General features: G+C 43.5%; 86 protein-coding genes, 2 pseudogenes and 1 riboswitch. Of the genes and pseudogenes, 53 read left to right on the forward strand and 35 right to left on the reverse strand.

Translation table 11 applies throughout. The features are described from left to right. On the forward strand, window positions 1-459 hold a 459-nt coding region (locus AB6F11_RS07020; RefSeq protein ID WP_372179403.1), incomplete at its 5' end, for an MBL fold metallo-hydrolase. A 294-nt stretch (window positions 460-753) separates the two neighbouring features. Here the strand turns inward: AB6F11_RS07020 and AB6F11_RS07025 are convergent. Further along, complete coding sequence (locus AB6F11_RS07025) at window positions 754-1269, reverse strand: DUF3299 domain-containing protein (RefSeq protein ID WP_102320869.1); 516 nt, start codon at window positions 1267-1269, stop codon at window positions 754-756. Window positions 1270-1385: 116 nt separating this feature from the next. Beyond that, window positions 1386-2207 carry a DUF4437 domain-containing protein gene (locus AB6F11_RS07030; protein WP_102320870.1) on the reverse strand — a complete coding sequence of 274 codons (822 nt, stop codon included), beginning with the start codon at window positions 2205-2207 and terminating at the stop codon, window positions 1386-1388. A 136-nt stretch (window positions 2208-2343) separates the two neighbouring features. Here AB6F11_RS07030 and AB6F11_RS07035 point away from each other — a divergent pair, with 136 nt between their 5' ends. Both AB6F11_RS07035 and AB6F11_RS07040 read left to right on the forward strand, forming a co-directional pair. Continuing rightward, on the forward strand, window positions 2344-3297 hold the full coding sequence (locus AB6F11_RS07035; protein WP_102320871.1) for a LysR family transcriptional regulator: 954 nt from the start codon (window positions 2344-2346) through the stop codon (window positions 3295-3297). Between the two features lie 211 nt (window positions 3298-3508). Continuing rightward, window positions 3509-4045: a tyrosine-type recombinase/integrase gene (locus AB6F11_RS07040; protein ID WP_102394471.1), complete on the forward strand. Its 537-nt coding sequence runs from the start codon at window positions 3509-3511 to the stop codon at window positions 4043-4045. Between the two features lie 163 nt (window positions 4046-4208). Here the strand turns inward: AB6F11_RS07040 and AB6F11_RS07045 are convergent, their stop codons facing one another. The 5 genes from AB6F11_RS07045 to AB6F11_RS07065 all read right to left on the reverse strand — a co-directional run bounded on the left by AB6F11_RS07045 (window position 4209) and on the right by AB6F11_RS07065 (window position 7850). After that, window positions 4209-4439, reverse strand: a complete 231-nt coding sequence (locus tag AB6F11_RS07045) for a hypothetical protein (protein ID WP_004735670.1) — start codon at window positions 4437-4439, stop codon at window positions 4209-4211. Next, window positions 4440-4805 carry a type II secretion system pilot lipoprotein GspS-beta gene (gene gspS2, locus AB6F11_RS07050; protein ID WP_016788065.1) on the reverse strand — a complete coding sequence of 122 codons (366 nt, stop codon included), beginning with the start codon at window positions 4803-4805 and terminating at the stop codon, window positions 4440-4442. Then, a complete protein-coding gene (locus AB6F11_RS07055; RefSeq protein ID WP_065584873.1) occupies window positions 4762-5898 on the reverse strand; it encodes an alanine/ornithine racemase family PLP-dependent enzyme in 1137 nt (378 codons plus the stop codon). The genes gspS2 and AB6F11_RS07055 overlap by 44 nt, the downstream gene beginning before the upstream one ends. Continuing rightward, window positions 5895-7100: a DUF1611 domain-containing protein gene (locus AB6F11_RS07060; RefSeq protein WP_102394470.1), complete on the reverse strand. Its 1206-nt coding sequence runs from the start codon at window positions 7098-7100 to the stop codon at window positions 5895-5897. Before AB6F11_RS07060 ends, AB6F11_RS07055 begins: the two co-directional genes overlap by 4 nt. A gap of 582 nt (window positions 7101-7682) precedes the next feature. After that, window positions 7683-7850: a hypothetical protein gene (locus AB6F11_RS07065; protein ID WP_017062447.1), complete on the reverse strand. Its 168-nt coding sequence runs from the start codon at window positions 7848-7850 to the stop codon at window positions 7683-7685. A gap of 217 nt (window positions 7851-8067) precedes the next feature. Between AB6F11_RS07065 and AB6F11_RS07070 the strand changes: the two genes are divergently transcribed. After that, entirely contained in the window at window positions 8068-9117 is a 1050-nt protein-coding gene (locus tag AB6F11_RS07070) for a cysteine synthase A (RefSeq protein ID WP_102320367.1), read from the forward strand. A 113-nt stretch (window positions 9118-9230) separates the two neighbouring features. Here AB6F11_RS07070 and AB6F11_RS07075 read toward each other — a convergent pair whose 3' ends face one another. Beyond that, window positions 9231-9797, reverse strand: a complete 567-nt coding sequence (locus AB6F11_RS07075; protein ID WP_102394469.1) for a helix-turn-helix domain-containing protein — start codon at window positions 9795-9797, stop codon at window positions 9231-9233. Between the two features lie 97 nt (window positions 9798-9894). On the opposite strand from AB6F11_RS07075, the gene AB6F11_RS07080 reads away from it, so the two are divergent. Continuing rightward, complete coding sequence (locus tag AB6F11_RS07080) at window positions 9895-11088, forward strand: benzoate/H(+) symporter BenE family transporter (RefSeq protein WP_104216421.1); 1194 nt, start codon at window positions 9895-9897, stop codon at window positions 11086-11088. Between the two features lie 113 nt (window positions 11089-11201). Here the strand turns inward: AB6F11_RS07080 and AB6F11_RS07085 are convergent, their stop codons facing one another. Continuing rightward, on the reverse strand, window positions 11202-12185 hold the full coding sequence (locus AB6F11_RS07085) for a hypothetical protein (protein WP_104216420.1): 984 nt from the start codon (window positions 12183-12185) through the stop codon (window positions 11202-11204). Between the two features lie 415 nt (window positions 12186-12600). Here AB6F11_RS07085 and AB6F11_RS07090 point away from each other — a divergent pair, with 415 nt between their 5' ends. After that, window positions 12601-12987, forward strand: a complete 387-nt coding sequence (locus tag AB6F11_RS07090) for a hypothetical protein (RefSeq protein ID WP_102394466.1) — start codon at window positions 12601-12603, stop codon at window positions 12985-12987. Window positions 12988-13133: 146 nt separating this feature from the next. Here AB6F11_RS07090 and AB6F11_RS07095 read toward each other — a convergent pair whose 3' ends face one another. After that, window positions 13134-14066, reverse strand: coding sequence for a LysR family transcriptional regulator (locus tag AB6F11_RS07095; protein WP_102394465.1), 933 nt, complete (start codon window positions 14064-14066; stop codon window positions 13134-13136). A gap of 268 nt (window positions 14067-14334) precedes the next feature. Between AB6F11_RS07095 and AB6F11_RS07100 the strand changes: the two genes are divergently transcribed. Together AB6F11_RS07100 and AB6F11_RS07105 are read left to right on the forward strand one after the other, a co-directional pair. Then, window positions 14335-15102 (forward strand): glycine betaine ABC transporter substrate-binding protein, encoded by a 768-nt coding sequence (locus tag AB6F11_RS07100; RefSeq protein ID WP_102394464.1) that lies wholly within the window; start codon window positions 14335-14337, stop codon window positions 15100-15102. Window positions 15103-15257: 155 nt separating this feature from the next. Next, window positions 15258-16283: a zinc-binding alcohol dehydrogenase family protein gene (locus AB6F11_RS07105; RefSeq protein ID WP_102394463.1), complete on the forward strand. Its 1026-nt coding sequence runs from the start codon at window positions 15258-15260 to the stop codon at window positions 16281-16283. A gap of 113 nt (window positions 16284-16396) precedes the next feature. Here the strand turns inward: AB6F11_RS07105 and AB6F11_RS07110 are convergent, their stop codons facing one another. Together AB6F11_RS07110 and AB6F11_RS07115 are read right to left on the reverse strand one after the other, a co-directional pair. Continuing rightward, window positions 16397-17008 (reverse strand): CIA30 family protein, encoded by a 612-nt coding sequence (locus AB6F11_RS07110; RefSeq protein ID WP_102394462.1) that lies wholly within the window; start codon window positions 17006-17008, stop codon window positions 16397-16399. 34 nt (window positions 17009-17042) lie between these two features. Continuing rightward, window positions 17043-17309, reverse strand: a complete 267-nt coding sequence (locus tag AB6F11_RS07115) for a DUF3081 domain-containing protein (protein ID WP_017068432.1) — start codon at window positions 17307-17309, stop codon at window positions 17043-17045. 345 nt (window positions 17310-17654) lie between these two features. Here AB6F11_RS07115 and AB6F11_RS07120 point away from each other — a divergent pair, with 345 nt between their 5' ends. Beyond that, complete coding sequence (locus AB6F11_RS07120) at window positions 17655-18635, forward strand: bile acid:sodium symporter family protein (RefSeq protein WP_032545880.1); 981 nt, start codon at window positions 17655-17657, stop codon at window positions 18633-18635. Window positions 18636-18706: 71 nt separating this feature from the next. Here AB6F11_RS07120 and AB6F11_RS07125 read toward each other — a convergent pair whose 3' ends face one another. Further along, on the reverse strand, window positions 18707-19327 hold the full coding sequence (locus AB6F11_RS07125) for a heme-binding beta-barrel domain-containing protein (RefSeq protein WP_017062436.1): 621 nt from the start codon (window positions 19325-19327) through the stop codon (window positions 18707-18709). A gap of 398 nt (window positions 19328-19725) precedes the next feature. Between AB6F11_RS07125 and AB6F11_RS07130 the strand changes: the two genes are divergently transcribed. After that, window positions 19726-20145, forward strand: coding sequence for a VOC family protein (locus AB6F11_RS07130; RefSeq protein ID WP_104216419.1), 420 nt, complete (start codon window positions 19726-19728; stop codon window positions 20143-20145). A gap of 158 nt (window positions 20146-20303) precedes the next feature. On the opposite strand, the gene AB6F11_RS07135 is transcribed toward AB6F11_RS07130, so the two are convergent. Next, a complete protein-coding gene (locus AB6F11_RS07135) occupies window positions 20304-21203 on the reverse strand; it encodes a DMT family transporter (RefSeq protein WP_017068434.1) in 900 nt (299 codons plus the stop codon). 42 nt (window positions 21204-21245) lie between these two features. Beyond that, window positions 21246-22220 carry a LysR family transcriptional regulator gene (locus tag AB6F11_RS07140; protein WP_017068435.1) on the reverse strand — a complete coding sequence of 325 codons (975 nt, stop codon included), beginning with the start codon at window positions 22218-22220 and terminating at the stop codon, window positions 21246-21248. A gap of 100 nt (window positions 22221-22320) precedes the next feature. Between AB6F11_RS07140 and AB6F11_RS07145 the strand changes: the two genes are divergently transcribed. From AB6F11_RS07145 to AB6F11_RS07185, 9 genes and pseudogenes are all read left to right on the forward strand, one after another. Continuing rightward, window positions 22321-23673: an MATE family efflux transporter gene (locus AB6F11_RS07145; protein ID WP_017062432.1), complete on the forward strand. Its 1353-nt coding sequence runs from the start codon at window positions 22321-22323 to the stop codon at window positions 23671-23673. 200 nt (window positions 23674-23873) lie between these two features. Next, complete coding sequence (locus AB6F11_RS07150; RefSeq protein WP_010430578.1) at window positions 23874-24119, forward strand: hypothetical protein; 246 nt, start codon at window positions 23874-23876, stop codon at window positions 24117-24119. A 319-nt stretch (window positions 24120-24438) separates the two neighbouring features. After that, a complete protein-coding gene (locus tag AB6F11_RS07155; protein ID WP_029236531.1) occupies window positions 24439-25443 on the forward strand; it encodes a response regulator in 1005 nt (334 codons plus the stop codon). A 1-nt stretch (window position 25444) separates the two neighbouring features. Next, window positions 25445-25885 carry a PAS domain-containing protein gene (locus AB6F11_RS07160; protein WP_017062430.1) on the forward strand — a complete coding sequence of 147 codons (441 nt, stop codon included), beginning with the start codon at window positions 25445-25447 and terminating at the stop codon, window positions 25883-25885. A gap of 778 nt (window positions 25886-26663) precedes the next feature. Then, window positions 26664-27707, forward strand: coding sequence for a GMP reductase (locus tag AB6F11_RS07165; protein WP_004731658.1), 1044 nt, complete (start codon window positions 26664-26666; stop codon window positions 27705-27707). Between the two features lie 101 nt (window positions 27708-27808). Beyond that, window positions 27809-28252 (forward strand): annotated as a pseudogene (locus AB6F11_RS07170) (hypothetical protein); the annotation flags it as partial. Further along, on the forward strand, window positions 28239-28436 hold the full coding sequence (locus AB6F11_RS07175) for a hypothetical protein (RefSeq protein WP_104216418.1): 198 nt from the start codon (window positions 28239-28241) through the stop codon (window positions 28434-28436). The pseudogene AB6F11_RS07170 and the gene AB6F11_RS07175, both read left to right, overlap by 14 nt. 128 nt (window positions 28437-28564) lie before the next feature. Further along, window positions 28565-29197 (forward strand): hypothetical protein, encoded by a 633-nt coding sequence (locus AB6F11_RS07180; protein WP_104216417.1) that lies wholly within the window; start codon window positions 28565-28567, stop codon window positions 29195-29197. A gap of 12 nt (window positions 29198-29209) precedes the next feature. Beyond that, window positions 29210-30700, forward strand: coding sequence for a hypothetical protein (locus AB6F11_RS07185; protein WP_104216416.1), 1491 nt, complete (start codon window positions 29210-29212; stop codon window positions 30698-30700). 327 nt (window positions 30701-31027) lie between these two features. On the opposite strand, the gene AB6F11_RS07190 is transcribed toward AB6F11_RS07185, so the two are convergent. The 3 genes and pseudogenes from AB6F11_RS07190 to AB6F11_RS07200 all read right to left on the reverse strand — a co-directional run bounded on the left by AB6F11_RS07190 (window position 31028) and on the right by AB6F11_RS07200 (window position 33826). Beyond that, window positions 31028-32632: a hypothetical protein gene (locus AB6F11_RS07190; protein ID WP_104216414.1), complete on the reverse strand. Its 1605-nt coding sequence runs from the start codon at window positions 32630-32632 to the stop codon at window positions 31028-31030. After that, window positions 32632-32865 (reverse strand): annotated as a pseudogene (locus tag AB6F11_RS07195) (transcriptional regulator); the annotation flags it as partial. The gene AB6F11_RS07190 and the pseudogene AB6F11_RS07195, both read right to left, overlap by 1 nt. Before the next feature lie 286 nt (window positions 32866-33151). Continuing rightward, on the reverse strand, window positions 33152-33826 hold the full coding sequence (locus tag AB6F11_RS07200) for a glutathione S-transferase family protein (RefSeq protein WP_104216412.1): 675 nt from the start codon (window positions 33824-33826) through the stop codon (window positions 33152-33154). 483 nt (window positions 33827-34309) lie between these two features. On the opposite strand from AB6F11_RS07200, the gene AB6F11_RS07205 reads away from it, so the two are divergent. The 11 genes from AB6F11_RS07205 (at window position 34310) to thiM (ending at window position 44471) form a co-directional block, all read left to right on the forward strand. Further along, on the forward strand, window positions 34310-35407 hold the full coding sequence (locus tag AB6F11_RS07205; RefSeq protein ID WP_009844828.1) for a YdcF family protein: 1098 nt from the start codon (window positions 34310-34312) through the stop codon (window positions 35405-35407). A 130-nt stretch (window positions 35408-35537) separates the two neighbouring features. Continuing rightward, window positions 35538-35789: a DUF2999 family protein gene (locus AB6F11_RS07210; protein WP_009844829.1), complete on the forward strand. Its 252-nt coding sequence runs from the start codon at window positions 35538-35540 to the stop codon at window positions 35787-35789. A 421-nt stretch (window positions 35790-36210) separates the two neighbouring features. Next, on the forward strand, window positions 36211-37263 hold the full coding sequence (locus tag AB6F11_RS07215) for a DUF4382 domain-containing protein (protein WP_104216411.1): 1053 nt from the start codon (window positions 36211-36213) through the stop codon (window positions 37261-37263). A 151-nt stretch (window positions 37264-37414) separates the two neighbouring features. Next, the gene (locus AB6F11_RS07220) at window positions 37415-38155 is read left to right on the forward strand and encodes an AraC family transcriptional regulator (RefSeq protein ID WP_017061918.1); all 741 of its coding nucleotides are present in this window, start codon (window positions 37415-37417) and stop codon (window positions 38153-38155) included. Window positions 38156-38228: 73 nt separating this feature from the next. Next, window positions 38229-39146, forward strand: a complete 918-nt coding sequence (locus AB6F11_RS07225) for a DMT family transporter (protein WP_102394458.1) — start codon at window positions 38229-38231, stop codon at window positions 39144-39146. A gap of 98 nt (window positions 39147-39244) precedes the next feature. Next, window positions 39245-39356, forward strand: a riboswitch (TPP riboswitch). Between the two features lie 96 nt (window positions 39357-39452). Further along, window positions 39453-40346, forward strand: coding sequence for a bifunctional hydroxymethylpyrimidine kinase/phosphomethylpyrimidine kinase (gene thiD / locus AB6F11_RS07230; protein ID WP_170964257.1), 894 nt, complete (start codon window positions 39453-39455; stop codon window positions 40344-40346). After that, window positions 40336-41100, forward strand: coding sequence for an ABC transporter ATP-binding protein (locus AB6F11_RS07235; RefSeq protein WP_104216410.1), 765 nt, complete (start codon window positions 40336-40338; stop codon window positions 41098-41100). Before thiD ends, AB6F11_RS07235 begins: the two co-directional genes overlap by 11 nt. Continuing rightward, the gene (locus AB6F11_RS07240; protein ID WP_170964256.1) at window positions 41093-41908 is read left to right on the forward strand and encodes an ABC transporter permease; all 816 of its coding nucleotides are present in this window, start codon (window positions 41093-41095) and stop codon (window positions 41906-41908) included. The genes AB6F11_RS07235 and AB6F11_RS07240 overlap by 8 nt, the downstream gene beginning before the upstream one ends. Window positions 41909-42011: 103 nt before the next feature. Next, window positions 42012-42968 (forward strand): ABC transporter substrate-binding protein, encoded by a 957-nt coding sequence (locus tag AB6F11_RS07245; protein ID WP_104216409.1) that lies wholly within the window; start codon window positions 42012-42014, stop codon window positions 42966-42968. Between the two features lie 8 nt (window positions 42969-42976). Next, complete coding sequence (tenA, locus tag AB6F11_RS07250) at window positions 42977-43657, forward strand: thiaminase II (RefSeq protein WP_104216408.1); 681 nt, start codon at window positions 42977-42979, stop codon at window positions 43655-43657. Window positions 43658-43685: 28 nt separating this feature from the next. Next, window positions 43686-44471 carry a hydroxyethylthiazole kinase gene (thiM, locus tag AB6F11_RS07255; RefSeq protein WP_017064406.1) on the forward strand — a complete coding sequence of 262 codons (786 nt, stop codon included), beginning with the start codon at window positions 43686-43688 and terminating at the stop codon, window positions 44469-44471. Between the two features lie 123 nt (window positions 44472-44594). Here the strand turns inward: thiM and AB6F11_RS07260 are convergent, their stop codons facing one another. Next, a complete protein-coding gene (locus AB6F11_RS07260) occupies window positions 44595-46538 on the reverse strand; it encodes a methyl-accepting chemotaxis protein (protein WP_104216407.1) in 1944 nt (647 codons plus the stop codon). A gap of 261 nt (window positions 46539-46799) precedes the next feature. On the opposite strand from AB6F11_RS07260, the gene thiE reads away from it, so the two are divergent. Beyond that, window positions 46800-47417, forward strand: a complete 618-nt coding sequence (gene thiE / locus AB6F11_RS07265; RefSeq protein ID WP_104216406.1) for a thiamine phosphate synthase — start codon at window positions 46800-46802, stop codon at window positions 47415-47417. 100 nt (window positions 47418-47517) lie between these two features. Here thiE and AB6F11_RS07270 read toward each other — a convergent pair whose 3' ends face one another. Together AB6F11_RS07270 and AB6F11_RS07275 are read right to left on the reverse strand one after the other, a co-directional pair. Further along, window positions 47518-47862, reverse strand: coding sequence for a thiamine-phosphate diphosphorylase (locus AB6F11_RS07270; protein WP_104216405.1), 345 nt, complete (start codon window positions 47860-47862; stop codon window positions 47518-47520). 421 nt (window positions 47863-48283) lie between these two features. Next, the gene (locus tag AB6F11_RS07275; protein ID WP_104216404.1) at window positions 48284-49186 is read right to left on the reverse strand and encodes a LysR family transcriptional regulator; all 903 of its coding nucleotides are present in this window, start codon (window positions 49184-49186) and stop codon (window positions 48284-48286) included. 138 nt (window positions 49187-49324) lie between these two features. Between AB6F11_RS07275 and AB6F11_RS07280 the strand changes: the two genes are divergently transcribed. The 7 genes from AB6F11_RS07280 (at window position 49325) to AB6F11_RS07310 (ending at window position 57160) form a co-directional block, all read left to right on the forward strand. Beyond that, a complete protein-coding gene (locus AB6F11_RS07280; RefSeq protein ID WP_104216403.1) occupies window positions 49325-49753 on the forward strand; it encodes a PACE efflux transporter in 429 nt (142 codons plus the stop codon). 180 nt (window positions 49754-49933) lie between these two features. Then, the gene (locus AB6F11_RS07285) at window positions 49934-50914 is read left to right on the forward strand and encodes an AraC family transcriptional regulator (RefSeq protein WP_104216402.1); all 981 of its coding nucleotides are present in this window, start codon (window positions 49934-49936) and stop codon (window positions 50912-50914) included. A gap of 237 nt (window positions 50915-51151) precedes the next feature. After that, window positions 51152-52531, forward strand: a complete 1380-nt coding sequence (locus tag AB6F11_RS07290; protein WP_050619673.1) for an amidohydrolase family protein — start codon at window positions 51152-51154, stop codon at window positions 52529-52531. Between the two features lie 81 nt (window positions 52532-52612). Then, window positions 52613-53272 (forward strand): DUF3299 domain-containing protein, encoded by a 660-nt coding sequence (locus AB6F11_RS07295; protein ID WP_104216401.1) that lies wholly within the window; start codon window positions 52613-52615, stop codon window positions 53270-53272. 115 nt (window positions 53273-53387) lie between these two features. Next, complete coding sequence (locus AB6F11_RS07300; RefSeq protein ID WP_104216422.1) at window positions 53388-54587, forward strand: carbohydrate porin; 1200 nt, start codon at window positions 53388-53390, stop codon at window positions 54585-54587. A gap of 388 nt (window positions 54588-54975) precedes the next feature. Continuing rightward, a complete protein-coding gene (locus AB6F11_RS07305) occupies window positions 54976-55980 on the forward strand; it encodes a Solitary outer membrane autotransporter beta-barrel domain (protein WP_104216400.1) in 1005 nt (334 codons plus the stop codon). Window positions 55981-56098: 118 nt separating this feature from the next. Next, window positions 56099-57160 carry a sensor domain-containing diguanylate cyclase gene (locus tag AB6F11_RS07310; RefSeq protein WP_102393606.1) on the forward strand — a complete coding sequence of 354 codons (1062 nt, stop codon included), beginning with the start codon at window positions 56099-56101 and terminating at the stop codon, window positions 57158-57160. Between the two features lie 28 nt (window positions 57161-57188). On the opposite strand, the gene AB6F11_RS07315 is transcribed toward AB6F11_RS07310, so the two are convergent. After that, window positions 57189-58184: an AraC family transcriptional regulator gene (locus tag AB6F11_RS07315; RefSeq protein WP_102393607.1), complete on the reverse strand. Its 996-nt coding sequence runs from the start codon at window positions 58182-58184 to the stop codon at window positions 57189-57191. A gap of 159 nt (window positions 58185-58343) precedes the next feature. Here AB6F11_RS07315 and AB6F11_RS07320 point away from each other — a divergent pair, with 159 nt between their 5' ends. The 4 genes from AB6F11_RS07320 to AB6F11_RS07335 are packed head-to-tail and all read left to right on the forward strand — an operon-like array spanning window position 58344 to window position 62257. After that, window positions 58344-59465, forward strand: a complete 1122-nt coding sequence (locus tag AB6F11_RS07320) for an HlyD family secretion protein (protein ID WP_102393608.1) — start codon at window positions 58344-58346, stop codon at window positions 59463-59465. After that, entirely contained in the window at window positions 59455-60474 is a 1020-nt protein-coding gene (locus AB6F11_RS07325; protein WP_102393609.1) for a DUF2955 domain-containing protein, read from the forward strand. Before AB6F11_RS07320 ends, AB6F11_RS07325 begins: the two co-directional genes overlap by 11 nt. A 22-nt stretch (window positions 60475-60496) precedes the next feature. Continuing rightward, window positions 60497-61597 (forward strand): AI-2E family transporter, encoded by a 1101-nt coding sequence (locus tag AB6F11_RS07330; protein WP_017068458.1) that lies wholly within the window; start codon window positions 60497-60499, stop codon window positions 61595-61597. Then, complete coding sequence (locus AB6F11_RS07335; protein ID WP_017061900.1) at window positions 61598-62257, forward strand: potassium channel family protein; 660 nt, start codon at window positions 61598-61600, stop codon at window positions 62255-62257. A 112-nt stretch (window positions 62258-62369) separates the two neighbouring features. Here the strand turns inward: AB6F11_RS07335 and AB6F11_RS07340 are convergent, their stop codons facing one another. Together AB6F11_RS07340 and AB6F11_RS07345 are read right to left on the reverse strand one after the other, a co-directional pair. After that, complete coding sequence (locus AB6F11_RS07340) at window positions 62370-62909, reverse strand: DUF3332 domain-containing protein (protein WP_017061899.1); 540 nt, start codon at window positions 62907-62909, stop codon at window positions 62370-62372. Window positions 62910-63134: 225 nt separating this feature from the next. Further along, the gene (locus AB6F11_RS07345; protein WP_170962358.1) at window positions 63135-63296 is read right to left on the reverse strand and encodes a hypothetical protein; all 162 of its coding nucleotides are present in this window, start codon (window positions 63294-63296) and stop codon (window positions 63135-63137) included. 265 nt (window positions 63297-63561) lie between these two features. On the opposite strand from AB6F11_RS07345, the gene AB6F11_RS07350 reads away from it, so the two are divergent. Then, a complete protein-coding gene (locus AB6F11_RS07350; protein WP_017061898.1) occupies window positions 63562-64155 on the forward strand; it encodes a hypothetical protein in 594 nt (197 codons plus the stop codon). Between the two features lie 230 nt (window positions 64156-64385). Here AB6F11_RS07350 and AB6F11_RS07355 read toward each other — a convergent pair whose 3' ends face one another. Beyond that, entirely contained in the window at window positions 64386-64595 is a 210-nt protein-coding gene (locus AB6F11_RS07355) for a hypothetical protein (RefSeq protein ID WP_004731601.1), read from the reverse strand. 928 nt (window positions 64596-65523) lie between these two features. Between AB6F11_RS07355 and AB6F11_RS07360 the strand changes: the two genes are divergently transcribed. The 4 genes from AB6F11_RS07360 to AB6F11_RS07375 all read left to right on the forward strand — a co-directional run bounded on the left by AB6F11_RS07360 (window position 65524) and on the right by AB6F11_RS07375 (window position 69229). Next, window positions 65524-66456, forward strand: a complete 933-nt coding sequence (locus AB6F11_RS07360; protein WP_102393610.1) for a siderophore ABC transporter substrate-binding protein — start codon at window positions 65524-65526, stop codon at window positions 66454-66456. Window positions 66457-66555: 99 nt separating this feature from the next. Next, window positions 66556-67509 carry an ABC transporter permease gene (locus tag AB6F11_RS07365; RefSeq protein ID WP_017094729.1) on the forward strand — a complete coding sequence of 318 codons (954 nt, stop codon included), beginning with the start codon at window positions 66556-66558 and terminating at the stop codon, window positions 67507-67509. Beyond that, on the forward strand, window positions 67502-68452 hold the full coding sequence (locus AB6F11_RS07370; RefSeq protein WP_004731594.1) for an iron chelate uptake ABC transporter family permease subunit: 951 nt from the start codon (window positions 67502-67504) through the stop codon (window positions 68450-68452). Before AB6F11_RS07365 ends, AB6F11_RS07370 begins: the two co-directional genes overlap by 8 nt. A gap of 12 nt (window positions 68453-68464) precedes the next feature. Then, a complete protein-coding gene (locus tag AB6F11_RS07375; protein ID WP_102393611.1) occupies window positions 68465-69229 on the forward strand; it encodes an ABC transporter ATP-binding protein in 765 nt (254 codons plus the stop codon). 209 nt (window positions 69230-69438) lie between these two features. On the opposite strand, the gene AB6F11_RS07380 is transcribed toward AB6F11_RS07375, so the two are convergent. From AB6F11_RS07380 to AB6F11_RS07405, 6 genes are all read right to left on the reverse strand, one after another. Further along, complete coding sequence (locus tag AB6F11_RS07380) at window positions 69439-70257, reverse strand: ETEC_3214 domain-containing protein (RefSeq protein ID WP_170962357.1); 819 nt, start codon at window positions 70255-70257, stop codon at window positions 69439-69441. Window positions 70258-70266: 9 nt separating this feature from the next. Then, a complete protein-coding gene (locus AB6F11_RS07385; protein WP_017102532.1) occupies window positions 70267-70719 on the reverse strand; it encodes a hypothetical protein in 453 nt (150 codons plus the stop codon). Between the two features lie 9 nt (window positions 70720-70728). Continuing rightward, window positions 70729-71952 (reverse strand): murein transglycosylase domain-containing protein, encoded by a 1224-nt coding sequence (locus AB6F11_RS07390; protein WP_102393612.1) that lies wholly within the window; start codon window positions 71950-71952, stop codon window positions 70729-70731. Window positions 71953-71973: 21 nt separating this feature from the next. After that, window positions 71974-72948, reverse strand: a complete 975-nt coding sequence (locus AB6F11_RS07395) for an LPP20 family lipoprotein (RefSeq protein ID WP_102393613.1) — start codon at window positions 72946-72948, stop codon at window positions 71974-71976. Beyond that, window positions 72948-73610, reverse strand: a complete 663-nt coding sequence (locus AB6F11_RS07400; protein ID WP_102393614.1) for a hypothetical protein — start codon at window positions 73608-73610, stop codon at window positions 72948-72950. Before AB6F11_RS07400 ends, AB6F11_RS07395 begins: the two co-directional genes overlap by 1 nt. Window positions 73611-73677: 67 nt before the next feature. Further along, window positions 73678-75486: a caspase family protein gene (locus tag AB6F11_RS07405; protein ID WP_240698133.1), complete on the reverse strand. Its 1809-nt coding sequence runs from the start codon at window positions 75484-75486 to the stop codon at window positions 73678-73680. A gap of 249 nt (window positions 75487-75735) precedes the next feature. Between AB6F11_RS07405 and AB6F11_RS07410 the strand changes: the two genes are divergently transcribed. The 4 genes from AB6F11_RS07410 (at window position 75736) to AB6F11_RS07425 (ending at window position 83046) form a co-directional block, all read left to right on the forward strand. Then, complete coding sequence (locus AB6F11_RS07410) at window positions 75736-75870, forward strand: hypothetical protein (protein ID WP_261978795.1); 135 nt, start codon at window positions 75736-75738, stop codon at window positions 75868-75870. A gap of 8 nt (window positions 75871-75878) precedes the next feature. Further along, window positions 75879-76853, forward strand: coding sequence for a bifunctional oligoribonuclease/PAP phosphatase NrnA (locus AB6F11_RS07415; RefSeq protein WP_102393616.1), 975 nt, complete (start codon window positions 75879-75881; stop codon window positions 76851-76853). Window positions 76854-77054: 201 nt separating this feature from the next. Beyond that, window positions 77055-78080, forward strand: coding sequence for an HD-GYP domain-containing protein (locus AB6F11_RS07420; protein WP_029235511.1), 1026 nt, complete (start codon window positions 77055-77057; stop codon window positions 78078-78080). Window positions 78081-78150: 70 nt separating this feature from the next. After that, window positions 78151-83046, forward strand: coding sequence for an ATP-binding protein (locus AB6F11_RS07425; RefSeq protein WP_372130323.1), 4896 nt, complete (start codon window positions 78151-78153; stop codon window positions 83044-83046). Window positions 83047-83140: 94 nt separating this feature from the next. Here the strand turns inward: AB6F11_RS07425 and AB6F11_RS07430 are convergent, their stop codons facing one another. Beyond that, window positions 83141-84031 (reverse strand): LysR family transcriptional regulator, encoded by an 891-nt coding sequence (locus tag AB6F11_RS07430; RefSeq protein ID WP_017061891.1) that lies wholly within the window; start codon window positions 84029-84031, stop codon window positions 83141-83143. A 243-nt stretch (window positions 84032-84274) separates the two neighbouring features. Here AB6F11_RS07430 and AB6F11_RS07435 point away from each other — a divergent pair, with 243 nt between their 5' ends. Further along, a complete protein-coding gene (locus AB6F11_RS07435; RefSeq protein WP_017064421.1) occupies window positions 84275-85450 on the forward strand; it encodes an MFS transporter in 1176 nt (391 codons plus the stop codon). A 267-nt stretch (window positions 85451-85717) separates the two neighbouring features. Here the strand turns inward: AB6F11_RS07435 and AB6F11_RS07440 are convergent, their stop codons facing one another. Both AB6F11_RS07440 and AB6F11_RS07445 read right to left on the reverse strand, forming a co-directional pair. Next, window positions 85718-88474 carry an immune inhibitor A domain-containing protein gene (locus tag AB6F11_RS07440; RefSeq protein ID WP_104216398.1) on the reverse strand — a complete coding sequence of 919 codons (2757 nt, stop codon included), beginning with the start codon at window positions 88472-88474 and terminating at the stop codon, window positions 85718-85720. A 55-nt stretch (window positions 88475-88529) separates the two neighbouring features. Beyond that, a complete protein-coding gene (locus AB6F11_RS07445) occupies window positions 88530-88847 on the reverse strand; it encodes a hypothetical protein (protein WP_104216397.1) in 318 nt (105 codons plus the stop codon). Between the two features lie 826 nt (window positions 88848-89673). Here AB6F11_RS07445 and AB6F11_RS07450 point away from each other — a divergent pair. Continuing rightward, on the forward strand, window positions 89674-91236 hold the full coding sequence (locus AB6F11_RS07450; RefSeq protein ID WP_104216396.1) for a PAS domain-containing methyl-accepting chemotaxis protein: 1563 nt from the start codon (window positions 89674-89676) through the stop codon (window positions 91234-91236). Window positions 91237-91344: 108 nt separating this feature from the next. Here AB6F11_RS07450 and AB6F11_RS07455 read toward each other — a convergent pair. Beyond that, window positions 91345-91745: transketolase-like TK C-terminal-containing protein (locus AB6F11_RS07455; protein WP_372130722.1), on the reverse strand; the 401-nt coding region annotated here is incomplete at its 5' end.

The raw sequence follows: 91745 nt of genomic DNA on the forward strand, positions 1-91745 counted from the left end.
GACTTAACGGTAAATTGGGGAATTGAAGACTGGCAAACTATCGACTTTCTAGACGGAAAGCTCACCGCGGTTCCGGCTTTGCACGGCCATGGATGGATTCACAAGGTAATGGCTAATGGTGTTGGATTTTTCTTGGAGCTCCCCAATGAGCCTTCTATTTACATTAGCGGTGATACAGTTCTAACCGATGATGTAAAACGAGCGTTGACTGAGTTGAAACCTGATATCACAGTAGTCGCGGCAGGTCGTGCTCGTATGGACGTTGGTCAACCGTTATTGATGTCTATTGATGAGGTCATGGAGTTTATTCGCCTTTCCCCTAATAAGGTGGTTGCGAACCATATGGAGGCACTCAATCACTGTGCAGTGACTCGACCAATTCTTAAAGAAGCAATTGATAAAAACGGTTTGTCAGATAAAGTCCTTATTCCTGCTGATGGTGAGACCTTGGAGTTTTAGATACCTGAACTAATCCGGTGACTCCCGATTTAAGTAAATAGTCTAAATGATTTCTGTCCAAAAGCTTCTCGGATTGAATTTTTACCCGTGGCACTTTCTAACTCGAAAGTGCCCCATTCCAATTCGGGATGCATGTCTGTCACACTTCAAGGCTAGCCATTTGGCCTACATTTTCTAACCAGTGCAGTGTCTAGTGAAGTGCGGGCTAACCAAATGGCTCTTTCCTTAGTTGTTCACTACCAGATCATTGGTTTGGGTCACCCGCAGCCCTATAGAGTCTCTAGTTTTACTAGATCACACTTTGTTATATATCTCTAAGCTCGCACCTTCAATGGAATAGCCTGACTCGACCCCTATGTCATCAGAAATTACTGTTTCTGTTTTCAAGGTTCCTGTGATGTAAACGATATCCCAAAGGTCTTTAGTTGGAGTCCCTTCTTCAAACTTGACGTAAATAATCTGGTTTGGAGGTGGTGGTGGAACGTGAATACACGCACCATAAAAGGGAACCAAAAGAAACTCAGAGATTGACTCTGAGTCCCCTTCTAATGGAATCACGAAACCCGGTATTTTGACGTTGCTGCCATTCAGTTCTGGACGAACACTTCCCACTAGAGCCTGCTGAGCAACATTCGCACTATGGTCAAGGGCAGCAAGGGTTTCATCGCTGACGCGTGCACGTTCGCTTTCTGGGATCAGATCAAGCCACTCAATTTCTACCGTATTTTCATCGCGCACTTGGTTTGCTGCAAAAGAGGCAGAGCTGAATGTCACCATGATCAAAGAAGCGATGAACAATATGTGTTTCATATATTAACCTTTGTATTGTACATAACCCTTGTGCTGCACAGATTTGCGCGTCGATGGAAATTGCCACCGGTTTAAGGGGGATTAAGCCGATGGCGAGGGACAAAGCGAGCTAGGGCTTATTTCACTTGGTACTTGCTGTTAGTACGGATGTAGATTGTTGCCTCAGAGTCCCCCGTGTTGGTGATGTTATGAGAGAACTTGCCCTCAGATTCCACGTAGCTTCCCGGGTTTAAAGTAAGATTGCTGCTTTGTTCTTTTGAGTTGTACTCAATCGAGCCTGCAATCACAACGGCGCGGAACTCACTTGCGTCCGTGGTGATTTTTCCTTCAAAGCCGGCAGGCAGTTTGATCATTGAACCACCCATGTCAGAAGTGCTACCCCAAACATACGTTGATTGAACACCGTCTACTTTGATATCGTGAAGATCACTGCTGTTTAGCCACACGATATTGTCTTTATGCAAGTTTAGAGGACGTTCGCCATTATCGAACTTCTCTTCAGATGGTTGAACTAGATATGGACCCGCATCAATCTCAAGGTAGATTAGGTTTGTTTCACCGTTTGCGGCAGTGGTGTGGTCTTCACCTGCTGGTTGCGTCCAGAACGAGCCTGTTGGCATCCACATCTTTTCTGATGTTGGATCGTCATTATGCATTTGACCTTCAATGACCACACCGCGGTACGTGATGTTATGAATGTGCGGTGGTGACTCAAAACCCTTGTTAAAGCGTACCAACATACCTGTTGCGGTATCCGTTGTACGGTCACCCCAAAGGTCCGCAGCTCCCGGGCTAAGTACGCCGCGCAAAGGGTTTAGATAACCCCACTCAATATCGTTTACCGCGACAACTTTTGAAGAACCTTCATCGGCAAAAGAAGGTGTAGTAAGTAGCGTTGCGGCTAGTGCTAATGTCGATGCTTTAAATAATGATTTCATAGTAATGCCTCTGCTGTATTTGCTTGAGGTGAATATTATTCAAAATTATTCATTCGATAAACGGGCTAATCTTTAATACACTTTCCTTAAATCGTGGATAATAAAACTGACCATTCGAGTAGTGAAGAGTATAGTGATGAAAATTTCAGATTTACAGGTTTTGTTGAAAGTTGCTGAGCTTCAATCGATTACAGCCGCGGCGAATCAACTTGATATGAGCTCTTCTGCTGCAAGTGTGTCATTAAAACGGATAGAGCAAGAGTTAGGAGCCGAGTTATTTGTTCGAACGACGCGAAAGATGCGCATGACCCCAGAGGGTGAGCGGTATCTACCTTTGTGCCAACAAGCATTGGATTTGTTGCAACAAGGGCAGGTGTTGGTCAATGAAGAGCAGCAATCCATCAGTGGGGAAGTTCGTATCGCGGTGTCTTCTGAGATGGGGCGCAACCTGATGCGCGTTTTGCTTAATGATGTAATGGACAAGCATCAAGACCTGTCATTGAGGCTCCATGTGAGTGATAGCCGAACCGATTTTTACCGCGATGGGGTCGATGTGGCGTTACGAGCTATGACTAAAGGTGCCGCGCAAGAATCCAACTTGTATGGATTTAAGATCTGCGATATCCCTCATGTTCTATGCGCTTCTCCTGATTATATTGAAAATCATGGTCGACCTTTGGTTCCTGATGATTTATATCAACATAAAGCCTTGCTCTACAAACTGTACGAAGTCGTGCACGACGGTTGGGATCTTTATCATGGTGATCAAAAATACAGAATAAAAATGAACAGTGATCGAGCTGTGAATGATGGTGATATTGTTCGTCGGTGGTGTATTGATGGGGTGGGGATAGCGAAGAAATCCGCTATTGATGTCGGTGAAGATTTACTCGCGGGCCGATTAGAGAGGATATTAGTTAATAGCGATATACCACTGACCGAAATGTGGCTGATATTACCGAGTCGTCAGTTGATCTCTCCAGCGATTCGATTAATACGTGATGAGCTAAAAGTCAGGATTCACCAGCTTCGCGACAACTTGCTTGAGCAAGGGTTGATTGAAACTCGTGAATGGCCGCTGGATAACTAGCTATGGTCGCCAATAATTGTTCTAGAGACAAGCTAAACCAGCGTTTGCCATACTTCAGTTAATTCGTCTTTCCCTAATTTAGCAAAAGTGCTAACTCAGAAATGTCCATTTCCTTCCAACTACAATCGTGATGACCAAATTAAAAAGGAGGTCATCATGGTAGTTTTCAACAAAACGAAGTGGCGTCAAAAAGCCTTTTCGGCTTGAGGAAATTTGGCGGATCAGAACCAGATTAGAAATTGAAAATAATTTGATGCAGCTTGCGTTGCTCAACTTAGCTATTGATAGCAAACTTAGAGCAAGTGATTTGCTCGTTCTCAGAGTTTGCGATGTATCTTCGCAAGATAGGATATTTAACCGCGTTAAGCATATCCAGCGCAAAACAGATATTGAAGTTCAATTTGAGATAACGACAAGAACTCAACAGAGTCTAATGAAATGGATTTTGATGGCTTCGCTACATGACAGCAATTTTATTTTCCCAAGCCAAAGGCGAAAGCAACAAGCGATTAGCTATTCGTACTATCGATACTTAGTGAGGAGATGGGCTTCTAATCTGGGGTTGGATCCTAACTTGTATGGCACTCACTCGATGAGGCGAACAAAAGCGACGTTAGTCTACGCAAAAACGAAAAATATCCGAGCGGTGCAGCTACTACTTGGTCATACCAAGGTAGATAATACAATCCGCTATCTTGGGGTTGAATTAGAAGATGCATTGTTGCTTTCAGAAGGTACTGAGTGTTAATCGAAAAGGAACCTAAATACTTAGGTGTTTCAATTGCTATTACGCTGAAAGTTGTTACCCATTCACCGCTACACTTGATTATTTTCAATACGTTAAGTGCAAATACTACTAATCTGTCCAAGGTTTGAGGACCTTGAACAGATTAGGTATACACAAGCTTAAATTAAACGTTGGAACGCGCGTTTTTCTTCTTTGATTTATAGGCTTTCATTGAAATTTTTAAAGCAAGCTGTTTTTGTTTAATTGAAATGAGTTGTCTAGTTACGACCTTATGGTGTAACTCTGTGATAAAGTTTTTTTCCCAAGGCGTAAGGCGGTCAAACCTCAATAAAATAGTGTCATTGAGTACATTGAACAACTCGTATTGGCTTTTATCCATTCGACTGCTAAGCATTCAATTAGAGCACTTAGCTAGAGAAATGACGTTAAGGCTTTCTACTTTCTCATTTTTTCCTAAGGTAATGATTCGATAAGAGATCCCACTCTCTAATAGTGGTCTTATTTCGATGTTGTCACAAAAACTAACGGCGACTTTTTCTACTAATCGGTCCATATTCAAAGTTTTCTTTTTTACGAAAACAAGAGTGACACTATCGCCCTCTGACTGTGCATTTACGAGTGTGATTGAGCCTAACTCTTGTGGAAGTTGGCTTGAAATAACTGTCGCTCTATAATCGGCAAGTCCATTAGATTTTATTGGGCTTATCTGACAACCGTTAAGCATGACACTGACGAAGAGAATTACAGTTGTTCGTAGCATTATGCGCTCCTTCTTCCTTTCTTCTCCCTTTAGGTGCCTTAAAATATTTATGGATATAACGTGAAGACATAGAAGATAAGAGCGCACTGTAATCTAAACTGAATGTGACTTTTTCCCCTACAAGTAGTGGTTTCTGTGAGGATTCAAGGACAAGGTGATCGCTAGTTGAAGACATGATCTTAATCCCATTCGGAGCCTTAAGCCCGCCGACACAAACATCTTGGCGGCCTAATGCCAGAATAGCTTGCGATACCTCCCCTCTATCTTGAAGGTTTTCTTTTTCACCAAAAGCATTTAACCCCCGACTTCCCCAAGGCAAAGTCGGTTTAATTTTGGATTCAATCACTTCAGCGGTCAAAGAAATCGCATCCGTATGTAAGCCTTTGATATTTTCGTGCTCTAAAGGCTCACAGCCTAAAAAAATTGCTTCTCCTATACGAAGGTGATTGACTCGAGTTAAGCCTGTTCTCTGAAGAGCCCAGTTAACTGAAGCAGAATTACCCCCTGAAATAATTTCTAGATTGATCCCAAATGTAGCTTCAATTCCATCGGCAAGATCAGAAAGAATATTCATATTTTTGTCATCTGGAGCGACACCATACCGACAAGCTAAATTCGTACCAATTCCTTTTATCGTGATGTTTGGTAAAGAAATAATCTCACGGATAAAATCAATAACGCGATTAGGCATCACACCTTCTCTGAGATCGCCAAGCTCAACCATAATAATAATATCGTGACGACAATTTTGTTGTTCCGCTGCATGTGAAAGCCTCTGAATCACTTCAACTTCAGAGTTTAAACTCATATCACTGTATTTTATTATGCTCGCCACTTGACTGAGCATGGGTGTACGTATCAGCATTTTGGGGATAGAAATGCCAGATTCAGTCATCTTTTGAAGATTTTCGATTCTTGAATCGGCTAACATTGGTGCGCCAGCATCAATAAGAACTTGTGCGATGATAGGGTGACCGAGGAAGGCTTTTGTTACAGGCGTAACGGATATATTTTTCAGTGAGAGCTGAGTAATCAGGAATTGAGCGTTATGGTGAACTTTCCCACAATCGATGTCTAACCTAGGGTAGTTCACCCTTTTTCGGCCAGTTTACTTTCTATTTTAGGGAAAGCTGACGTTACGATGTGCAACAGATGTTCGACAGGTTGTGACAAGACATCAGTAACAGGTAGACCAAATTCGGTAGTGTAACTGTCTATCACACTGCGTGTTTCATCCAACGACATATCTTCATGATTCAGTGTTAGTCCAATAACATTGGTATTAGAAAACGTTTCGATAAGATTGATTTCTGAGGCAATCGAAGGCATTGGGCAATCAGGAAAATCACTACGATATAAACGTTTAGGGGCATGTTGCAGTATCACACCCGTTGGACAGCTGCCACGTAAGATAAAAGCGCTGGTTGAAAACGCAGGGTGACTCAAGGCTCCTTGCCCTTCAATAATAATCAGATCCGGGTTTTCTTTTTCATAGGCCTGTACAATGACAGATTCCAACTCACCGGCACAAAATTGTGAAGGAACAGCATCGAGTGCAACGCAGTATTGTGCGCCTTGCATAATGCCTGTTTGACCGGTGGCAATCAGAACGACGTTAAGGCCTTTTTTAGTCAGTTCATTCGTTAATATTGTTGCTGTTGTTCGTTTTCCTAGCGCGCAATCCGTCCCCATGACAGCAATTCTCGGACATTTAACGTTGTGTATTTTCCCGATAAACGTTTTCAGATCGCCTTTATTTTTGGGTTTGCGAGTATCGAATATTCGAACGTTATTCTTTAAGCTGGCTTCTAAAAATAGAGGATCATCGGTTAGGAATTCATGTAAGCCATTTACGATGTTCATTCCTAGTGACATGGCATTTAAAATTATGCTTTTATCTAAGTCAGATAAAAAGCCACTTGATGGCGCAATGCCAAAAATGAAGTAATCAGGAATGCTTTCTGCGTGAATGATAGCTTCTTCAGCATTAGCAAGGATAGGTATTCCATTGGCTTTGTTATCAAGAACTTCACCAGCATCTAAGCCAGCAGACTCACTATCAATAACCGATAGAATACGATAGCTTAACGAATGTCTCACTAACCCATTAGCGGTTTTACCATCAATTTTACCAAAATTACCTTCGCAATATATAATCGCAGAAGGGATGACAGGTTTTACTTTCTGAGCAAGTGGTAACCAAGGTGCGAAATGGGGTACATCGTTGTTGATTTCTACATTTTCAATTCTAGTGAGTTTGAAGATGTTTCTTAACTTTTGGGTTGAAATGGACATAATTAAAGCCTGCGGTGAGGCTTAGGAGGGCAACTAAGGAGTGCCGAGATGTGAGTTCGGAAAAGAAAAGAAGTCCCCACTAAGCGGTAGGGATAACAACCAAGATAACACACTCACCAGACTTTTGTTGATTATTATTAATACGCTTTCTAAGTCTATCACTTTCAGGCTTCACCCATACTAACGTGATTGATTAGAGATCTAAGACTCATTGTTCAACGTCGCCGTATCAACCTCTCAGCTTTAAGGTTTCAAGATACTTTTTCTAATATTAGTTAAGTGAATTAGAGTTTTGAGTTTAACGCGTTTTTGTCCAAACCCGTGTTAATAGGTGCGATTATAATAGCTTGCCAACCAACGAAGAATTCGTGATTGCTCAACAGTCGGTAGAACTTCTGTAATCTGAACTGAAGTCTAAGCAAGAAAAAGACAATCAAAAGCGAGCCCAAGTGGCTCGCTTTTTGTGTCTAGTAAAGATGCGTCTGAATGTTTTAACAGGGGGATAGCCTACAAGGCGATCGTGAAACAGTTTTAGAACAGAGCTTAAATTGCGACTCATCGGGTGATCTGGAAGCGCTAAGGTTATTTAGTCCCTGAGCGGTAGTTTGGATCTGTCCAGCATCGAGGTAACTCTTCCCCTGACATAAACATCAGTTCGGACTTTTTAAACATCTCAGGGTCTTGCTGTTCTTCGCCTGCTTGAAACCGACCTTCGATACTGTCTTGAAATAAGTTGGTTAATTTGGTCATTTCAGTTACATCAACGAGGTCACCGGTTTTTTCTCTTTTAGAAACATTTTTTTGCCCTCAATCTAATCGGTCACCCCAAATTATAATTGCTATTTGGAAAATGAGAGTCTTTTCAATTCCGGCACTTCTTGACTAAGCAGACCCCAGAGCTACGCTTATGATCATCGACAACCCAATCGATGAACAAACTTATCCTCAACAAATAAATGGAGTCGCGATGTCATCTGCCCATATTGCAAACAATCTCAGTGAACTGATTGGCGATACCGATCTTGTTAGAATCAACAGTCTTTCAGAGATATCAGGTTGTGAGATTCTTATTAAGTGCGAACACCAGAACCCGGGTGGTTCGATTAAAGATAGAGCGGCACTTCAGTTGGTTATGGATGCAATAGAAGCCGGTAAGCTTAAGCCGGGAATGACAATCGTTGAAGGTACTGCTGGTAATACGGGAATAGGACTTGCTCTGGTCGCTAAATCCCTTGGTTACAAAATGTTGGTGGTGATGCCAAAAGGGCAGGCACAAGAGAAAGAGCGCATGATCTCGCTTTATAATGCTGAACTGTTATTGGTCGACCCTTGTCCTTTTGCAAACCCTGAACATTTTTACCACACGGCTAAGCGGATTGGTGTCGAAAATGAGAGTTATTGGTGGGCAGATCAGTTTGAAAATCTCAGTAATTATCGAGCGCACTATTTAAATACTGGACCTGAGATCTGGCAGCAAACACAGGGGAATATTGATGCTCTAGTTTCAGTGGTGGGGACGGGTGGAACCATTGCCGGAAACTCACACTATCTATCTGAGCAGCAACCCAATCTCGAAACTTGGTTAGTTGACCCAAATGGGTCCGGCATTTATTCGTTTCTACGTAATGGACACTATCAATCAACGGGAAGTTCGTTCACGGAAGGCATAGGGATCATGCGAACGGTTGAAAATTTCAGGCAGGCAAAAATCAATCGTGCCATCACGCTTCCCGATCAGGATTTGGTGACGATATCCCGCCTTGTTGCGGAACATGACGGTATTCTTCTAGGAAGCAGTTCGTCGTTGAACGTAGCAGGTGCGCTATACGCTGCGGCTAGAATGGGGAAAGGGAAAACCATCGTTACATTTAGCTGTGACCTTGCTGAGCGCTCATATTCGAAGCTGCACAACGAAACGTTTCTGAAAGAAAAAGAGATACAGCTTAATAAAGAAAACCTCTCTCAACTATGGGCTCGTTATCAAGCCGAAGATGGCAGTATGGTCGTCAACGTATAGTCGCTTTAAGTTAGTAACAGCCAGTGGTCTGCCAGCTCTTTCGTTAGCGCTGAACATCCGTTAGCGTTAAGCATCCGGTTAGAGCTAAACATCTGTTAGCGCCAGAACCGGCACTATTGCTTGTTATTAGGGTAGTGAATCACATTATGAAATACGGCGTTTCCTTCACCGATATTTTTGTAGGCATGGGTCTGGTTAGCATTAAAGCGAACAGCTTGTCCTGCGCGTAACGTATGCCACTCATCATCAAACATCACGGCCATCTCTCCTGAAATGCATAAGATGTGCTCAGTGACGCCTGCGTTATGTGGGGCGGATTCATGCTGGTAATCGGGTGCTAGGGTGAGTTCGAATATTTCAAATCCTAGTGCTTCCTCAAAAGGAAACAACAAACTGACGAAAAAGCCAATGTTGTATTCCTCATGTCTTAGTTCGTTTGCATCTCTGAATAAACTCGTCAGTTCACTGTTTGGGCTAGCAGTGATAAAGCTTGAAAGTGACACCTCGAACCCAGAAGCTATTTGCCAGAGCTTAGCGACTGTCGGGCTGGATTCTCCACGTTCAATTTGTCCTAGCATTGCTTTGCTCACGCCAGTTTCTTTCGCTGTTTTGTCTAAGCTCCAGCCTTTTTCTTGGCGAAGGCGTTTCAAGTTAACGCCAACTTTAATTTCTGTTTGCATATTTTCTCTACAAGTTTTTACAAATAAGTTGTGCGTTATAGCGCACAGTGCTAGGTTTGGACTATGGACGTTATAACGCACGCAGGAAGAGATTAACATGACTAAGCTAAAATTTTCTCACGTCAGTACCGGCTTTATCGCTGTTTTAATTGGTTATGCGAGCGCCGCGGCGATTATTTTCCAAGCGGCAATGAGTGCTGGAGCAACTGAAGAGCAAGTGGCGTCATGGTTTTGGGCGTTGGGGGTTGGCATGGGCGTAACCACAATACTGCTCTCGTTTCATTACAAGAAGCCTGTGGTTACAGCGTGGTCGACGCCTGGAGCGGCGTTGTTAATCACATCTCTTGAAGGGCTGACAATGAATCAGGCTGTGGCCGTGTTTTTGTTCAGTTCGATGTTGATCACGTTAGTTGGATTGGCGGGGATATTTGAGAAAGTCCTAAAACAGATCCCAACATCGATTGCCTCTGCGATGCTCGCGGGGATTCTATTGCAATTCGGTTTGGGTTTGTTCACGTCGCTAATGGAAGAGGCACAAGTCGTAGCGGTCATGCTCGCTGTATTTATTCTGGCGAAAACGCGGTTAGGAAATTTACTGATCCCAAGCATTTTCATTATCGCACTGGTTATGTGTGTGGGTTTTGGCAAACTCGATGTTAGTCAGGTGACTATGGGATTAACGACCCCAGTGTTCATCACGCCCGATTTTGAGTTCTTTTCGTTGTTCAGTGTCGGTATCCCACTGTTTATAGTGACGATGGCTTCACAGAACTTACCGGGATTTGCGGTTCTAAAAGCGAATGGATACCAAGTCGATTCATCGAAGATCATTACCACCACCGGGGTGACAGGTTTGATTTTCGCGCCGTTTGGTGGCTTTGCGTATAACCTTGCTGCGATTACGGGCGCTATTTGCATGGGCCCGAATGCGGATAGTAATCCAAAGACACGTTACATGGCGGGGATCTGTATGGGCGGGTTTTACTTGTTAGCTGGCGTGATGGGGATGTCATTTGTGTCGCTGTTTAGCGCTGTGCCCTCCGAGATTGTCATTGCGGTTGCTGGCTTAGCGGTGATGCCGACCTTGATGAATTGTTTAGCTGTTTCGATGGCAGACACCCACTATCGAGAGCCTGCACTGCTTACTTTCTTATTCACTGCTTCTGGCACCAATTTACTGGGGATCGGCAGTGCATTTTGGGGTTTGTGCATCGGGTTGTTTTGTTGCTGGTTACACAATTACAAAGCTAAGTCGCGTGGAGCAAGCAAGGCTTCGCAAACTTCGTCGTAATCAAACGACCCAAGATTAGGATCAGGTTCGCTGTGAATTAGAAACATCAGCAAGCTGTTTGAGTAGTAAGCCCAGTCATACTCGTGACTGGGCTTGCTTACAAAGGAATAAAGCTACTTAACTTCGTATCTCAGTAGCACTTCATTATCGAGAACGACATTTGTCGACCAGATAAAGCTTGCGCCAGCACCACTGAATTTTTCGATAAAGTTCATGTACGCTTTTTTATTGTTCACGCCAATATCGTCTTCTGAATATACCGATGCTTGAGGCCAAGATGTTGAATCGAACTCTTGGTTCATCCAGTTGGTTGGTGTTTCCCAATGAGCGGCGTAGGCATCTTGACCTTGGTCAGTTCCTTCCGTGGTGCAGCTTTCAGAAAGACGCTTCCCGTCCACTTCACTCAAACAAGTCAGGTCATAAATCGGTGAGGTATAAAAGGTTTGTGCTTGCCATTCTGGTCCTGTCACGGTTCCGTCACTAAAGCTCGCGATAAAGCCACCATCGCCAGCGTGGTATGCCTTTCCGCGGTTATCTTCGCTGCCAAGACCTAGGTTTTCTTCCCAATCAATCACTTTCACCGCAATCGTGTAAGGCTTCTTCACCTTAAATTTGACGATGTTTGAGTTAAACGGTGTGAAAGGAACGGTGTCTACCGCGATTAACTGGCCGTTGATATAAAGTTCGAAATAGTTATCGGCAAAAATATAACCTGTTATTTCTTCACCGTCTTGATCCACTATCGCTACAGGTACAGAGCTTTGATCGACTTCGGCTAGGCTGCTTGGTGTGGTGTTTGAGCACTCTTCATAAAGATCAAAGGCTTTTGGCCCTGTCGCAAAGTTGTTCTTGGCTGGAACCGTCCAAACCTTTCCTTCTGAGTCCGTAATTTCCCCGACGCCCGCCACTCGGCTACGTCCGTTTGCACACTCAAAGAGATTCGATTCAACGGTGTTCGCCAACCCTTGAGTAATACTCGCTGAGCCATGGTAATCACTGATGTTACTGACCGAGGGTGTATCTGATGATGGAGAGCAACCTAAAACGAGCAAAGCAACCGATGAAAGGGCAAGGGCTTGATATTTTTTGATGATCATTGATTGGGTATCCGAGAAGGGGTTATTTAAATAAGCGTGGTTCAAAATAAGCCAAGTGCAAGTAAGTTAATTGAAAACAAAGCTATTTCAAACAAATCCGAGCTAAGTAGCTAAGTAGTTAAGTAAGCCGTGATCTCATAGCTAACAGCTGGAGCGACGAAACTAAGCAAGAGCCAAAATATTTGTGAGGTGCCACGCTTGTTATCTGATAAGGCATATATTACCCGTACAAATGTAAACAAGCGTAAAGCTGAGTAAGCATGCGCAAAACAGCGCTTTTATAGGATGATCACATCAGCTTGCGCGGAGCTTGAAAAATACTTAGAACGAAGCGGTTTCAGGTTGTGATTGAGATAGTATTTTGCTACAAAACGCGCATAATCTCGCTATACAACATTTAAAGAAGAATTTACCTATGACTACCTTTCAATACTACTTTCACCAACTGCCTTGCTTCGACTGTAAAAAAACGACAGTAAGTACTGATCTTGGTTGGTTAACGCCTGCGATGAAAGACGATGCTATCGCACAAGTGACAGCAACACTTGCACAAGGCGAGGTTACTCCTGATCTTTCAGCGGACGTGGTTTGTACGAAAGATGAAGCGCGTGAGTATTTACTACTGAACTTCTTCGGTTATTCAGAAGAAGAGCTAGCAAGCGGAATCGAAGCGGATGATGAAAAAGAAGTGGCAGACGAAATCGCAGAGCTACTTGAAGAAGGTAAAGACACCATCACCTTCGAACATGAGATTGCTCTTCAGTGCTGCGCAGACTGCGATGTTGAAGACGAGTCAAACTAAGCTTTTGTATTAAGAGTATTAAACTAAGTACTCTTATTAAGGTTCATCATGCAGCTATGATGTTCTAATGATGAAAGGCGTTAGCGAATTGAAGTTCGCTAACGCCTTTTTTGTCTCTCTGCTTCTTATATAAGCGACATTAAACCTTAAGATGTTGTGCCTTCTGTAATGCCTTGTTTGCTCAGTTGCGAAAGGATCTCAGCGGTTTTCTCTCTGAATAAATCTCTCAGTAGACGCACAGTAGGGGTGATGGATTGACGACTTGGACACACTAACCACAGCTCGGTAGGTGTCGGCTTAAATTCAGGCATAACTTTAACCACTTCGCCTGAAAGCAGGTGAGGAGACATGTCTAGACAAGATTTTATTGCCACCCCTTTACCTGCGATACACCAACGTCTTACAAGGTCTGCGTCGTTCGAAGCGCGATTTCCTTTTAGTTTCACTTTATGATCTTGAGTACCATCGTTAAACACCCACTCGTCTTGCAACATGTCATGGAGTTGGTAAAGCAAACCATTGTGCTGAGCTAAGTCACTCGGGTGTTTTGGTGTGCCCATTTCAGCCAAGTATTCAGGAGCCGCACACAATATCCTCGGCACATCGCATATCTTGAAACCATACATGTTCGCATCGGTCGGAGAGCCGTAACGCAGCGCCATATCGACGGAATCTCGGTAGAAGTCGATATTGCTATCGCTGATGCTAGTGCGAAGCGTCGCCTTTGGGTATTCAAGCAAGAACTCATCTAACCAAGGTGTGATTAGGTTGCGTCCTAGATCTGATGAAAGCGCTATGCGAATTTCACCGTCAAGAATACCGAGCTCTTCGCGCATATTGAGCTTTGCTTGATCCAACATCTTTAAGGCTTGTTCGCATTCCGGTAAATAACGCTCGCCTGCTGAAGAGAGCCTAAGGTGGCGTGTGGTTCTAACAAACAACTCTGCACCGAGTGCCGCTTCAACACGTTTTACCGCTGCACTTGCTGTGGCAGTACGCATATCGAGGTTGGTGGCTGCAGCGGTGATACTGCGAAACTCCGCCACTTTCAAAATGACCTGTAAGTCTTCAAGAAGCATATTATCTACCTGTATTGAATTATGTTCTAAACATGGCGTTGGGATATTTCCCCATCACAATCTGCAAATGGGTTATCTCTACTTATCGCTTCTAAGTTAGCTTCAAACACTTAATTGTCAAAACTAATTTGATAATAATTCAAATGTGAGGCTGTTTTAAATTAGTAATTTTCTCACTATCATTTTCCCATATCGACAACGTAGCGCAGTACGCACTGTATGGACGAAGCCTACGATCTAGGGGGATAAGATGACTAAGAAAATCACAATGGGTGTAACGGATTTGTCGTTCCACCGTACGACCGCATCATTGGTTGCCAATGTATTGAAAGCCATGGGCTTTGAGGTAGAGCGCATTTTCTCTCCACATCAGGAGAACTTTGAAAAGCTGAAAACAGGCCAAGTGGATATGCTTTCTTCTGCGTGGTTACCATCAAGTCACGGTATCTACAAAGCTGGCGTTGAAGAAGTTGAACCGCTTATCGAGCTTGGGCTTCATTATGAACCTTATGCTTTGTGGGGCGTGCCAGACTATGTGCCTGAAGAGGCGGTTTCTGAAGTCTTTGATTTATTAAAAGCCGAAGTGGTCAAGAAAATGAACTCGACCATCCAAGGTATCAACCCCGGCGCTGGCATCACACGCTTCTCTATCCAGATGATGAAAGACTATGGCCTGAGCGATGCTGGTTACCAGTTCTTTCCTGGCAGTGAAGACGATTGCTTCAGTGCCTTTGAAAGTGCGGTCGCAGACAAAGAGTGGGTGGTAGTGCCACTGTGGAAACCTCAGTTTTTGCACTATCGTTACGATATTCGGGAGCTCAAAGAACCAAAAGGCCTACTCGGAATTGTTGATAGAGCGGTACTTCTTTTAAGAGATGATAAGAAGCACCTGTTCAGCGAACAACAGATTCAGAAGTTGGATTCGCTACGTTTCTCGAACGACATCATCGCAGAGCTGGATTACAAAGTTTGCCGTGAAGGTAAAACACAAGATCAAGTGACACATGATTGGTTGATTGAGAAAGGCCTGATTTAACCTTTCAGCCGTGGTAGTGCAGTTAGATGTCTGCATTACCCAGATAGCGGTAACACCATTATCAAAAATTATTTGAGAATTATTAAAATATTAGGCGGTTTATCTAGAGTGAGAATTGACTAAGATTAACTCGTCTAATTCAAGGAGAAAGCACAATGTCACTACCATCAAAAATGAAAGCTATCGGATTTACTCAATCACTTGCGATTACAGAACAAGACAGTTTGTTTGAGTTTGAAACGAGTCTGCCAGAACTAAAAAATAATGACTTGCTGGTAAAAGTGAGCGCGACTTCTATCAACCCTGCTGACGCAAAAATTCGTATTCGTAATGCCAAAGACAAAACTCTTGAACAGCCAAAAGTGCTGGGCTATGACGCAGTCGGTGAAGTTGTTGGCAAAGGTGCTGACGTTGAAGGCTTCAAAGTCGGTGACCGTGTGTACTATGCGGGTGACGTAACACGCATGGGTGCTAACGCAGAATACCAAGCTGTGGACTACCGTATTACCGCTAAAGCGCCGAAGAGCCTTTCTGATGAAGCTGCAGCCGTTATGCCACTAGCAACGCTTACGGCATGGGAAGCGTTGTTTGACCGCCTACGTGTTCGTCCTGAAGAGAAAAAGTCTATCCTGATCATTGGTGGAGCGGGCGGCGTTGGTTCAATTACGATTCAACTGGCTAAGCAACTGACCAACCTAAATGTTATCGCAACAGCTTCAAGACCCGAAACTGAACAGTGGGTAAGAGATATGGGAGCGGACTATGTGGTGAACCACCGTAACCTTGTTGAGTCTGTCCGAGAGCAAGGCATTCAACATGTCGACTACATCTTCAATGTTGCTGATACAAAAGGGCACTGGGATGCGATGGTTGAGTTGATCGCACCGCAAGGCATGATCAGTTCGATTGTTGAATTTGACGGTGGAATTGACTTATCAGCGCTGCAAGGAAAATCAGCAGGCTTTGTTTGGGAGCTGATGTTCACGCGTTCATTGTTTAACACCGAAGATATCCAGAAGCAGCAAGACATCTTATTCCAAGCTGCGAATCTGATTGATTCGGGCCGTATTAAAACGACTTTAACCACGACCCTAAATGGCTTTAGTGTGGATACAATCAAAGATGCACACCAACGCATTGAGAGCAGTGCCTCGATTGGTAAAACTGCCATCAAATACTAATTGCTGATGTTTTAATCCGTCGTTGTTTTGAGTCGTTGACGGTTTAAATAGAAGAAGCCCCTGATATCTGATTGCTAGTCAAAAGGTTTCAGGGGCTTTTGTTTGTTTTCAGTTTAGTCAGCTTCTGGTGATGTGATAGGTTTCGATGTTCTGAAGTGAAGCTGTATTAGGTCTAGCTCAAAAGGCGAGGGCTGTTTGTCCGCAATCAAAAAAACTATTTGTTTGATGTCTCGTGCCTTAAGTTCCGGCGCATCGCTCAGTAGCCGACCTCTGAACACCGCTTGAAAATCATTGAAGTGGAACACCTTGTTAAGCCGCACTCCCTTTATCGTATCGAAATCGTGTTTGTATTGAACTCGATTACCATCTTTCGATGTTGTGAGCCTCAGTTGGTAAGTGCGACCATCACCAACGAATACTAGCTCTGCGCTATCTATTTCATGGGCTGGTGATTTAATGGAGCGCTTTATGGAACTGAACCCCCCATTATTTTCTAACGATAGCTCGCCCTTAAATTGACTCGTCTCGCCTTCGTAAACAAGCTCGCCTGTTGAGATGCCGCCCATCACATTGTCGTTGGTCGCTGTCCAATTCTTATGTTCGTTCGGTTGTATAAAATCAATCATACCTATGCCTGCTACAGATACTTGAGACCATAAAAAGGAGAGGCTGAGTACTAGCCACAAAGGGTGTCTTCGCTTAAGCAATGAAGCCGTTTCGTTCATGATTGTCTCCGTTAGCCGTTAGTCTGTTCGCGTTTTATGGAGAAGGTTCAGTGGCAAGCATACCCATACAATGCTCAATAAATTCAGAGTAATTTGAAGCGTTGTCGTACTCAATTTTTAGCGAACCGTGAAACATCAGCGTCACCGTGACGTCTTTATAGCTTAGCCAACAGGTGTAACCGTCGTAATCATGCCAAGCCGTCATTTCGCCAACTAGATATTTGTTGTCCCGTTGCTCACCGGAAGAGCGAATAAACTCAAATACTCTGAGAAATTCAATAATGGTGATTCTGTTGTCCATGTTTTGCTCCCGCTGAGTAGTTATTGGTAATAGGCTGAATATTGGTATCTAAATTTGTTACTGTTTGATTGCTGTCCCTACGGCTTGCCTTTGTGTTCCGATCACTGAAAGTGATCTTATCTTCTCGATAAACCTCTGTTTTCTAATATTTTCATCGTCATTCCATACATCCGATTAATCCTGAGCAAAACGGGTGTAACAAACTTAATAACGATGTTAACCCTCAAGATAAAGACAAGCTTAATTTACGTTTATGGTGGTTAATTAAAATTAGAGTCGATAGGATAAATAGCGTCGGAGCCTTGTTATTGGCTGAAATGGAATCTACAGAAAGTGCGTGTCAACATGATAGAAAAACTGAAAAAGGAATGGTTTCTTGTAGGGATGGTGGTGGCTATGGTCGTTGCTGTTTTTACGCCGGATTGGGGCAAATCGGGTGGGGTACTTCATCTCGATACGGTGACTGTTCTCGGCATCGCTTTGGTGTTTTTCTTACACGGTTTGGGTTTGTCTCCCAAAGCCATTCTTGAGGGGCTTTCGAATTGGAAGCTGCATGTTTTTGTACAAAGCGCGACATTCTTAGTTTACCCACTGCTTTGGGTGATATTCGGGCAAGGCTTTGTCGCTTATATGCCAGCAGCTCTGGCCTTTGGTTTCTGTTACCTCTTCGTATTACCGAGTACGATTTCGTCTTCGGTCGCGATGACGGTGATTGGAAAAGGAAACCTACCGGGTGCGATATTCAATGCATCACTTTCTAGTATTTTAGGCGTGTTCATTACGCCTCTACTGATCCAGCTCTTTATGGGATTGGAAGGTGCAGAGCTAAACCTGATGGAATCGGTGATCTCTATATCTAAAATGCTGCTATTGCCAATGATTGTCGGCCAGTTGATGCGCCCGTTACTTTTTGAATGGACTCAGAAACACAAGTCAGTGGTCAATAAGTTAGATAAATACGTGATACTTCTGATCGTCTACAGTGCTTTCTGTGACTCTATTGAACACGGTATTTGGAGCGACTTTTCACCAATGCTGTTGTTGCTGTCAGCGGTGATTTGTTTAGTGGTATTGATGGTGATGGTACACGGCATTCAATGGAGTGCCCGAAAGGTTGGATTCAATCATCAAGATGAAGTCGCGGCAGTATTCTGTGGTACTAAGAAGACCTTAGCGGCAGGTATTCCTATGGCTAAGGTGATCTTTGCTCACAACCCTAATCTAGGGATGATATTACTACCAATCATGCTTTATCACCCGATTCAGATCTTTTACTGTGCAGTGCTAGCCAACCGTTACGCCAAGGTTGATACACAATCTAGTTAAACTTGTTTGTTGTTACAAGTACAACAGAAAAACGCCTTTCACTTCGCTGTGAAAGGCGTTTGTATTTGAATCTACTTCACTTTAATTAGAGTGCTTGAATCTGTATGAGCAAATGCGTTGTCGTAGATCTCTAAGCCTGTTGTTTGAGAGTACGTCAGCGTATCGTCTGAAATGCTAATGTTCATCGTGAAGCCCGTGGTGGTTGCGTTGTCCGTCATGTATTCGGACTCAGCGATGCCACGCTTAGACGCAACTAACGTCATTGTATCGCCGGCAGGGCCTTCTGCGGTGACACATGTGGTGCGTGGTACGCAGTAAGAGTTGTAGACGACCTGATTTTTTTGGTCGTAGATGAAGTAGCCACGTTGATCGTGGAACTTAGAGTCGTCGGCCTTTCTGAATACTTCTTGTTTGTAGTACAGAGCAACCAGATATTGATCGCTGGCATTGGTTGCATCTGCCGCAACCTCAAACGTCATTACTTCATAGAATGGTGTAACCGCGGGACCACCTGCACCCACTTCTGTGCCTTCTTGGCCTGGAGAAATATCAACGCCGCCAGTTTCGACTGATTTCCATGTGCCGACTAACTTTGCGAGTGGACCAAAATCCATACCATTGATTGTGTTGTGGTCGGCTACTGCTGGAGCCGAGATTACCGCTGCGATACCAAGTGCTAATAATTTTTTCACTTTAACTTCCTTTTTATTAATTATCTGACCCCAATAAAAATAAGGTTATTGTGAAACTAGTTTATTAACCCAGATCAGTTTTGTTGGCTAATATGAAATCGAATTGTAACTTGATGTATCAGTCAATAAGGGGATATTAATGTGTGTATATATTGAGCAAGAAGCAGTTGTTGGGTCGTCTTATCTCAGTGATACACCATGGGTTTGCTAACTCTTGTGGTTGAGTTGAGTCACATTGGATTAGGTCGTCTAAACTTAAAGCTTGTATCGCATCAAATACGACAATTTGGTCTCTAAAGACGTTCTCGAAATAAATGCAAATTAGTGCTTTACCTCAACTTAACTTGAGGTATTAGGATATGCAACGTTGCTTACGAGAATACTTTAAGGAGAGAAGAATGATCCAACTTGAACATGTGAATTTAGTGGTAAAAGATATCCCAGAAATGCTGGCTTTCTATAAAGCGGCGTTCCCTCATTGGTATATTCGTGATGAGGGAAAAGGGGAGTGGTCAGGTAAGCCACGTAACTGGCTGCATTTTGGCGACGAGTACCAATACATCGCATTGAGTGATCACGGTGAGGGTGAAAACAGAGATTTGGCAGGGCACTCTGTTGGCCTCGCGCACTTCGCTTATGTGACCAATAATATCGAAAGCGTCACTCAACGTCTTATCGATGCGGGTTTCCCGATTGCTAAACCTGGCGCTGAAGAACCTTATCGAAAAAATGTCTACTTTGTGGATCCGGCAGGCTTTGAAATCGAGTTCGTTGAATACCTAAGTGATGACCCTAAGTTACGAAATGCCACGAGTTAGTTACGTAATACGCCGCTTTGTTAAAGTTGGTTAGCTGAATGAAAGCGCGCTAGAGAGCATTTATAGAAAAGGGCATTGTGGAATAATCCGCAATGCCCTTTTTAGGTCTATGCAATAGCTGATTATTTAGCTGATGTTTAGCTCAGTTGTTGGGTTGTTTATTTAGCCTTAAAAGGCACCAACAGTTGTTTGCCAAACACATTAATCAGCGCGCCAGTCACAATCAGGCCACCGCCTAGATAAGTCCAAACCGATGGAATTTCATTAAAGATCCACACGCCTAACAGTGCCGAGAAGACTATCTGGACGTATGAGTAAGCCGAAGCTTTACCCGCCGCTTGAGTCTGCATCGCTTTGGTCAAACCGTATTGGCCTATCTGAGTGAAAATACCGACTAACACGAGCATCACGGTTAAGAATAGACTTGGCCATACAAAGTCGTTCCAAATAAGGACTGTCGATATTGGCAGAGCAACCAGTGGGAAGTAGAAGATGATGACAGAGCTGTCTTCCGTCTGGCTCAGCTTTCTCACAATCACATAAGCAATTGAGCTACCAAACGCACCACATAACGCCACCATAATGCTGAATAGCGGTAACTCGCTGCTCGCGCCGCTGTTCATGCTTGGTTGAACCATCACCAATAATCCCGCTAGGCAGAATGCAATGCAGATCATGGTCGATTTCTGGACGCGTTCTTTCAGGAACAACACACCGAGCAACGCGGTAAAGACCGGATGTACGTATTGTAGAATGGTCGCTTCGGCTAATGGCAAAGTGGTCACAGCGTAGTAAACACACATCAGTGCTGCAGTACCTACTGCGCCACGAACAAACAACAAAGGTTTGTTATTACCCCAGATCGAAATGCCTTTTCGTTTTACGTCGATGTAGCTGATGATCAAAGACACCAAAGCCCTTGCTGCAACGATTTCGAATACAGGAATGCCATAATTGCTGATGTATTTCACACAAGCTGACATCAGTGCGAATCCAAAAGCGGAGAGGATCATGAATCGAACCCCAACAGGGATTTGTGAAAAAGAGAAAGAAGACATAAAAATATCAATAGGCTGAGGGAAAAGGAATCATAACTTAGTTTAGAAGAGCCGACCAAAGTCTTTGTCCTGTTCTATTACACCAAACCATTGATATTGCTGTGCGAGTACTTTCAGCAACTCGATCTCTTTTGTTGTCTCTTCTCTAAGCCATTCAATAAGGTCGTTGATGATAGGCGTGTGACTACGCTGGTGCATGAAGTAAGTCCAAGCACTGTGTTGGATTTTTGCATTTCTAGGGCAGTACAAGAAGCCTCGTTGGAGATCTTGTTGAACTAACAACAGATCCGTGACCGTAACCCCTTCACCGGATAGACAGGCACTGAGCGCCATATCTAAAGACAAGAAGCTGGTATTTCTGACAGGTTTCTTTGGTGGGAATTCAACATCGGCCAGCCACACTTTCCAGTCGTGATGATCTAAGGTTGGATGCAGCCTTGGCAAGGTTAAGATTGAATCAAGGTCGGTGTCTTTGGTGGTTAAACTAGTAGAGCAAACCGGCGCCATGAACTCTTCACGCAAGAAGGTAATGTCAGGTGCCTTGTCATAGCGTTTTTTGAAACGCGTGTGGAAGATCAGTAGATCATACTCACTACTATTAATCGATTCGTCTTCCTCAATCACAGGAACAATGACTATCTCATGATCTTGATAACGCTCGTTTAATTCCCGAACTTTGGAGATCAATACTCGCGTCGCGAAACTCAGAGTCGCTTTGATCACGATACGCTTCTGCTTGGGCTCACTCCAAGAGGCGATAACAGCTTCGATATTACCGTAGCTTTCTCGCAAAGCCACATACAAATCATGACCTTGTACCGTTAATTCTATGGCTCGATGCTTACGAATAACCAGTGATGCGTTTAACTCATCTTCAAGCTGTTTGATCTGTCGGCTGATCGCACTTTGTGTCACATGCAGCTCTTCGGCAGCCAGCGTAAAGCTCATCAGCCTTGCGGCAGCTTCAAAGGCTTTTAAGCCATTATGTGATGATGGCAAGCTAGGATATGGGGTCATAATTCGTTCGCATGAGTTTATGGAATGTTAGAGTCGCAAATTTATCAATTGAACGCTAGCCTCATCGATCGTATTTTGGGCGAAATTACCTGAGGCGCTCATGAAAAAAATACTCACTCTTGCATTCCCTTTGATCATTTCACAGCTGATCTCTATGGCTTTAGTCCTTACTGATGTTTGGATGATGTCGCGTATCAGTGTGTCAGCCCTTGCGGCTGGTGGCTTAGGTGCCTCAATCTACTTTTTCATCTTCATTATTGCGAGCAGCACCGTGGGTTGTGTCGCGAACTTGATTGCGATTGCTTATGGTCAGCGCGTAGCTCGCCCTGAGTTTGGTAATACTCAAATTAGATTGGCGGTGAAAGGCGCAACCATGTTGGCATTCGTGCTCAGCGTGACCTTAATGGCCAGCTTCTGGTTTGCTCCGTTGGTATTAGAAGCAGCCAAACAGCCACCAGAAGTGATCACTTTAGCCATGGAATATGTCCATGCTTTGAAGTGGGTAATGTTGCCTTCGCTTATCTTGTTGGTACTTCGTGGCTTAACCAGTGCGTTTGGCAACGTGCGCTCCATTCTTGTGATGTCGATTATCACCGTAATTCTGAATGTGCCAGTGAGCTACTTTCTCACCTTCCAATTAGACATGGGCTTAACAGGTTTAGGGCTTGGTACGGCTATCGCGGCATTTATCGTGATGGTTGGATATACGGTTTGGGTATTTAAGCGTGACGAGTTTAAGCAGTTCGCCCCTTGGCTAAATACAGAAGAGTATTCAATCAAGTTGATGAGCCCATTGTTGTTGATGGGTCTACCTATCGGCTTGGCTGCTTTACTTGAGCATGGCTTGATTTACGGTGGCACCTTGATGGCGGGCACGATCAGTATTGCTTCGTTAGCCTTGCACCAAATCTTGCTGCAATGTTTAAGCTTTACTTGGAACTTCAATTTTGGTTTCTCACAAGCTGCGGCGATTTTGGTTGGCCGTGATTTTGGCGCGGGTAACTACGAAGGAATAAAAAGAACCTCGATTCAAAGCTTCATATTGGTGTCGGTGTTGAGTGTGGCGTTGTCGGCCGTGTTCATTATATGGCCTGAGATGATCGCTTCTATCTTCAAGTTAGACGATGGCACGGGTGCTATGACTTCACTACTGGCTTCTGTGATTTGGGTCGTTGCTTTGTGCTTTATTGTTGATGCTTGGCAACTACTGGCGATTAACCTGCTAAGAGGCATGAAGATTGTCTCTATGCCAACCGTGATGACTGCCATCGGTTACTGGGTATTTGGCTTACCTGCGGCTTGGTATTTGATGCCTAAGTTCGAATTGGCAGGGATTTGGGGCGGAATCGGTGTTGGCTTAGGCGTGACAGGTATTCTGCTGCTTATCCAATTGATGCGTGTCATTCAAAAGAACAACCAATCTCCAGATTTGTCGAATCATGCTTATACGTGATTTGCTTGTGATGCTCGCCTTTACCATGGAACCTTGAACGATAAACGTTGTATTGCTGACCGAGAACTATCAATTACCAACAATGACCTATAAGCCCTAAATTGCGTACTTCGTAATTTAGACCTTGGTCTTACAGAAACCGAGCTAAAAGGTGACTAGAATGATTTGAGTTGCTCACCGTTTTATCAAGGAATACACAAATGGAAGTTGGATTGTTCTGGGCTGAAAAAGGAATGTTAGTGCTTGGCGCACTGTTTGTTTTGACGAGCATGATGCAGTACGGAAGACGCAGTAGTGATTGGAAAGGCGTGATTACGATGTTCTACAAGCGTATCCCAATGAACATCGCCGAATACAAATGGTATCGCCTGGGGATCGCGTTGTTGGTATTTGCTGTGATCATACGTTTCGCATTACTGATTTTATGGCCTTCATATCAGTTCTAGTTCTCTTGCATTAGCTTTGTTGGATAGCTCTCTATCATGGCTACATAAAGCCGTTCAATGAATGAGTCAGTCGAGCCTTAATAAACCCGCTTGTTAAGGCTGCTGTTAAATATAATAGTGCTATTACTCAACAGCAAGGATTGGCTATTACCTTTGTAGCATATTGTTTTTCATGAAGAATAATGCGAAATAATAGCTTACCCACCTGTTTCATCATTCTTACTAATAATCTGCACATAAATCCATTCACCCCGTACCTGATACCATAATGTTCTGTTACACTCGGTCGAATTAGCTTTAATTTGTCAGTGGTGCATTTATGTCGTTCCCAGTTCTTATATGTGATGATTCTGCGTTAGCAAGGAAGCAGATGGCTCGGTCACTGCCTAGTTCTCTAAATGCAGATATAACTTTTGCTGTTCATGGGCTTAATGCACTTGAAGAGCTCGCTAAAAACCAATTCAAATTGATGTTCCTCGACCTAACCATGCCGGAATTAGACGGCTATGGCACATTGGAAGAGATGCAACGTTTAGGCGATACCACGCCAGTTGTCGTTGTTTCTGGTGACATACAACCAAAAGCACAACAGAAGGTGCTGGATCTTGGCGCCAAAGCATTTTTGCAAAAGCCGATCGATAAAGAAGCGCTAAAAGCCATTTTACGTGAGCATGTCGAGCCGCCAAAACAACCTCAAATCATTACCCCAACCGCTTTAGAACTGCCAATACTTCGCAGACGCGATATCTATATGGAAGTCGCGAACGTAGCGATAGGCCGTGCCGCTGATGCACTGGCTCGTCACTTTAATGTGTTTGTTCACCTACCGCTGCCGAACGTTAACATCTTCGAAGTGAGCGAATTGCACATGGCACTTCGTGACTTGGCTGACAATGACCAAGTGTCGGGTGTTTGCCAAGGCTTCAGTGGAGAAGGCATTGCAGGTGAAGCGCTAGTTTTGTTGAGTGATTCCAGTGTGAGCGATCTTAAGAAGCTCATGAAGGTGCCAACAGAAAGCGAGCAGCTAGAAGAATTAGAGTTGTTGATGGATGTATCGAACATCTTAGTCGGCTCTTTCTTGAATGGGTTAGGGGAGCAATCAGAAGTTCGTTTCTTCCAGAGCTCTCCTGTGCTGCTAGGTCAACACATCTCGATTGATTCGGTGATTGAAAATACCAGCGGCTCATTTAAAAAGACCATGACGTTCGAAGTCAGCTACAACATAGACGGCACGTCCATCCGTTGTGATCTTCTATTTATGTTCGTTGATGAGTCTCTGCCTCTTCTAGACAACAAATTGGCCTACCTAATGGAGGAGTTTTAATATGCTGAATCTTCCTGCTGAATTTGAACAGTTCCACTGGATGGTAGACATGGTTCAAAACGTCGATATGGGGCTGGTGGTCATTAACCGTGACTTTCAGGTACAAGTTTGGAATGGCTTCATGACGCACCATAGCGGTAAGCAATCGCATGATGCGATCGGTAAGTCGATCTTTGAGTTATTCCCTGAAATTCCTGAAGAGTGGTTTAGGCTTAAAACAAAACCGGTTTATGACCTAGGCTGCCGTAGCTTCATAACGTGGCAACAAAGGCCTTATCTGTTTAAGTGCCGCAACGTGAGGCCAGTAACTCAGCAAGCTGACTTTATGTATCAGAACGTCACGCTTAACCCGATGCGTTCTCCAACTGGGCAAGTGACATCCTTGTTCTTGTCGATTCAAGATGCGACTGCTGAAGCTCTGATGTCTCAGAAAAAGGCTTGACGTACCTTAAGGTGAAAATTGAATCGCCTTATAAGAGCACTCTGAAAACCAAATAAAAATGGCCAAGGTTAATCCCCTTGGCCATTTTTGTATCTGATCCTGTAGTAATGAGTTCGAACTAAAGAAAGGCGTTCCGTGTTCGTTAACTTTAGTCGAGTTGTTGTTAGGCTCTATCAACAGCGGCTTGTATCTGCTGGGTTCTCATAAATAAGCGCATCTAACCTGCCATATTTTGTGGACTTTACCCCGCTCATCCAAGTTTCGAACGTGCTAATCGATCTTGCCTTTGTACTTTATAAATTTCAGGGCTAATGAAAGAGGGCTGAGATCGGCACTCGAAGCGAAAAAAGTCAGAAAAAAATGAAATTATTTAAGAAAAAACGCATTTTTTGATTCAAGAAAAGTGTGATTTTTATGTGATTAAAGGGCACTTTTTTCACAAATTTGCCTTATCGAAGATTTTTTCGCCGAATTTGCAAGGGAAACGTTTGCGCAATAAACCGACAGCGTTTGCGTGAATATGTTGTTAAGTTATTAATTACTATGAATTTAGTAGGAAATGACGGGCGGGAAGCTTTTACCAGATATGGAATCTTTGAGAGGATAGCACAAAAAAAAATGAAATATCAGACTTGCTGTTAGTAAATCACAGCCTATAATGCTGAAAACCGGAGCGTCTGCCAACGCTCCGGTTTTTTTGTGTCCGAAACTCAGTAAAGCGTCTGCCAACGCTTACCGAAAACGCACGACACGTAATATGATTACAGGACAAATTATCATGCGTATCGAACAAGAACTTAAGTTAGGTTTCAAAGATGTACTCTTCCGTCCGAAGCGTTCTACCCTTAAAAGCCGTTCTCAAGTTGAATTAACCCGCGATTTTACATTCAAGCATAGCGGTCGTCAATGGTCTGGTACTCCAGTAATTGCAGCGAACATGGATTCGGTAGCAAGCTTTGAAATGGCAGCTGCTCTAGCAGAGCACGGTGTTATGACTGCAGTACACAAGCACTACACAGTAGAGCAGTGGGCTGAGTTCGCTAAAACAGCAGACAAGAAAACACTGAACAACGTTTTTGTATCAACAGGTACATCTGAAGCTGAGTTCGAGAAAGTTAAGAAGATCATGGCGCTTAGCGAAGAGTTTGTATTCATCTGTATTGATATCGCTAACGGCTACTCAGAGCACCTTGTTGAGTTCGTACAGAAAGTACGTGCAGAATTCCCGACTAAAGTTATCTCTGCGGGTAACGTTGTAACGGGTGACATGGTTGAAGAGCTAATCCTAGCTGGCGCAGACATTGTTAAGGTTGGTATCGGCCCTGGTTCTGTTTGTACTACACGTGTTAAAACAGGCGTAGGTTACCCTCAACTTTCTGCAATCATCGAGTGTGGCGACGCGGCACACGGCCTTGGCGGCATGATCATCGGTGACGGTGGCTGTTCATGTGCGGGTGACGTATCTAAAGCGTTCGGCGGCGGTGCTGACTTCGTAATGCTAGGCGGCATGCTAGCTGGTCACTCTGAGTCAGGCGGTGAAGTTGTAGAGCAAGATGGTAAGCAATACATGAAGTTCTACGGCATGTCTTCACAGTCGGCTATGGACAAGCACTCAGGTGGTGTTGCTAAGTACCGTGCTGCAGAAGGTAAAACTGTTTTACTTCCATACCGTGGTTCAGTTCATTACACGATTTCTGACATCCTTGGTGGTGTACGTTCAACTTGTACATACGTAGGCGCAGCAAAGCTTAAAGAGCTAACTAAGCGTACGACTTTCATCCGTGTACAAGAGCAAGAGAACAACGTATTCGGTAAAGAGTAATCTGAACGAGTTCGAATAGTTTGAAAATCAAGAGCCGCTTTTTAGCGGCTCTTTTTTGTTTGGGACAAAAAGCTACGATTGTTGTGCTACCAGAGTTGCTGGCAATCGGCAGTATTGTTTGAACTCAGATTTATGTTCGGTCAACCGGATAAGCCCTTTATTCGTTGTCTGCTACCACTTGGTTTCAAGTTACTAGGAATCAAAGAAGGCGAAACCGCTACCAACAGTGCAAAGATGTGTATCAATTGGTGGACCAGAAAGGCAGCTTCGAACGTAAGACAGACCAAGCCGACAAGCTTGAATACCTCACTCAACAAATCAAAGTGCTAGAAAATCGAATAACAGAGATTGACGGCACTCACATCGAAACCGTCAAAGGTAATAGAACCATTAAAGCTAAGAACATCACCGAAGACGCGGACACCATCAAGTTTAATGGCGGAAAAGGGGTGTGCACCGGTGTGAGCATTTGCCCCTTCATAGGAAAACAATATGTCGATGTATCATCCACCGTTTATGCAGGAAAGACTAATGGCATTAAGTAATACATCATTGAAACAGAAATTAGAAACCGAACTGAAAGCTCAGGGCTTTGTGCTCGATGGTGAATTTGCGATGGCGGGCATGATGGCCGAAGCCATTGCGAATGCGGTAGTGGGCGAAATTACTCGGAACGCTCAAGTGGAGGCCATCGAGGGGAGCTCGAAGGGAAATTACCAAGTGAGGTAGCTTTAGAAATTATTTTCCAATCAAATTATATACCTAGCTCACATTCGGTGTGTGTATCGGTATGGTATTTTTATCTTAGTTATCAGTTGGCTTAGGCTGTTTATTGAACAATACAAAAGGATAATAATATGAGTTTTTGGAAGGTGCTAGGTGGAGCCGCTATTGGAGTTGGTGCAATTGCAGCAGCCCCTTTTACTGGCGGTGGTTCATTACTTGGAGCTGCCACATTGGCAGGCTCTTTGGCCGGAACAGCAACAGTTGCTGCAGCTGTTGGGGCTGGCGTTGCTGGTGCCGCAGTAGGTGCCAGCTTTGATGGTGATGATGATGCCGAAAAACGAGGAGAAGATAAAGCAACAGCTAAATACGAAGCTAAATATAACAAAATTGAATCTGCTTTCAAAGACGCAGAGAAAAGGCTTAACGATACGGATGATTACTTTAATCTTCTAATCGCAATGGAAGCTGTGGGACTAGCGTGTGCAGCCTGTGATGGCCTGGTATCTGAGGAAGAACGAGTAGAAATTGATGAATTTATTTCTGGCGTGATGAGTAGCTCTTTACCACCACATATTAAAACCAAAATAGATAGTATTGCGAATAACCCACCAAATATTACTACTGCTTATGAATATGCCAGTAAAGTGTCTCCAGAGTCTATGGGACTATTTGAAGAGATTATTGATGTGGTAATGCATGCTGACGATTATGTGCATGAAAACGAAAAAGCATTTTTGGAAGCTTGGAGAAAGCTTGTTGCTTGATAAGGAGTTTTTATGACAACTAGAGCAAAACGATATCAGCAGAGAAAGGCCAATCGTAAAACGTTTCGTGAAACAGCCCATATCAATGAAGTTGCTTCTCAGGAGCTGGTCTCCCAGTTTTTGTCAGAAGAGTCAGATAGCAGCTTTTATGACAAAATGTTTTTTGTTAGTCCAATTTATGATTTGGAAGTGACAGAGCAAGAAGTAACTGATTCACTAAACATGTTAGACCGTTCATTTACTAAAGATAAGTACGATGTTCTTTTTGAATCTAGCAAAGAGGTTTTAATTGATCAGCTTCTGTCGCCATTGAAATTGAGTCGCGCAGACCTAGAAGGTGTAGATAGGAATTTTGAATACAACCGAGTCGACTATACCAAATCACCGAAAAGTGTAGGCGGGCATGGAGTTTCATTTGATACTCAAAAAAAACGAAGTAAGTTAGATGCCACGACCCCCGAAGGGCAAATTAAAGATATCAACACGGGGAACTATCATAATTCGTCAGTTATGGATTTCGATCATAATAAGCCATTAAAGAGCATGCATGATGACGGTGGTTTTATGTTATCTGATGCGGAAAAAGCGGAATTTGGCGCAGATTCTGACAATCATAGTTTTACACATCAAAGTATAAATCGTTCTAAAGGTGATAAAGACCATAAAGAGTTTGTTGAAAGCTCGAACAATGGCGACCTTGATAAAAGACGTACTAACGCAGTCCATGCTCGAGGTGAACAAGCTGCGGAAAAATACGTTCCTTCTGCCCCGCTTGAAAAAACGATTTGGATAGCAAGAGAAGGAGCAAAAGATGGTATCAAAACTGGAGCTAACCAAGGTCTTCAACAAGCGTTAGGAGCTTTGCTTTCAGGTTTTATATCGTCGATTTTTGAAGAAGTTAAAGATGTCATTTCTAATGGTTGGAAAAATGGTGAATACAGTGACTCATGGTTAGGTGTCCTAAAAGTCAGGCTGGGAAGAGTTGTTACTAAGGTCTTAGGTCAATGGAAAAATGTTGCCTCAGCTTTTTCTACAGGAGCTATTTCCGGGTTACTTTCTGCGATTTCTACTGCTGTTATAAACATGTTCGTCAGAACGAGCAAGAATGCAGTTAGATTGATTAGAGAAGGTTTTATGTCTCTAATGAAAGCGATTAAAACCCTAATATTTCCTCCTGAGGGTATGACAATGAACCAAGCCGCTCATGAAGCTAGTAAAGTCTTTACTACTGGTTTGGTGGTTACTGGCGGGATACTTGCGACTGAGTCTATAGCTACTTTTATAAATGGTATTCCTTTTGCTGATACCATCGCAATGGTTATAGGAGGATTGTTATCTGGTTTAGGTTCTCTGTTTGTTGTGTACTTACTGGACAAGTTAGATCTTTTTGGGGTCAATGCTGATGAACGTCATGAGTTTATCATTGGTACTTTAGAACCAAGAATCGATAGTTGTATAGAGAGTACGGAAGCAATTATTGACCGACTGAATTTACGTTATTAATTCTCGAAAGACAAACGATGGCGGTATTATCTAGGTATACCGCCTTTTTGTTACTTCAGTCAGTGAGAAGTGGCGGCATTCATCGTAAAACAGCGTTATTCATGGGCATAGAACGCCAATTATCACTGTTTTTATATACACTTGGTTTTGTTTTAATCGTATTTCGTTTGTTTTTACCATGTTCTATATCATGTCTAGTTACTAAGGCTTGAAAGTATTCGGGATCTTGTAAACGCTTCTTGAATTTGTACTTTTGATATTTGTAGTAAGCGACAACAAGTCCTATTAGTATCAATATTGTCATTTCAAGAAGCATATAAATTTCTTTTATTTTTCTTTTCTGTTGAAGCGCTGAGAAACCGTCTTTGTTTGACCGTTTAGTGATTTTGCAATCCCTACTGCTTCTTTCATATCTCGTAGGAAATCTGGGACGTTTTTTGTGTCTGTTTTTCCGTTGTGGAAACTGAAAAAATTCTCAGCAAGTTTGTGTTTGACGTCAGCACGTTGCTCTTGAGGGAGATCTGCTAGGTAGCCTCGAATAGTAAGAAGCTGTGTACCCCGTTGTCTATATAGATTTTCTTTATTTCGATGGTAGGCTGATTCTTTGAGCAAATAAATAGCTGGAGAACTTATTAGTATTACAGTCATAAAGCGGATGGCGAACGCATCGATAGTAAGATCGCTAAGCGACTTAGAAACATCTGACCAAAAGTTAAGCCCTACGTACTCTGCGAAAAAAACTACTAGTAATAATATGGAAACGTACAATAATTTGAACCCTAAACTACGTAGTTGATCTGCTGTAGCTTCTTCCTTATCTGCTTGGGAAATTGTTACTTCTGCATCTCTAGCGAGCCCGACTTTCTCTAATAAATTATCCATATCAATACGTTTAGCTTCAAATTTCTTAACCTCGCTATTAATTTTTTCATTTATAACACTAATTTCGTTATTTATTTGCTCTGTGAGGGAACTAAGAGCCTGAGACTGTGCTTCTTGTATTTTAGTTAGATTATCTGAAGATGTTTTATTGATAATATCAATCAATGAACTTCGATTGTTTTGAGAAAATTGCTCGAGATTTGTTTTTTGCTCTTGAACTGACTCGGATAGGTCTTTGTTTGCTTGTGCAACTTTTTCCGTCAAACTTGAAACAATGGTTTCAGCTTTTTGAATCCTTACTTGAATTCTATTACTAGACTCTTTTTCGTATTGTTCAAAAACAGAAGATATGTGGTTAATATATTCTTCATGTTCTGTCTTGGCTTTGTTGACTAGGTCGGTAATAGAGCGTTGGTTTTGATTAAGATTATCCTGTTGATTTTTATTTAGATCGCGGGCTACTGAGTGTATATATGATTTCGCGTCTTCTAAATTTGAATCCAAGTTTGATTTTGAATTATTTAATAAGTTTTCCAGATCTGTTTTATGAGAGTTATACCTAGACTCAATTTTATTAATAATCTGATTTTGTTTCTTATCAAGCTCTGAATTATTATCATTCGCAGAATCTTTAAGGTATTTTATTTGTTCTTCTAAATCAGATATAATGTATCGTGAAGCGTAAATTATACAACCATCGACTGAATCATAAAAAGCGTCAATAGCTATCGACAGGTCCAGTGGTCTAAGAACATCACTATCTTTAATTGGTTCTTTGAGTGGGATTATTTTATCAGAAGGGAAAATAAAGACTTTTCTTATTATGTTAGATAACTCAATTAATAATAAGTAAGATTCGCTATCATTTATATGATTTTTACTTTGTATTTTCCCCATCAAAACATCAATATCGTCTAAATGATCGCATAGGTCGTTTAGAGATGGATCATTTTTTACATTTGTAAAATCAATATTATCTGTAGTTTTTAATAATCTTGAATACCCAGCTAGTATTTCTTTCAGACTATTTTGAACAACTATATTTCTCATTACACCTTCTCCATCACCAACGCAACTCTATCCGCAACCCGTACACCACTTTCCTCGACTGTTAGAGTCGAGTCGTTAAAGCTGATTGCTAGTTTCTTACCAGGTAGCCGCTGAATATCGTTGAGCGAGAGTAGGCCGTCCATATCTATTAGGTCAGCGCCACTTACTGCTTGGTGAACTTCCTTATCGACAATGAATGTAGCTCCATCGTGCTCGATGCCCATCATATACAAACCACACTTAGATTGACTAAAAGGCTCGTTTAAAGCCTATGAAATATTTAATGATATGTAGAATATCATTATGATTTCATATCAAGTAGCTCTAAATCTGTATTTTATGACTTGCAACAATTACTTACGACTTTGAGGTATCTTATTCAATACGTAGGTTAGGGGGTGAAATCAGGGTAGAGATTTTTGAACTAGAAAGGACGGGTTGGTTATTCATGAGTAATCAAGGTGAATAAAAGCGGCCCAGAAGATCACTACCGAGCCTCATTGTCAGGCTTTACTACTTCTACTTCGCATAATTTGAAGGAAACAGTGCTCGTTTCGCTTCTTCATCACGTTCGGTTTTAAACTCAATGCCTTTGCCGATTTCGCGAGCACGCAGTGCAGCAGGGCGAGTGTTGATTGCGTTAAACCAACGCTTCAAGTTCGGGTAAGGTTCTAGGCCTTGTTCACCAAGCACGAAAGGTGCTTTATCAATCCAACCCCATGCAGCGACATCGACAATGGTGTACTCATTTCCGACGAAAAACTCACGACCTTCCATGTGCTTTTCTAACACTTCGTAATGACGTTGTGCTTCGCGAAGATAACGATTTACCGCGTAATCTAAGCCTGCTGGTGCCGCATTGCGGAAGTGTACCGATTGACCCGAATAAGGACCAAGGCCGCTCGCGATAAACATCATCCAAGATAATAGTTCGGCTCTGTCTTCGGGTTGTCCACCAAGCTTGCCTGTTTTCTCAGATAGGTACAGCAGGATAGCGTTAGAGTCGAATACACGTTGTCCATCATCTTCAATCGCGGGCGTTTTGCCGTTTGGATTGATCAAACGATATTCCGGTGTGTGTTGCTCGCCTTTTAAGGTATCGACAGGAACAAGTTCAAAATCTAGGCCTGTCTCTTCCAAAAACAGAGCGATCTTCATTGGGTTTGGTGTTTGGTGAAAATAGAACTTAAGCATGGGGTAACTCCTTGTATTGGTCATTTATTAAAGCACCACTTGAACGATCGTTCAATGATTGATTTTTGAATTTTCTGTGAATTGACTGATTTGATATCACACTCTGTGATTTTTGAACTTGGTTGAGCAAACGTGAATGAGCGTCGACTTGTAGAGAGATAGCATTTTAAGTTGCTGAAATAATGAACATAAAATGCACATTTAGGTTTGATGTTGAGCTTCGAAACTTACGAATTTAGATGGAATAGGCGTGTGGGGGCGAAGTTAAATATTCCAAAGTAATCAAGGGAGTTCCTCATAACTAGAAGCTATCTGGATATTTGAGCTTACTCTGGCGCATAAAATCGTGATCTGCAGCCACACCTTATGCAACAAATGAATATTAACCTCGGAGATTCTGGTGTGGTTCACGGTTTTTTAATCTTAGGGACTTACATTGGTGAACAAATCTGATGTGAACACTTAACGACACAGGATCTTTCCATGAAAAAGAACATTATCGCCCTCGCTCTTGGTGGCATGCTAGCCTTTGGCGCAACACCTTATTCTTTTGCTGCTAACGATGGTGCTGTACAGGCTTCTGCGGACTACGCGCAGCTGGTGACTAAGCGACAAGTTGTCGACCAACTACTTCTTGATGCGTTGCAGGCGTTTAAGTCTCCGGCAAGAATTTCACACGCGGGCTTCACGGCTAAAATGCCAAGCAACATGGAAATTGTGACCAACCGTTTGTTAGAAGCGTACCAGTTAGAACCTTACCGTACTGATTTGTTGATTTCGGCGGCGAACGCTCAGATCTACAACAAGAATGCAGAGCGCGCTATTGAGTTGTTTGAACAAGCACTGACGGTTGCGCCAGACGATGTCGACTTGCATGCGTATCTTGCGGTTTGGCAGCGATTTGAAGGCAATGACAGTGAATCCAACAAGCACATGGAGAAACTGGAAAGCCTGAACAAAGGTAAAGCAGAAGACATCAAACGTATTTTTGCAACGGTCGACCGCGTGTTAGAAACACCGCTTAAAGAGTCTGCAGATAAGGGACTGTTGAGCGACCACGGTGCCATCGTCACTTTGGGTTACGCGCTTAACCCTGATGGTTCTATGCATGAGATCTTGATTGAACGTCTTGAAACGACATTAGCAATGTCGAAAGCGAACCCAGACGCGATGATCGTGTTAACCGGCGGCGTGCCTAAGAACCATAAGACAGAAGGCAAGTTAATGGCGGATTGGCTTATCTCAAAAGGGGTAAGCAAAGACCGCATCATTGAAGAGAACTACGCGACCAGCACGGTAGGTAATGCCTTGTTCAGTAGCTATGCGCTTGCTCGTCATGATATTAAGCACGCGACCATTATCAGCTCGGCAAGCCATGTTCGTCGTGGTCAAACTCTGTTTGAGATCGCGAGCTGGCAAACGGGCCCTCAGGGCATTACCTTCGATACGGTCTCTTACCCAGATAAGCCGCTAGAAGATCTTAAGAAAGCGAGCAGTGGTGAGCTTCTAGGCATCTACCGTGACGCTCTTAGAACGTATGGTATGTGGAGCTACCGCTCTTACCCATTAGAGTCTCGCTAAGCCCAAGTATTATTTGCGTTTGGGAAAAGCACAATTCGTGTTAAACCAAAGCTTCACTTGTTAGTACAATCGAGCACAGCTAGATGGTATGCTGTGCTCCTACTTAATTTAGTGTTTCAAAGGCAAAAAAATGAACCCGATTTTAGCAATGTTGAAAGAGAACAATATTAGCGACGAGCAGATCAGCGAGATATTTAAGACGTTGACCGAGAACCCTCTTGCAGCAATGGCGACAATCAGCCAACTTGGTTTACCACAAGATAAGCTTCAAATGCTGATGGGTCAGGTAATGCAAAACCCTGCGCTAATCAAAGAAGCAGTTGAAGAGCTTGGCCTAGATTTTTCTAAGGTTGAAGCCGCTAAAGAGCAACTTCAGAAATAAGTGAATTTGAATGAGCTAATATCGAATTAGCTTTATCCACATTCAATAAAAAGGTCGTTTAAGTTCAGCAATAGGCTGTCTTAACGGCCTTTTTTGATCTTGGTGGCGATTTTTGACTTTGATTTGAGTGCTTTCAATCATCCTCTCTGACCCTATACATACCGACCATTCCAACACAATTGACAGCAACCTTGCCAAATATGTGCGACTACTGACAATTTACTTACTAGACTTAATTAACCTATGTGCGACCTGAGATGTGCACCTTGATGAACAGAGTTTTTGGATGAAGACAGCCCTAAATAATAGGGCTAGCCGATTTGGGCCATAAGCGCGGTTTGTCCATGAGTCACATTAAGGAAAAGAATAAGAGGGCAAAAACTAAGCCCTTTATTGAGCAGTGATTTATAGGAAATGAGTTATGAAGTATTTAAAGGAAACCGCTTTAGCGAGTCTTGTGCTGGCTGGGCTTGTTGGTTGTGGCGGTGATTCAGGTTCATCAAGCAGCACGACACCCATTACTTTGAGCGTGAGTGATGCGCCCATTGATGATGTTAAAGACGTCACCGTGACATTCAGTAAGGTCGCTTTACTTCCTCAAGGGGGAGGTTCGCCACTGATTTATGATGTGTATAAAACGGACGAAAACGGCGATTACGTTGATGAAAATGGCGATCCATTGCCAGATGGTGAGGATCCGATTCCATTAAGTGTGAATTTGCTGGATTATCAAGGCAGCGATGCGCTTCCTTTGATTGAAAATGAGGTGGTGCCAGTAGGTAGCTATAAGTTGTGTGTGTTTGCCAATGATGGCGATCACCCGAAGCATCCATCTTATGTTGTAGATGATCAGAATGTGGAACAAAAGTTAACAGTGAAAGGTGAAGGCGCGTGCCCGCAAGGTGTGGGTAAAGAAGATAACGCTGGCGTACTTTACTTTAATAACTCATTTAATGTGAACCAACAAAGTAACGACTTTGTTGTCGAGTTCGATCTTCGACGTGGCCTAAAGAACAGTTCGACTTTCCCTGATTACACCATTCAAAGAACGTCTGTAAGCCTTATCAATACGGTTGAGACAGGAAATATTGAAGGCACTGTTGCTCTTTCTACTTATGACACTTGTAACGGTGGTGACAATACATTTGTTCAGTCGGTGTACTTGTATGAAGGTAATGTTGAACAAGCTAACATGGCTCCGATTGGCGGCAGTGATGAAGTGAAACCGATTACTTCAGCGTCAGTGGCAATGAATGAAGCACAGACTAACTATGAGTTCTCTCTGGGCTTCATTGATCCAGGTACTTACTCATTAGGTTATACCTGTACTGCGCAATATGACAGTGATGAAGAAAATGTTGATCCGGTTGCTGATGGGTTCGAAATATATGAAGCTCAAAATGGCGTGCAAGTAACCGTTGGTCAAGACAGCCAAGTGCATTCTAACCTTAATGTAAATGACGATTTTTTATAAAAACGGCCTCTCATTTGGAGGCCGTGTTTGATTATGTCACGTAGCTAGCATGAATTTGATGAGCATTGAGTGTGACTCTAGGGAAGTGATAATGTAACGTTGTATCTCTTACTCTTACTCTAACCTAGCGAAATATACTCCGGCGTTGCTCATGAAATCTAGCCTAAGCATTCGATCTTACACCAAGCAATTTAATACTCATGCCCATGATGGCTACCATCAACTCGTGCTGCCTATTCAAGGGAGTATTAGTATTGAAATGGTGGGATATGTCGGCAAGGTGGCCGTGGGCGAATGCGTGGTGATTCCGGTAACCACAGCGCATGCGTTTAAGGCGGATGAAGCAGCGCGGTTTATTGTCGCGGATATGGCAGAGTTACCGCAGCACTTGTTAGAGCATGAGCTCTCGGTGTTTACTATCACGCCACCCTTAATGAGCTTCTTGCTGTTTGTTGAAAAGCAGTTGGAATACCAAGTGGACAGTGGCATTGAATCATCCATCTTGGATGTGTTTTCACTGTTATTAGAGCAACAAAAAGTCAGCAAGAGCATCGACCCTCGTATTCGAGCGGTCCAAAGGCTCATTGCGGATAATTACGCCCAGCCTCTCTCTATTTCTCAGCTTGCAGAAACGGCATGTTTGAGCCCCACTCAATTTAAGAAACGCTTTAAAGAGTGTATTGGAATCAGTGCGCTTAAGTACATCACTCGCTACCGTATGGAGAAAGCACAAGCCTTGCTAAGCCATACCGATTTACCCGTTCAATTGGTCGCAGAAAATGTGGGTTATAGTGACCTCTCTGCATTCAGTCGACGCTTCTCTCAGCACTTTGGCATGTCTCCAAGGGCGTTTTTGGGCTCGATGAAAGAGAGTCTTCCAAAACAAGAATAGCGTCCTTTTGGCAAACTCAACTTAGTATATGTTCACTATTATCTATTTCAGAAATGAAAATTGGGTAATAGAAATGAATCTTGCCATCAATCGCGTTAACGAATTCCAAACGGGCACTTTAGCCATCTTGTTTGCTTCTATTTTATGGGGCACGACAGGCACCGCCGCAAGTTTTGCGCCTGATCTAAGCCCATTAGCGATTGGTGCTTTCTCTATGGGCGTCGGTGGCCTAATGCAAGCGGGATTGGCGTATCGAAAAATCCTATTCGCTTTCGACAAGCTTTTGCAGAACAAGAAGCTGTTGACGGTGAGCGCTTTGGCTTTAGCGATCTATCCTTTAGCTTTCTATTCTTCAATGAAATTATCTGGCGTGGCGATTGGTACAGTGGTTTCGATTGCTACCGCACCTTTCTTTTCTGCTCTGTTAGAGTGTCTTATTAGCAAAAAGAATAATATCAACAAACGTTGGCTCACTAGCTTTGCGATTGGTGTGGTGGGTATTGGGTTGTTGGTGTTTTCAGAATCTTCATCGACGAATGAATCCGGTGATGATCTCAAGCTGTTCGGTATTGCTTTAGGTTTGCTCGCTGGGTTGTGTTACGCCATTTATTCTTGGGCGACCAAAGCACTGATCGACAAAGGGATTAAGTCACAAGCGGCGATGGGCAGTATTTTTGGCCTGGGTGCGATGCTGTTGCTGCCAACGCTCTGGTTTACGGGGGAGAACCTGTTTTCCTCGCAGATTAACGTATTAGTCATCAGTTATCTGACGTTAATCCCACAATGCTTGGGCTATATCGCGTTCAGTTTTGGTTTACGCCACGTGACCGCGAGTAGCGCCAATCTGCTGACTCTGTTTGAACCAGTAGTTGCAGCGGTGCTTGCCGTCTGTGTTGTCGGTGAGCTGATTCCTTTTACAGGCTGGTTAGGTATGTCTCTGATTGTGTTGTGCTTGTTTATACAGTCGAAGCCATCTAAAGGAACGTTATAAGTATTTGTTTTGTTTTGCCTAATTGAAATTTTTTCATGTGTAATTCTTATAATTGAATAAAATCAGTATCTCAGTTGTGAGAGTGCTGTTACTATCGCTATCAATAGTCGGGGGGCATATACCTTATTTGGTGTTTGCTGAGATCGTTAATCGAGACCCGTTGAACCTGATTCAGTTAACACTGGCGTAGGGAACTATAAGCACTCGATCTGCGTCTGCACCCATGAAAACTTTCATGTGTTTATTGCGACTTCTCCTTCGATCGGTGTTCGTTCTCCTACGTCTTGTAAGATAGTAGGAGCGACAATGACACACAGTTCTAATTCAAAAGATTTAACGCTAAAAGCCTCAGTTTCGCAGCACTCTGCTGATGGTTCGATTCGAACAAACACTCCGATTGTATTGACGATCGCTGGTTCTGACAGTGGCGGCGGCGCAGGTATTCAAGCGGATATTAAAGCCATGTCTGCAACGGGTAGCTTCGCTTGTTCGGTGATTACTGCGATTACCTCTCAGAATACCCAAGGCGTATCAGCCATTTTTCCAATCCCACTTGAGCATGTTGCTAGCCAGTTAGATGCGGTGTTCACCGATCTGAATATCGTGGCGGTAAAAGTTGGTATGTTGGCGGATTCGCAAATCATCAAAGTCGTTGCAGACAAAATCAAACAATACCAACCAAAACACTTGGTAATTGACCCTGTAATGGTCGCGACAAGCGGCGACCTTCTTCTAGAAAACTCTGCTATCACTACGCTAAAACAAGAGCTGATTCCGCTCGCCGACATTATTACCCCTAACTTACCTGAAGGCGCGGCGTTAACAGGCAAGCCGGTACCTGAAAGCGAAGCCGAAATGCAGGACATGATTGAAGATCTGCGCGCTTTAGGTGCTAAAGCCGTTCTGCTAAAAGGTGGTCATCTAGAGAAAGATGAAAACAGCAATGACTTACTGATTCTACCAACTGCATCTGCTGTGATTAGCGCGAAGCGTTTTCCTACCAAAAACACTCATGGCACGGGCTGCACGCTCTCTTCTGCTATTGCTTCTTTCTTGGCTCAAGGCAACACGCTCCCAGAGGCTGTAGACCTGGGTAAACAATACATTTCACGCGCGATTGCCCATGCTGACGAGTTGAAAGTCGGTCAAGGTCATGGCCCAGTAAATCACTTTTTCGCTGGGCACGGTAATGTCCGTTAATACGGTTGGCGTTCAACTTAGCAATGCGACGTTGCGTTACCGAGATAGCGAGCACGCGACCCTGTCGGGGCTGTCACTTAACTTAAGCGCAGGTAAGTGGACAGTGCTACTTGGACGCAGTGGTTGTGGGAAAACGACGGTATTGTGTTATTTGGCAGGTTTGTTGGAAGACAAGGTGGAGTGGCAGGGTACATTGGCAACGTCTGATGAACTGCCTCTAACTGATCGTATCGCATACATGGCACAGCAAGATTTGTTACTGCCATGGCTATCGGTTATCGACAATGTATGCCTGAGCCATCGCTTCCAGAACACCACGAACAAGCATCAAAACGCAGAGCAAAGGAACCGAGCGTTCGAGTTACTCGCTTCAGTTGGTTTGGCCGATTACGCGGATACTACGCCGGATCAGTTGTCTGGTGGTATGCGCCAGCGTGTTGCTCTGGCTCGCACCTTAATGCAAGACAAACCTGTCGTGTTGATGGATGAGCCTTTCTCAGCACTGGATGCAGTAACAAGACACAAATTACAGACCTTAGCGTGTGAACTGTTGAGAGATAAAACCGTTGTGTTGATCACCCATGATCCGCAAGAAGCGGTGCGTCTGGCGGATAACTTGTATGTGTTGCAAGGCATGCCTGCGAGTGCTCACTCTTTACCTGTGCCTCACACCTCAACGCCACGAGTGCTCGATGGTGAGTGTGCCGAGTTGCAACAGGCGATCTTAGATCAGTTGGAGCGTGATTATGAATGATCTAATGCGAAGTGAAGCTGTGACTCAGTCAACGAACGTGCAGTCTAGCACTGAACGTTCAAGTCAGATGAATCCCGTTATGCGTTTGCTTATCAGCAGTGTTGTGATTCTTGGCTTATGGCAACTTGTGGTCGTTGTTTTCGAAATGCCGAGCTTCATTCTTCCGGCCCCCGCAGAAGTCTTTCTCAAGCTTATTGAACGCTACGATGTGTTACTCAAACACACTTGGGTGACCGCACAAGAGATCTTACTTGGGCTATTACTAGGTTTGTCTATGGGGCTGTTTTTCGCCTTGCAGATGTTGATGTTTGATCCGTTGAAACGTTGGCTGTTGCCTATCTTAATTGCGAGCCAAGCGATCCCCGTGTTTGCTATCGCTCCAGTATTGATGTTGTGGCTTGGTTACGGCATCGCGTCAAAAGTGGTGATGGCGGCGATCATTATCTTCTTCCCTGTGACCACATGTTGCTACGACGGCCTACGTAATACACCGACAGGCTATCTCGATCTTGCCAAGACGATGGGCGCATCGAAATGGCAACTGCTTCGTCACATCCAACTGCCTGCTGCACTGCCAACATTGGCGTCAGGTATTCGTGTCGCTGTGGTTATTGCCCCAATTGGCGCGGTCGTCGGGGAGTGGGTTGGTTCGAGTGAAGGGCTGGGTTATCTAATGCTACAGGCCAACGCGCGAATGATCATTGATGAGATGTTTGCGGCCTTGTTTATCTTGGCGGTGCTGTCTATCTCGCTCTACTTCGTTACAGATAAATTACTCAAAAAAGCTATCCCTTGGGAGAACCAATGATGGCTTGCTCAATAACACTTGTTTAATAAGGCTTCGTTTAATAAAGCCTGTTTAATAAAGCTTCGCTCAACATAAGAATAATATTCAAAAGGAAAGGTTAACCGTGAAAAATACAAAATTGATAGGTGCAGTGGCACTGCTTGCTTCATTGGTTTCAGGTCATGTTCTAGCGGACTCTGAACAAAAGAAACTGACGCTGATGTTGGATTGGTTTGTGAACCCGAATCATGGCCCGATTGTGATCGCTCAAGAGCGTGGCTACTTCGCTGACCAAGGCTTAGAGGTTGAAATCCAAGAACCAGCAGACCCAAGCACGCCAGCGAAACTTGTCGCAGCAGGTAAGGTTGATTTAGCGGTAACTTACCAACCAAGTTTAACCATGGATGTGGCAGCGGGTCTTCCTTTAGTTCGTGCATCAACCCTTATCGCGACGCCACTGAACACGCTAATGGTACTGGATAACGGCAAGAACGATTCATTAGCGGATCTGAAAGGCAAAAAGATCGGTATCGCGATTGCGGGTAACGAAGAAGCGACTATCGGTACCATGCTAGCTCAAGAAAATGTTGCATTTACAGACGTGCAAACCATCAATGTTGGTTGGGCACTGTCGTCTTCACTGGCATCGGGCAAGGTAGACGCAATCTGGGGTGGCTTACGTAACTTCGAAACTAACCAATTAGCCCTTGAAGGCTTTAAAGCAAAAGCGTTTTTCCCAGAAGAACACGGTGTGCCAGCTTACGACGAGCTGATCTTTGTTGCGAACGCAAAGCAGCACGATGATGAAGCGATCAAAGCGTTCAACAAAGCATTGGAACAAGCAACAACTTACATTGTGAACCACCCACAAGAGTCATGGAGCGAGTTTGTGGCGTATTCACCAGATACGTTGAACAATGAACTTAACCAACGCGCATGGAACGACACGCTGACTCGTTTTGCACTTCGTCCTTCTGCTGTAGATATGAAGCGTTACGACGATTACGCACAGTTCATGTTTGACAAAGGCATTATCAAATCACTACCGAAAGCCGCTGACTACGTACCGACTTTTGACTAAGGAATCTCATGAAATACCAAGACTTAATCCAAGCCTGTCAACAAGATTGGCAAGACTACACAGAGCATGATTTTGTTAAAACGCTAGCAAACGGCACGCTCGCTCAACCATGTTTTCTGCATTATCTGAAGCAAGATTTTCTGTTCTTAAAACAGTATGCTCGCGCTTATGCATTGGCGATTTACAAGGCAAAAACCTTGGCTGATATGCGTCGTGCACTGCCAAGTGTTCATGCTCTGCTAGATTCTGAAATCTCTCACCACGTGACTTACTGTGGTCAGTGGGGTTTAACCGAATCTGACCTAGAAAATGAGCCGGAAGATTTCGGTACAGTTGCTTACACGCGCTACGTTCTGGATGCAGGCATGACGGGTGATCTTGTCGATCTTTATGCGGCACTGGCTCCGTGTTCAATCGGTTATGCCGTGATTGGTAAAGCGCTGTTAGAAAGCAGTGATACTGTATTAGAAGGCAACTCGTACGCAAGCTGGCTGCAACTATACGGCGGAGAAGAGTTCCAATCTGGCGTGGCAACGGGCGCGGAATACTTCAACCAGCTGCTTGCTGAAATTGATATCAACAGCGAGCGCGGTCAGAACATCGTTCATATCTTCAAAACGGCAACGCGTATGGAAGTGGCTTTTTGGCAGCAAGGTCTGAATGCACTTAATGACTCAACCGCGGCTTAAAGCGACTTTCACGAATAAGGATTTATCCATGCTTACTGAACAAATTATTCAATCGCTACGCGCAGTACGAGAGCAAAAACCACTGGTTGTGAACATCACTAACTATGTAGTGATGAACAACACGGCCAACGCGTTATTGGCGATTGGCGCTTCGCCTATTATGGCGCACTCGCAACAAGAACTGGCAGAGATGATGTCTTTCTCTGGTGCTTTGGTGATTAACATCGGCACGCTCGACAGTGTTTGGACGCCAAGAATGTGTTTTGCTGTTGAGCAAGCGAACGCGAACAACAAGGTTGTGGTTCTTGACCCTGTGGGTTGTGGGGCAAGTACGTTGCGTACCGAGACTTCTCGTGAAATTGCACGCTTAGCCGATAAGTTGATCATTCGTGGTAACGCGTCTGAGATTATCGCGTTAGCGGGCGAACAAGCGCAGAGCAAAGGCGTTGATGCGCTTGATAGCAGTGATGCTGCGTTAGGTGCTGCACAGTGCTTAGTGGCTGAATACGGTGCAAATGTGGTGATATCTGGTGAGACAGATTACGTTGTTACCAAAGACAGCGTGGTGACGTTAAACAATGGACACCAAATGATGCCGTATGTGACGGGTATGGGGTGTACTTTAACTGCATTGACGGGTGCTTTCGCGGCTGTTGGTGATGATAGTGGTTTAGCTGCAGCAGCGGTATTAGGCGTGGTTGGTGAAATCGCGGCTGAAAACTCTCGCGGCCCAGGTAGCTTGCAAATTAACTTGCTTGATGAGTTGTATCAGTTAGACGAAGAGACTCTGATTCAACGCTTGAAGATTCAGTAGGGCTAATCTAACTCTAAGCCACAAGTTAGAGTTAGATTAACTTAAAAAAGCCCCCGACACTTATGTGTAGGGGGCTTTTTATTACTGGTTTGGAACTGTGTCAGCTGTGTATAGACTGGCTGGCTAGGTTCTAAATCGGTTAACTTGGCTCTCTAGGTGATGAGCAACCTCGGTTAAGTCGCTCGCTGCACCTGAAATGCTGCTTACCGACTCTTGGTTGCTTTGAGCAATAGTGTTTGCACCTTGCGCGTTTTCACCCAGTGATTTGGTAAGACGATCCTGCTCATCAACCGACACCGCGATTTGGCTGTTGGCTTGGTTCAGATCTTGGATGTGTTGATTAATCACATGTAAGTTCTGAGAAGCTTGCTGCGCCTGCGTTGAAGCGTCTGAAACCGTGCTGTGGCTCTCTTTGATAGACTCTAACGCATCTTTAGCGCCACGTTGTAGTGAGGTGATGAGCTCATCAATCTGGCTAGCAGAGTCTTGGGTACGTTTAGCGAGCGTTCTTACTTCATCGGCTACTACTGCAAATCCGCGACCTTGTTCACCTGCGCGCGCAGCTTCAATAGCCGCATTCAATGCCAACAGGTTGGTCTGCTCAGAAACGCCTTTGATTACTTCAAGAATGGCACCAATGTTCATCGACTCTTTGTGTAGGTCAGTCACTTTCTGGCTGCTGACCTGCATGCTTTCATCGGCGCTGCCAATTTCATGCAGTGTTTTGTCTACTTCTTTGAGTCCCATCGCCACATTCTCGGTTGCTTGGTTAGCAACTTGAGACGCGTGGTTAGCACTTGCAGCAATCTCTGATGTGCTTGAAGCCAATTGATCAACGGCAGAAGAGATATTGATCATCTCATTGTTCAACTGTGTCGCGTTGGTCGAGCTGTTATTGGTCACTTGATTCAGCGACTCCGACATCTCACCAATACGCACGCTAGAGCGGTTCACTTGACCAACAATATCGCGCAGTGACTCGATGGTGATCTCCATGTTGGTCAGCAGTTCGCCAATCTCGTTTTTGCTCTCAATGTTCACTTCAACATTTAAGTTGCCTTGAGAAAGCTCATTGGTGATCTGTTTAACTTGTGCGATGCCTTTAGTAATAGAGCGAGTCACCAACACGGCGCTCGTCATGCCAATAACTAAAGCCACACCCGTCAGCAATATGATGATTTGAATCGAGCGCTTTTCGCTGGCTTGCAGTTCTGGTGTTAATGCTTGTTTCTGTTGTTCTAGAATGCTCTGAGCATCAGCTACCGAAATCGCTAAGCTGTCACCAATAGAGGCGAGGGTAGCGGTTCTTTGCGTGTTCTCAATCATCTGTTGATGAACTTGCTCAAAGCCTTTCGCGTACGCTTCCCGTTGGTTAGAGAAATCTTCAATCAATTCACTTTGATAAGGAGATGATTTAAGAGATTCAATATCGCCTTCTATACCTGGCAGAGCATATTCAAAAATGTCTTTACCAGCTTCATAGGTTTTGAGGTCGTTGTTGTTTGAGTAACTCAGCACTGTGATCTTGGCTGCGAGGAAGTTCTCCATCAACATGCCTGCGTATAAGCTCGCGTTTGGATCATTGTTATTGTAAGACTCATACAATAAGCTCTGAGCCGCTTTCAGTGCGTTGGTTTCTCGTGTGACCATCTCCACGTTCACTAACTGGTCAATGAGCAGTTGGCTCTGTTTCATTGATCCATAAGCCGCATCAAAAGCTGCAACGCTGTCTTGCACTAATTGCAGGCTCGACAAGCTATCAGTATTGGTGGTGGTTTGGATTAAGTTGTTCAGCAGTTCATCAATCGCAAGTTTGCTCGATTGATAATTCGCTTCGTATTGATCATCCAATGACTCTAAGTAACGTTCAGAAGCTAAACGCATCTGAAGAAAGTGCACTTGAATGTTGCCTGACAATGTCGCCTTGTGGCTGAGGTCACTGTACTGGCTAAAGCCGTTCGACAAGGTTTGAATACCTTTGTAACTCACAAGGCCTGAAATGACGAAAAAGAGCAAGCAGATGGCATAACCCAGCTTGATCTTGAGCGCTATAGAAAGGTGGCGCATAACTATCCCTATATTTACCTGATTCCTTCATAGGGGAGTATTTCATAAAACAGCATTCTGGGCATGCTAAAGCGAATAGTTTGTGTAATAAGTAACGCTTTTGTTAGAAAAATCGGGTTTTTCGACATGCTTTCAACGAGTTGCGTATTTGAATTCAACCGCCTAACTTAAGGAATTAAGTGCTAACTTCCATGCATAGGATGTGATTTGTCGGTAAAATGGCAGAAAACCAATTTTAGAAATCGACTTCAAAGGTACGCGATGAACCCTTATAAACTTTATCTGGTGACTGACGACCAACAAGATCTAGAAACGCTTAAATTCGTGGTTGAACAAGCGGTTGCTGGTGGCGTCACTATGGTTCAAGTAAGAGAAAAACATGGGGACGTAAGAGCCTTCATTGAACGAGCACAAGCGGTTAAGTCGATTCTGGCTGGCTCAGGTGTTCCGCTGATCATCAATGACCGAGTGGACGTAGCATTGGCTGTCGACGCCGATGGTTTGCATCTGGGTCAATCGGATATGCCTGCAGAGTTAGCACGTAAGCTGATTGGTTCAGACAAGATTCTTGGGTTATCAATTGAAACTGAACAGCAGCTACAACAAGCAGATAGTTTGCCGATCGATTACATTGGTCTCAGTGCGATTTTTGCCACACCGACTAAGACGAATCTAAAGAAACATTGGGGTTATGAAGGCATTCAAATGGCTTTGAAAACAACGAAATTGCCGATTGTTGGTATCGGTGGAATCAACGAATCGAACATTCCGCAGTTGGTTAACACAGGTATTCATGGATTAGCCTTGGTATCAGCGATATGTCACGCAGACGACCCGAAACAAGCGACCCAAGATTTGTTGTTTTTGATGGGAGAGTGAGTTTGTGGTGGCTAGAAAACAAATGAGACTCGTCATTTGTTTTCTAGTTAGAGCGCATTAAAGCGCTCGATGCAGTAGCCAGTAAAATTTGTGGTCTAACTTACTGAATACACAGAGCAACCGTGCCGATGACCATAAGAACGATCGCAGCATACCAACCGTATTGCGAGGTTTTATCAGCAACAAACACCTTAATGTAGTTGATCTCTTCATGCGCCATCGCAATAAAGTCTGTGTAGTTAATCGACAACTCACGGCTAGCTTCTTTCAGGTCTTGTTGAAGCTTGTTGAAAGACTCATCGATGAAGCCTTTTGTTTCCGACGCAGACGGAGTAGCAGTTAACGCTAGGCTGTTCCAAACCGCCATACGCGATTCATATTCACTTTCACTGACACAATTAAGTACGCGTAAATCATACTCTCGTTTGTTACGCTCTTTACCCATTTTCTCAGGGCAAATGTTTCTTAAAACGTTCACGACAAATTTTCCAAAAGGTTCATTTAGATATAAAAAAGCACTCGAAGAGCACTCATAAACTGGGGCGAATTAAATTCAAAAAGTGATCTATTTGAAACCGACATAAGCAACAGCAAGGCTGAGCGCTTATCTGGGAGATTTGAAGTTGGGTCAGTGGTGTTAAAGAGCGATTTGGGTCTGTCGATATTCGTTTGAAAAGACAAACCCGTTGGGATCGCATAGTAGTTATGTCACTTTGGGACATCAACTAGGGTGTTTTGTCTAAACGATAAAGATCTTTATCAGCAATAAAAGTGAAAATGGGGTAGCGGTGGTGTGTTCCATGCCGATATTGAATCTCTGAATTGACGATGTTTTGAAAATAGAGATGATTTGTAAACAGGGGAGGCTAGTTGGCTTGCCATTGATTGTATTGCAGTGAGTGCCCCTTAAGCTTTTCAATAAGGCTAGTGAGCACTGGGCCATTGATGTGGCTGCGAGACACCAAACAACCCACTGGAGTAATCCAACCACCATGCTCGTGCGAGACAGGTAACGCCACAAGATCACCTTTTTGAATGCCTTCCATCACCATCATTTCGGGCACATTTGCCCAACCTACGTTCTGTTCAACGAGATCAACAATGGTCTTGTGGTTGTTGGCATACCAAAGCATCGAGCTAATACCGTAGGTGAACCACAATTCGCGCTGCTTTGAGCTGCGATGCACACATTGGCGATAACGCTTGAGGTCCGAGTCTTGTACTACGGACATGCGACTCAGTTCGTGAGTGGCAGAGCTAACAGTTAGGAAACGCGCTTGGCCCAGTAAGAAGAAGTCCATATCCACTTTAAGTTCACCATCCGCATAGATGATGCCAATCTGCGCTTTGCCACGTCTCACTAGATCTTCAACATCGAAGGTAGAAGTGGTGATGATATCGAAGTGCGTGATTGGGAACTGATCGGCCAGTGAGCTGATTATCTTAATGAAATTCTTATCTATGATGCTTTCATCAACCGCAATGATCAGTTCGTGCTCATCTTCTTGTGTGAGCGATTCTACTTTTTGGTCGAAGTACTTTTGTTGGTCGAGAATCGACTTAGCGACAGGTAATAATGCTTTACCTGTGTTGGTCAAAACGGGGATGTTTTTCTCTCGATTAAACAGCTCTTGGTCGATGGCAATTTCTAGGTTGGCGATCGACTGGCTGACTCCAGACTGAGCGCGTTTCAGTTTGCGAGCGGCGGCAGAGAAAGAGCCACTTTCACACACAGTGACGAAGACTTTTAATTGCTCAAAACTGTACATGTTATCTCTCGCTCAATACCAAAGGGAGTAATAACTCCGAGGCTATCACTATTCGTGATGGCTGTTAACTTTCTCTTATTATTTCAGGTGACATAATTTCGACCAATCCAACACGTAATAGATTATTTAGAGGAATGTATGAGTACGTTAGAAAGAGTGTTCCACTCTGTGTTATTTGAAGTACTGGCCGTAACACTATCAATTATAGGCTTAGCGATATTTACTGATCATGATGTGAATGCCTTATCAGGAACCATGATAGTTGTTGCGACCATCGCGATGATTTGGAACTACTGTTTCAACCGCATTTTTGATCGCTACTTCACGGGTGAAAAATCAAAGCGTTCACTCAAGTTACGTGTTTTTCATGTTGTGCTATTTGAGGCAGGCTTGCTGGTGGCGACGATCCCAGTGATGGCTTACTTACTTGATGTGGGGATTTGGCAGGCATTTTTAATGGATATCGGCGTGACCATTTTTATTACCATTTACGCGTTTTTGTTTAATCTGATTTATGATCATATACGAGCATTCTGGGTACGCAGAGCGGACTTAGCCGTTCAGTAATCTACCAAGTCAGTAAACACGAGTTTGGCTACTAACCGTTTGTTTATCCGTTATTTTGACGGAGGTATCCGGTTAGTAGGTCTAGGTAACGCGGCGTTTGTTCTGCTATCTTAAAAAAGGTGATAATTTGAGTTCGTGAACGAATAGATAAGGGAAAGGATGCCAAATACCCCTCAGATAATGACAGTTGTCGATAAGAAAGAAGTCGAATTGTTCGCGGAACTGTTCAAACATATTGATGGTGATATCTACACCTTACTACGCAGTGCCCAAATCCCTAATGATATTCTCACCAGTAATGACCATTACGATTATCTCCCTGAGACAACAGTTAAAAACGTGGTCAAGATTATGGGAGAGTCGGCGTCGAGAGAAGAGTTTTCGCTTTTTATGTGGAGTTTTTGCAAGCAAACCTATGTACCAAGGTTTGTGGTTAAGCTAAGCCAACAGGATTCATTGAAAAGCGCGCTAGACCAATTTGGTGAGCAGCTGAAGCTCGTATCCAATGGTGCGAATGTCTATACCAAGCAATCCGGAGGCAAGTGGTGGTTGGTTCGCGAGAAGCCATTTACTAACGCGCCTTGGTTTAAGTTCGCTGAGCTGTTCTCTGTCATTTTCATCAACGAGCTACTTTTAGTATTAACGCAAGGGCGTTGGAAGCCGTCTGAGGTTGGCATTCAGAATGGCGATCTCGAATGCTTTCAATCTCTACCACAAATGGGCAGTGCTCAGTTTTATACGCATAGGCCGGTCACTGCCTTTGAGATCCCTGAAGATATCATGCTTGCACCGATTGTTTTACCCAAAATTGCTCAAGTACCAGATCTCACTAAGCCTTTACCTAGCTCATTCTTGAGCGCTTTTAAGCTTGTTATTAAACCTTATCTCACGATGGGTAAACTGCCAATTAGCTTAGCTTCTGAGATTCTGAATATTCATGTCAGAACGATCCAGCGTCGATTGGAAAGTGAAGGGGTGGTCTACAAAACCTTGATTGAAGAGATGGTTCTTGAGCAGGTTTTAGAATTGCTTAAGCAGTCAGATCTATCGATCACGCAAGTAGGTGCGAAAATGGGCTATTCCGATTCTTCCCACTTTACCCGAGCGTTCAAACGACAGATGAACATGACGCCAAGACAGTACCGAAAAGAGCACAGCTAAAACCAGTAAGTAAAAACAGGAGCCTGCACGCAGAATTATTTATTGTCACCAAATGGCCATTTATCAACCTTGAATACTGGCAATATCACTACTAAGTTATTGAATGTGGATGAGTTGTTTTTTTTAGCGAGTTTCGCGACCAATAAAAACATCTTTGAAACCTCATGACACTCATTAGTAGTTACGGAATCGTTATGGGAAGTGGACGCCACTAACAAACGGAATCAAGGTGTAAAAATGAAAAATGCAGGCTTAAAGCTCTCTGTTGTTGCTCTTTCGTGTTCATTTGCTCTTTCTGCAAATGCAGCATCAACGCTATTTACTAACGTCGATGTGTTCAATGGTACTGAAAACAAATTGTACGAAGACCATCATGTATTAGTCGAAGACAATCTTATCAAACAAATCTCTGCGAGCCCGATAGAGGCTGGTGACGCTGTAGTGATTGACGGCGAAGGCAAAACGTTAATGCCAGGTTTAATCGAAGGCCACGGACACTTATTGCTTAACGGCGGTAACCTAAGCGACCACGAAAACAACCGAACGATCGAAGAGTTAGCCGCGCGAGCGACAGTCAACGCGAACGCCGCGTTTCAATCGGGTTTCACCACGTGGCGTGATGCTGGTGGCTTGAATACTGGCTTACGTAAGACTATCGATTCAGGCATGTTGCCGGGCCCACGACTTTACACATCAGGCGCATTTATTGGCCCGACGGGTTCGCATGCCGATTTCAGTAACCTAACCACGGCTAACCAACACTTCTTTGGTTCATCGACCAGTATGGCGCGAAATAGCGTCAGCTTTAATGCCGACGGTATTACCGAAATCAAAGCGGCTGCTCGCCAAAACTTCAAGCAAGGCAATACGCAAATTAAGATCATGTCATCAGGTGGTGTGGCATCATCATTTGACCCTTGGCAGCTGAATGCGATGTCTGCGGAAGAAATTGAAGCCGCCGTTGAAATTGCTGATGCGTATGGCTCTTACGTGATGTCTCACGCTTACAGCAAAAAAGCGATCATGCGTAACTTGGATGCGGGTGTTAAAACGATCGAGCACGGTTTCATGTTCGATGGCGATATCGCCGACAAGATGGAAGATAAAGACGCCTACATCACAACTAACATGACCGCGTTTTCACCTTACCTGACACAGATCGAAGCGATTAACTCGAACCCAGCCTCTAAGCGTAAAGCGGAGTCGGCAACCAAAGCATTCAAAGACTACATCTCGAATGTAAACAAGTACCAACCGAAATGGGGTTTCCACACAGACTGTGTTGGTGACGTGGTTTCTTGTATCAAACAAACCGACCACACGATCTTCCTTGCGGGTAAAGAGTTAGGCAACTTCTTCACTTTGAAAGGGATGACATCGGTAAACGGTGAGATCGTTAAGTTATCTGGCGTGATGGACCCATACCCAGAGGGTAAGTTAGGCGTGATTGAAGCGGGCGCATACGCCGATATCATTATTGTTGAAGGCAACCCACTTGAAGACTTGTCAGTGATTGGGGCAAACGAAAAATGGTTTGATGCAGAGCCGCGCAGCCCTGAAATCGACACCATTAAAGTCATCATGAAAGATGGCAAAGTCTACAAAAACACGCTGTAACTCAGTTCGACAATTTAGTTAAAAATTAAGCTTTAATGGGTGATCTATTTGGGTAGGTCACCTCTATTCAAGGTGTTCCTTATGCAAAAAATGCTTTCTCTTATTCTGTCGGTGGTATCACTGACGGCCGTTGCTTTTCCTACTTTTGCTGAAACTGCGATGAATCTTGAGTGGCAAGATCTGAACTCAGAGTCTCACGAAATGAAAGTAGAAATGCCGGATCTCACCGATCAACAAATGCGTCTATTACAAGGTGTGATAGCAATGAGTGCATCAGAGGAAGAGCAAGCTCAACAACAGGTTCTATTATTCAAACAAACGCTAAAAGAGCAGGGCGTGGACGTAGACGAAATGATCGCACTGCGTGACGAATACATGCAAACCATGAAAGCAAACGCCGAAGCTATCACGACAGAGTTTGATGGCAAGAAAGTACGAGTTCCCGGTTTCATCGTTCCACTGGAGTTCTCAGAGGGAATGACAGCAACAGAGTTTCTGTTAGTGCCTGTGGCGGGTGCGTGTATCCACATGCCGCCACCACCTGCAAACCAGATTGTGCGCGTGTCTTTCCCTGAAGGCTTTCAGGTACAGAACGTTCAGTATCCAGTGTGGGTAGAAGGTGACTTTAGCTCCAACAAAGTGACTGAAGAGGTCTTCCTAGTCGATGGTAAAAGTAACCTCACCATGGGTTATGAAATGAAAGCTTCGATGATCGAAGACTATTATGAAAAAGAAAATTAATGGTTGTCATCAAATGACAATTTTCAATGTGAGTAATGAATAGAATAAAACTAACTTAAAAAGCACTGGTGACATGATGAACTCAAGATTCTCTAAAATAAGTATGGCTATTGTGATGGCGGCTAGTCCAATGAGCGGCGTTGTTTACGGCGCTAACTTTGAAGGCCCAGATTCTGTTGAAAATACAATTGCAGAGCAGAAAGCACAAAAGAAATCTTGGAGGGAGTCATTAGCTGAAGATGGTTTTACATTTGGTGCGGATTACTTTGCTTTGGGGCTGACCTCTGGGGATGGGGTTGGCGGCGATAGCGTTGATGCATCGTCGGGTGTGGCGCGATTATACGGTTCATGGCATCTCCTAGGAAAGGACACACAGAACTCAGGTAGCTTAGTTTGGAAGGTGGAACATAGGCATGCCTATGGTGATACTGCGCCAAAAGACTATTCATTCGGCCCACTTGGCTATGTCGGTTCAATTGGCCCTGCATACAGTGACCAAGGGTTCCGTGTTACGGACTTAAATTGGAAGCAAAAAATCAACGATGGCAAAGGCACTATTGTTGTCGGTTGGCAGGATGTAACGAACTATGCGGATGTTTACGCTCTAGCAAGTCCATGGTCTGGCTTTACTAACCTAGCATTTTCGACAGGCTCTGGTGCGATGGGCTTACCTGATGATGGTGTACTTGCGCTTTCTGTTGGTCATATGTTGGGCGAGAATTTTTATGTGGTCGGTGGTATCGCTGATGCAAATGGTCAGTCAGATGATATTTTTGATGGCTTTGACACCGCTTTTGGTAGCGATGCATCTTACTTTACAACCTTGGAGTTAGGTTGGACGGCTTCGCAAGAGCAAATCTATACCGATAATTTCCATGTGACCTTCTGGGATTTTGGCGACGATACTCGTCATAGTAATAGCCTTGCAACGGAAGGTGGTTCGGGCGTCAATTTCTCATGGAGCCAGTTTATGACGCCGCAAGTTATGCCGTTTGTACGTGGTGGTTTCTCTGAAGGGGACGTTGCCCTTTACGATAAATCGATTTCTGTTGGTATGGGTTACTTTGGATTAGGAAAACCAACCAACAATTTAGGCGTGGCACTTAATTGGTCAGAAGTGAATGGTGATTCTTTTGCAGCTGATGCGAAAGCAATAAGTGGTAATACAGAGCAATGGACGGCTGAAATTTACTACAACATGCAACTCAACGATTTCATCCAAGTGACACCTGATATTCAATACATTAAAGATCCTGCGTTCTCCAATGAAAGTAGCGCTTGGGTGTTTGGTGTTAGAGCGAGAGTCTTTATCTAATTCCGTTACTTATTATCTTGTTTAGACCTAAAAAGTGAGCCCATGGTGGCTCACTTTTTGCGTTCCTGCGTGTCATCCAGCGTTAATTAGTTCTTATGAACAATCACTTCGCCTATCAGAGTTGTAAACAGTCATTTCACTGGGTATGGCGTATTATGGTAAGTTCCCGGTTTCAGAATGATCCAAGATAAGACTCCAATTTAGACAGAGGCACATATGATTATTCATTTTAGAATCCAAGACGTAGAAGAGCTTTGGGGAGCCATCGATTTGGCAACGCTCTTGCAGTTGGAACTGAGAGCAGTATCAACCACACCGTTAACTCTCTGATTGAAATAGTTAAGTTACCAATTACACTTGAAGCATAAGTTTGAATGGAGTCAACTTAATGCTTTCACCCCAATCGCTGTATTCCTCTTCTATTGCTCTGATCTTAACTGGCCTTTTTTCATCCTCGGCCTATGCCTCAAATGAAGCGATTCAAAATCGTTTAGAGAAGATATTCGCGGCTTCTATAGCGTTGACTGACAGTGATGCGGTTTCTATTGGCTTTGTTGATTTTGACCCAAATTCATTTATCAATTTGAACGACAATGGTTTTGGCTCCGATAAAACCATCGATACTCGAAGCCAAGTGAGTGTGGGCTCCATTCCTTATTCTTCGGTGATTAACACCGATGATCCTGATCTTGACCTTATTTGGTCTGTGCGAGGGTCTTATGCGCTTTCTGAACAGGATATTGAAATCTCACCGGAAGTGACCTCTGACCGTCGTGTGAATCCGAATAAAGACTCAGTATTGGGCCTGTATGGCTTTTTCGGGGTTCAAAACCATTTAACCCAACGTTGGTCTATCGCGTATGGCTTAGGCACTCACTTGCTCTATTACCGCAATAAATATAAATACAACAACAGCTACTCTCAAGCATTTCAGTCTCAGCTAGACGGCTACGCGCTAAATACCTCAGCATGGGCATTGGTAGGTGAGCCGTCGGTCAAACTCAAGTATTTAAAGCAGCAAGAGTGGGGAAGCTGGAATGTCTCTTCTAGAGTGCGTTATTTCTATGGGGTTGGATGGGGTGAAGCGAACGATGGTGATATCGGTAACCCTGAAGGGATGCGATTTATTAATGAACTAGAGTTTAGGCAAAATGTCGCGCTCGATGCTTGGTCGTTAAACAACCCTCAGGTCCACTATAACTTTAGAAGAATCGATATAGCGGGGGATTTAACGGATCCTTTAGACACACACTATTACTATGAATTCGGCGCTGGGTTGGTGTTCGATGTCCCTTACGACTCTTACTTCTTTGATAACTTCGGTGTCGGGATTAACTTCAATTATGGCAGCTCACTCAGTGGCGGTAGCTTGCTATTCTTACTCAATAATTAGCATAAATTGTTGATCTTAATGGTACTCATATAATTTGAATTTGTATGTGTCGTAAAATGGTAAATATCTTAGTGAAAACTTAGCCATCATAGTCATTCGCCCATCACTAGAGCAGACTATGAATAAGTTAAGTTTTGACCGAAAAATGCCGCTATACGTGGTGTCTACACTTGCCCTTAATATGGCAGTTAGCTTGTGGTTATTGAGTATGGCTTCTTCGGCAGTCATGGATTTTTCTGTGTGCGCGTTGTTTTTGCTCAGCACCCTCATTACTGCACGCCTATATCGACATGAAATGGCTCAAAGCAAGAATAACTTGTCGGAAGCGATCATTGATGGTGTCGCAGGTTTTATTGTCCTCGATAGTCAATTGAGGGTCATACAAGTGAATCAACAATTCTCTCGGGTTTCAGGTTATGCCTTTGACCAAGTCGAATCTCGTCCGATTTCTGAACTCTGTTTTATGAATAACAGCAGCCTAATCACGACCATTACTCGCTCACTCAAGGAAAACCAGAGATGGAAGGGTGAGTTGAGTGGTGTCAGTCGCCTTGGTGAACACTTTACGGTCAACGTGGTTGTCGAAAAGCTTACCGAATTGCTGCCTAATAACGAAAAATACGTGGTCACTTTTACCGATATCAGCCGACGTAAGATCTTAGAGCGTCGATTAAGAATGCTGGTGGAAACAGATTCGCTTACAGGGTGTTGGAACCGACGCCGTTTCGATAAAGATCTAAACCACTACTCAAACCTCGCGGAGCGTTACGGTTACACGCATTCTTGTCTCGCGCTGATCGACTTGGACCACTTTAAATCCATTAACGATAATCACGGCCATGACCAGGGTGACGCGGCACTTAAAGAGGTCGCAGAACTATTGAGAAACAACAGTCGTGATACTGACATTGTGGCTCGTGTTGGTGGTGAAGAGTTTGCCATCTTAATGCCAGAAACCAACTTGGCCGATGCGTTTGAAGCCATGTATCGATTGAAAGAAGTGATTACCAAAGGGACTACATTGAACCTGACAGTGAGCAGCGGTGTGTCTGAAATACAGGCGCAAGCTGAAGCGACCTATCGCAGTGCGGACAGGGCGCTTTATCGTGCCAAGGGAAATGGTCGAAATAGGGTATGTAGTTCGAGTTCAGGCATCCCAGCCCCGATTGTGCTTGGGTAATCTATTTAACTAACGAACTTAACGGTGTCTAAGCCGAGATTGATCGTTGGTATATCTTCGGCGTAAGGCCAGACACACGTTTAAAGGCTCTCGAGAAATGCGAGATGTTGGTGTAACCCAGTTGGCTAGAGATGTAAGTCAGCGTATGACCTTCTTCCATTAGCTCACAGGCGACAGAAAACATCAGATTCTCTTTGATCTTTCGGTAGGTGGTGTTTTCGTTTTTAAGCTTACGTTGAAAGGTTCTCACTGAGAAATTCAGCAGCTCTGCCGCCTCTTCAAGAGAAAGGTCTTGTTCTTTCATGTACGGCTTTAGGAGTTCATAAACGCTATCGGTAAAGCTGGTATGCCACTCAATAAGTGTCGGTTTTGCACTGAGCTCTTTAGACGTAAGACGGATAGGGAGTTTTAAGATCTCTTCAGGAATAAGCACAGCCGACGATGATTGATCAACGAACAGTTGGCAGCTACTTGGCACCAGTGTTTTGACGACATCGATATCATGGCCTTGTAAGCGAACCTTAGTAGGTAACCATGGAGATTGAGATAAAATGGTAATTAATTCAATGATATAAATAACAGCGAAAGCTTCGCCCCATTGAAACATAGGGGAATTGTCTTCAGGTGCGGTTCTGCAAAACCAGCTCTGACCGTGTTCTTGAATAAACTCGACTTTGCTGCCTGGGGAGTCGTAGGCAAAGATTGAATTGATCTGTTTTAGTGCATCGCCAATGGTTTCGAATTCGGTAAATTGATGCAAGACGTTTGGGATGATTCGACGTCGAAATGCCAGTCCAAGAATATCGGTGAACCGTGATACGCCAAGTTGTGCCGACGTGAGATAGATCAAACGCTTAATGGATTCTGACGGCACAAAGTCACTTTCAGATTCGATGAGATCGGGCGGTAAACCGGAATCTTTGAGCAACAGATGTAAATCAAGACCATAGTCAGAAAAAATTTGAACCAAAATTTTAGCGTAGTTCGTTTGAATCACCGGGACTTGATAGTGACTAGAGGTCATGAGAATACAATCCTGTATATATTGTCGCGTTATTAGACGAGCATATCATTTGCAACGTTTTGTTTACTAAATCTAACCCCATTTACTTGAGTTTTCCATTGCTGGGTTTATTTTTAAAGTATTAATTTTGTTGATGTTAGTTATCTAGAAGGGAGTCCCATGTCAGAAGTCGACGGGAATACGCAAGAAGCCAAGGAAGACGTTGGCCAGCAAGAAAACGGAAAAGACAAAGTAAGAAAGGTCACAAACTACTTATTGTTGTTCGTGGCGTTCATGCTGATCTTCAGTGTCATTTCAGACCGTATCATCCCTATTACCGATAATGCTCGTGTAAAAGGCTATATCGTTCCAATCAAGCCTGAGGTGTCGGGTAAAGTGCTCGATATTCTTGTTCAACCTAACCAACTCGTTAATCAAGGCGATAAGCTTGCGATTCTCGACGAATCTGATTACCTCATCGCCGTACAACAAGCTGAGCAAAACTTAGAGATCGCTGGGCAAAATGTCGGTGCTCAAACCGCGAGCATTGCTTCAGCACAAGCGAAACTCACCTCAGCCATTGTTGAAAGACAAAATACCAAACTGCAAGCTAAGCGTGTTTTAGAGATGGCCGATAAAGGTGTCGTTTCTAAATCAGATGCAGATAAAGCGCGAGCAGCATTAGCGACCTCTAGTGCGGCGGTTGTGAATGCAGAAGCTGACCTTGACCGTGCTAAGAAACAAATGGGTAAAGAAGGCGAAGAAAATAGCCAAGTGAAAGCGGCGTTGCTGGCACTTGAACAAGCTCAATTGAATCTAGAACGCACCGTGATTACTGCACCGACACAAGGTGGTGTCTCTAACTTTAGCCTGTCTGAAGGTTTCTATGCATCAGCAGGGCAAGCAATCATGACCTTTGTTTCAACCGAAGATATTTGGATTGAAGCTTATTATCGAGAGAACAGCCTAGGTAATGTAACGGTCGGTGATGAAGTTGAAGTGGCGTTAGATTTCGCACCGGGCAAAGTGGTAAAAGGGCGCGTAAGTAGTATCGATTGGGGTGTTGATTGGGGGCAAAATGACCAAGCAGGTAAGCTTGCTCAAGCTAGCCAACAAACGGGTTGGTTGCGCCAAACACAGATGCTTCCCATAACCATTGAATTTGATAATGAAGAAGTGACAGGCATGCTCCGAGTGGGTGGCCAAGCGGATGTGATTGTTTATAGCGGCGATAACTTTGTATTCAACGCGATAGGCAAAGTATGGATTCGTTTGATTAGCGTATTGTCTTATGTCCGATAAGCCGATTCCTGACCAACAAACACAGCAACGGATCCTGCGATTTACGGTCGGGGTCACGTTGGCTGTTTTCTTGGCGGCGTGGATAAACTGGCCGCTTGCGTTTGTGGCGCCAGTGTTCGCAGCTAAGTTCTTAATTGATAAACCAAATCTCCATAAAGAAACGGTCTACGAATTGCTCTTGGCCGTTGTGGTGACAATGGGGTTAGGTTTATTACTGTCGCGAGGAATTACCCATTATCCAATCCCATTGCTGATTTTAGTGGGGTTAATGATGCTGTGGGGTTACTACTTGTTTGTCGACCCAAAATGGAACCTGTTTGCCACCATACTGTTGATTGCGGTTTTGATGTTGCCATTCATGGCGATTGATAACCCCGGCGTGTCAGTAATGCTGGCCTCTGGCTTAGCGACCTCTGGTGTGGTTTCAGTCATGCTTTTTGCGTTAGTGCATGTATTTTTCCCTGAGCCAAAATCGGCGTTCTCAGGCTTCGCTGCTGCGCCACTCGAAAAGAAACAGCGTTGGTATGCGGCCTTTAGGGCGATGATTATCTCCTATCCAGTGGTGTGCTTTTTCTTTATTTTTCAAATATCTGAAGCTTTACTGACAATGATGTTCATTGCGTTGTTATCGTTGATGATTACGTCAGAGAAGTCGATAAAGTTGAGCGCTTTTTTGGTGATAAGTAACGGTATCGGGGGATTGCTGGCGATTGCTGCTTTTTCAATTCTTTCTATAGTACCCAACATTGTCTTCTATTCTTTGTTTATAGGACTTATTGCCATTCTTATGGCTACCAAGATCTACACGGTTCCCGAAAAAGCACCTATTTTCGCCACTGCTTTTAGTACGTTGCTCGTACTGGTTGGTAGCACGTTGATGAGCTCCGGTGACATCGATAGCAACACTCTTATACGCATATTCCAATTAGTGTTAATTGGCATATATATGATTTTGGCTTCTCTATTCCTAGAAACACGGAATTGGAAGTTTCTACAAAATCAGCCTTAATTTTGTCTAACAAGGACGTCTCATGAAGTTAACCGATGATTTTTCAAAACAGGCGATAGACGCTGCCATCAAGATCGCAGCGATTGCCATGCTCGTGTATTGGTGTTTTTCGATTTTGCGCCCATTCATTCTTCTGGTGATATGGGGTGCGATCATTGCGACTGCGTTGTATCCAGTGGCGGTCGCAATTTCAAATAAAACCGGGATGTCGAAAGGTAAAGCCAGTGCATTGCTGAGCTTTATTGGTGTGATTCTTCTATTTATTCCTTTGGCGGCGCTTTCTTCTGGTATCTACACCAGCGCGACTGACCTGATGACAGGGCTTCAAGATGGCACATTGTCATTGCCTAAACCGAAAGAGTCCTTACAAGATATTCCATTCATAGGTGAGAAGGTTTATTCAACCTTGGTTGCCGCCTCCAACAATATTGAAGGCACTTTCATAAAGTATGCGGATGAACTTAAACAGTTTGCGACGAAAGCGGCTTCTGTTCTTGGCTCGTTAGGTGGCGGCTTTATTCAGTTCATCATCTCTACCATCATTGCGGGTGCATTCATGAGTAATGCCGATAAATGCAAAACCGGCGTGACTCACTTAGTGGCGCGTTTAACGGGCGGTAAAGGTGAAGAGTTGGTAGAGCTCTCTAAATCGACCGTGCGAAGCGTTGTGCAAGGTGTGATTGGTGTGGCTGTGATTCAATCCATGATGTCGGCAATCGGTTTGGTGATTGCAGGCGTTCCAGCAGCTGCGTTTTGGGCGCTAGCTGTGCTGCTCATTGCGATAATCCAACTTCCACCGATTCTCGCTCTATTACCGGCGATCATCTACATGTTCAGCGTTGAATCGACACTGGCGGCGAGCTTGTTCTTAGTGTGGTGTATTTTGGTGAGCGGCAGTGACGCTATCTTAAAGCCAGTATTGCTGAGCCGTGGCTCTCACATTCCAATGTTGGTAATTCTATTGGGTGCACTGGGCGGAATGGCGATGTCAGGCATCGTCGGTCTGTTTGTCGGTGCTGTGATACTGAGTTTAAGCTATGAGCTGATGATGGCGTGGCTTGGACTTGAAGAGAAAAACCAACAAGAAACTGAGAAAAAACCTGCAGAGGTCGAGGGAAAATAGATGAAGCCAGTCTCTAAAGACGACAACTTCTACTTCTTATTCTATGCACTGTTGGTGTTGTTTCTTGGTTGCGCGGTGATGCAGCAGTTTTATCCGCAAGGCCAGAAAACAATCCTATTTCTTATCATTATTACGTTGGCGAGTTCAATTGCCGGTATTCATAAAGAGCGAGCCTTGTATCGCTCTTGGTATGGGCTGTTATTGATTACGGCGCTCGTGTCTGGCGTGTTTTCATTTTTAGAAGGCTATAACCTGTCGATAGTGACGCTATCGGCGTTGGCTGTGTTCTTGTTTTCACACATTTACTCGGCGTTGAAGCAGGTGATGAAAGCCAAAACGGTGACACCCAATCACATCATCGGCTCCATCTGTATTTACTTGTTGCTAGGGTTTGCTTGGTCGACCATCTACTTGTTAATTTTAGAGATCTTTCCTAATGCCTTTAACGGGTTAGAAGAGCAAGTCTGGCTGACGAACTTGTTTAATGCGATGTACTTTAGCTTTATCACCTTGACTACGGTTGGTTACGGCGACATATCACCAGCTCTGCCTATTGCTCAATTCTTTGTGTTTATGGAATCCATTATCGGCAGCTTTTACTTAGCTATCATGGTGGCGAGTTTGGTGAGCATTCGACTTGCACAGTCTCAGTCCCAATAGAGCATTTACAAATAATAGAGCACATACAAACAAGCCCGGCAATCGCCGGGCTTGTTCTATTTTATGAGCTCAAAAGTCTCTTTAAGTTTGAACTCTGTGTGGGCGATGAACCTTAAGCTTCAGTGCCTTGAATCTTCTCTAATTCAGCGATAGTTGTTTGCGATACAAGCTGACCATCCATGTAATAGGTAACGTTTTGACCGTCTTTGATGCCCGTTAGAGTCGCTGTTTCACCAGATGTATAGACGATGTCCATTTGAATCGTGTTTTCGTCGATCTTAATCATCTCACCCGTTTCAATGGTGCGATTGTTAGAAATTGGGCCGACAGGGGCTTCTTTCAGGCTTGGGTCCAGCTCATCGTTCACTTTGAAGTGCGTGTCTGTTTTTGTATCAAATACGTGTGGTGAACCGCTGATAGGGTTTTTACCTGTCCAGAATTCAAGTGAGTTGAATACCACATAGTCTGCTGCGGTAGTAATACCGTATACAGGCGCTAATAAGAAGTTTACACCTGCACGGGCATAGCGGTTATCGACAACTTCAACGTTAAATTTCATCACTTTCCCTGTTACGGCGTTGCTGCCGATACAACCAGTTAGCGCAGAAGCCAAAACCGTTAGTCCTACAATTTTAAGTGCAATCTTTTTCATTTTAGTACCTGTATAAGTTAGAAGTCTGTTTCGTTGGAACAGGTGTAGTATGGTTTTTATTCGATGGTCAGTTTTACCATTTAGCGCCACTGACGATATAAAATGCACTCGGACTTTTGGCATCAAGCTAGGTATAAAACTGGGCACAAAAAAAGCGCGACCTAATAGGGCGCGCTTTGGGGTATTTAGATAAGTCGTAATGAAAACAACGACTCCCATATAGAATTACTTCATCACGTAGGTATAAGCCGATACGACAAGCCAGCGGAAAAATCGAAATAAAAGGGTAGTGGCTTTAAAGGCAAACTTGGCAATGGATACCATTGCTTCTGAACCAATGCTCACGCACTTATGCAAATCGGATTCTTTGTATTCTGAATAGGTCATCTGTTTTCTCATTTCTCGCGCTTGTCTTTCATATGTAAGTAACGACTCCTGTCTGGCGATATCCCCTGAGCGCGTAATGTACGAACTTTCGCCGATAGAGATTTACCATTTTATGCCAAGTGGGTTAATAACTAGCCAAAAGAGAAAGGGCTGAGAGAATTTAACGGCATAGCGAGGTGTAACTGATCAAGTTACCGAAAAAACGAGGGTAATAATGGTATGATCGCGGGCTCAGCACCATAAGTGATAAAGAATAGGAAACAGAATGACTCACCTTACCGAACAGCAAGAAGCTGCAATGGCGACGTTTAAAGAAAACTTACACCTTCCAAATGGTGGCTTTCATAAACTGATTATCGAGCTAAGTAAGGAGTATCAGCTGCCTTTCCAAAAGGTGCGTGCGGTTTTAAAGAAAGCTCAAAAAGATGTTGAACGACAAATACGAGAAGATTTTACCAGCGTTGATGACACAGTACTGAGCCAAGCGAATTGGGTAAACATCATTAAGTCGAAGCTTGTTGACTTAGCGGAAGAAAACCAAACGGTCATGGATAAGCTGCAACAAAACCTGAAGTATCAAAAAGTGTTGTCGGCAACCGAGGGTTCAATCGCAAGCGAAGACGAACGTGACGAGTTGATTGAAGAGTTGATTCAAGCTTATGAGAAAGAGGTGTTCAAACCGTTACTGGCGATGTTGCATACAACGAAGCTGTATTGGAAGTTAATGCTGGTGGATGAGACATGTAAGATGAATGAGGAGAATCGTGAGAAGTTCAGTGATTACCCTCAACACATGCAAGCTGCAGAACACTTATATACTCTTGATCAGAAGTTAAGGTCGATGCCGTTAACTTATTAGTCCATGAATGCACTGATAATGACTCAATGGTGATTTAGAGTTTGATATAAGTTGGTTTCAATAGAAGTACGATAACCTAGCTAGCGTTAGCCGCGTGTGAAATGCAAAAAGGGCTAGGTTTCAGATCTGTTTTACTTCTACTCTATTTTGTTCTGCTAGAGCGAATTGAGGGTGACATCTTTTACATCTTTGGGACTAGATGGTGTTTCTTTTGTAGCCTTTGGGAAATGCTATAGGAGTGTGAAATGTCCTAGGGTGTTTCCGTTGCCTGAAACGATAGTTCCGATGCTTTCTCGTTCATTAAATTCAAAGTCGATGAGATAGCTGTGATGTTGTAGCTTGGGCAATATGTGGCGGTGGAGTATATCGCTATTGAGCTGTCGAATCTCGGTGACCCATGAAATCTCTTCTTTGTGTAAATCTATTTTAATCTTGAGCATTTATTACCTTTTAGTTTATTGACTGTTTTTTCGCGTGATAGTTGGTACCAATGGGTTTGTCGTGTTGTTCTGCGTGACATAACTGTGCCTTGTGTTTATTACATTTGTATTTAAGTGCTCGATCTATTCTGACTTCGCTGACAAAAGAGCAAATGACGATAGATCGGTAGTAGGATCGAATTTAAAAGCTATTGAATGACTATCTGGGTGAAAGCTGACGCAGAGATGGTGTAACGAGGGAATCGAGAACTGTCTATGTGGAACTTGGACTTACTTTAGCATTAACAGCTCTATAGATTAGAGCCAGGTGGCGAACTATACGCCTAGTTTTCAAAATTACAACCCTATTTTCAATTAAATTCAAAAATATTTTTGGGTGATTTACCATCGGTTACTGAAGGTTAAATGAGCGAAGGTCAGGGATTTGACCATGATATCTGACTGAGTCTTGGCTTTTCAGCTGTTCGTATTCGTTGTCATTAGTGGGTTTAATTAATCAGCTGATTTGGTGATGATTAAGTCTCTGTTGTATATGATCTTTACATTGTAAATTACAATCCATGATTTTGGGGTTCAGCGTTGTAATTACAGGGTTTTTGGGTGCTTTCCCCATCTGTTTTTTTCTTCAGGTTGATGAGTATTTTCCTCTTCGCGTCTTTTTGATATTTCTGATTCCTAATACCTCTCCTGACTACGCAAAATATGAATACTCACTTTTACATTTCTGAATAATAAAGTTGTTGTATCGCCAATTTAGTGCAAATATAATTGATAATAGTTCTCACTTGCGTTACAAGTTTGTTGTCAATCCAATGACAGACTTTAAATTATCGTTATTTAGCAGTTGTGTACGCCCCATGCTCGTCTATGAGTAATGTGACTTTCATTGTCATGAGTGGTGGTTTGTATCAATGGCAAAGGAAGAAACATGAAGAAAACAATCAATTCAGTTCGCCAGTTATTGAGCGGGCTTGCCATCGTTCTAGCATCATCATTCATGATGACCGCGCATGCGGAAACCGTCACCATTGAGCATGTGAAAGGCACAGCGCAGTTTACTGAAGTACCACAGCGAGTGGTGGTTCTAGGCCACGGTAGCTTAGACGTGCTCGATAAAATTGGTGTACAGCCAGTTGGCGCGCCTCATAGCTTGCTGCCTGATTACCTAGCTTCGTACAAAGATACGACGGCAAATACAGGCTCTTTAAGCGAACCTGATTTTGAAGCTATCTACATGTTGAAGCCTGACATCATCATCGCGGAAAACCGCATGCTTAAGGTTTACGACAAACTGGCACAAATTGCTCCTACTGTCATGTTTTCTATTGAAGGCGACAAGTACTGGGCTGATGCTCAGCAAAACTGGCGTGTGCTAGGCGACATCTTTGGTAAGCAAGCTGAAGTCGAAGCGATCATTAAAGAGACTCAAGCTTCTATCACAGCGGTAAACGACAAAGTAGCGTCTGACGAAACTTCAGCAATGATGCTAATGAACAACGGTAACAACATTGCGATGTTCAACAAAGGCAGCCGTTTCTCAATCATCTTTGATGACTTTGGTTTCGTGGAATCAAAGAGTGCAACTGTGGCTCCAATTAAAGGGACTCACGGCAACCTAATCTCGTTTGAATACATTGCTGACGCAAAACCTAAAGTGCTTTACGTTCTTGACCGCGAAAAAGCAATTGGCAAATCAGAAGGTCGCGCACAACAGCTGTTTGATAACCCATTAGTTGCGGCGACACCTGCAGCGCAGCAAGGCAACATCGTTTACCTTGATTCAAGTGCTTGGTATTTGGCGGGTGGTGGCGTGACAGCGATTCACAGAATGTTGGGTGATATTGAACGAACGATTCAATAGTCATCAATCATCAGATTTTTGGGCTTATAAGAGCGTTCTTATAAGCCCTTTTTCACTTTTCATACGGACTCAAAGAGCCCTACCTTTAGTATTATTTCTATGTTGAAACCCATTGCCGCTGCTGTATTTCTTGTTGTGTTATGCGTTATGTCATTGATGATTGGAGTCGCTGAGATCAGTTTTAGCGACTTCTTCAATGGCAACCAACACGCCAACTCTATTTATGTTGTTAGTCGAATCCCTCGACTGTTCGCGATTGTGCTTGCCGGTGCGGGCTTGAGTGTCGCTGGCTTGATCATGCAACAGATCGTGCAGAACAAGTTTGCCGCGCCTTCGACGATGGGCACCATTGACTGCGCCATGCTTGGGTACATAGTCGGTATCCTGGTTCTGGGCAATGCAGCGCAATGGAGCTACTTAGGTTTCATTTTCGCGTTTGCGGTTTTCGGAACCATGCTATTGGTCCGTTTTCTACAACACCTGAAGTTCAAGAATGCGGTGTTGGTGCCTTTGATTGGCATCATGTATGGCAACGTTGTTTCGTCTCTAACAACTTTTATTGCTTATAAGTACGACTTAGTACAAACCATGTCGGCATGGACAATGGCGAACTTTGCGAGTGTGTTGCAAGGCAGCTATGAAATTCTTTACCTCGCAGTGCCTGCTTGTGTGTTGGCTTACTACTTCGCGAGTCAGTTCAGTGCGGCGAGTATTGGCGAGAGCTTTGCGAAAAACATCGGCTTGAATTATCAGAAGATCGTCTTCATTGGTGTTGCATTGGTCGCTATCTGTGCCTCTTCTGTAGTGATGATCGTCGGTGTTATCCCATTCCTTGGCCTTATCGTGCCGAATATCGTGTCGCTGATGATGGGCGATAACATGAAGAAGATTCTGCCTTGGACAGCCTATTGGGGCGTGATCTTGGTATTGGTTTGTGACTTGTTAGCTCGAATCGTCATTTTCCCTTATGAGATTCCAATCTCGATGGTAATCAGCATCTTTGGTGGCTTGATTTTTATCTACCTAATCATGAGAGACAAGTCGAATGCGTGATTCAGTAAAAATTGCGATTCTGGCCATCGCGTCTTTGTGTATGGCGGCTGTATTTGTGGGGCAGGGACTTACGTGGGATAACTATGAGTTCTTCTTGTCTCTGCGACTACCTAAACTACTGTCAATTGTGTTGGCGGCGGTGGCGATTTCTGCATCGTCATTGGTGTTCCAAACCATTACTAATAATCGAATTCTAACCCCATCCATTTTGGGCTTTGACAGCTTGTATATGCTGGTTCAAACGGTACTTCTGTTTGTGTTTGGCAGTACCAGTTTCTGGGTGATTGACTCAATCGCAAACTTTTCGATGTCTGTAACTGTGATGATCTTGTTCTCGTTTGCTCTGTTCCATTTCTACTTTAAGAGCAAGCGAAATAACGTTTTCACACTGCTTTTAATAGGCATCGTGTGTGGCAGCGTATTCTCGAGTTTAGCGAACTTCCTTGCGATGTTGATTGATCCCAATGAATTTGCGGTGCTGCAGAATGTGATGTTCGCAAGCTTCAATAACGTGAAAGGCGAACTGGTTTACCTCAGCCTTATTCCATTAGGTTTGAGCTTGCTTGGCCTGTGGTTGTTAGCGCCTAAGCTTGATGTGCTTTGGCTTGGTGTCGATAACGCAACAAGCTTAGGGGTGAATACCAAGCGACTGACTCAAATTACCTTGGTGATTGTGTCAGTGATGGTCGCGGTATCGACGGCTTTGGTTGGCCCAGTGCTGTTCTTTGGTTTAATCACCGTGAGCTTAGCTCGTCAGATATTCAAATCTTATCAACATCGTGTGCTTATCATCGCAAGCAGTTTGTTAGCGGTCGTTCTATTGGTTTCAGGCCAATGGTTTATCGAAAAAGTAATGGCGTTTGAAACCACAGTGAGTGTGATCATTAACTTGGTCGGTGGTTTGTATTTTATGTTCTTGTTGTTACGCACCAGAATTCAGTAAAGGTAGTAAGTAGTGATTAAATTAACAGGTTTAACTAAGAAGTATGGCAAGTCACTCGTGGTTGATGATGCCAGTGCTATGTTCCCGAAAGGAGAAGTGACTTCTATCATTGGCCCAAATGGTGCGGGTAAAAGTACGCTACTTTCAATGGCGAGCCGCTTAACCGAAAGTGATGCGGGCGAGGTCGTTATCGGCGATAAATTACTGGCTGAATGGGATACCAAAGAGCTAGCCAAGCACCTTGCCGTGTTAAGACAATCAAACAACATCAATATGCGATTTACGATTCGTGAGTTGGTCTGTTTTGGTCGTTTTCCGCATTCACAGGGTCGCTTGAAAGACGAAGATCATAAGATCGTCGATACAGCGCTAGAGCACCTTGGCATTACCGACATTCAAAACAAATACCTTGATGAATTGAGTGGCGGTCAGCGTCAAATGGCGTTTATCGCGATGGTTGTGGCGCAAGATACAGATTACGTGTTCTTAGATGAGCCTCTGAATAACCTAGATATTAAACACTCGGTTGAAATCATGCAGACGCTGCGTCGCTTAGCGCATGAGTTTAATAAAGCGGTGGTGATCGTGATTCACGACATCAACTTTGCTTCTTGTTACTCAGATAACATTGTCGCGATGAAGAAGGGCCAAGTGGTTAAGTCGGGTAAGGTTTCGGAAGTGGTTGAAAAGTTAGTGATGGAATCGATCTACGAGATCCCATTTGAGATTCGTGAGTTCGATGGTGTTCGAATCTGTATGTATTATTCTGGTCGTTAGATTACTGGGTCTCTAGCCTGCTTAAACCCCTAGTTACCGAAATGAAAAGAGCTCCTACATTATGAGGAGCTCTTTTTGTCTCTATTTATAGCCGATTTTTAAGACTTGTTCAGTTTTAGCAAACTTGATGAGTTCATCAATGTACGTAGAGCCAACCGAATCAGATATACACATTTCTGGATAGCGATTATCAATGACCAACGCTGCTGTTAATCAGTGATCAATTCATATTCAAGCTTGGTAAGGATTGCAGGGGCGAGTGATTCTAAATCGACCGTCGTATACCCATAGAAGTTTGGCCTGATTTCACTACGTAGTTTAGTTATAGAATCTTTTGTATTCTCTTCCATCATCAATTTGTCATTAAAATCAGCGAGTAACTTGAGTTGTTGCCCAGAGAGAGCGGATAGATATTCGCTGTAACCACCGACAGAGCTGTATAACAGTTCATAGCGACCACCTTCTGCTTCTTCAATGTAATAATTACCTGAACGCGCAATATTGGATATGGCAGCATGTTCTGTTGTCGAGTTAACGAAGTTGGTTTCCAAATAAGTGGCGCTGCCTGCGTGGTAGTTCACATCAGCGACAAACCCCGGTTTAGGGAAAATGAGAAAAGCATCTATTGTGTCGTTGGATGTTATTGCAGAAAGAATAAACTTACTGTCTTTGTAGTACTTTATCTGTACCTCACCATTCGACATCTTGGTATAAACCGGAGAGCCAAATGTCTCTTCTAAAATGCCACTGGAAGCACGAATATAGACTTTAGAAAGACGCTCGTTAGATGGAGCATCTGAAAAGTTAGAAATTAAGAGGTCCCAACCTTTGCTTCCCATATCAATAGCATCGTTGAACTGACCACCTGCGATGATCAGCGCAATGATGGCAAGGATAGAGTTTGGTGTCTTCTCTCTCATTATTTCAAGAAAATCTTTTTGATCTTCATTGGGAGCTTGTTGAGTTAAAGACATGTCTTCTTCTGGTGCTGTTTTATCAACAGATGAAGGTAGAGCTTGTTCTGACATGATAAAACCTTATTCAGCAACAACTTGAGGTGCTCGTGCAACCACCCGGGTACATAAATATTCTTCGACATCTTTTTCTACAGAAACGCTTTCTGTTACCCAGGTAAACTTCATTAGCTGGTTGGTCAGTTGTTTTGTGGTCGATTTAGCGGTTACGGTTGTAGTCACAACATTGTCCTTACGATCTGCTGTTACAATCTTCTTTTTCTCCGAGGTTCGATTTGTATCGAGCTCTTTTTGCACCATGGCTTCGAGAGATGCGGCTAGCGATGCTCTCGCCTCCATTGAAGCGATGTCCATATCAAGCGTCATGTCTCCCATACTTTCAACACAAGCAACGCCTGCGATTAAGCCTTCAGGCAAATCAGATTGTGGGTTCATGCGCCAACTAGGAAATTCGGAGTTAGCAGCTGCTTGAAATGACAATGTAGTAATTGCAGCGATAATTAGAGTCTTTTTCATGTTTTATCCTTAAATCATATTCTTTTCGTAATTAACTTCTGTTTTACTTACTTTTTTCAAGTAGTTACGAGTTTCCGCAGCAGAGTGCTTTTGTTGGATAGTTTGGAATACTTGTTGTGGCTCAAGCTGGTTAATATTCTTGATTGCAACTGAGCGTTTGCCTCCGAAAATACGATAGATTGGGCCCATGCCTCCATTATAAGCCGCTGTTATGCAGTACTTTAAGCTCTCTTCATTGGTAACGCCTTTGAAGTAGCGAGAGCGCAGTAAGTGCAAATAAGCGGTACCGACCTCAATGTTTTTTTCGGGGTCGAATAAGTATTCTTTATTCAGTAGCTGTTGTTCACCAAATAGGAAGTTTGTCGCATCTAATCCTGCGGAACTTGGGACAATTTGCATCAGGCCAAAGGCAGGAATATGTGAGGTTGCTGTAGGATCGAAAGCGCTTTCTGTTTTGATGATAGACAGTATAAATTCAGGCTCAAGTTTGTATTTTTCTGCGTAAACTTCAACGGTATCAAAAAAGCGTTGTTCTTTACGATTAAGCCAACTTGGCGGAAAAGAAATAACGGCTTTGAGAACGGTATTGCCTTTACTGTCTTTGGCTTTGGTCACGGCCACATTTTCAAGAGCTTTGTCTAACTCTTGAGCCTGAACCTTTGGTGTTTCGGAAACGGGTAAGAATGTCTTGTCACTGAGTTTCTCAACATTTGTTGCTTCAATCAGTTCAGAGGTATAAGCATCGGCTTGTTGGGCTTCGCCAATGGTCAGCTGAGATGTACGCACGATCTCTTCTTTGAGTTCTTCTATTGAGGTTGTTTCACCTGCAATAGTGGTGACTTGAATCGTATTTTTCTCGAAGTTAACTTCACGCTTTATTTGTAGAGAGGGGCTGTAGCTGACCCACTTAAATTGGTCGCTAAAGGTAGGATTATCCCAAGACTCTGAAACTTTGGTTTTAAACTTATCAAACTCTTGTTGAGCTTGTGCCACATATTGATCGAATTCGCAGTTCTTTTGCACTTTGTAAAGATCAAATTGGGCTTCACTGCAGAGTTTGTATTTTTCAAACTCATCTTTAGCTTCAAAAGGTTGATTGACAAAATGTTCGACGCTAGGGCAACTTTGTTCGGTAATTGAAAGTTCACACGCTTGTTGCAGCGTATCAGCAGATGCCCAGCCACTAGAGATCAGTATTGCTAAAGGGGATAGCTGACAAATTATTTTCTTCATATCTGTTCCTTGACCGAGGGATTAACCTTTCTCTATCGAGAGTCGTTCCATGACAAAATCACAGTGCTCGAAATAGTTCAGGATCAATCCAAACCCTGGGGTGTCTGTTGATAAACGCGATTCATCCAATCGCTCAAATCGAGAGGTATCAATTTTTGTAGGGCAGAGCAATGCGATGTTGGTATCGTATGTCTCTTGTCCATCGTTGAGCAGTGCTTCGATGCCGTCATATTTGTTTCTATCTGGAAACTCGATAGAGTCGCTATCTGTGACTTGATGGTTTTCAACTAACACGCCAGTACTGCCATCTTCATAAACTTGAAACAAAGAGAGGTAACCCGCTTGGTTTGAGTTGAGTTGAATAAAGTAATGGTCGCCAGCATTGAGTCGTCGCTTGGATGATTGAATATCTATACTGTCATCTGAATAGTTGAAAAATAGGTGGTTATACTTTGCTTCGGGTAGTATTAACTGGCCACTACTGCTGGAGAGCATCCAGCCCCCAGCAAACCGCTCGATATCTATATCCGGCAGACATTGGTGTTGTTCTACCCAGTTTTTTAGCATGGTCGTTGTTGACCAGTATGGGTGTAATTCACTGTGACATTGTGATTTCTTTAACCAAGCAGTGAGCTTTTGTACAAATGACTCGGGGTCATATTGAACTTGAACATAAAACTGGTTTTGCGATTTTTCACTGTTGATAATGGTGACGTTGTTTCGGAAAACTACATTGGATATGGACTCTTTATGAGAAGCCGCAGATTTTTTCAACTCGCCATTTTCGAAGGTTTTAGTGCTGGTGGTATTACTGACTATTCGGTTTTCAACACTTTTAGCCAGATCATGATAAGCCGCGTCTTTGGCTTGTTGATAAGTGTTGCCTTTACCGAACCCATAGCTCAAAGTTGAGTCCAATGGCACTTCCCCGTACCAAGACGGGGAGGCGAAAGCACAAGCACTCGACAGGGAGATGATTAGCGCTATTATTTTCATTAGTCTTCTTTTTTACCTGGGTTTGGCGCTTGCATTATTGTCCAACTACCATCTAGTCCGTACTTATCATAGATATTAATTGCAATACTTCTTCCTGTTTGAACTGCTGACATAACGTAGCTTCCACGATATACACCGTAATTCAGGTTTCCTTCTGAAGTTTTAATAATCTTTTCGTAGGTATTCGATTGAGTAATAGCTAGTTGATTTTTTTCTAACGGTCCACTTAGTACTTGACCTGAACGCTGATCAGAGTTTTTACAACCAATATTATTGGCTGGTTTAAAAAAGCTCCAACTGGATCTTCCATTGGATGTAACTGATGGCCCTTCAACGAACCAACTACAATTGTTAGTGTCTAGATAGTGTCCGGCAATTAGTTGGTTGGCACTTGTAAAGGCAACTGATTTTATGGAACTCATATTCTTAAATACTAGGTTGCCATTTTTGTCCGCTGCGAACTCTGCACTCATGTCAAAGAATTGAGTTTGTCCAGTGTCCTTGTTGGTTACTGGTACGCGTAACATGGTTACTTGGTTACCAGCACCTTGGAAGTGAGCACCTTGGAATGCGATATCTAGATTAGAGTTCTCTACATCCGCAGCGAAGGCTGTTGATGAGATAAGAAGAGCGGATGTTGCTAAAAGTGTTTTCTTAAACATGGATATAAGCCTTAATCAATGTTTCAAATAGGTTGTAAATTGAAATAGTTTTAAAAGTGGCATGCTCTTAAAGAGACATAGTCTGGTTACCAGTAATTGTTGGATGTTGACGTTTTAAATCCCCCATCTCAAAAGAGGCAGATTTCACTTTGTCGTAAACATCTTGATAAAGTGTATTCACATCCTTGTTTCCCTCGATCATTGACTTCATGAGGTAATAACTAAACAGGCGATGACCTTTTTCTTGGTACATATTGGAATACTCTTTATCGCGTCCCGCGGTGATCACGACCATGCGCTCAGGATCGATACTGACTTTTTTCGGAGCTAGTCTAGAGGCGGCAACCCCTTTGATGACCGATACACCATCAGTCGCTCCACTGAAACAACTGTCAACCATAACGACTATCTTGCCTGCTTTGCTGCTAGACAGTGTTTTGTAGAGGTTATCGAGTTTGAAGAACTCATCATCAGTTATGTAGTCAGGGATCTTATCTTGCGGGAGAATGTAAGGATCATTATCGGGAATCGCAGGGATACCGTGTCCACTGTAGTAGAAGTAAACCGTATCGCCTTCATCGACGTTGTCTAACATTAAACGTAACTTATCTTTAATCGCACCACTGGTTGCGTCACGGTCAATGAGCTCGTAGACGTGCCTTTCTGGAACACCCAGAACTTTTGTCGCGACGTCAGACATAACTTCACCACTGCTGCGCGCAAAGGCTACTTGATCTGAATTTGCGTAATCTTCTATAGATAGGTTGAAGAACCAGTTGGATGAATTACTTTCCACAGGCACAAAGCCATTAAGTAGTTGCTTCAATTCATCAGAGGCGGTGTTGTCCGTTGCCGAGAGGCGTGAATCGACTTCAAAAGCATCTATCAAGTTAGGGTTTTGCATCTCTAGTCCAGGAATAGAGGCACTACTCGGACCATTGTTAAGAACCACACTCAGAGCTTCGGGCTGATAATTACTCTCAGCCACATTTCCAGAGAACATAGCGTCATCGTACTTGCCTTTTATATTTACAAGCTCTAGTTGGCTCTCGTCATAAGAGTAGGTGAGTGCGAGGTCAAGCTTATCAATGTTACTGAAGACATCGCGAGCCTGTTCGAGAGGCACATTCAGGATTATATCTCGTTGGTAATTTTGATTTGACGCTTTAAACGACAGGTGCATTTGCTGCTTTTCAGCATCGTAACTTTTTGTTGTAACAACCGGTTTACCCATTACATCTCTGAAAGCCTTAGCAACGAGTTGCGTTTTCTGCACGCTCAAATCGCCTTTTCGAGAATCTGCGCCTTCTTGTAGTACTCTAATTTTGGCATTTCGAGCTTCTACTTGTTGACGGTATTTAAGTTGTATAGCGGCTATTTGTTGTTGTCGTTCTATTCGCAATTTTTCGACGCGTTGATCAAATTGAGTTTTGGTTTCAAATTGATCTTTGACGATTTCTGGCGCTTTGGGCAGATCAGGCTCTCGAACTGGTGGTGGAATGTCTGAGCTGCTCAATGTGGTGTGTTGTACTTCGTATAAAGAGGCGACAGCACCAACCAATGACATTGGGTCGTCAGATTGTATACATCCGATAGAACTCGTCATGTAATGTTGTTCGGTAGAGGACTCTTGTCCTGCAAATAGGTCAACATTATTGCTTGCTTTTTTTTGTCCGCCGCGAGTGATGACCTTGCCATTCAGCGAAATAGGAGCATCAACTTGCAGCTCACCGCCAAGCTGCCAAATATCAGGATTAGATGAACATACAGTTCCCTGTTTAGAGTGCGAAAATTCAAATTGATTGTCAGCGTTAGCAAAACTAAGAGTTGGTGCTAACGCAAATAGCATACCTGTGACAATTCTATTCCGTGTCATTAGATAAGTTTTCCATATGGCCGTAGTGTCAGATGAGCTCAAGACCATATAGTCTAGTTGAATATCACTCAATGGCGCATTAATCGTAATGGGATATAAGTCAATGTTTGTTTTGTTAAGTGTGAGTAAGTTTTAGTTAATTTGGAATGGGTGTTTATTAAATTTCTTCTGTTTGAGAGGCTTAGGAGTTAGGTGTTCTTACGTTTAGAACTCAATTGATTCGCTTTATTTATAGTTAGTGGTGTTCTCATGTTAAAAGTTGCTAGTCTTATCTTAATCGCTCTCGGTGTTTTTATTGGAATACAATATGGAGATGAGATAGTTAGTCCATTGGGTGGTGGTACTGAAACTGTTCTTAATACAATAGAAAACTTGAAAGGTTAAGGTGAGGTATGTCTATTTTCTCATTTAACGATTTTCTTGAGCGTCTCAGGGACTGCGAACGAATCATCATTCAAGCTCATGACTTTCCTGATCATGATGCGGTTGGCTCCGCTTTTGCTCTCGCTTATTTACTTAGAAAGAAGGGCTTTAAACCACTCATTACTTATCAAGGCTTTATTGATCGTGTTTCTTTACATAATTTGATTGGTTGGCTTGATATTCCCATAGTTAAGTCACATCGATTAGATTTAAAGCCCAATGACAAAATCATTGTGGTAGATGGCTGTATTGGTGAAAAAAATGTTACCGACTTACCGGGTATAGAAGTTGGGGTGATCGATCATCATCAGGTTGTAGCACCCAGTTTCGTTTGGTTTTCAGATATTCGACCTAACTATGGCGCAACAGCTTCCATTATGGTGGAGTACTTTAATCATTATGATATTCCAATTCCCGACCGCGTAGCGACGGCTCTACTTGTTGGATTGACGTTCGATACGGCAAATTTTACCCGCGCAATGAACAAAGCTGATATCAAAGCCCTACTTCAACTTCAAAACTGTGCTGATATGAATATGGTCAATCGTATTTGTCGAAATCAAATCGAATATCAAGAGTTGAAGTTATTTGATTTCATGTTTGAATCTATTAGGAAAGACGGAAATTGTGCATTTGGGAGCTTACCAGAAGGGTGTCCCAAAAATATGCTAGGAGTGCTTGGTGACTTTCTACTTACAGTTGATGAACTAGATATTGTGGTGTTGAGTGCCCGTAGTCATGAGAGAACATTTGTTTCATTGCGTTCTGAATGCCCCCAGAATGACATGGCTAAGGTGATAAAGAGATCGCTGAATGATACGGGTGTTGGTTTTGGTGGAGGACACTCGCATATGGCTGGTGGTGTTGTTAATCAAGTGTTTGACCATTCCAATGAACGGGTCTTTATTTATGATCTGATCCGCCCTCAATTGAATATATTGTGAACCAAAGTTTTTGCCTCTATCTGATTTGTACCTGGGATCGTCCGCCGAGTTTCTGACATCAGGCTAGACTCAAACCGTTAGTTTGACGTCACTCGAAGATCTACTCTTCATTTTTGAAAATCAATTGCTTTTTTTCTGCTTAACCTCTGGAAATCGTTCTACACTAGGGTTATAACTGTTTGATTTGTATACGAGGTATCAATGAGTCGGAAACCTATAGTGTTAGTCGTGGATGACACCCCAAGTAACTTGGATGTGTTAACGGCAATACTCAAAGATACTTATCAAGTGAAAGTAGCGATTAACGGCACAATTGGTATCAAGATCGCGAAGATGGTGCCGCAGCCAGACCTTATCCTCCTTGATATCATGATGCCTGACATCGATGGTTACGAGGTGTGCCGCCAACTTAAAGCTCAGCCGAATACGGCTCACATTCCTATCATTTTCGTGACCGCCACAATTGGTCCAGAAGCCGAAGTAAAAGGACTCTCCTTGGGGGCTGTCGATTACCTAACCAAGCCGATAACCCCTGCAATTGCACTCCAGCGTGTGAAAACGCATATCGCACTTTATGACCAACAACGCGCGTTGTTTAGTCAGGTAAAAGAGAAAACTCAAGAGATCAATCTCGGTAAGCTAGAAACACTGAACATACTGGGTAGAGCTGCTGAATTTAAAGACAATGAAACAGGCATGCACGTTAAGCGTATGAGTCACTACTGTGAAGTGCTAGCTAAAGCCTTGGGAATGACTGACGAAGATGCCGAGACGTTGCGTGATGCAGCACCAATGCATGATATTGGCAAGATCGGTATTCCTGATAGCGTATTACTCAAGCCGGGTAAATTGGACGCCGACGAGTGGACAATTATGCAAAAGCATGTCGAATATGGTGTTGATATACTTGGTAGGCAGAGTGATTCCAAACTGATGCGTATGGCTATTCAGGTGGCGCAATATCATCACGAAAAATGGGATGGCAGTGGTTATCCAAACCAGATAGCTGGTGAAGGTATCCCATTGGTTGGAAGAATTGCGGCTGTTGCTGATGTGTTTGATGCCCTGACCGCAGAGCGCCCTTATAAAAAAGCTTGGAGTATTGATGAGGCGCTGAACTTGTTTGAAGAACAGAAAGGCAAACATTTTGATCCAACTATCGTTGATGTGTTTTTTCTGAAGTTACCTGAGATTCTAGCAATTAAAGAGAAATTTAGAGATGAGTGATGGCTTGATGTTGTCGCTAAATCGTTTGGTTGTTTTTCTGGTCATTACACTTGTGGTGTGGTCGCTGCTAATGCGATCTACGAATGCTGCTGAGGTAACAGATACTGAGTTAAATCAGTGGTTGGGAAACCAACCAACGGTAACTTTTGTTGTCTTGGCCAACCATTATCCTTACTCATTCATCGATGATGATGGGCAGGTTTCTGGGATCATCAAAGATTGGACATTAGATCTTGAACAGCGTTTTGGTGTTCATGTTCGGTTTGTCACAGTTAACTCGCGTGTCGAGGCTAAAGCCGCGTTAGTCGACGGGCGAGGCGATGTATTTCCATTCCAACAGTTCGACCCAAGTGAAGGTGGCCGTTTTCTTGCGAGTGCTCCCTATATTCCTTATCAGGTCGCAGTGATTGTTCCCATCGACAACAAACTCGATGGAAACCTAGATCAAAATAATAAACGCCGTATTGCGATGGTTAACGAAAATATCGATTTGGAGCGAGCCGGTGTCAAATTGAGTTCTATTGAGCGAGTGAATTTTGATAACGTTATTGATGCAGTACGTGCGTTAGGGGCCGGGGATGTCGAAGGCATGGTCGGTGAACCTATCACCACTATGGATCTTGCGAAAAAGATTGGCGTTCATGATTTAGCGGTAAATTATGTTCTGGAGCATTGGAAAAGGTTTGAAGCATCAATGGTGATTCGAACCGATGAACCAGAACTGCTGACGCTAATCAACAAACAGATTGAAACCTTCGACGTTGATAACAAGAACAAGATTTTATCGAAGTGGCTAGACAGTTCCCCCTATCGAGTGCCGCTAAAAGGCGTGTTTGGCTTTGGTAACCCTCCGTATATTTACCCAGACAGCACCGCAGTCGGGCTACAGTACGACATTCTTCAGCGTGCACTGAATGACATGGGATATAAACTAGGTGACGTTGTCACACTTCCACCTAGCGCCGCTAAAAAAGCCATCGATAACAATAATTCTATAGCCTTTTTTTCTGGTGTTCAGTTTGATGATCCTAATGCGCACTTTTTAAGTGATAACGTTTTTAATGTTGAGTTTGTTCCTGTTTCACTAACTCGCCGCAAACTCCAACTTCAATCCCCAAAAGACCTATCATTAGGGGCGTTATTGTTCGACGAAACATCCACAATTAAAAACTCTGTTGAAGTTCTGAAGAGTAAGTTAGACATTGATCGTATTGAAGATTACGAAGATCTTGAATCAGCATTCTCGCAGTTGAGGGCTCAAAATGTTGACCTGCTAATGGTTGAACGAAGAGTGCTAGAGTGGTTTATCACCAACACTCGTTTTATTGAAATGGCAGAGCTAACGCTACATGACGAGTATAAAGTTGAGTATCCGATCTATGTGGACTTTAAGAGTGAAGAAATCAGAGATAGCTTCAATGCCGCAATTAAAAGGCTTAAACAGGAGGATGACGGCTTAAACCAAATTATCGAGATGCAGGTTCAGAGTGATTTAAGCCTAGTCCTTAAAAAAGCGAATATTATCGCGCAAATATCTGCGTATTTTATCGTCAACGACCGCTTTGAAGAGTTGACGGAAGTGTTTGAAATTTTCGACACGGACAGTTCTTTTCAGGTGATCACCGCACAAGCGGATAACAATAGTCGCCCGATCAAATCTTGGTACATAGGCAACCTAGTTGATCAATATGGAGAGAAGAAAAATACCTCTCACTTTTCATCAGTCACCAAGGTGGCGAATTATAGGACCAAGGGAGGGAGTATCAACTCTGGTTCGATGACTTTCTACTTTGATGTTAATTCGTTAGAGCGGAACCATGTTTATTTTCCATCTGTCGAACAATTTAGTTCATTCGGAGATGCGGCGAAACGCTATATTGCGGATGTTTATCAAGCGAGTAACTTGACTGGAGAGATCCTAAATCTAAGCCAAAAAGAGAGGGCGTGGATTAAAGATAATCCGGATGTACGTATAGGTATCGATCCGAATTCGTTACCTTATGAAGCGGTATCCAATACCGGTGAATACATCGGGATGATTGATGATTATCTAACGCTGATTGAACAAAAAACAGGGCTAAGTATTCAGCATGTTGACGTGGCGAATTGGTCTGAGACCCGAAGCTTGGTTGATCATCATGAAGTGGAACTGGTTTCAGCAGCTCAAGAGAATCGTTCGTTAGGAGATAACGTCAAAGCAGCTAAAAGCTTGTTTTCAAGTCGTTTGGCCATTGCATCGAGAAGAGACGTTAGTAGCTTGGTACTTGAAGAAGCTGATGGTTGGAAAATCGGTATATTGAAGAATGCGGCAAATACTAACGCGATTTTAGATAAGTACCCGAACGTTGAGTGGGTAGAGGTAGAATCCACGGCCGATGGGCTCAACCGATTGGATGATAAAACCTTAGACGGCATGGTCGACACTGTTGATGTCCTCAATTACCTCATTGATTCATTTGGTCATCGAGGGGTTGGTATCATCGGCCGGTTAGACTTCTTCCTGTCGCCAACTCTGCATGTCATCAAATCTGAACCTTTGCTTTATTCGATTGTGAATAAGGCGATTGAGAGTATTTCTGCTGAAGAACATCAAAAGATATCGGCGAAGTGGGCGGCGCCCAAAGCGATAGAAAGAGTTGACTATCAATTGGTTTACACTATTTCGGTTTTTTCTCTGGTGATCCTTCTTCTTATTATTTTCTGGAATCGTAAATTAGCGAAGCAGATCAGTATTGCTAAGGAAGCGACCGAAGCTCTGGAAAAGGCGCAGAACCAACTCTACAACATGCTAAATAGCTCTCCAATTGCAGCTAGTGTGGTATTTGAAGAAGAGGTTCGTTACGCGAACGATACGGCAAAACGTTTGTTTGGCGTGGAAGATCAGGCGTTGTCTTCTATCGACGTTGCCGCTATCCATGACTCGCTGAGCGTTCGTGATGGCGTGCATGAAGAGCTCGACCTTAACGGTAAAGTTGAAAATAGGGAGTTAGTACTCAGAAAGTCTGATGGAACCCGATTTGTTGCTTTGGTCAGTTACTATCTTTTTGAGATTGATGGTGAAGTCGCCACACTATTTTGGGCATTCGATATTTCAGAAATGAAGCGCCTTAACGAACAATTGGAAGAAGAGAAACAGAGAGCCGATTTGGCGAGCCAAGCTAAATCGGAATTCTTAGCCAATATGAGCCATGAGATAAGAACCCCAATGAACGCCATTATTGGCTTGTCTTATCTGGCGATTGGCGAAATATCTAATCCTGTCGCTCGAAATTACATTGAGAAAGTGCACCGTTCTGGCCATTCGTTACTCGGTATCATCAATGACATCCTTGATTTCTCAAAGATAGAAGCTGGACAACTTGTTATTGATAACGTCCCGTTTGATCCCGTAACGACCTTTAAAGATGTGATTGAACTAATGGAGTCGAAAGCCGCTGAGAAACAACTCAATTTGTCGATGGTCATCGACCCAGAGTTAGACACGCCACTGCAAGGCGATCCCTTGAGGTTGTTCCAAGTCATACTCAACCTTGTGGGCAACGCGATTAAGTTTACGGAACAAGGCAGCGTAGCATTAACGGTGGAGCATGTTGACTCGAACGACAGCAGCCTAACCATGAGAGTGAGTGTGATGGATACCGGGATAGGCATTTTGGATGAGAACCGTCACAAGCTGTTTGAAGCCTTTAGCCAAGCGGATACCACAACGACACGTCGGTTTGGCGGTACAGGGCTTGGGCTCAACATTAGCCAGAAATTAGTTCATGCGATGGGCAGTCAAATTACGGTAGAGAGTGTTTACGGGCAAGGCAGTGAGTTCTCCTTTGTACTGACATTGCCACGCTCAAGCTCGGATGCGTTAGCCGACTTCAAAGCTCAAGAGTTGCAACTGGATTATCAGATAGAGTTCAAAGGGCAAAGAGTGCTATTGGTTGAAGACAATGAGCTGAACCAAGATCTCGCCTTAGCATTTTTCAGTCGCTCTAAATTAAATGCCGATCTTGCTGAAAACGGAAAGGAAGCGCTGGAGTTAGCTAAAAACAACGACTACGAAATAATCTTCATGGATCTTCAAATGCCGATTATGGACGGCTTTGAAGCTACCCGTTTGATTCGTGAATTCGATATAGATGTACCGATTATTGCAATGTCAGCCAATGTTTTTGCTGATGCGAAACAACGAGCGAGGGCGTCGGGCATCACGGACTTCTTGGATAAGCCTATTGTTATTGATAAAGCGATGTCTTTGATTACTCGATACATTGTTCCTGAGGTCTTAGTTGAAGGTCGAGCGCCATCAGACACCTCTTCAGATGCGATCCAGACAGGTGATTCTGGTGAGAGTGCGGAATTGCACTCCGATCCCCAAATTGAGCCGCCTGTTTTCTCTCAGTCGAGGTTTGAGCAACTGACTTATCATGATGTGAAGCTGCAAGCCAAAATGCTTGATAGGTTCTGCCAAGGATCGCCAGACATTATGTCGGATGCTTTTGATAACTTAGTACAAGGCGACTGGGAGACGTTAGAGCGTAATCTACATACCTTAAAAAGCATGGCAGCTTCGATTGGTGGATTGCGATTGGCAGAGTTACTCAGTGATTTAGAAAGCAAAGCGCATAACAAGGCGTGTGATGAAGCAGATCTTAAGCAAGGCGAACTTGGGTTAATCGAACTGATTAAAGCAGTTGAGATCAGCTTTGATGTGTCTGGTGTTGGGGGATTCAATACGACAAGTACTGAAGAAGCCGATGCGAGTCTTGCTGATACCTCTGATTCACCGAGCATCACGTCAGAACAGCATGCTCAGTTGCTATCACTGCTGGATGCTTATGATAACGATGCAACTCAATATGTGACTGAGTTATTGGCACAGTATCCACATTCTGTTGTTCTCAAAGATGTTCGAAGTGCGTTAGATAATTATGACTTTGAACGAGCAAAAGAGGGGTTTGGCGCTTCTGAGTAGTTGTCTTTTATAAATATCACTTCAACATTAAAGCCTTTAGCTCTTATAGCGAAATAACTAGCTAGCTAAAGGCTTTAAATCTATCTATACCGAACTAACGACTCACGTTCTGTTTGATTAGCTCAACAACCGTATCGTATCGGTGCGGCAGTTTTCGGTTTCGTTTTTGAACCAGATACAGCGTTTCCTCTACTTCTACCTTTGGCGGCACAACGTGTAGCTTGTCTCTATCTGGGAAGTGTTCAACCGCGCCAGCCGGTAACACGGTAAAACCTAATCCTTTTGATACGGGTAGCAAGATCTGGTGAAGCTGATTGATGTAGCCAGATCTTGGTATCTCATTAACGTTGATGTTCGCTAAGTCTTTATCTCCGCAAAGGTCGAAATACAAAGACAGATAATGTGCAGAATCTGGGTGGGCAATCAGGCCAATGTCATTCAATACTTGCGGCGTTATCTCTAAATCAGCAAGGCTGTGGTGAACAATAAGACACAGTGCTTCTTTGCCGATGACTTGGCTTTGGTAGTAGCTGTCGTTCGGGGAATGCCTAACAATGCCGATATCGGTAGTGCCTTCGCTTAGGTCATTCAATATCTTTTTGTTTGGAGCGGCTTCTAAGTTAATGCTGAGCTCTTGGTGTTGCTGTTGAAGTTCAAGAAGCTTGGGATACAGACGCAAAGAGAGTGAGCCAGAGCAAGACAAGTGACATTGCCCAGCATAAGGGTTATCAAAACTCAGAGACTCAAAAAGATCTTCTTGGTCTTTCTCTAGTTTGATCGCATAGCGATACATAATCCGACCCTGTTCGGTCAGTTCGAAGCTCTTGTTTTCTCGAGATAGCAGGTCACAATTACAAGCTTGTTCAAGCTTCTTGATGTGTTGGCTGACTCCAGGTTGTGTCATATACAACTTTTCTGCCGTTTGGGTGAAATGGCCAACTTCAACCAGAGTCTTAAACGTATTGAGCCAAAGTGGATTAATCATACTCACCTTCAAATACTAAAGCCTATAAATAACAAAGCCAATAAATAACAGAAAATTATTATTATCTTAAGTAATGATAATTTCAACTCTAGCGTCTTAAGTAACGCTAATCAAAGTCATGTGGTGGTAGCACTTTATATTGGTCTATTGGTCGCTTTGTAGAGTTGCTATGAGTAACAAAGTGTTGCGACTTTGTTGAATTTTTGGTCTATTGACCAACTGTGCTCATATTTAGGAACGAAGATGAATAGAAATGTTTGGCTGCTTTCACTGTGTCAGGCCTTGTTGATGACGGGTAACATATTACTGATCTCTGTGATTGGTTTGATCGGTAAGCAGATTGCACCCAGTGTCAGCATGATCACCTTGCCGGTTGCACTGCAGTTTTTGGGTCTAATGGCAGCCACTATTCCAGCATCTTTAATTTCAGGCAAGTTAGGGAGAAAGAGAGGATTTAGCATTGGTAATGTGGTTGGCATTACAGGAGCTAGTCTTGCCACCTACGCACTGTCTCAGCAAAATTTCTATCTGTTTTGTTTCGCTACGTTCTTACTTGGGATAGGCATAGGTTTTGGCACGCTTTATCGTTTTGCTGCAATCGAGGTGTGTGATGAAAATGCCCGTCACCGAGCGATCTCTATCTCGATGGCTGGTGGCGTTTTAGCCGCGGTATTAGGACCAAATTTGGCGATTATGTCGCAACAGTGGTCGCAAGATGGCTTGTACATTGGTGCTTTTGCTTCTTTGATTGGATTGAACATTCTTGCGTTACTCATCTTACAAACAATTCAGTTTCCAAAAGTCTCTTTTAATAGTCAGGCACCTAAATCCGATCCTCTCAGTGTGATAGTAAAAGCGCCTAACTTTATTGGCGCAGTGTTTGCTGCCATGGTCGCTTATGCGGTGATGAATATCCTGATGACAGCAACGCCATTGGCAATGATTGGTTGTGGTTTTGACTTTACCAAAGCAGCGGGCGTCATTGAGTGGCACGTATTGGGGATGTTTGTTCCTGCATTCTTTACTGGTTCACTTATCGAGAAGTTTGGCTCAAGAATGATGATCTTGGCAGGCGGGGTTCTGTTCGTCGTCTGTATCGCGATTAACATTCATGGCGAATCTATCTGGCACTTCAGAGCGGCTCTAGTTGTGCTTGGTGTCGGTTGGAACTTTATGTTTATCGCGGCAACAGGTTTGTTTAGTCAGTCCTACCAATCGCAGAATAAAGCTAAGGCACAAGCGTTTAATGAATTTATTGTCTTTGGCTGTGTGACGATTACAGCGATGCTCTCTGGCTGGCTAGAATCGACAGCAGGGTGGCAGAACCTCAATATCTACGTATTACCATTCGTGTTAGCTGTTATCTTGCTGTTCGCATTCAGTGCTCGTAAATCGCGTATTCAAAAGCAGCCTGTGTAATGGATCATCTAATGGTGGTTCAGTAACTTCGTTACTGTGATTAAAACCCTAGTATCTCGAACTGCGACCAATAAAAAACCCTACCAAATCGGTAGGGCTTTTGCTTACGGCTTAAATAATAACGTTTCCTTAAAACTGCTGTCTTGGCTCATGCTCGAAGACAACAGTGCTTAAGCTTGCTTGTAAGTACGCGTGATAGAGCCGCGTACTTATTTTGATGGTCTATCGTTTAAGACCTAAGACCTAAGACCTAAGACCCAAGATGAGCTACAGGTCGACTAAAATTGTCTTAGTCGTAATCCCACCTTGGTCATCGATTATCTTCAGTGTCACCTCGTGCTCTCCGTATGAAGGGAAGATTGAAGTGAATGTGCGACCTCGTTTCACCTTTCCGTTTGGAAGTGTCCACTCGGTATCAACAATACGACCATCGCTGTCTGAACTTGTAGACCACATGGTTACCCAGCGACCCAAGTGAATGTACTTTGCACTCGCTTCTGGAAGGGCGTTTGGAGATTCAACACTCACTACGGAGCTAAATGAATCGGTAGCGCCTTTGTCGTCAACAACAGTCAAGTTCACCGTGTATTCACCGGCTTGCTCGTAAGACCAAGTTGGTGCCACTTCGTTACTTGTTGTGCCGTTGCCAAAGTCCCATAGGTAACGGGTGATCTCACCGTCTTGATCAGAACTGAAGTTACGTGCAGAAACGTTCAGGCCAGTGACATTGAGATCGAAGTTCGCAGTAGGGGCGACGTTGTGTTGGCTTATTTTCGATAAGCGAACCACGCCGTATTCGTTGTTGTCACTCTGATTCACAATATCAACGGCTAAGCCAAACTCCGTTAGGACACGTCCTGAATCAGGCGCTTGTGGAGAGGTGTAATCTTGGTCGTCAGAGAAGCTAGCATTGCCAACCAAACTGGTATCTTCAAGTACATCATCGTCGCTGTTCACAAGACGCATTGGGGTATGATCTTTGAGTGAAAACGCAGCATCACGAACTTGGTAACGAGTTTGAGCGACTTCACCGGATTTTTCCCAAGTCATGGCATTTTGGTCTGCATCGACCACACCTAACCAACCTTCACCTGGGTGTTTGCCTACCCAGTTATCAGTCAGTGACTCGTCTGCGTACCAAATGATTAAACCTGGATCGAATGAGATGAGTTGGCCCATGCGTTTGATGTTGGCTAGACCTTCATCAACATCCATGTGGCTGCGCCATTGCAGTAGGTAGTAGTGCTGCGCTTGATGGAATCCATTACTCAGTTTGTAGCCATTTAGGGCGAAGGTGGAGTTGCTTTCACCATCGTCTATTGGAGTCACTTGACCATCAACGACCACACTGAGGTTATCTAAATAGAAGCCTTCCATTGCTAAGCCACCATCGGTGATGTACTCAAATAAAAGTTCAACTTCTTGTCCTGCCCATTGTGAAACGTCGAACTCAGCGTCAACCCATCCGCCAGATTCGCCGCCAATAGCAGGAACGAGGCCCGTGTTGTATGGGTCGTCCATTGAGGTAATGTTGCCGGCAATGGCTTGTCCGTTGATTAGCACGCGCGCAAAGTCGTAGTCTTTTTCAATCTCATACCAAGTTTTGAAAGACAGAAGTGCAGAATCACCCGCTGGGATCACCAACTTGCGAGTCATGCTATTTTTCAGATCATCGCCTTTTTGAGAGTGGAATGAATACTCGCCCTCAAAGGGTTTCAGACTTTCAATTTGCTTTTCAGGAAGATCGACCTTAATCATGTTCGGACGGCTGTTATCCGTTGTTTGGAACAGCGTATACACTTGTGGATTGTCTTCTAGGTCATCAATCGAGATCTGATCATCGTTAATCCAACGTCCGCCAATCGATTTCTGTAGGAAGTGTTTTGCCCAAGAGCTGAATGCCGTTGGTTGTGTGCCACCAATTTTGCCAGCCCAGCTGCCTGAAGACATGATTGACCAGTAAGATACTGGTTCACCCTTGCCTGTGTATTGCGTGTCGTACTCGTCTGGTAAGCCTAAATCATGGCCATACTCGTGAGCACAGACACCAGCTGCTGCATCAATCGGTTGAATGGTGTAATCAAATGCCGCGTATTGGCCACCAAAGCGGTCGGGAAGCGAGCTAGAGGTACCTTCAAGCACATGTGTGCGACCAAGGTTGAATCGGTGCGACCAGATAGCGTCAGGGCCCAATACACCACCACCGGCTTCTTCGCCTACCGATGCGTGGAATACCATTAGGTGATCAATCACACCATCGGGTTCACGGAAGTTTCCGTCACCGTCGTAATCGTAACGATCTTCGATATCGTAATCGGCTAGGTTGATACTCGGATCTTGAGCCAATTGATTCAGTGCTTCACGAACCAGTTCCTGTGCGTTTAAGTCGTTGTCGGTGGTAGGGGAGTTGCCACCATAGAATGACGCAGGCTTAGAGGCGCGATACCAACCTGCCGCTTGACCTGCAACGCTGTAACTATCACCTGATTCGCTTTGGTAATATTGGCGCATCGAGATTAGGTTCTCGCCGTTGGGCCCTGTGTAGCCAGAATTTGAGAACAACAGCTCTTGATAATGCTCTGGGTTGTAGCTCTCATAGAGCATCTGCGTGTGCTCTTCGGTCAGCTTGTTATTATCCCAGTTCAAATCAGGGAAATCGACTAACAGAGCGAGTACTTTATCGGTACGCTTGGTGCCGACTTCTAAAGCAAAGACACTCGCTTTTTTAACACCGGATCCTTTTTCGATGGCTTTGAGTATTTTCGCTCGTTGCTCAAGTGCTTTTTTACCGAATTGAGCGTCGCCTTTAAAACCGGAATTGATCTTATTTTTTAAGTAACGGTCAAGTGCGTCGTGCTTTGCCACATCGGTTGCATCTTGGTCGACTAAGCCTTGTCTAACTAGCATTTCAATAAGTTTGTCTTCATTAACAACGCCTAAATCAATAGGTGTTTTTGCATAACTACTGACGCTAAATAGAGTAAGCATTGCTGAAGCCAACAATGTTTTTCTCATCATTTTCATTATATTTCCTTTTTATATTTCCATGTCGATATCAGTATCAACTGCCTTATTCGAATCAGCTGTCCGAGTCTGGCCTAATACACTCTTGTGGTGTCTTATTTAACTGACGTGTGTTTGCTGTATGTTTCGTACTTTCTATTTCTTTTGTATTGGTTGTCTCTTTTATATTTTTTGAATCAAACTGAGTGCTCTTTACTTTTTTAGCGTTGAGATAGATACGCAAAGCTTTTTGATTGTCTTCATAGGTTAAGCCAGGACAGATTACGCCTCTTTCAATCAATGACTTGAGTAACAGTTCATCATTCTCAAAGGTGGAAGCCTGTGACAGTGAGAAAAAAGATAAAACCATTAAAGCCATTGTTTTATGTGACATTATTATATCAAGCCATCAATTTTGATTATGTAACAAAATATATTTATAAAATTTACCAATCAAATGGATAATTATTACAATTAATTATTCGTTCCAGTTTCAACATTTAGAGTTAATATAAAATAAGGAGTGTTATTTATTCTATTGTCAGTTATTTAATGGGTTTTGTTGAATGAATAGTTGATAGTTTGGATGTTTAATAACATTGATTAGGTCGTGGTTATTATTCTGGAGGGCGCTTTATACAAGGCGTTGGGTTCTAACTAATAAGATGATTTTTTATTATCGGTGTTTTAAAATACGCATGTAATAACTGAGTCATTAGTAAATACCCATGCTCAAATTATTTTTACTCAAAATATCAATAATTAGGGTATTGAGCGCGATTTAAAGTGCTTCAAGAGAACAGATTTCACAATAGCTCGATCAAATGGAGTTATCAGATAAGAAAAAGAGCCCGCGTTTAGGCTTTTTAGTTCGTGTACGCGTTAGCGATTTACTTATGGTTGAGTAGAGGATTGCCATGGTTAAGACATCCAAGCTTACTAAAGGCTTTGTTGAATGAGTGCTGTGCAAAGATTTAAACATTCGTACATTCCATACCTCTGTTTCAATGAGAACCATGAGATTTAAACTGTAGGTAACTTAGATGATTTATAAATGTTGATTTGAGAAGAAGCGTGAAGCGTTGAGCTTTGTGAGGTGTCGAGCGTATTTTTGTATAAATAGCAGGCATTTACACAAAATGTGACGTTCACATTTTGTCATAACTTTAATAATTGTATATATTCCTCGCCTAAAATAATAATTAACCTAAGTTAATATAATGACTGTCAGCTCATCTACTCAATCTCGTGAAACGCTTCTCAGCGAAAACGAACAACTTGTCTCTACCACTGATTTAAAAGGCGTGATTACGTACAGTAATGATGCTTTTTGTCGCATAGCGGAATACAGCCAACAAGAATTGCTAGGGCAACACCACAATATCGTAAGGCATAACGATATGCCGAAAGCCGCTTTTGCTGATATGTGGGTTAACCTAAAGCAAGGTAAAGCTTGGCGTGGCATCGTAAAAAACAAAACTAAATCTGGTGGGTTTTACTGGGTCGATGCTTATGTAACTCCAATTTACGACAATGGTAAGGTGAGTGGCTACCAATCTGTTCGTGTTAAGCCAAAGAATGAATGGATACAAGTTGCAGATAAGGCTTACCAAGGCCTCTTGAAGGCTGAAAAGTCGGGTCGCCAATGGTCATTAAAGATCAGTGACAGTGTTCGTTACGCCGTGTTGCTAGGCTCTTTGGCTGCGCCGTTAATTTCAAATCTCATTGAAGTAGGGCAAGTATCACAATGGTTGTTGAGCCTACTTCCTGTTTCAGCATTAGCACTGCTTTTCCGACAAGAGCTGATTGATACTCCACTGCAGTTGAAAAAGCTGCAATCTAAATTCGATAGTGTTAGTCGTCTTGTTTATTCAGGTAATAGTCAGTTCTCTATTGCCGATTTTCACTTAAAACTATTGTCTGCAAGAATCCACACCGTATTAGGTCGCATGACAGACTCAGCCAAGCCGTTACAAGATTTGGCTGACAACCTAAATGCGACGTCATTTGAAGTATCAGAAGCCTTAGATCAACAAACAAAAGACATTCTTCAAGTACGAGAGGCGACTGAAGAGGTTGAAGTCACCGCCAATGAGGTCTCTTCTCGCACAGAAGAAGCGCACCAGATTGTTGATGTGACTTTGCAAACCTGTGCTGGCGCTAAAGAAAGCATTAATCAAACTCATCAAAACTTAGAGAGCCTAGCTTCTCAGGCTGAAAAGGCGACTCAAACGACTTACCAACTGAGCGATCAAGCGCAGAGCGTAAGCAAGATAATGGAAGAGATTGGTGGAATCGCCGAACAAACCAACTTGTTGGCCCTGAACGCTGCGATTGAAGCGGCGAGAGCGGGCGAGCAAGGACGAGGCTTTGCCGTTGTTGCCGACGAAGTCCGTGCATTGTCGGGTCGAACCTCAAAGGCTACGGTTCAGATCAAAGAGAGCATCGATACCATGCTAACGACGATTGAAGGGTGGCAAAAAGATATTCTGGCGAACCGTAAGCAAACGGACGCATGTGGTGATGTTGCGAAGGTGAGTGCAGAGCGCTTGTCGGAAGTCGAAAACCTAATGCAATCCATGAATGAACTCATGCAGTCTGTTGAAAGTTCTGCTCATAAGCAACGTGAGCTGTCGAGTGAAGTCAATCTGCATATGCAGTCTATCGCCTCGACCGCAGAACAAAACTTAGTGGCAACGCATTCTGTGAAAGACGACTCCACAGAGCTAAAAGAACGAGTTAATGAGTTCTACCAACTGGCAAAGCGTTTCGAAGAAAAATAGCCGTTAGATTTAATCCGAATGAGAGAAAAGACAAAAAAAGCCCCGCATTTTCATGCGGGGCTTTCTGTATGCATCAACCCATTGAAGGGCGAGACAATGTATTCAAGATTAAGCTAGAAGCTCTTTCGCTGTGTTTACTACGTTTTCAGTAGTGAAACCGAACATCTTGAATAGCTCACCTGCAGGTGCAGATTCGCCAAACGTTGTCATACCGATGATCTTGCCACCGAAACCAACGTACTTGTACCAGAAGTCAGCGATGCCAGCTTCTACAGCGATACGTGCCGTTACGTCAGATGGAAGTACAGACTCACGGTACTGCGCGTCTTGTTTGTCGAACGCATCAGTAGCAGGCATAGAAACTACGCGTACTTTCTTACCTTCAGCCGTTAGCTCAGCAGCAGCGTTAACCGCTAGCTCAACTTCAGAACCCGTTGCGATAAGGATAAGCTCTGGCTTGCCTTCACAATCTTTCAGGATGTAACCACCCTTAGCGATGTTAGCTACTT

The sequence above is a fragment of the Vibrio sp. 10N.247.311.14 genome, assembly GCF_041467715.1.
GTDB lineage: Bacteria > Pseudomonadota > Gammaproteobacteria > Enterobacterales > Vibrionaceae > Vibrio > Vibrio crassostreae_C.

Bases quoted from the DNA above. Each gene is read 5' to 3' on its own strand.
- AB6F11_RS07025 (WP_102320869.1), bottom strand. From the start codon at position 1,269: ATGAAACACATATTGTTCATCGCTTCTTTGATCATGGTGACATTCAGC.
- AB6F11_RS07030 (WP_102320870.1), bottom strand. From the start codon at position 2,207: ATGAAATCATTATTTAAAGCATCGACATTAGCACTAGCCGCAACGCTA.
- AB6F11_RS07035 (WP_102320871.1), top strand. From the start codon at position 2,344: ATGAAAATTTCAGATTTACAGGTTTTGTTGAAAGTTGCTGAGCTTCAA.
- AB6F11_RS07045 (WP_004735670.1), bottom strand. From the start codon at position 4,439: ATGCTTAGCAGTCGAATGGATAAAAGCCAATACGAGTTGTTCAATGTA.
- gspS2 (WP_016788065.1), bottom strand. From the start codon at position 4,805: ATGCTACGAACAACTGTAATTCTCTTCGTCAGTGTCATGCTTAACGGT.
- AB6F11_RS07060 (WP_102394470.1), bottom strand. From the start codon at position 7,100: ATGTCCATTTCAACCCAAAAGTTAAGAAACATCTTCAAACTCACTAGA.
- AB6F11_RS07065 (WP_017062447.1), bottom strand. From the start codon at position 7,850: ATGACCAAATTAACCAACTTATTTCAAGACAGTATCGAAGGTCGGTTT.
- AB6F11_RS07070 (WP_102320367.1), top strand. From the start codon at position 8,068: ATGTCATCTGCCCATATTGCAAACAATCTCAGTGAACTGATTGGCGAT.
- AB6F11_RS07075 (WP_102394469.1), bottom strand. From the start codon at position 9,797: ATGCAAACAGAAATTAAAGTTGGCGTTAACTTGAAACGCCTTCGCCAA.
- AB6F11_RS07080 (WP_104216421.1), top strand. From the start codon at position 9,895: ATGACTAAGCTAAAATTTTCTCACGTCAGTACCGGCTTTATCGCTGTT.
- AB6F11_RS07085 (WP_104216420.1), bottom strand. From the start codon at position 12,185: ATGATCATCAAAAAATATCAAGCCCTTGCCCTTTCATCGGTTGCTTTG.
- AB6F11_RS07090 (WP_102394466.1), top strand. From the start codon at position 12,601: ATGACTACCTTTCAATACTACTTTCACCAACTGCCTTGCTTCGACTGT.
- AB6F11_RS07095 (WP_102394465.1), bottom strand. From the start codon at position 14,066: ATGCTTCTTGAAGACTTACAGGTCATTTTGAAAGTGGCGGAGTTTCGC.
- AB6F11_RS07100 (WP_102394464.1), top strand. From the start codon at position 14,335: ATGGGTGTAACGGATTTGTCGTTCCACCGTACGACCGCATCATTGGTT.
- AB6F11_RS07105 (WP_102394463.1), top strand. From the start codon at position 15,258: ATGTCACTACCATCAAAAATGAAAGCTATCGGATTTACTCAATCACTT.
- AB6F11_RS07110 (WP_102394462.1), bottom strand. From the start codon at position 17,008: ATGAACGAAACGGCTTCATTGCTTAAGCGAAGACACCCTTTGTGGCTA.
- AB6F11_RS07115 (WP_017068432.1), bottom strand. From the start codon at position 17,309: ATGGACAACAGAATCACCATTATTGAATTTCTCAGAGTATTTGAGTTT.
- AB6F11_RS07120 (WP_032545880.1), top strand. From the start codon at position 17,655: ATGATAGAAAAACTGAAAAAGGAATGGTTTCTTGTAGGGATGGTGGTG.
- AB6F11_RS07130 (WP_104216419.1), top strand. From the start codon at position 19,726: ATGATCCAACTTGAACATGTGAATTTAGTGGTAAAAGATATCCCAGAA.
- AB6F11_RS07135 (WP_017068434.1), bottom strand. From the start codon at position 21,203: ATGTCTTCTTTCTCTTTTTCACAAATCCCTGTTGGGGTTCGATTCATG.
- AB6F11_RS07140 (WP_017068435.1), bottom strand. From the start codon at position 22,220: ATGACCCCATATCCTAGCTTGCCATCATCACATAATGGCTTAAAAGCC.
- AB6F11_RS07145 (WP_017062432.1), top strand. From the start codon at position 22,321: ATGAAAAAAATACTCACTCTTGCATTCCCTTTGATCATTTCACAGCTG.
- AB6F11_RS07150 (WP_010430578.1), top strand. From the start codon at position 23,874: ATGGAAGTTGGATTGTTCTGGGCTGAAAAAGGAATGTTAGTGCTTGGC.
- AB6F11_RS07155 (WP_029236531.1), top strand. From the start codon at position 24,439: ATGTCGTTCCCAGTTCTTATATGTGATGATTCTGCGTTAGCAAGGAAG.
- AB6F11_RS07160 (WP_017062430.1), top strand. From the start codon at position 25,445: ATGCTGAATCTTCCTGCTGAATTTGAACAGTTCCACTGGATGGTAGAC.
- AB6F11_RS07165 (WP_004731658.1), top strand. From the start codon at position 26,664: ATGCGTATCGAACAAGAACTTAAGTTAGGTTTCAAAGATGTACTCTTC.
- AB6F11_RS07175 (WP_104216418.1), top strand. From the start codon at position 28,239: ATGGCATTAAGTAATACATCATTGAAACAGAAATTAGAAACCGAACTG.
- AB6F11_RS07180 (WP_104216417.1), top strand. From the start codon at position 28,565: ATGAGTTTTTGGAAGGTGCTAGGTGGAGCCGCTATTGGAGTTGGTGCA.
- AB6F11_RS07185 (WP_104216416.1), top strand. From the start codon at position 29,210: ATGACAACTAGAGCAAAACGATATCAGCAGAGAAAGGCCAATCGTAAA.
- AB6F11_RS07190 (WP_104216414.1), bottom strand. From the start codon at position 32,632: ATGAGAAATATAGTTGTTCAAAATAGTCTGAAAGAAATACTAGCTGGG.
- AB6F11_RS07200 (WP_104216412.1), bottom strand. From the start codon at position 33,826: ATGCTTAAGTTCTATTTTCACCAAACACCAAACCCAATGAAGATCGCT.
- AB6F11_RS07205 (WP_009844828.1), top strand. From the start codon at position 34,310: ATGAAAAAGAACATTATCGCCCTCGCTCTTGGTGGCATGCTAGCCTTT.
- AB6F11_RS07210 (WP_009844829.1), top strand. From the start codon at position 35,538: ATGAACCCGATTTTAGCAATGTTGAAAGAGAACAATATTAGCGACGAG.
- AB6F11_RS07215 (WP_104216411.1), top strand. From the start codon at position 36,211: ATGAAGTATTTAAAGGAAACCGCTTTAGCGAGTCTTGTGCTGGCTGGG.
- AB6F11_RS07220 (WP_017061918.1), top strand. From the start codon at position 37,415: ATGAAATCTAGCCTAAGCATTCGATCTTACACCAAGCAATTTAATACT.
- AB6F11_RS07225 (WP_102394458.1), top strand. From the start codon at position 38,229: ATGAATCTTGCCATCAATCGCGTTAACGAATTCCAAACGGGCACTTTA.
- thiD (WP_170964257.1), top strand. From the start codon at position 39,453: ATGACACACAGTTCTAATTCAAAAGATTTAACGCTAAAAGCCTCAGTT.
- AB6F11_RS07235 (WP_104216410.1), top strand. From the start codon at position 40,336: ATGTCCGTTAATACGGTTGGCGTTCAACTTAGCAATGCGACGTTGCGT.
- AB6F11_RS07240 (WP_170964256.1), top strand. From the start codon at position 41,093: ATGAATGATCTAATGCGAAGTGAAGCTGTGACTCAGTCAACGAACGTG.
- tenA (WP_104216408.1), top strand. From the start codon at position 42,977: ATGAAATACCAAGACTTAATCCAAGCCTGTCAACAAGATTGGCAAGAC.
- thiM (WP_017064406.1), top strand. From the start codon at position 43,686: ATGCTTACTGAACAAATTATTCAATCGCTACGCGCAGTACGAGAGCAA.
- AB6F11_RS07260 (WP_104216407.1), bottom strand. From the start codon at position 46,538: ATGCGCCACCTTTCTATAGCGCTCAAGATCAAGCTGGGTTATGCCATC.
- thiE (WP_104216406.1), top strand. From the start codon at position 46,800: ATGAACCCTTATAAACTTTATCTGGTGACTGACGACCAACAAGATCTA.
- AB6F11_RS07270 (WP_104216405.1), bottom strand. From the start codon at position 47,862: ATGGGTAAAGAGCGTAACAAACGAGAGTATGATTTACGCGTACTTAAT.
- AB6F11_RS07275 (WP_104216404.1), bottom strand. From the start codon at position 49,186: ATGTACAGTTTTGAGCAATTAAAAGTCTTCGTCACTGTGTGTGAAAGT.
- AB6F11_RS07280 (WP_104216403.1), top strand. From the start codon at position 49,325: ATGAGTACGTTAGAAAGAGTGTTCCACTCTGTGTTATTTGAAGTACTG.
- AB6F11_RS07285 (WP_104216402.1), top strand. From the start codon at position 49,934: ATGACAGTTGTCGATAAGAAAGAAGTCGAATTGTTCGCGGAACTGTTC.
- AB6F11_RS07290 (WP_050619673.1), top strand. From the start codon at position 51,152: ATGAAAAATGCAGGCTTAAAGCTCTCTGTTGTTGCTCTTTCGTGTTCA.
- AB6F11_RS07295 (WP_104216401.1), top strand. From the start codon at position 52,613: ATGCAAAAAATGCTTTCTCTTATTCTGTCGGTGGTATCACTGACGGCC.
- AB6F11_RS07300 (WP_104216422.1), top strand. From the start codon at position 53,388: ATGGCGGCTAGTCCAATGAGCGGCGTTGTTTACGGCGCTAACTTTGAA.
- AB6F11_RS07305 (WP_104216400.1), top strand. From the start codon at position 54,976: ATGCTTTCACCCCAATCGCTGTATTCCTCTTCTATTGCTCTGATCTTA.
- AB6F11_RS07310 (WP_102393606.1), top strand. From the start codon at position 56,099: ATGAATAAGTTAAGTTTTGACCGAAAAATGCCGCTATACGTGGTGTCT.
- AB6F11_RS07315 (WP_102393607.1), bottom strand. From the start codon at position 58,184: ATGACCTCTAGTCACTATCAAGTCCCGGTGATTCAAACGAACTACGCT.
- AB6F11_RS07320 (WP_102393608.1), top strand. From the start codon at position 58,344: ATGTCAGAAGTCGACGGGAATACGCAAGAAGCCAAGGAAGACGTTGGC.
- AB6F11_RS07325 (WP_102393609.1), top strand. From the start codon at position 59,455: ATGTCCGATAAGCCGATTCCTGACCAACAAACACAGCAACGGATCCTG.
- AB6F11_RS07330 (WP_017068458.1), top strand. From the start codon at position 60,497: ATGAAGTTAACCGATGATTTTTCAAAACAGGCGATAGACGCTGCCATC.
- AB6F11_RS07335 (WP_017061900.1), top strand. From the start codon at position 61,598: ATGAAGCCAGTCTCTAAAGACGACAACTTCTACTTCTTATTCTATGCA.
- AB6F11_RS07340 (WP_017061899.1), bottom strand. From the start codon at position 62,909: ATGAAAAAGATTGCACTTAAAATTGTAGGACTAACGGTTTTGGCTTCT.
- AB6F11_RS07345 (WP_170962358.1), bottom strand. From the start codon at position 63,296: ATGACCTATTCAGAATACAAAGAATCCGATTTGCATAAGTGCGTGAGC.
- AB6F11_RS07350 (WP_017061898.1), top strand. From the start codon at position 63,562: ATGACTCACCTTACCGAACAGCAAGAAGCTGCAATGGCGACGTTTAAA.
- AB6F11_RS07355 (WP_004731601.1), bottom strand. From the start codon at position 64,595: ATGCTCAAGATTAAAATAGATTTACACAAAGAAGAGATTTCATGGGTC.
- AB6F11_RS07360 (WP_102393610.1), top strand. From the start codon at position 65,524: ATGAAGAAAACAATCAATTCAGTTCGCCAGTTATTGAGCGGGCTTGCC.
- AB6F11_RS07365 (WP_017094729.1), top strand. From the start codon at position 66,556: ATGTTGAAACCCATTGCCGCTGCTGTATTTCTTGTTGTGTTATGCGTT.
- AB6F11_RS07370 (WP_004731594.1), top strand. From the start codon at position 67,502: ATGCGTGATTCAGTAAAAATTGCGATTCTGGCCATCGCGTCTTTGTGT.
- AB6F11_RS07380 (WP_170962357.1), bottom strand. From the start codon at position 70,257: ATGTCAGAACAAGCTCTACCTTCATCTGTTGATAAAACAGCACCAGAA.
- AB6F11_RS07385 (WP_017102532.1), bottom strand. From the start codon at position 70,719: ATGAAAAAGACTCTAATTATCGCTGCAATTACTACATTGTCATTTCAA.
- AB6F11_RS07390 (WP_102393612.1), bottom strand. From the start codon at position 71,952: ATGAAGAAAATAATTTGTCAGCTATCCCCTTTAGCAATACTGATCTCT.
- AB6F11_RS07395 (WP_102393613.1), bottom strand. From the start codon at position 72,948: ATGAAAATAATAGCGCTAATCATCTCCCTGTCGAGTGCTTGTGCTTTC.
- AB6F11_RS07400 (WP_102393614.1), bottom strand. From the start codon at position 73,610: ATGTTTAAGAAAACACTTTTAGCAACATCCGCTCTTCTTATCTCATCA.
- AB6F11_RS07405 (WP_240698133.1), bottom strand. From the start codon at position 75,486: ATGACACGGAATAGAATTGTCACAGGTATGCTATTTGCGTTAGCACCA.
- AB6F11_RS07410 (WP_261978795.1), top strand. From the start codon at position 75,736: ATGTTAAAAGTTGCTAGTCTTATCTTAATCGCTCTCGGTGTTTTTATT.
- AB6F11_RS07415 (WP_102393616.1), top strand. From the start codon at position 75,879: ATGTCTATTTTCTCATTTAACGATTTTCTTGAGCGTCTCAGGGACTGC.
- AB6F11_RS07420 (WP_029235511.1), top strand. From the start codon at position 77,055: ATGAGTCGGAAACCTATAGTGTTAGTCGTGGATGACACCCCAAGTAAC.
- AB6F11_RS07425 (WP_372130323.1), top strand. From the start codon at position 78,151: ATGCGATCTACGAATGCTGCTGAGGTAACAGATACTGAGTTAAATCAG.
- AB6F11_RS07430 (WP_017061891.1), bottom strand. From the start codon at position 84,031: ATGATTAATCCACTTTGGCTCAATACGTTTAAGACTCTGGTTGAAGTT.
- AB6F11_RS07435 (WP_017064421.1), top strand. From the start codon at position 84,275: ATGAATAGAAATGTTTGGCTGCTTTCACTGTGTCAGGCCTTGTTGATG.
- AB6F11_RS07440 (WP_104216398.1), bottom strand. From the start codon at position 88,474: ATGAAAATGATGAGAAAAACATTGTTGGCTTCAGCAATGCTTACTCTA.
- AB6F11_RS07445 (WP_104216397.1), bottom strand. From the start codon at position 88,847: ATGTCACATAAAACAATGGCTTTAATGGTTTTATCTTTTTTCTCACTG.
- AB6F11_RS07450 (WP_104216396.1), top strand. From the start codon at position 89,674: ATGACTGTCAGCTCATCTACTCAATCTCGTGAAACGCTTCTCAGCGAA.